Here is a 115,343-nt window from a genome sequence, read left to right as displayed (position 1 = left end):
GCTGACCATTTTGATGATAAAAATAGCGAGGATCTTCTTCAATACCTTGAGTAGTTAAAATATCGTGAGGCTTATCACCCAAAGTCTCTTGCTGTATATTAACATCGAGTACCATTGTCGTTGTCGAATCAACAATACCCTTATTGGCAAACTGTTCTAATGTGTAAAAAATAGGGCTTGATATGCCTTTTTGATGCACTTCTTTCCAGTTACTTGGTTTTAGCTCAGTATAGTGCAGATTAAGTGGTTCAGCTTGATGCCCGACACAATGAGTATCACTGGTTTGACAGGCCGGATAAATCAAGATTTTCTTCTCTTTAATCAGATAAACAATTTTATCGCCCGGCATACCAACAACTCGTTTAATAAGATCCATTTGTGGAATACTAGGATGTTTAAATACCGCAACATCACCACGTTTTGGATGACCTGTTGGTATGATTACTGTATTGGTGATTGGATCTTTTAAACCATATGAGTATTTTTGCACCGCAATAAAATCACCTACTAATAGTGTTTGCATCATTGATCCAGACGGAATTTGAAAAGGTTCAAATAAAAATGAACGAATTACAAATACCACAAATAAAACCGGGAAAAACGATGCCAAGCTTTCTATCCAGCCTTTTGGTTTACCTACTTCAGCAAGAATTTTTCCGTCAATATCACCGTTGTGCTGTTGGCGAACTTCTTCAACTTTACGTTGTCTTGCTGGTTTCCATTTAAATTTTTCCAGAAACCAAAAGATGCCGGTAATTAATGTCGCTAATGTCAATATGATGGCAAATGATCCAGCCATTTTGTTTCCTCTTTAACTGATTAATCTTTTCCTACATGCAAAATAGCTAAAAAGGCCTCTTGTGGTAACTCAACATTACCGACTTGTTTCATGCGCTTTTTACCTTCTTTTTGCTTCTGTAAAAGTTTCTTCTTACGACTAACGTCACCACCATAACATTTGGCTAACACGTTTTTGCGTAGTTGTTTTACGGTTGAACGTGCAATTATATGATTTCCAATAGCCGCCTGAATTGCGATGTCAAATTGTTGACGTGGAATAAGATCTTTCATTTTTTCAACGAGTTCACGTCCACGATAAGGTGCATTATCTTTATGCGTAATTAAAGCTAGTGCATCAACACGCTCACCATTAATGAGAACATCTAATCTGACCATGTCAGCATCCTGGAAGCGCTTAAAGCTATAATCTAATGAGGCATAACCTCTTGAAGTTGATTTTAACTTATCAAAGAAATCCAGCACAACTTCAGTCATTGGAATTTCATAGGTTAAGGCAACTTGATTACCATGATAAACCATATTGGTCTGAACACCGCGTTTTTCAACACATAAAGTAATCACGTTACCCAAATAAGTTTGGGGAACTAAAATATTACACTCTGCAATCGGTTCACGCAATTCTTGAATATTATTTACCGCAGGAAGTTTTGCCGGACTGTCGACATAAATAACTTCGTTCGAGGTTGTTAACACTTCATAAACAACCGTAGGCGCAGTAGTAATAAGGTCAAGATTATATTCACGTTCTAAACGCTCTTGAATGATTTCCATGTGTAATAATCCAAGAAAACCACAACGGAAACCAAATCCTAATGCCCCTGAGTTTTCTGGTTCATAAAACAGTGAGGCATCATTTAAACTCAATTTACCTAAGGCATCACGGAAAGCTTCATAATCATCAGAACTGGTTGGGAATAAACCCGCGTAAACTTGTGGTTTAACCTTTTTGAAACCCGGTAATGGTTTTTCCGCAGGCGCTTTTGCAGAGGTTAATGTATCACCAACCGGTGCACCTAAAATATCTTTAATCGCACACACTACCCAGCCAACTTCACCACAATGTAAACATGTTTTATCAACTTGTTTCGGCGTGAAAATACCTAACCTGTCGACATTATAAGTCATGCCGGTACTCATCACTTTGATCTTATCGCCTTTATGTAATTCGCCATTTTTAATACGAATTAAAGAGACAACACCTAAATAGTTATCGAACCATGAATCAATAATTAACGCTTGTAATGGCGCATTTGAATCACCTTCAGGCGCTGGTATGTCATTAACAAGCTGCTCTAGCACATCAACAACCCCAACCCCTGTTTTAGCAGAACATCTTACCGCATTACTTGCATCAATGCCGACAATGTCTTCGATCTCTTCGGCAACACGCTCTGGCTCCGCAGCTGGCAAGTCAATTTTGTTAAGAACTGGGACAACTTCAAGATCCATATCTAACGCAGTGTAACAATTGGCTAGCGTTTGCGCTTCGACACCTTGTCCGGCATCAACAACCAATAAAGCACCTTCACAAGCAGCTAGCGAACGAGATACCTCGTAAGAAAAGTCAACATGTCCTGGTGTATCGATAAAATTAAGCTGATATGTTTCACCATTTTTAGCATGGTAATCTAATGTAACACTCTGTGCTTTAATTGTGATACCACGTTCACGTTCGAGATCCATTGAGTCAAGAACTTGTGCTTCCATTTCACGATCTGAAAGCCCGCCACAAATTTGGATAATTCGATCAGAAAGTGTAGATTTGCCATGGTCAATATGAGCAATAATTGAAAAATTGCGGATATTTTTATTCATATCAATAAGTTATAATTTGTGTTTTAGTTATATACTGTTAACCATCTGAAATGTTAATGCTTAAAATAACAATTTAGATAATCACGAAAATAGAAAATGGACATTTTACACTTTAATAGTCACTAAGCATAGTGTTATCGAGATGTTTCCTTTGGTTTCTCAACAATATTTTGTGCAATTCGTTCAACTGTATTTTGGGGAAGATTGCCGATAATAATAATGTTTTTATTACCTACATTGGTTGAAAAAATAGTCCGTCCACCTTGTTGGATAAGTTGATTAAGTTGGCTGGCTTGTTCTGACGAGACATTGACAGTAAAGGAAAACACACCATCAGAAAACAACTTAGTGGCGATATCGGAATTATAAAAATTAACACTGTAAGCTGCAACTTCTTTAAATCCTTTTGGCAACCAAGCTAAACGCCATGCATCAAGTACGTGATTCTGTGTTTCAATCGATAATAAAATTGGATAAGTATGACCTTCAATATATTTTTTAAAGGCTTTTTGATCAAAGTTTTCATCCCAATCAATTACCTTAAATTGATTAATAATTTCACTATCAAGATCAAGCAGATCAATTCGAATAGGTAAAAAGTTTTCGTCATCGATCCAAATAACATAGCTGTAACGATCTTTATCTTTGGCGATCATTTTCACCAATTGAGCACTTCTGTTTGCCGTTCGGGTTTTTCCTAATAAGATAAAATCATAAGTGCTTACTAGTTCATCAAAATTATTATAAATGACATCAGGAAAAGCTTCAGTTATGCGAGGGCTATTGATTGAAAACGAAGCGCTATCAGGTTGAAAATAACTTGTGATATTGTTGTGTAATATGATCTCTTTTGCAGGGCCTTCAAGATAGAGCAAATGAGCGTTAACATCCTCTTTTTTTGATGCACCTAAATGGGTGTATTGGAAGGTATTAACATAATCATCTCTATCTTGCGAAAGGAAATGAATTTGATAGCTACGGGTTTGAACCGCATCACTCATTTTATTTAATAGTTTTAAAGCTTGCTCAGTTTGGGTGGCAAATGATGAAAACGAGCACAACATAAAAAACAGAGTAATAATACAATTTTTACTCTGTTTAGAGATTGAATTTATGATATCAATTATCAGTTTCATTATAATTTATTGGGCATTTAACCTTTTTTGTAATTCATAATCTTGAACTAATAACCTAATTTTATCATATTGCCTTTTATCAAGTAACTGTTGATCATTTTGCTGTTTAATGCCACCTACTGGCGCAACATTTACTCCCATAGGCACAGTATTTAATAGAGGAATACCATTAGTATCATCTGATTTACCCTGATGATACTGAACACCAGCAATAATTGCTAATGTGACACAAGCAGCTAAAGCTACTTGGCTTACTTTTCCAAGCAAATCTTTGGTACGAATCCAGAATAGATTTTCAGGTTTTGGTAATGACACTTCATGTTGATCAGGTTGCTCAGCTAAAGGCGTATATAAATCTTCATTCGCAATAGCTTGGGCAATTTGATCGGAAAGATCTAAAGTTAATGTACTACTGTGCAGTTCTCCACGCATTGCTTCTCTTACAATGTGATAGCGGTGCCAGCAAGATTGCAAACTTTCATCATTTGATACTGCATCAATGACACGATCATCTGAAAACTCACCATCCATGAGTGATGAAAGTTGCTGTTTCTGTTCTATTTGCATAGTAGATACCTTAAATTTATGACTACTTATAACGATTTTAGGTTAACCACTAATAAGTGGCTTTATTTTTTCATCAATAGCATCACGCGCTCTAAAAATACGTGATCTTACTGTTCCAACAGGTGTATCCATGATTTCGGCTATTTCCTCGTAACTTAATCCATCGATCTCACGTAGTGTGATAGCGGTTCTTAAATCATCAGGTAATGCCTCAATAGCTTCAAATACAACTTTTTCAACTTCTTTCGAAAGCACTAAACTTTCCGGATTATCAAAATCTCTTAACGAGTCTGCACCTTCATAAGTTTCTGCTTCACTTGCGTCAATGTCCGAAGATGGTGGTCTTCGACCTTGAGAAACTAAATAATTTTTAGCTGTATTAACGGCTATTCGATACAACCAAGTATAAAAAATACTTTCACCTTTAAATAGACTTAACGAACGATAAGCCTTAATAAAAGTTTCTTGCACAACATCGGGAACTTCCGAAGGTAAAACATAACGAGAGACCAAATGAGCTAGCTTGTTTTGATAACGAACCACAAGCAAATTAAACGCATTTTTATCTCCGTTCAAAACACGATCAACTAAAACTTGGTCTGTTAATTGCTCCCCCATTTAAGGCCATTCCTCATTATGTTTATAACTAATTAGTTGGCCCAAAATTGTGCTCACTAACTGTTAGATTCTTAAAATTGAAAAAAGTTCCCATTATTTTAATAGAAATTTTATTTTTTTTACCAGAAAAACAGAATCTCCACTATTTTTATACTGAAACGTAGTATATTTCTGAAACTTCTTAACATGATCTTTTTAAAGATCTTTTAATTTAATAAAAGGATCTCTCGACAACCGTCATCATTATATATGATCTGATAAAATTGAGGTAAATTGAAATTTACCGAACTGCTAGTGGTAAAAGTAAAACGATCATCAGATAAAACGTAAAAATCATTAATCGCTTTTACCATGTTTTCTTTGGTACCATTACAATTACGATATATTTCAACTTGATTATGTTCATTGAGAATATAAAGGTCAAATCCTGTATCAGTATCTTCAAAAAAGAACTGAATAATCCCTACATATGCGACAGTATCTATCTCTTTTGGCAATTCATTAGTTTCATCGAGCATATTTAGAGGTCGTCCCTGAACTTTATTATTGGATACTGCACCATAAAAATCAATAGCGTTTTCAAATTGATGAAACGAAACCCCAAGCCGTTCAAAAAATAGATACCAAGATTGACCATCGATTCTAAGCGGTTTAACTTGCGTTAGGTTATTTTGAGTTGTTGTCAAACGCAAATCAATACACTCATCCATTAATTTTTTTACCTGCGTTTTAATTTCATCACTTAAAAATTTGCTATAACAAAAGATTTCGATTGAATCAGGTAAATCAGCATCTTTATGCATGCGATTAAGTAGCGCTTTAATTGCTTCAAGTACACACAGTGCACCATTAAAATGTAATACTCGTATTTCATTCCATGAATTTCGATATAATAAATCAATCGAACCAATCAAACTTAATTCTTCGGTGCCATAATTTAACACATTTGTGCCGATCTCGTTTTCAAATGCAAGATTTGAAGTTGGATCATTTTCAAGATTTAACATAATGGCTAAATGGCGGATTTCACAAGGCCCGTAAAGCTGCTCTTCGGTTGCTGCCGGCACATCAATTGGAAAATAAGCTTTTAGATCTGCAATCAATTGGGTAATTTTTCCATTATCTCGCTCATCACCGTCGTAATAATAAAACTCAGTCGAGTCAGAGATTAAACCATTGAAATAGCACCAACCGACAAGCTTAACTAAATACTTGCTATACTCTAAATATTGATGCCCAATAATCGATACTAAAACAGGCTGTTGCTTAAAAATATACCAACCCGCTCGATTTATTCTATCTTCTTTAACATGAATAAAGGTTAAAACATTTTCTTGCAAATTATCAGAAATATTGAGTTTTAACGCTGTAATTTTACCCGGCAATACCTCAAATGATGCATACAGTTTGCGAGTAAGTATGGCCAAATCTTGCGGGCTTATGCGTGAATCTAAATTATTTCGACGACCAAAATTGAGTAAGTTACGATACCCTGTCATCATTGTGTGTAAAAGCACTTCATGGACTTCACGCACTTGCTCGATTTTCCACGATTGATAAGCATCTAATTTAGCAATAAGCGGTTTTCCCCAGCCCCATTGTTTGACTAAATCATCGAGCACTTTTCGCCGCCAAGATGCTGTTTGCGTTGGAACGGATAAACTTTCATTCACTTTTAAATAAAAGCACTGCCTTACTAGTTCCAATCGTTCGAAATCTTTCAGTTCAATCAAATAATCAGAGATCCTTTCTAACAGCAATAAGTAAGAATCTAAGTAATTCCCTTTATGGGTTTGAGACTGTTGTATACACTCTCGCATTTGAAAAGCAATAGGTCTATTTTCGGGATAAATCCAAGAATAGGCTTCAAGTAATAACGTTTTCAACACCGCTTTGAACGGCGAATCAATACTTTTATAAAGTTGCCATAAGCTAGCACCAAAATACTCTTCGGCTGATAATCCGGTTAATGGTCCAAAATCAATCCACTCTTCACGTTGAATAATTTTAGAATCAATTAAGCCTTGCACGCAGGCTTCATAAGTTGGGTATTTTGTATCATTGATTGTGAAATTAGCAGGAACAGCAAACCATAATAAAAATTTACCCGCAAGCAAATTGGCAGAGCGGTAAAACTCTTCAAGCAGTAATATATGTTGTGCTGATCCACAATTTTCACCCATTAAACATTCATGATGCTTATTAATAAAACGATCAACATCAACCACAAAGAGTGTCAATTTCACATCAAGTTCTTGAGCCCATTGCTCTATCAAACGACATTTTTGGATTAAAACTTGCTTTCTTTTTTCAGATAAATTATTTTCTACACAAACCCAAATATCGAGATCAGATGTAACTGATTGACCTATTGAGCAAGTACTGCCCATTGAATATAAAGCCGATATGTCAGAGCGTGGATTTATTTCAGTTGCAGTAAAATTGAAATCAACTTCAAGTTGCTCAGCCGTCTTATCGGGAATTTGATAGTAAGTAATGCCGGACGGTACTTCTTGATTAATGTAGCCGGGTAAATTTGGATGATGATAATGAAAAAGAGCCGGTAGTAAAGAAAATACTCGTTGGAATTCCACCGACATACCACTTCGTGCTCGTTCGTGTTTCAGTAAAGCAAGATCTTTAAGTTCTTTTTTTATGTTTTTAATATAGTATTGCATAGCATTATTCAGGTGAAACACATTTACTACTAACGAACAACTTCAATCTAATATTTGCCTATTATAACGTAAAAACAATGTAAAATTAAAAATAAAACAAAATAAATATTATGATCTCAATCGAAAAAATAGCTCACATTTTAAAAAACACCAATTTTCAAAAAGAAATCAATCATAAAGCAGCAATATTGATTCCAATTGTTGAGATCGATGATCAATTACAATTGCTGTTTCAAATTCGATCCAAAACGCTAAAATGGCAGCCGGGCGATATCTGTTTTCCGGGTGGAAAAGTGGAAAAAAACGACTTAACACCCCAAGATACCGCAATTAGAGAAACCAATGAAGAGCTCGGTATTAATACCAATCAGATCACAATTTTAGGTCAATTACCAAAATTTATAGCCAGTTTAGGAATGGTTATCTATCCCTTTGTTGGTAAAATCGATTCGATAAATAATTTACAGCTCAATACAGATGAAGTTGAAGATATTTTCACTGTACCTATTCAATGGTTTATCAATAATTCCCCGAAACAAGCAACCATGTTAGTCGGTCATAAGCCGGCTAATGATTTTCCTTTTGATTTATTACCTAATCGATCAACTGATTGGCAAAAAAGATCTGAGCATCGAGTCTATTTTTATCAATTCCATAATCACGTTATTTGGGGATTAACTGCTCAGATCATCCAAAATTTTATTCAAACAATTAACACTAATCGATAAAATTTGGTTGATTATTAGACAGTATTTTTCCTTGAAAATCACTTAAATTATCTGTAATTTTTTTGCAATTTATGCGAAAAAACATTTTTTTAATATAAATATCTTGATTTTTAGCCTAATAATCATATATATATAATATAAGTTGTTTAACAATTCCCTCATGGACAACTTATTGTCTAACGCTTTTTATAAGTAGACAAAGACAAAATCCGAGAGTACTTAAAGTAAATCTCTCTCATTTCTATGCCGTAATATCTGCCATTAAGTAAGCGTTAAAGATTGATTATAATTTTAACCTAAATATGAAGGATACTAACATGAAGCATCTTAATAAATCATCTATCGCTCTAGCCTTATTATTATCTTTACCTGTTGCAAATCTTTATGCAGCGGAGCCTTTAACTGAGCAACAAAGTGAAAACTTAATTCCATTAAAAGAAATTTCAGTGACAGGTTCTTATTTACAAGCACAAAACGCAGCTGATGACATTTCTAGAGCAGCTGATGAAGCAGGCGCAAAATATTATCATATCAAAGCGATTGAAAGCGCATCTGCTGGCGACTCATCTGATCGAGCCATTGTTTATGCCGACATCTATTTACAAAATGCCCCTATTGCCGTTAGTAAAGAGCCAATTACACATAATAATGTCGTAGTTTATTCTCGCTCTAAAGCCCTTTATTACCTTCCATTTGAAGTTGTCAAATTCAAAGGCAATTACAACAATACATCTGAAATTATGGATGAAGCAAGTAAGCTTGCAACTGAAAAAGGTGCTTATGCATTTTATGTAGATTCAATTTCAGCGGCGGATACCAAAAACCGTGCACAAGATGTTGATGTATTACTTTATAAAAAAGATGCACCAGTAAGAAACTTCATCGTAACTAAAGCAATTGCAGGTCAAGATGCTTACGAAATTAGCAGTGATGCATTTAAAACAATGCAACCTTATGAAACCATTACTTTCCATGGTGTCTTTAATAACACCAGTGAAATAAGCGCTGCTGCTCAAAAACATGCTATTGCTAACGGTGCCCATTTCTATTATGTCAAAGAAGTTTCAGCCAACCGCGCAGGAACTGCACAAACAGTATATTTAAATTTATATAAATAAGTTTAAATAAACAAACTCCACAAGCGACATCAATAAATATCGCTTGTGGACTTTTTTAACGCAATTTAGTTTTATCTATCAAATCCGCTTGTATATTCCTACTCACAAAACTTCTTCATTAATTAACTTTCATCTGTCAGCCTATAAACTCAGTCCGATCATGCATCAAATCCAGATAAGTAATAATGAACTTATTCGATACCTAAGTTATTTGAACTATGCTTAGTTTGCCTAAAATTAGCGATATCCTATTCGGACCAATACAGAAATATAAAAAGAAGGTTGAGTAATAATTGTATATTGAGAGATTCAAAGCAGATTAGAAAATATTTGCATGTGGTAAAAATGGCTGGGGTACCAGGATTCGAACCTGGGCATGGCGGGATCAAAACCCGCTGCCTTACCGCTTGGCTATACCCCAATTATAATGGAGAAGAGATATCTGGTACGGGTAGTGAGATTTGAACTCGCACACCTTTCGGAACTAGAATCTGAATCTAGCGCGTCTACCAATTCCGCCATACCCGTAAAGGAATAACCAAGAATGTATAAAGCAAAGACAAAACAGATTAGCTAATAGATATCAAAATATGCAGATTGGAATGGCTGGGGTACCAGGATTCGAACCTGGGCGTGGCGGGATCAAAACCCGCTGCCTTACCGCTTGGCTATACCCCAATAAGGATAAACATTAAGATTAAAATGGTGCGGGTGAAGGGACTTGAACCCCCACGCCTCGCGGCGCCAGAACCTAAATCTGGTGCGTCTACCAATTTCGCCACACCCGCATTATATACTTTTAATAAAGTAAACTTAATCTTAATGGTGGCTACGACGGGATTCGAACCTGTGACCCCATCATTATGAGTGATGTGCTCTAACCAACTGAGCTACGTAGCCATTTCATTCGCAACGTCATAACCAACACTGCGAGGCGCATTATGCTTGTGTTAAGCCAAATCGTCAACCCTTTTTTTTAGATATTTTAAAAAAAAGTCGCAACTGATTAAGATGCAATCAAATCCAGTTTAATAACGCTTCAATTCGTCTTTTTTGTAACTCAACTTGAATAAACTTTCCTGCAAAGCCTTCTGCAATAATATCTTGCACATTGACACTACTAGCGATTTTATAAGCGTCTTTAAGATATCGAGCTTGAGTAAACTCCTTGCTGGTTGCATAAGCTTGGCCAGCAGCAATCAGTTGATTAAGATGCGCCGGATTTCGCCAAACATCAATACTATTGAATAAATCATTAAGTTGTTGCGCTGTCAGTTTGTCAGCACAAACGGCACGATTAATGTTTTGTTGCACCATAATAGCTGTCTTAGAAAAGTTATTTGGCGCTTTAATGTGTGAACATAATGCCTCAACAGATTGACGTGTTGGCATCTTGGCACATAACACAGCAAAACGCACCACAAGTTCGTCAGTAATTAAAGCTGATTGTTTCAATGCCGCTAAATTCGCTTCAGAGAGTGTTAAAGGTGTAAACAAGATTGATAGCGCCCCACACTGTTTTAGAACTTCAAAATAGATTTGTGGATTTTGGGTCGCTAAAGCCTTTTCGGTCTCTTTCCAAACACGTTCGGGTGTGAGGGAATTAACCTCGCCCCCCTGCACCATCTCAACCATTAAATCTTTAGTCTCTTGAGCAATGGTAAAACCTAAATGAGCATAACGAGCAGCAAAACGAGCAACACGTAAGATACGCAAAGGATCTTCTCGAAAAGCGGGGGAAACATGGCGTAATAATTTATGATTGAGATCTTCAACACCATGGTAAGGATCAACTATATTGCCGTTTTCGTCCATTGCAATAGCATTAATGGTCAAATCCCGACGAATAAGATCTTGTTCTAGGGTAATTGTTTTATTGAAATCACAGATAAATCCGGTATAACCTTTACCGGATTTTCTTTCGGTGCGAGCTAAAGCATACTCTTCTTTTGTGACAGGGTGTAAAAAGACAGGAAAGTCTTTACCCACTTGCTGGTAACCTAATGATAAAAGTTCATCGGGTGTTGCACCTACAACCACCCAATCACGATCCGTCACCGGTAGATTTAACAATCTATCCCGTACAGAGCCACCAACAAGATAGATTTTACTCATTTAGCGCATCCACCGATCTTTATTGCGTCGACGAGGAATAATATGAGGTAAAATAAGCCCCAAAATTAAACCGCCACCGGCAACAAGTCCACCATAGGTGAACCATGTGACAATCAGATCACGGCGCTTGTCATCAACTTGATTTAACATTGATTCAAGTTGAGTTTCAAGCTGTTTTGATTTTGCTTCAAGTGCTTTATTTTTATTTTGCAATGTCTCAACTAATTCATCAGAAACTTGTAGTTTTTCAACATAGCTTTTAACCATATCTTGTTGATGTTTTTCTGCATTTTCGACTTTATCTTTATATTCAGCAAGTTGGGCTTCTAATTCAGGAAAACGCTCTTTATAACTAGGATTTTCGCTCAATTTTGCTGACTCGATCCAAGCAGAACCACCATTACGAGTCTGAATTCGTGTATATTTACCGTCAGCACTTTTTTCTAATTCAACAACTTTATCGCCAGCTTTAACCGAACCAGAAAAAGCATAATTAGAGCTCGGTCCTCGACGTAAATAAACATCTACATTGTCAGATACATATTTATCGACAGCATTGGCACTAAAGACTAATGTTAAAAGCGAAACAAAAGTAATAATATTCTGTTTTTTCATGATATTTCTGCTATTTATTCATAATTGTTACATAATAACATAAAAAATAGGCTTTTCGCATAACCATTTAGAATAATTATGAATAAATAGATAATAATATTTCACTTAAAAAATGAAACCGATTACATTTTATGAGATCTTAATCACAAAATTAATAATTAATAATACTATTTTAGTTCAATTTTCATTATCTTATACCCGTGATGTGATTAACTTTGGGAGAAGACATGAACTATCATCTTAGAAATAATAATATCGATATTATCTTACGCACTAAACCTTATGCAGAACTTTGTTATTTTGGTAAACGGTTACATGACAAATCACCGGATGCGATAGATATGTTTATACCTGCGGTGCCTAATGCGCGTATTGATGTTGACGTACCTTTTACGCTTAGCCCCGAAGAAGGCTTAGGTAATTTTAGTACCCCCGGGCTTGAAGGGCATCGAAATGGTCAAGATTGGTCACCTGTTTTTGTCACCAAAGAAGTTAAAACATCCGGTAATGACATCACCATAATCAGTGAGGATAATATTGCAAAACTCCGGTTAACTAGCAGATTAATTTTGGATGATAGCGGCGTTTTGCAGTGTCAAAATAGTCTGACTAATTTAGCAGATGAACCCTATCAAGTTAGCCGTCTATCAGTAACACTACCTATTCCGGAACGAGCGCAGGAGCTAATGGCATTTAGTGGGCGGTGGATTAAAGAGTTTTTCCCACACCGAACAAAAATAGAACATTGTGGATATTTACAGGAAAACCGCCGTGGGCGCACATCGCACGAATATTTTCCGGGAATGGTTGTAGGCGCAGAAGGATTTAAAGAACAGACTGGCGAAGTTTGGGGAATTCATTTGGGTTGGAGTGGTAATCACCGAATTCAAGTCGCCGTAAAAAGTAATGGTAAACGTTTTATTCAAGCAGAAGCTCTCTACTATTCAGGTGAGATATCTTTAGCGAAAGGAGAAACACTCAGCACGCCTTGGCTATATGCGACTTATAGCGATGAAGGCTTAAATAAAATGAGCCAAAATTTTCATCAATTTTTACGCCAAAATATCATTAAATTTGTACAAAATAAACCACGTCCGGTACATCTTAATACTTGGGAAGGGATCTTTTTTGACCATAACCCGGATTATATTATGCAAATGGCAACCAAAGCAGCTCAAATGGGCGTGGAACGCTTTATTATTGACGACGGTTGGTTTGGTAAACGAGACGATGACTATCAAGCATTAGGTGATTGGTATTTAGATGAACGAAAATACCCAAATGGTTTAGAGCCTGTAATTAAACATGTTAAAGATCTCGGTATGGAATTTGGTATCTGGGTCGAACCGGAGATGATCAATAAAAATTCTGATCTTTATCGGGCTCATCCGGATTGGTTACTCGAGTTACGAGGTTACAATCAACCAGAAGGGCGACATCAATATTTACTCGATCTACAAAATCCAGCCGTTTTTGATTACCTATTGGAAAGATTGACTTGGTTGCTCAGTAGTTATGATATTGATTACATTAAATGGGATATGAATCGTGAAATCGTTCAAGCTGGTCATGAAGGCTACCCGGCAATTGTCGGACAAACAAAAGCACTTTATCGATTGATTGATATCTTACAACAAAAATTCCCTCATGTTGAAATTGAATCGTGTTCATCAGGTGGTGGGCGTATTGATTATGAGATATTAAAACGAACTCAACGTTTCTGGACTTCAGACTCTAACGATGCCTTAGATCGACAAATTATTCAACGTGGTATGAGTTATTTCTTCCCTCCAGAGGTAATGGGGGCGCATATTGGTGGTGCATTATGCCATACAACTTTCCGTCAATTACACATGAATTTACGGGGCTTAACAGCGTTATTCGGACATATGGGCGTTGAACTAGACCCGGTTAAAGAGTCAGACGCTGAGCAACAAGGTTTTGCGCACTATATCAAATTACATAAACAACTTCGGCCATTACTGCATAATGGTAACAGCGTTCGTTTAGATGTGGACGATGCGCCAGCTATGCAAAGTTATGGGGTTGTCAGCCAAGACCAAAAACAAGCCGCTTTCATTGTCGCACAATTAGCACTACCAACTTATGCATTAAGTGGTAATTTACGTTTAACAGGTTTATTACCGGATAAACAATATCACATTGAAGTGTTAGATATGCCGGATAATATTGATCCAAAAATTAGTGGTCATGCAATGAAAGTATTACCAAAATGGATGGAGCAACAAACCATATTATCTGGAGATTGGTTAATGAATATCGGATTACCATTGCCAGTTCTAGATCCTGCTACGGCAATGCTGATAAAAGTAACAGTTAAATAATATGACTTAAAATCCATAACTTAGCATTTATGAAAAAAAGGGGAAATGGTGAAAATATCCACGTCCCCTTTAATAACTTATTTTTACTGAAACGATTCAGGATTAGATAGGGTTTGGCAAACTTAACGTTTTGCCTTATCATGCATAGTGAAGTCACATATTTGGAGTAATATGTTTTACAAACAGAATCAACTTTAGGATGCAAGTAAAATGATTCAAGTGCAGGTTCCCCTTCCGCTTTACTAGCCCTTTTTGTTTTTAATCGTTGGTAGTCTACAAGCTCTATATTGACAAATAATATACATAAAAACATAATTTTATAAGAAGTAATTAAATAAAGGGTCTTTTTTATGGCGACAATAAAAGATGTTGCACAATTAGCTAAAGTATCTGTTGCAACAGTATCAAGAGTGATCAATAACGCAGACAATGTCAGTGATAAAACACGTGAAATTGTGAAAAAGGCCATGGAAAAATTAGACTATTATCCAGATGCTAATGCACGTGCATTATCCCAGCAAAATTCAAATACAATCGGTATTGTCGTTGCGGATGTCTCTGATCCTTTTTTTGGCGCTATGGTCACAACAATTGAGAAAGTGGCCAAACGAACAGGAAACTTTTTATTAATTGGTAATGGATATCATCAAGAAGAACAAGAATACAATGCTATCACACAGCTCATTGAACACCGATGCTCATCACTGGTTGTCCATGCTAAAGTTTTGCCAGATTCTAGATTAATAAAGTTAATGCAACAAGTGCCGGGCATGGTTTTAATTAACCGAATAGTAAAAGGTTTTGAAAAACGTTGTATCGCTCTTGATGATCGCTATGGGTCATATTTAGCGGTTAAACATTTGATCCAAAATGGTCATCGTCAAATTGGTTATTTATGTTCTAATCATGAAATATCTGACTCATCAGATCGATTACAAGGTTATAAAGACGCATTAGCTGAACATAATATAAAAGTTGATGAAAATTTAATTACTTTTGCATCACCAAATGAAGTCGGTGGCGAGCAAGCAATGATGTCATTACTTGAACGCAATCGTCAGATTACCGCTATTGCTTGCTACAATGACTCCATGGCAGCAGGTGCAATGTCGGTTTTGTATGACAACGATATTAAAATTCCTAACGAAGTTTCGATTATTGGTTTTGATGATTTATTACTAGCACGGTACTTACATCCAAAATTAACCACTGTTCGCTATCCGTTACAAACTATGGCTGAGCAAGCTGCTGAACTTGCCTTGTTATTAGCTAAAGGCGAAGAGCCTCCGACTAATCTAGTTAATGTATTTGTACCTACATTAACCAAACGCTATTCAGTTAATTTTATTCAAGAATAAGTTTAAATTTTCCTATTTCCTAAAATATAAATATCATCTGAACAATTTGAGCAAAGCAAATTAACCTTGTCATTGTTCAGATGAAATTTTTTTGATTTTAGCCGTAATGACTAAAACCAAACTTCAGTTTGAACACCAAAACTCAATTGATGATCTTTACCGTTAAAATCAAACTTACTTATATCATTTTGCAACGATTCAATATAAGAGACATAAAAACGGATATCCGGTCTGGAAGATAAAATACTTTTTCCAACTTTAAAAGAGTGATAAAGCGTTGTTTTATATCCTTCCTCTCGATAAGTTTTGTTACCCGCTTTATTCTTCTGTTTGAAATAACCAATCTCTACACCACTTTGGTTATAATTATCCCAGATATAAGCAGGTCGAATTGCTGATTTGAAGCTGCTAAAATCGGTGTGCGGTAAATTAAGATCATAAGAATAAACATCATTACCTGTGGTTAATGCTAATGCATGAGCAACAATAACATCATCACTTAAATAAGCCTCACCTTCAGAGACTAAACGGTACGCTTTACCGCCAGTATGTGTGCCTATATAGTCATTATCAGCATTAGCCGCAAACTCAGGGTTATTCGTATTAATATTAGCAAAATGCGAAGCAACCGAATTGGTAGCCGTTTGTAAAGTAAACTGATTAAACCCGCCAAAGAATTGATTTTGGCGTAAAACTAAACTTGCTAACCAAGCATTTTTGACAGACACACTATCTTGAATTTTCGATTTATTCGGCGCTGAATAACGTGCATTAACACCGAGCGTTGCATCATTCCACAGCGGGATATCACGGTAACGAATCTCTATTTCATTCAAATCAACTTCTTCTTTTTTATATTGGGTTAATTCATTCCCCTCACTATCAGTTCCAATTACTTCTTTTTTGCCATTTCTAACATTCACATCCGCTCGAACTAATGCTAAATCAAGTGCGCCGACACCCACTTTGAGATTTTCGATACCGATACCACCACCGGCAGGGGTTTTTTGTGTTTTCCAGTCTAACATCTGGATTTCGTTATAAGGTAGAGAGTGTTTACCCACCCAAAGTTTTGCTTCAGGAAAGAAAGGGACAAATCCTGTAGTTTCCAAATAAATATCAGAAAACTGCATAATATTATCATCTTGAGTATTAAATAGCCCTGCTGCTTTATTCGTTGCCACATTTCCGTCAATCATAACAATGGCATCAACTCGCCTTGAATCTTGATCATACACTTTTTGCTTAAAGATAAGATCATACCAACCACCATACTCATTACCAAATCGACCTAATGCCCCTTCAGCATAGTTTTTAGGTTTTCCGTTTCTGGAAGTTGACCATCCACCACGAAAATAGCCGTTATAAGAAAAACCAATTTCTTCTTTAATATAATCTTTAAATTCGTCTAAAGTGAAAGCCGTTTTCACTGGTTGATCTACTTGTTGTGTAGCTTCGCCATTGTTACTCACAATAATAACTTGATTATTAGCATTAACCTGTTGCGGTGGAATGACTGGCGTTTGTTGTTTAACAATCGCTGTTGATTGACTATCTTTAAGGGCTTTTTTCTGATTGTTTATTACTACTTGTTGTTTTTGTAGATCGCTATTTAATTTTGCAATTTGTTTATTTGATGCTATTACTTGTTTTTTTAAATCATTAGACTCTTCACTAAGTGCTAATAATTTCTGCTCTAATACAGCAAGCCTTGCTTCTAACTCATCTTGAGTAGCAGCCATAGCATTTGGCAAATAACACAAACTTAGCAAAGTCACTAAAACGATTCGTTTAAGTTTTACTTTACATACTGTTTTTGTTGAATTTTTCATTTTTTCCTACTCATTTATTTTGCTGAACAATTAAAAGCCCCGTAAATTTGGGACAAAAAAAAACCTAAAGAACAGTTTTCGCTGTTCTTTAGGTTTTGCCCGATAATATATGCTCGGTAACAATCCAAATCCATTTATGGACGCTTTTTAATATAACGAATAAAAATGGTTATTCAAAAACTTATTGCCAATATTGTGAACTATATCACAGTAATAATTTTTTTGTTGTTAGCAAAAACTGGAGGTGTAATCGCATATTATTTTTGAAGATAAAAAACAACTAACAATCTTATTTAATGAAAATGTATGCGATTACATAAATGTTAAGTTGATCACTGTTTTTGAACGTTGGTTATTTATAATTAAAGAGATTTAAAAACGTATATGAATTAACCCAAAATTGATAGCTTAAGAATAAGTGGAGAATATATGAATCCGTCTTTTAATGAAATTATAAACCGACATGATTGGAATAATTTATCCGTTTTGAGTATTAACAAACTTGATACGCACCCCTTATTCCATAGCTGGCGAGACAAACAAAGTGCGAAAAACAATAGCCATAGTAATGCAATAATATCGTTAAATGGCGATTGGTTTTTTAGCTACTTTACTAGTCCAAAACTTATCCCCGAATCGTGGTTAAAAAAAGAGCTCGATACCACAACCATACCTGTACCCTCTAATTGGCAATTACAGGGTTATGATTCACCGGTTTACACTAACATTCGTTACCCTTTTGCTTATAATCCTCCCTTTGTGCCCGAGGACAACCCAACAGGCTGCTATTCAACCTATGTTGATATAACAAAACAGTGGCTAGGTGAAGGTGAAACAAGAATCATCTTTGACGGCGTCAGTTCAGCTTTTCACCTTTGGTGTAATGGTCATTGGGTTGGTTATTCACAAGATAGTCGAATTGCTGCTGAATTTGATTTAACACCATTTTTAAAAGCAGGTAAAAACCGCATTGCGGTATTAGTTTTAAAATGGTGTGACGGTAGTTATCTAGAAGATCAAGATATGTGGCGATTAAGTGGTATCTTTCGTGGCGTTTCATTACTTAATAAACCGAAATCGCATCTTCGAAATATTGAAATTCAAACTCAATTTGATGATTGTTATCAAAATGCTAATTTATCACTACAAATTGATGTTAAACATCACGGTGATAGCGAGTTATTAAAGGTCGATATTGAATTATGGCAGAAAAATACCTTAATTGCCGAACGTCAACAATCAATCGGTACACCGTCGATCGATGAAAAAGGCGGATATAATGACCGTTTATATTGCCGCATCCCCGTTACCAAACCGCAGATATGGAGTGCTGAAACGCCCAATCTTTACCGTGTGGTTGTCAGCTTATATCACAAAAAGAACGGATTAATCGAATCAGAAGCTTATAATGTTGGTTTTCGCACTATTGAAATTAAGCATGGGCAACTTTGTATAAACGGTAAACCATTACTGATAAAAGGAACTAATCGACACGAATTCTATCCGGATATGGGTTATGCACTCACCGAAGAAGCCATGTTGCAAGATATTAAACTCATTAAACAGCACAATTTTAACGCGGTTCGCTGTAGCCATTATCCCAACGATCCTCGCTGGTATGAACTTTGTGATCAATATGGCCTGTATTTAGTAGACGAAGCCAACATTGAAACGCATGGTATGTTTCCAATGTCCCGCTTATCTGATGACCCAAGGTGGCTTGCCGCTTACAGTGAAAGAGTCACTCGCATGGTACAGCGAGATCGCAATCATCCATCTATAATCATTTGGTCGTTAGGTAATGAATCGGGACATGGAGCCAATCACGATGCGCTTTATGCTTGGATAAAAAGTCATGATCCCACTCGTCCGGTTCAGTACGAAGGCGGTGGTGCGAATACAGCTGCTACCGATATTATTTGCCCGATGTATGCAAGAGTCGATCAAGATCAACCACACCCTTACGTCCCTAAATGGGCGATAAAAAAATGGATTTCAATGCCTGATGAAAAACGCCCTTTGATACTCTGTGAATATGCCCATGCTATGGGTAATAGCTTAGGCGGATTTTTTAAATATTGGCAAGCATTCAGACAATATCCTCGATTACAAGGTGGTTTTATTTGGGAATGGGCTGATCATGGCATTCGTTGTCATACTCAATCTGGTGACAGCTATTGGGCTTATGGCGGTGATTTTGGCGAAGCATACCATGACAGACAATTTTGCTTAGACGGTTTAGTTTTTCCCGATCGCAAATTACACCCAAGTGTCATCGAGGTAAAAAAAATACAACAACCTTTTCAATTTAAATTAATTAATCAAGAACCACTAATAATTGAAATTACCAGCGAATACCTATTCCAACATAGCAATAATGAAGTTTTGCACTGGGAATTATCGTTAAGTGGTAAGAAAAAACTAAGTAATAAAATTAAACTTGATATTAAACCAACTGCCAGCGTATCGATCACTTTATTAGATAAATTACCTCATGATCTTAATGATGAAGACTTACATTTAACCGTACAGGTGATACAAAGCAAAGCGACATCTTGGTCACCCGCTAAACATATTGTTGCATGGGAGCAGTGGAAATTAAAGAATAACTACATTGCACCGATCGCATTTGTACCGAATAAAAATCAACTCAAATTGAGCGAAAATCAAGATCAGTATGTGATCAATTTTCAAAATCAAGTTTGGCAATTTGATAAACAAACCGGGCAATTAAGTCAATGGTTAAAAGCCAATAAACCATTATTAGCCGCCCCTTTTGCTGACCAATTTATACGAGCTCCGATTGATAATGATATTGGTATTAGTGGTGATTTTGACAGTAACAATAACCCGTTTGCTTGGGTTGAGCAGTGGAAAGCTTCGGGTTACTACAATCTTTCCCACCAATGCTTAGGTATTGATGTTACTCAATCAATTGATAAAATTGTTATTGAAGCTTTGCACGGCTACTATGTCAAAAACCAGCGAGTCATCCAAAGTAGGTGGTTACATCAATTTGATTCACAAGGTAACTTAACAATATCGGTGCACGTTGATATAAACAATGATATGCCGGCACCTGCCCGTATCGGTCTGACCTATCAATTAAGACAGATACCAAAACAGGTGAAATGGCTAGGTTTAGGACCTCATGAAAATTACCCTGACCGTAAAAGTTCGGCTATTTTTGCCCAGTGGTCATTACCATTTTCAGCACTCTACACCCCATATATTTATCCATGCGAAAACGGTTTACGTTGCGATGTGAAGAAATTGCAACTTAATGACATGATTATCACCGGTCAAAAGTTCAAATTTAATATTAACCAATACGGTACCAAACAACTAATGGAAACATCACATCGCCACTTACTCGAACCGCAAACCACCGCTTATGTGAGTATCGATGCTTATCATATGGGTATTGGCGGAGATGACTCGTGGACACCTAATGTTCATCAAGAATATTTACTCACGGATAAACATTATAGTTATCAACTGGTATTTAGATGTTGAGATAAGCCGATTTTGACCAAATAAAAAGGCACAATTTTTGTGCCTTCTAACTACCTTTTACAAATCTACCACTTGATCATAACGCCGAGTAAATCATGAAAGATAATGGGAAAAATAAAAGGATATTGGTTATGTCAGCACTAAAATAATAAGTGAAAATTAGTGCATACACTCAGTTTTTTTAACAATGCGAATCTTGACCGTCAAACAGCTCATCGAGCTTTTCAATAAACTGTTGATGAGGTAAATGGAAGAAAACACCTTGTTCAGGCATTCCACGCAAAAAGAGATAATAAACACCACCAAAATGGTCTTGATAGCGATAATTCGGTAAACGGCTTTTTAAAAAACGGTGTAGCGCTAAACAGTAAAGTTGGTATTGCAAATCATAGCGATGTTCACACATCACTTGTTTGATAGCATTTTGATCATAAGCTTGTTCGTTTTCACCCAACCAATTTGATTTATAATCGATGATATAGTATTTCCCTTCGAACTCAAACACTAAATCAATAAAACCTTTTAGCATGCCTTTAATGGTTTCAAAATCAAGTTCGGGGCACTGCAATGATAACTCATCATACTGTTTACATAAGTTATCAAATTGCTCGCTGGTCACCGCTTGACGTATCGGCAAATAGAACTGTAATTCATTGATGCATTTACCATTTAATAGATTCATTAAAGTAGCACCTTTTTGATGAAGTTCAGTGGTTAACACTCGTTCAATCCAAGTCGTTATGACCGGCAACCAGTTGTCTTCTAAATTAAGTTTTTTGAGCATATCACCGCACAATTGGTTGATATTAGTGGGTGAAATATTTTCCATGATTTTATGTAACAAAGTACCAACATAGGCACCCTTAGGAAAATGGTGAATATCCAACTGCGTCTCTGCGTAAGTAAGATTGTCGATTGATTGTTCTTGATCTAAATCCCAATTACTAATCACATTTGAATTATATGGTAAAACCGTATAGTGTTTTTGCAACTCACTATAGCTAGTCACTCGCCAGTTAGTTGTAAATTTACGCTCAAAAACATTTGCGGATAATGATTCATTCAATGGTTGAGTTGAAATATATTGCTTAGTTGAAATTGGCAGTTCAACATTAACCAAATGAGCAAAATTACCTACTGCATTTAAGTCATCTTTCAATAGATAATTGATTGCAGATTGGCTTTTTTTCAAAGCGGCTAAACCAATACTACAATGATAAACCGATCTTGTCATAGCAACATATAACAGTCGTAAATCTTCAGCTAAGCGCTCATCTTCTATCTGCTGTTTAATTTCATCGGTCAACTGCCAGGCATAGGTTGCTCGATAGTCGTTAGATTTATCATGATAAAAGCGACTGTCAGAGACTCGAAATTGCGCAATAAACGGTAACCATACAAGCGGAAATTCTAAACCTTTAGACTTATGAATGGTAATAATTTTGACCAAATTTTCATCACTTTCCAAACGCTGTTCATGATTTTCGATATTAAAATCCGGATTAACAATTTGTTTAGTCAGCCAACGTACTAAGGCGTAAGGGCTGTCTAATTCATCTGCGGCTTCTTGCAATAATTCGCCCAAATGCATAAAGTTAGTTAATATTCGTTCACCACCTTCACTAGCCAAAATATTTTCAGCCAAATGGCGTTTTTTCATCATACGGCGTAACATAACTAAGACGCCATAATAGTGCCAAATGATTTGGTATTGTTTAAACTCCTCAATTAAGCTTTCCCATTTATCTTGATCATCGCTAATTTGCTCAAGTTCTGCCATGGATTGCCCGAGTAATTTGGTCATTAATGCTAAGCGTAACGCTGATTCATTTTCAGGCATGAGCACTGCTTGTAATAAGCATAGAACTTGTTGCGCTTCATCGGATAGAAAAACGCTAGTGCGATTTGATAAATAGACACTTTTGACACCACTTTGATGCAACTTTTGTTGAATAATTTCAGCTTCTCGCCCGGTACGAACTAAAATAGCAATATCAGCTGTCGATACTCTACGTGGCGCAGTTCCATCATGAATTGATATCGATTGATCAGTTAACCACGCCACAATTTGCTTTGCACAGCACGATGCCATATATTCCTGATATTCGGTTTTCGTTGTCACTTGTTCAGGCAATAAATAGGCAGTTAACGCATTGGTTGGTTGACTATCGATAAGTAGCGCTTTTTGCCTATTACGCTCAGCACTATCCATGTTTAGAAATGGGATATTTTCAAAAATAAATGGATTATCATGATTGGCAAACAGCTGATTTACCGCTTCAACCATTGATGCTGATGAGCGATGATTGATGTGCATCGTAAAATGATTTTCACCAGTGGATTGCTTCGCTTTGAGATAGGTAAAAATATCAGCCCCCCTAAAGCTATAAATCGCTTGTTTAGGATCGCCAATAAACAGTAAACCAGTATCTAAACTATGTTTAGGATAGATATAATCAAAAATTTTGTATTGCACCGGATCGGTATCTTGAAACTCATCAATCAAGGCAACACAATATTTGCTGGCAATATTTAATGCTAATCGCTTACCATTTTTAGCGCGTAAAGCTCGATGAAGTTGCCATAGCAGATCATCAAAACTCATTTCTCCACGTTTAATCTTTTGGTAATAGATCCCTTTTTGAACAATTTTTACTATATCCATTAAGATTAAACTACGTAAGTTGAGCACACTATTGCACAGTGCTTCAATCTGTTCAAAAATTGGATGGGTCGGTGCTGTTTGGCCTTTATTGGTTTTTTCTAACAAAACAGATTGGCAAAATTTTGAAAGCTCTGTTGGTAAGCCAAAGGTTTGTGTAGCTGTTTGTGCCCAAGATGTGATCTTATTTAACCAATTAGGTAAATATCGACTACTATAAGATTTCTTATTTACCCCGGATTGGGTAATAATATCCGACAATTGGTTAACCGAAGTAAGCCACGCTTTTTTAATAGCATCAATTTTTGCAAAATTTTGCTGATAAAACGCTTTGATCTTCTCAATTAGTTCCAGTTCTTCATCATTTGAATCATCTAACTCAACATTTAAATAAGGCGTTAAATCGGCTAATAGTGCCGTTGGATCTTGCCAAGTTTCAAGCACTAAATAAGCTAGCGATTTATCTAGTGGTATAAAATATTGGCGCCAAAAATCTTGAATTACATTTAATTTTAGTTCGTATTCATCGGCAATCAAAGATTGTTCAAAAAGAACACCCGATTCAAAAGCATGGCTGGTTAATATACGTTGACAGAAGCTATGAATTGTATAAATAGCCGCATCATCCATCGATTGTTGCGCTTGAGTCAACTTTTCGATAGCAATATGTTTATTTTCAATAAGATCGATTAATTGTTGATAAATCGGATCTTGATGCTTGCCTTCAATTATGGCTAATTTTAATTCCTGAATATTTTGTCTGATACGTGAGCGTAGTTCTTGTGTTGCCGCTTTGGTAAAAGTCACCACTAATATTTGACTAACATCGAGCGGTTTAGGATAACTGTTTTCCCCAATACCAAGCAACAATCGTAAATAGATGATTGCAAGCGAATAAGTTTTACCCGTACCAGCCGACGCTTCGATCAGCGTTCGACCAGTTAAGGGTAAATCAAATAGATTGAGTTTTTTTATTCCGGTTGATGAAACCATTCAAGTTTCCCTGCCGCATTTGAAGATAAATCAACGCAAGCAATAGCTGCTGTCGGGAACATCGGGGGCGATACTTCTGGACACAGTTCATTAACCAAATAGCCCACTAATGGCAAATGCGATACAACTATAACATTTTGACATTGAGTCGATGCAAGAGCAGTTAATAAATCAGCGATATATGACGGATTACCTCCCGGCACTAAATTCTTTTCAGTTTCATTTTTTGCCACAAAAACTTGAGATGACAATTGTGCAAAGGTCTGCTGAGCACGTAAATACGGGCTAACTAGTCCTAGGTCAAAACTAAAGTCCTGCTGTTTAAGCCAAAGGCCTGCTTGCTTTGCTTGCTTTTGACCAAACTCGGTAAGTGCACGGCTAGCATCTGATGAAGCAGAAAAACCTGCTTCACCATGTCTGATAATACAAACTTTCATTTATATCTGATTAGCGTAATTTTAATTGAAAAATTAAACACTCAGCGCCACAACAAAAGGTGAACTTAGCTGTTAATTTAAAACCATTTTCAACTTTATCAATGCTGCTATTGATTTCGCATGGTTCTGAGGCAACATCATTAGCAGCTTGAGTTAATGATGCCAATTTAGCTTCAGCTTCTGATTGCGTTGCAAAAACATGCTCGTACTCAGCGCTACAATCTTCATTATCAATGATTGTACCCACATCAACACAACAACACGCTGGCGTGTCGTTGGCTTTACATTTATTTAAAGAATCTGTCATGCTATACCTCTGTTATACCGATTAATTTGCTATTAGTATACTCTCAATCAAATCTAAGGGCAAAATTCTCAAGTATTTTACCCTATCAATTTGTTTGCTTATTAGCGTGGAAGATTGCCAAAAATTAGCTTAATCGTGCCAACCAAAAAATAGTCCAACTAAGCGCAATTAAGTATCCTATCGTGTATAAAGAAATTAAAAATCTCGTTCTTATTACTCAAATTTTTTGTACTATATATTGATAGTTATTTTTTATTAGTGAACATATGCAGCAAAATAATCATGTCCGAAAAATGGCGATTTTAGTCGCAGCAACATTTTTTATGGAAAACTTAGATGCCACCGTCATCACAACGGCTATACCGGATATGGCTAAATCTTTTTATGTTAACCCGCAAGCGCTTTCAATAGGCATTAGTGCTTACATGCTTGCCTTAGCTATTGGCCTACCCGCCAGTGGTTGGCTGGCAAATCGTTTTACCGCGCATCGGGTATTTTCCATTTCGATTGTTTTATTTATGTTAGCTTCATTATTTTGTGCCCTTTCAACTAACCTGACAATGTTCACCATAGCAAGGTTATTGCAGGGATTAGGCGGATCATTAATGGTACCGGTTGGGCGAACAGTTGTTTTAAGCCGCACCGAAAAAGACCAACTCGTTAACACTATTTCTATTTTAGTTTGGCCAGGTCTCATTGCGCCTGTTATGGGACCTTTGATTGGCGGATTTTTTGCCCAATATCTCACATGGCATTGGATTTTTATTCTTAATATTCCGCTAGGGATTATCGCACTATTTTTTGCAAGGAAATTAATTCCTAAAGAGCGACCACAAAAGCGGGCGTTTGACGGAATCGGTTTTATATTGTGCGGTTTAGGTTTACTGCTTTTTGTTTACGGGCTGGAGATGATTTCACACACCGAAAACAGTATCTGGCTGTGCTTATCGATTGTTTTTTCCGGCAGTATGATATTGACCATAGCTTGTTATCATTTAACCCACTCAAATAACCCATTAATAAGCTTGCATGCATTTTCAAAACGAACTTTTCGAACCAATTTTTTGGGTGGATCATTAATCCGCATTGCCTTAAGCAGTGCACCTTTTCTGTTACCACTTATGTTTCAAGTTGCATTTGGCTGGTCACCATTATTAGCCGGATCGCTATTATTGGTTTTATTTGCTGGTAACATCACACTTAAATTAGTCAATACAAGTTTGATCCGTCGCTATCGCTTTCGTCATATCTTAATTATAAACGGCCTATTGTTATCACTCAGTTTTGTCTTATGCGCCTTTTTTACGGCACAAACGCCAATGATATGGATGATAGCCGTATTGTTTCTATCCGGAGGAACAAGATCAATTCAATTTACAACGCTAAATACTTTAGGTTTTTCGCAAATTGATAAAAGTGAAGTACAAAGCGCTAATATACTTTCAACTATTGCGCAACAAATCAACAATGTTTTGGGGGTAGTATTAGGGGCATTATTCTTATTTATCGCAGCTTGTTTTCATGGACATAATAATACCAATTTAACAGTTGAAGATTTTCGTTTGGCATTATTAATGGTTGCTGGGTTAACTCTTGTCGCTATGATTGATTTTATGACACTTCCTAAAAGTGCCGGTGAAAATATTCGAGGTAATCATTGATAAAAAAACCTCTGCCATTAAGCAGAGGTTTTGACAATTAAAACTTAGGTGCCGGCGCACGACCACGTTTTTTTGTAAAGCCTTTCTCTTTCGATTCAACTTTACTACTACCACGACGACCACGCTTAGCATCAGAAGATGCGCCATTGACTAAACTCATCTTCATTGGTTGATTAAGGACTCTCACTTTTTCAAAGTGTTTTAAGATATCCTTAGGCATACCTTTTGGTAATTCAACGGTTGAATAAGTATCATAAAGTTTGATATTACCAATATAACGGCTACTAATATCCGCTTCATTGGCAATCGCTCCCACAATGTGGCGAACTTCAATACCGTTTTCTTTACCAACTTCGATACGATACATATCCATTTCACCAACATCACGACGTTCACGGCGTTTCGGTGCTTCTCGATTATCGCCACGTAAACGACGCTCGCCATTACGACCATCACGATCACGCATATCGCGAGAAGGTTTGAACACCGGATCAGGTGGTAAAATTAATGGGCGTTCACCTTGAGCTAATTTAAGTATAGCCGTCGAAATAGTTTGAAGATCAGCGCCACATTCTGTTTGAATCTGGTTTAATAGTGCTTGATACTGATCCAAATCACTACTTTCAAGCTGTGCTTGTACTTGTTGAGTAAACTTAGCTAAACGACGTTTTTCTAACAACTCTTTTGACGGTAAACCCACTTCCGGAATTGGTTTTTTAATCGTTTGTTCTATATTTTTAAGTAATCGACGTTCACGGCTATCAACAAATAAAATTGCACGACCGGCACGCCCTGCTCGACCAGTACGACCAATACGGTGAACATAAGATTCAGAATCTAAAGTAATATCATAGTTAATCACTAAGCTAATACGTTCAACATCAAGACCTCGTGCCGCAACATCCGTTGCAATAAGGATATCTAATCGACCATTACGCAAACGATCAAGTGTTTGTTCACGTAACTGTTGCGTCATATCCCCATTTAATGCTGCACAACTATAACCGTGTTTTTCAAGGACTTCAGCAACATCTAAAGTTGCAGTTTTAGTACGAACAAAAATAATGGCAGCATCAAAATCTTCTGCCTCTAAGAAACGAATAATCGCTTCATTTTTACGCATACCACGAACTAACCAGTAACTTTGATCAATATCAGGAGCGGTTTGATTCGTACCCTTGATTTGTACCTCTTTAGGGTTATGCATAAAACGCTTAGTGATACGACGAATTGGCGCTGGCATCGTCGCTGAAAATAGTGCTGTTTGATGATCTTCCGGAATGGTTGCCATGATACTTTCAACATCATCGATAAAGCCCATTCTTAACATTTCATCGGCTTCATCGAGTACTAATCCTTTAAGATTTGAAAGATCAAGCGTTTTACGATTTAAATGATCAAGTAAACGACCTGGCGTACCAACGACAATTTGAGGTCCTTGTTTTAAAGCACGTAATTGCACATCATAACGTTGACCACCGTACAGTGGTAATACTTTAACGCCTTTCATATATTTAGCGTACTCTGCACAAGCATCGGCAACTTGAATGGCTAATTCACGAGTTGGCGCTAAAACTAAAAGTTGTGGTGCCTTTAAATTGACATCAATATTCATCAAAAAAGGAATTGAGAAAGCGGCGGTTTTACCACTACCTGTTTGTGCCATCCCTAAAACATCATTTCCAGCTAATAAAAGTGGAATACATTCAGATTGAATAGGTGATGGTTTAGTAAAACCTAGATCATTTAATGCATTAAGTATATCTTCGGATAAACCAAGATCAGTAAAAGAAACTTCTGTTGTCATGTAAACTCGCTTTGAAAATTTGAAAACCAAAACTGACTTTTTATGCAATAACAATTCCGATGATTATCAATAACGATAACCCTCAGTCAGGTTTTTTAATGATGTATTGCTTTTAAAAAAGAAAGTTTAATCAATTTATGCCAGCTCACTAAATGGAAAATTTACAACTCACCCCAATAACTAACTGCCGATACGCTTTAAGGCTATTCGAATTTTTGCAACATAGTTATATCGGTACAATCTTTATGAAAGATAAAACGGATTAACAGCATCATCAAATAGTTGTGTATATAATTGGCAAATCAGAACTACGCTATAACAATATTTTCACTTTTAAACTGGCATGACCCTTGTTACTTTTCATCAAGTAACTTTAATTCGTAAAGTGCCTGTTGATGTTCAACAAAGTTATAAATATTATTGGCTAAAGCATATTTAAATAACATTTTGGCACGCTCGTTGTCACCTTTACTCTGATAATATTTACCTAAGTAAAAGTATGTTTCACAAAGGCGCTCAGCTAACTGCCGATTATTTTCAGCGCCTTGTTGAAGATTTTGCATTAATTTAGATTGACTAATTTTACCTAAATAAAATGCAACGATATCGCTACTATAAACAGTTTTATCACTAATTTGATCGTAACGTTTTTGTAGCATTTTTTGTGCGGCTTGTTTATCTGCCTCTTTTTCAATCAGATATAGCCACAAAATTCGGATTGGTTCATTCACATCATATTGATGGAATTTTATTGCATCTCGTTGAGCTGTTTGATAATGTCCGGTACGATACAACGCAATAGCACGATTGAAATAAGCAAAAGCATAAGCAGGATCGAGCTCTAAAGTCGTATTAAACAACATTATCGCAGTATCAAATTCCCCATCTCTTAAGGCATAAGTGCCTAAAAAGTTATAGAGATCTGCAACATCAGAGTTCATACTTAATAAATGATTAAAATCACTTTGTGCAAACGCTTTAAAACCTAATGAATCGTAAACAATACCCCGTTCAAAAATAAGCTGCATTCGTGTCACAGGGTCAATATCTTTTCGTGATAACTGTTGGCTGAGCTGAGCAATTTTCAATTCGTCATCATAAGAAATTTGCTCCGGAACAGCCAATACAGTAAAAGAACTACTACAACCTGATAAAATAGCAACTGCCAATAAACAGGCTATAATTTTCAGGTTGAATAGTCTCATATTGAACTCCTGATGAATAATCTTTTATTCTGCTGTCGTCGGAGCAACGTCTGGTGTTGATTCGACGGCGTCTTTCATACTTAAACGAATGCGCCCTTGGCGATCTATTTCAAGAACTTTTACATTCACTTCCTGCCCAACTTTCAAATAATCTGCCACTTTTTCAACTCGGTGGTCAGCAATTTGTGAGACATGAACAAGACCTTCTTTGCCACCAATAACAGAAACAAACGCACCAAAATCAACAATACGTGTCACTTTACCGGTGTAGATTTTGCCAATTTCGACATCAGCAACCAGATTATTAATGCGAGCCATTGCATCTTTGGCTTTATTGCCGTCAGAAGCTGCAATTTTCACTGTACCGTCGTCAGATATCTCAATTGTTGTACCTGTTTCTTCGGTTAATGCACGAATAGTTGCGCCACCTTTACCAATGATGTCACGGATCTTATCAGGATTGACATTCATGGTGTAAATACGTGGTGCAAATTCAGAAATTTCTTGACGAGGCTTGTTAATCGCTTGCTCCATTACGCTTAAGATGTGTAAACGAGCACCTTTTGCTTGGTTTAGCGCAACTTGCATAATCTCTTTAGTGATGCCTTCAATTTTGATATCCATTTGTAAAGCACTCACACCTTCACGGGTACCAGCTACTTTAAAGTCCATATCACCAAGATGATCTTCATCACCTAAAATATCAGAAAGCACAACAAAGTTATCACCTTCTTTCACTAATCCCATTGCAATACCGGCAACAGAAGATTTGATTGGCACACCTGCATCCATAAGCGCTAATGAAGCACCACAAACAGAAGCCATTGAAGATGATCCATTTGATTCAGTAATCTCAGAAACCACACGAACAGTATATGGGAAGTCTTCTTTACTTGGCATTACAGCAGCAACACCACGTTTAGCTAAACGACCATGACCAATTTCACGACGTTTCGGCGAACCAACCATACCAGTTTCACCTACTGAGTAAGGCGGGAAGTTATAGTGTAATAAGAATCGTTCAGTATACTCACCGGTTAACTCATCAATAATTTGAGCGTCACGTTCAGTCCCCAATGTTGCTGTCACGAGTGCTTGAGTTTCACCACGTGTAAATAAAGCACTACCATGCGTTCTTGGTAATACATTGGTACGAATATCCAGCGCTCGAATCATATCTTTTTCGCGACCGTCGATACGTGGTTCACCGGCAATAACACGTTGGCGAACAATTTGGCTTTCTAAATCAACAATAATATTGAAAACTTCGTTTTCATCAAGCTCTTCATCTTGAGCCTGTAAAGTTGCTAAAACCTCTTCTTTAATCAGATCGATTTGTGCATAACGTGCTTGTTTTTCAGTAATACGATAAGCTTCACCTAAACGGGCTTTAGCCAATTGTGAAACGGCGTCATATAAAGCTTCGTTTTTAGCTGGTGCAACCCAATCCCATTTTTCACGATTTGCTTTAGCAACAAATTCGTTAATATTATCAATTACAACTTGTTGTTGCTCATGACCAAATACCACTGCCGCCAACATTTGATCTTCAGTTAAAATATCCGCTTCTGATTCAACCATGAGAACAGCGCTTTTAGTTCCTGCTACCACTAAATCTAAACGACTGCTGGCAAGCTCTTTTACTGAAGGGTTTAAGACAAATTCATCGTTGATAAATCCAACTCGTGCAGCACCAATTGGACCATGAAATGGTACACCAGATAGACAAAGCGCAGCAGATGCACCAATCATAGCAACTAAATCAGGGCTTACTTCAGGATTAACTGAAACAACGGTTGCAATAATTTGAATTTCGTTAACAAATCCTTCCGGAAATAACGGGCGTAATGGACGGTCAATTAAGCGAGCAATTAAGGTTTCACCTTCACTTGGGCGTCCTTCCCGTTTAAAAAATCCACCCGGAATACGACCAGCGGCATAAGTACGCTCTTGGTAGTTAACCGTTAACGGGAAAAAGTCTTGACCTTCTTTAACTTTTTTATTCGCAACAACGGTTACAAATACAGCAGTATCATCCATATTAACCATAACGGCAGCTGTTGCTTGACGTGCCATAATTCCTGTTTCTAAAGTAACAGTATGGCGACCATATTGGAATTTTTGATATGTCGGATTAAACAAAATAATGTCCTCTTGTTATATATGCTGAAGTTTGATATCTCGACAGGAAGCAGCATCAAGCTGAACTTAGGGATATTCACTTCAACAATGTGGGGGTATTCAACAAAAGATTATTTCACTGTCACGACTAATGACAAATCTATAAATTATAGAGCTCTCATTAGTCGCGCGAAACATGGAGACAATCTTTTACCTTATTGATTTACTCTTAAAAAAATTAACTTATTTTTTTGCGCTCAGTATTATATCAGAGCCCAAACTTTTCACAACGAAAAAGAGGCCTAAGCCTCTTTTCAAGTAGATTAGTAATTAGCGACGTAAACCTAGTCTTTGAATTAATTGGTTATAACGATCGAAATCTTTACGACGTAAATAATCTAATAATTTACGACGGCTAGAAACCATACGTAATAAACCACGACGGCTGTGGTGATCTTTTTTATGCTCAGAAAAATGACCTTGTAAATCATTGATACGTGCAGTTAAAAGAGCAACTTGAACTTCAGTTGAACCAGTGTCGTTAGTTCCACGACCATATTCAGCAACGATTTTCGCTTTAGCTTCTACAGTTAGAGACATAATAAACCTCTTAAAATTAAAATAAAAAATGGAATGACCGATCTCTAATTCAGACACTCCTCGGCATTCATATAATCAATATATGAATTGTGCGCAATTATACTTGAAATTATTGAAATAGCAATGCGATTTATTCCTTTAATAGCAAGCTTATTTAAGTTTAAAACCGTACTCTTCTTGAATCAATTTTTTAAGTGCTTGTATATAATTTTGCGCCGACTGACTTAATTGTGCTTTTTGAGAGGTTATCCAACCTATTAATATCTTTTCTTCAACATCAAGCGGAATCGATAAAATATCAGAACCATTTAAATCAGTACTTAAAACACCGGTACTAATTGTATAACCATTTAACCCATGCAATAGGTTAAACAACGTCGCTCGATCACTGACATGAATGCTTTTTTTATGATAGACGGTACTTAATATCTCTTCTGAAAAATAGAAAGAGTTATATTCACCTTGCTCAAAAGAGAGATAAGGATAATCTTCTAAATCGTTAAGCGTGAGCAATTTCATTGCAGCTAAAGGATGATGAGTACTAATAAAGACATGAGGATCAGCTTCAAAAAGTGGATTAAAGGTTAAACGATGCTCTTTAAGCAAACGTAAAATCACTTTTTGGTTAAAATCGGTTAAATATAAAATGCCTACTTCGCTACGCAAATTAGCGACGTCGGTAATAATATCATAAGTTCGGGTTTCTCTAAGGGTAAATTCATATTCATCGGTATGATTTTTTTTGATGAGATTAACAAATGCATTAACCGCAAAAGCATAATGTTGTGTCGATATACTGCAAAGCTGTTTAGACGGCTCTTTTTTTGCATAGTGCTGTTCTAATAATTCAGCCTGATCCAAAACCTGTTTGGCATAACCCAAAAACTCAACACCGTCGGTTGATAGCGAAACGCCTTTTGAAGTTCGCACAAAAATCTCAATGCCAAATTCAGCCTCCAACTCCTTGACCGCAGTAGATAAACTGGGTTGTGTAATATACAAATTTTTAGCCGCTTCATTAATCGAGCCTGAGCGGGCTATTTCTAAAATGTAACGTAATTGTTGAAGTTTCATAATATTACAAGCGACCGAAACTAATCTTAATTCAAAATATAAGCTACTATAAACATTGTAATAATAATTGTACAGAAAAAGCAAAATAGCATTTTTGTGCTATCGAGCACAGAGATTTTAGAGCTTTAAAAAACTTATAACTCAACTTTTGGGGCTTTACAGCCCTAAGGTTACTTCACTAACTTGCTGTGCTACAGCGATGTTTTTAAACTGCTTGTGCAGCTGCAAAGTTTTCACCGTCATACCCAATATGAGGGTATACTTTCTAAACAGCTTATGCAGCTGTAAAGCTCATTCAAATACTTCAACCCCGGTTAACGCCTTTCTAAACAGCTTATGCAGCTGTAAAGTAGAATCTTACATACTATAAACATCGTTTATAAAAACATAAAGGGCAATTTTAGGTTTATAAAGTTTGCATTTTAAACTCCACGACTATTTCTAAACGACTCACCATTACCTTTCACAAAAACAAACAAGTGCCCCAGACTGCACCTTCACAAAGCGCCGACAACTGAGCGAGGTTAGCACGCCAAACAGGGATGTTTGGCGAGGCGCTGCTTTGTCCGGAACAAATCAGCGCCGGTGCGTTAAGACCGAACGAAGGCGGAGGGCAGTCGAAGACCGCTTTGGGTGGTGCTGCGAGGGGGTATAGGGGGATTTCGCATAAAATCCCCCTATTCGGACGCAGACACCGAAATGAAAATATCAACCAGTCAACAGCGTCCGAAACTTACAGATCAAAAAAATGCAACTTTCAAAGAAAGTAAAAAACAGAAAAAGTAAAAACCTTGTCAAAAAGTTTCAGAAAATATAGGTGTTTAAGCAAAAAAACAAAGCATTGACAAGAACTTTCAGAAAATACCCACATTTTAGTATAAAAATAAAAGTGTAAGATATTTCCAAAATATCCTAACTACCTTATGCAACTGCAAAGGAAAAGGTTATAAGCCCGATTTTATGAGCGCATTTCTAAACAGCCTATGCGGCTGCAAAGGATTAAAAAAAAGCGGGGAAGATTTTTTAAATTTTCTAAACAGCCTATGCGGCTGCAAAGTCACCGCTTCTACTAATATACATCGGCGTTTCTTTCTAAACAGCCTATGCGGCTGTAAAGAAAAAAACGTGAGGAACTGGAACTAGAACCGTTTTCTAAACAGCCTATGCGGCTGTAAAGTGTTTTAAATGAGCATGGCTTTAATCGTGATTTTTCTAAACAGCCTATGCGGCTGTAAAGGTGCCCCGATTACGCAATTTGACAATCAGCACTTTCTAAACAGCCTATGCGGCTGTAAAGGATAAAATATAACCTAGATCACAACCCGCTTTTTTCTAAACAGCCTATGCGGCTGTAAAGTCTTTGAGTGCGTCGGCAAATGCGGTTAATGCTTTCTAAACAGCCCATGCGGCTGTAAAGGATAGGGTACATTTAATACCGTTAGCTACTCATTTCTAAACAGCCTATGCGGCTGTAAAGTGAAGTATTCCGATATGCAATTATTACGGGTATTTCTAAACAGCCTATGCGGCTGTAAAGTAGAATCTTACATACTATAAACATCGTTTATAAAAACACAAAGGGCAATTTTAGGTTTAAAAACCCTTTTTTTTAACGCTTATGCAATACATTGATTTTTAATGTTTTTATTTTTAGCTAAAAAAAAGGGTTTATAAAGTTTGCATTTTAAACTCCACGACTATTTCTAAACGACTCACCATTACATTTCACAAAAACAAACAAGTACCCCAGACCGCACCGTCACAAAGCGCCGACAACTGAGAGAGGTTAGCACGCCAAACAGGGATGTTTGGCGAGGCGCTGCTTTGTCGGGAACAAATCAGCGCCGGTGCGTTAAGACCGAACGAAGGCGGAGGGCAGTCGAAGACCGCGTTGGGTGGTGCTGCGAGGGGGTATAGGAGGATTTCGCATAAAATCCCCCTAATTCGGACGCAGACATCGAAATGAAAATATCAACCAACCAACAGCGTCCGAAACCCGCAGACAAAAAACCTGTAGCTTTTAATTAAAGTATAAAACCTTGTCAAAAAGTTTCAGAAAATATAGGTGTTTAAGCAAAAACACAAAGTATTGACAAGAACTTTCAGAAAACACCCATGTTTCAGTATAAAAACAAAAGTTTTAGATATTTCCAAAATATCATAAAACCCCTTATGCAGCCGTAAAGCACCTGAATCGAATGAAATAAAAAACTCTAATTTTCTTGACAGCTTATGCAGCTTTAAAGAATCTCTTAACATCTGACTCAGGAACAAAACGTTTCTAAACAGCTTATGCAGCTTTAAAGATCTGTCCAACGGCAGCCCCAAAACCCACTCATTTCTAAACAGCTTATGCAGCTTTAAAGGCTTTGTAAATGCTTTAGGATTCGATCGCACTTTTCTAAACAGCTTATGCAGCTTTAAAGTAAATCATTAGAAGTCGTTCGAGGCGGACTTATTTCTAAACAGCTTATGCAGCTTTAAAGGTTCGGTATGCGTACCTTTTCCGTCGTCGTTATTTCTAAACAGCTTATGCAGCTTTAAAGTAGAATCCTACCTACTATAAACATCGTTTATAAAACCGATAAGGGCAATTTTAGGTTTAAAAACCCTTTTTTTAATGCCTTTGCAACATCATGATTTTTAATCATTTTATTTTTTAACTAAAAAAAGGGTTAATAAAATGTGTATTTTAAACTCCACAACCCCCCGCCCCTCAACTTTTTAGCTCTTAAACGCCTAAAAAGCTGCTTAGTTTAAAGTAACTGGCAATACGCTAAGCTATTTTTTGGACTCAAAAGAAGCTTTCTTCAAAAATTTTCGAAGCTGATATTACTGAGCATAAAAAAAGTTAAGGGCATTATGAAAATACCCTTAATACTTAATTAAAAATCAGGGATGGTTGCTATTTTGCTTAGTCCATAACTGTTAAATTCACCCTGCACAGGTGTTGTACACTTTTCTTGTCTTAACCACATGATAAAGTTTTGACCAGTGCTTTTGCTGGTGAAATGAAGATGTGGATAATTTAATTGAACACTACTCCATTTTTCAATCATTTTATTTTTTACTTCATCTGACCATTTACCTTGTGCAGTTAAACGTTTTTCAGCTCGTCTTAAAGCGCTTTGCCCTTTAGGATTGACGCGAATTAAACGTAGGTAACCTTTAATATTAGTTGGAACCGGGGTTATTGGTAAGGCGATAGTATAATCACTAACCACCGTCTGCAAGGCAGTTTTAAATTGTTGTAACTGAACTTCATCACCAAATAATCGAATAATTCCGCCTAATGTTCGATGAACATTATAACAAGGGAAACTAACCGCAATATTACCTTGATAATTAACCAAAACTTGATGAAGTGATTGCATCACTTGGTTAATCACTTCTGTTTCAGTTATCTCAAGTTGTGGGATTGCTCTTAGTTCAAAATAGTGAGTGAGCATAATAATTACTCCTTACCACTTGCACCAAATACACCACCGCGAATCAATACCGCTATGACATAATGTTGTTGTTCAAGTGATGGCTTTTCCCCTTTTAGTACCCAGTTATCAAATAGCGTGTAAAAGTCATGTTTTTGTTTAGGTTGACGGAAAGCATGCCCCATAGTTGTGACGGCACCATAAGGTTCGATAGCAATTGGAAACTCTGCTTTTTCATCATACCAGGTATCAATGGTTCGAATAGCATTGCTGATTTTTTGCGAGTGCATAGCTGCTTGTTCATTTTTTTCATAGAGAACTTTGCTCTTTTCTTTACCGGTATCCAATATTAATTCTTGTGATGGATAAACTTCTTGCCCAAGTCCCATTTTTAATTTAGCTTGAATATTGAAAATAACAAACTCTTCGCCTAAAAGCCCTGCTTCAATAAGAGAAGTAAGCTCATTTACCGATTTATCATCATAATCAAATGAATTAAGTTGATATTGTTTAATATCATTAATTTCAATAATTGGCTTATCATTATCTTTACGATAGATTGAAATACTGATTTGCTCCGCAGCCATACGGTTACGCCATAACCAGCGACCGTTTAATATGTTGATAGCATAGCGTTTAGCTAATGTTTTCATCCCTACTGATTTGATATAGCTTTGCGTAATTTTTGTTAACTCTTCTTGGTAATTAATATCGTTACAAACAGATGGCGCCCCTAAAAAAGGTAATACTTTGCAACTCCATTTAACCACTAGAATATCTTTATCCGCATCTAGTGCTGCTACATCTACAGTTTGCAAATTGGGGTTTTGAATTTCAGTGTCTAATTTAGCTGGATCATTTGCTGTCGCATTTTTAAGCCGATTTGAAATAGTACCTCGTACTGATTTTTGTGATAGTCGTACTGGAGTTAATTTTTTGTCATCCTGGCTATTTTGCTGGGCAAAAATAGCATCGGAAATATCTAAACTACGTTCAAATGCTAATACTGATGCGGTAGTGATTTTATCTTTACTCATAATTAATTCCTTTTTAATGCTAACCTTGTTTAATTAATCTTGATTAATAATATAAATATCTGCGCCATTGGATTGCAGTTCACTGCAATTATAATGCCAAAACGCGTGTGAGAAGTTATCTTGTAACTTTAGTGGAAAAACCCACTTGCCTAATCCATAAATACACTCAACAAATTGTGCCGGATGTTCATTATTACGTGCATGTTCAACCTTTCCAGGCTCAAACAGAGGGGAAATAGCTTGATAACCAAGCGGTATTGGAACTAACCAACCTCGACCATGTTTAACCGATGTAGTTTGCCAATGCTCTTTTTCTTGAGGTAGATGATGCAACATGGCCATTTCAACTAGGGCATCAAGACCTGTTGCATCCGGATCTTGCTGTTGTAGCTCGGCGGTGATCTCATGTAAATCTTGCTGCGCTTCAATTAAGACAAAAGCCGGTAATAATGCCTTAATTAAATCATCTTGAGATTCTGAGGCTGAGAATAAGCCAACAGATTCAATATCAATAACCTGACCGCCTGCAATACGCTGTTGATAAAGCTTCTTCGTTATTTGCTCAATAAATCTTTTTTTATCATCAGCATCATCAAGTGTTTCACGATCCTCTATTTTTATTTCAACTACCAAAGAAACGTCTAGATGTACTCGCCCTTCTTCAATAATTGAACGTGTATCGCCATTTTTACCGAGAGGGTTACGAGTTAATCGAAAAGTATAATCGGTAAAAGCGTTAGGACGATAGATCTGTGGGTCACATTCATGGCAAGCGATCAATACGCCATCTAGATAAATAGGTGTCTCTGATTCAATTTTTCGATTTAAAGCATGAATTGCACCTAAAAATCCTGATATTGCTGGAAATCCATAAGTTAATGGGCTAGATATGGTATTAGCATTATGGATTATGACATGATCAAAAAGTAAATAATAACGTAATGATGCCATTAGAAAATCCCCTCTTTATTGCGCTTACTTGCTTTAACAACTGCACAAAATTCTCGACGCCACTCACGATATTCAGCATCGGAAAAATGTTTATTCGCGTTTTTGAATTTTTCTTTCAGCGCATTTTGGATCCACGAAGCGAAATCAAGTTCTAACTCGACTAGCCATTTACCAAACTCGTATTGAAGTTTGAAGGATTCTTCACCTTCAAGTTCAGCCCGATTCGGATCAAGCCAAAGTTTTTGTGACATTGGTAATGAATAATCACGACTCCAACCAGCAGGCAAGGTGATTTGAATATGCCTAGCAAATTTAAGCAACAATGTTAAAATTATCGAAATAGCTTCTTTGCGATTATTTCGTTCTTCAACAACATTTTTGGGTTCGACAACCATATCGAATAGTAAACGAAAACCAAATCGACAAAAATATTGAAGGGCATTATTAAAAATGGTTTTTTGGCTAATACTTATTGATGGATATCTGGATTTTGTAAATTTAGGCGGCATTGAAGGTAATAGATAATTTTTACCATTTTGCGATTGAACTAATTTACTTACATTAAGAGGTTTAGTTCCTCCAAGTTTTAATATAGCTAAATCTTTGAAAGAAAAATAAGATTGATGTTCAACATCTTTGGTTTTTCGCAATTCACGGGCTTTTTTATTCTCTTGCGAATATCGTCTTTGGATCTTTTCATAAACTAGGTAACAAAGTGAATTAGGATGCAGTGGAATAAGTAAGCGATAGTTATGTTCTGAATGTGATAGATACGAACCATCACTATTTGGCCAAAAAATTTGTTTATTGAGTTGCGAAGCGTTAGGTTTCTGGAAATCATCAAAAATTGCTTTTTCCAAACATTGCAAATAATGATTTGCCATTTCGTTATCATCTGATAAAGCTCGCAAAATTTCAGGATGATTATCAATAATGAGTTGTGATACGGTAATATCATCTTTAACTATCTGATTAAGAAAAGCATAAACACTTCCAACTCTAGCAGCGTTATTAGTACAATCAAATGGTAAAATATTAGGCGTTGCAGACGAGACAAATTGATAATTATCAGGTTTAGCTTGTAAGTTATAGTTAATGTTACAATTTCTAATCGCCGAATGAATGCCTTTCGCTGAGTGAGTAACAACTGCAACACCTTCTAATTTTTGGGTAATAAAATTTTCAATCCAAGTTTCAAATTCAAAGTGTTTACTTAACTCCTGAATTTTAATATTAATCTGCTTAATTGCAGCGCTATCATTTGAAGAAATTGCTTTCTCTAGGTTTAGTAATTCATTTGCATAATCCGAACTATACATAGTTGCAAGACTATGTGTCATCCCCTTTCTAATATCTTGACAAGAAATATTATTCATTGTCCCTCCTTGTACACATTTCTACTCTATTACGATTATCGGTTTTATGTTTAAAATTTTTTAGATATTAGTAATAATATCTAATTTGAACGATACAATTTAATATAAAATATATTAACAATAGTAACTATATATGAAAAAAACAAAAAATCAAATTTATTTAATCGGAATACGGATGTTATTTAATGCCTTACCAATAACATATTAAAAAAATCGAAAGATTTAAAAAAATAAATATTAATTTTTGAACCGCCTATACGGCGGTTAATTAAAGCGATTACATTTAATCGGAATACTTTATAAACTACCTACACGGCAGAGCAAGCAAGTATAAAGTAAATACTTAGTCATTACTAGCATGGAGATAACTTAAATAATTACCTTTGCTCTCAATAGCTATCTTTGTAAAAACCAAAATAGGGGTGGAAGCGCCATCGTGTTTCGCTATTTAAGTTGACAGTACAAAATTCATTGGCCAATCGATAATAATTTTTGTACGGGATATATTCTGCTATTTGCGCAAGCGCTTGTTTAACAGTATTGGTTAACCAAGGCTGTATCAACGGATTATCAAATTGCCAATTTTGATAGATAAAATTACTATTTTGCAGATCACAACTGAGTTCATTTGGTGTTTGCCAAGCTATTTCAGCATAACTAAATTGATGTTCGCCTTCTTCATCTAATTGGCAAATATATTCATCTTGTGATTGTTCTGGCATTCTAAATGGCGAAATTAATTGAAGGTGAACACAATGGTGATGAGCTAAATTGGGTTGCCAATAGCTAGTGACATAATTACATTTTTGAGCATTAACTGGAAACAAGTTAGCCATAACATAATGTTCTAATCCGGCAAGAGTTAACTCATTTTGATTATCTGAGATAATACGGGGAGCAGCATTAATATTCATTAATTGATCGGATGTTATCAATTGGTCAGTTTTATGCGTTTTTAATAAAAAAAGTGATTTTTGTTCAAAACCTGGCTTTGTGAAACAAGGATTATGAATACCTAAATTATTTCCATATTTTATCGATTTTAAATTGCTACCTAATATAGCCACATTCGCTTTTTGGGCTATTTTTTCTGGTCTGTGGCGCCATACTCGGCCGACTAATTGAATAATTGAACGCATTGAAGATGGCTCTATAATTGCCCAATCATAATCATGATCACGCCCAACTTCAGTAACTGGAGTGCCTATTACAATAAAAATTTGATTCTTTTTATCACTGTTTGCTATAGCGGTATGGATTTCAAGTTGTTCAAATAATTGGTTAGGATCACTGCGGTTTAATATTCTATCCAGCTTTTCCTCTAATTGGCTACGTAACAATAATAATTGTCTAGCATGATAGACTACCAAATGAAATTTGACATCTGCCGGTAACTCGGTTTGATTATAGAATTGTTTAGTCAGCAACATTACATCATCTATATGCGCAAAGCGCATTAAACCTATACTGATTTTCTTGCTTGATTTCTCATCTTGTTGATGATGATCTAAATGAAAGTGGTAGGCTTGTTCTAGTAACTGTTTTGCCAATAAAGCATATCCCTGATCTAAATTTTCTTTTTTATCTAATGAATAATTTAATAATTCCAAAATCTGCCCTTGACGACGACAAACTCCTTTTTCAAGTTTTTTTACTCTTTGTTCAACAAATTGATTATGATGATCTCTAAAATTATTAGTATCTAATATTTGTTCAATTGATTGTTGATATTCATCAAACCACCCGCAGACAATGCTACTATCATGTTTTCCATTATTTTGATTAAATATTTTCCTTCCGGCTTGATAGGCATCAAACAAGCCAACAATTAAATCAGGCGTTAAAGTAGCCGATGAAAGAAGTACTTTACTGCCATAAAGGCCAGCTAAATGAACTAATCTTGCTAAAGCAGGTAAATCTTGCTGATCAAAATCATCGGGTTCATCTAAAATCAAATCAGAAGTAAGCAGTCTTAAAGTAGGTGCAATATATTTGCCACCTCGAACACATTCGCTCGCTTGCATCAGATGATCAACAGTACATGTGACAATTGGCGTATAAATTAATTTACGAGCTTTACTATTTTCGATAATCGTACCTAATTCATTATCAGCAATACCGCTTTCTGCCACATCAATAAATTCATCGACTAATGATTCTATCGACTCACAACCAAGGCTATCTAGATTAGCTTTTGGTTTATTATCAGAAGTTTTGTTTTGATTTTCTAAATCAAATAAGGTTTGGATTGCTTTGCCACCAACTAAAATAGCCAAATGTTCATCGGTCAAATGCAATCTTTCACGTAATGCATTGCCAGTTTGTAGCGTCAATACCCTTAAACCTAAGGCAATGGTAAAACGCACTCCACGTTGGGGGCTTGACAACGCATACATAATACGCCCATTAGCTAAGGTTTTACCACAACCGGTAGATGCCATATTAACGCCAAAAAAACCATTATTATCGCTCAATTGTTGATAACTTCTGGACAAATCAAAAGCATGGTTTTGCCATTGAAAGCGTTTATTTGTCGTTCGTTTGGTAAATGGCTTATGCTGATTGATTGCCGGTAATTCTTCACTCAATTTGGGTAATAGGCGAGCAAACCTTGCTGTAAGATTAGCAACACCAATTAGATGATCATCTAAACGTTGTTTTGCTTTTGGACCTTTATTGGTATTAGCAATAAGTATTGCAGTATCTTCATCTGCTTCTTTATCATAACATGGTAAACTAGAATAGTTATGATCTGCAACCATAAGGCTTAATCGGGATAGGTGCAATAATAATGTATCAACTTCTGTGAGTTGCATTAAAGGGGCGTGATTAAATGCTTTACTTGCATAGCGACTTAATTTTTTTAGCCAAGTTTGACTTAAGGTGATATCACTTTTCAATTGCCAAAAGTGCTCAGGGAATGGATGTTGACTATCGCTATTTTTAACCCATTTTTCAACGGCTTTGAATGTTTTAAAAAAGCTTTTTGTTGTTAGCTGAGAAATATCAAAGTCATCTTTTTGTTTTTCTTGACAATCTTTGTATTTAATAGGCATTAAGAAAGGCATACGATGATGTGATACAATTAACCAACCAATCCATTGTGCGAATAATGGCAATTGAGAAAGATCACATTTTTCAATCTTCGATAATTTCAGATACCAATCTGGTTTTTGCTGTTGATAATCGGCAAAATTAGCTAAACGTGTTAGTACCTCTTGATTGGTAGTACAATCGTGAATCATCAGTAAAAATAACTGTAATGAAATCCACTCATGTCGATATGGATCTCCAGTTATTGAAGCTTTACGTAATTTATCTTGAAAACCAACTGTCGCTTTACCTAAATCATGCAATAATGCAGCAATAGTTGCAATAAGTTGTATGGATATAGCATGTTGCCAAGAATTTTCGTTATCACTTCGTAAAATATCTCGTTTTGTACGATTAGTCGGCACTCGTCCTTGCTGGTTAAATTGGCTTTTATCGCCGACAATCCAAAGGAGATCAGTTTGATTTTTTCCATGTGTCCAGTAGCAAGCAACAGCAGTATTTTTTCGAGCGGTTTTTCGTAATAATTTATAAAGCGTTTGTAAACCGGCTGAAGTTATCGGCGTTTGCCAAGTTCGTTCACCACAACGCTCAGCAAATTGATCGATGATTCGGCGGGTTTCTGTTAATGCTCTTTTTTTGCATTGGCTCACAAGTAAAATATTCATGTTTTATCCGCTATTTGTTTTAACGTATCAATAATCATATCGAGCGCGCCTAATTGCGCGAATTGTGAAATACAAGATTGACGAAATGTTTTCTCATCATCACCTTGCATAGCAGATATAAAAGCTTGAGGTAAAACCATACCATCTTTAATAATATCAGCAGCATCAAAAACTAAGCCGCCACGTCGAGTTTTGCCATGTAAAATAGCTAAACCATGTGGCAAACCCAATACCCAACAAGCCGTAGCACCTAAACCATAAGCTAAATAATTACCATGATCTAAAAATTGATTAGCAGGATCATGGCTTTTATTTCGAGTGGCATGCTCTCTTTTAAATTTGTCATCTTGCAACGTTAATTGATTTGCCATTGCATACAATCTTTTGCTAAATCGTCCTTCTGCTGTTAACAGAGATTGACTATTTTTAGCCGTATCAAACTGTTCTCTGGCATCGTTGATAATGTTAGTTAATTGATTTTGATCTACTGTCCAATCAAATTCTAACCAACTCGATTGAATGATATTAAGTCGATGCTGTTGTAACATTTTAGCGGCTTGTAATCGGCGCTGATCATCAAACCAAAATTGGCACCAACTTTGTAAGTATTCAGTTGCACGATACTCACTTTGAGGTGAAAAAAATTGACAAGCAAACTCTGACTCGGTCGAAGCAAATAGTGGTGTTCCGCCGCCACCACAAAATCCAATCATTACCCCGGCTCTTGAAAGTTCACGGACAGCAGCTTGCGTTAATGAAGTACCGGTACCAAGCAAAATGCAGGTGGTGTTAGCTATCGGAATGTTCCAATACAATGATTGCAGCCCTTGATCGGTGACATACTCAACTCGACCACCATTGACTAAAACCCGGCAGTGTTCTAAATAATAAATATTAGCACGCTTGGAATGTAAAATGGTTTTAAGATCAGAAGAGTGAATCAAATCCATGATTATAAGAAAATAAATTCAATTTTTACATAATGACAAATTAACACTGTTTTATGTAAAAAACGAGCTTTTTTAAATAACAATTTTTATAAAAGCTAATTCAATAAATTGCTTTACTAATTATAAGATGATAAATTATTAACCAGTTTAAGATGATCGTTGTTTAAATAAAATACAATGACAATTCCAGCCATTAAAATCAGGGCATTTTAAAGCGCAAAAACCCCGCTCCTCAAAAAATTTTCAGGAGCGGGGTTTTGTGATTAATCGTAAGTATCTTTTTATTCTCTAAGAGAAGAAGTTTTCATAGATGAGTTTGATACTCATAATAGTGGAAACGGTAATAAGCATTGGTCTTATCAATTTTCGCCCTTTAGCGATAACCATTTTGGCCCCTAATCTTGCGCCAATAAATTGACCAACAAGCATAACAAGACCAATTGACCATACCACTTCGCCACCAACAATAAAAAAGATTAAGCCCGCTAAGTTAGAGGTAAAATTGAGTACTTTGGTATGTGCAGTGGCTTTGGTTAAATTAAAACCGGCAAGGGTGATATAGGCTACTGCGTAAAATGAGCCAGCTCCGGGCCCAAAAAAACCGTCATAAAATCCGATAGCTAATGCTGGTAATAAGGCGAATTGGATTATGGTTAGGCGACTTTTACGGTCATTTTCCCCAATGGTCGGGGAGAGTAAGAAATAGAGCCCAACACTAATAGTTAAGATCGGTAAGAGTAATTTTAAGAAGTCAGCTTGTATATGCATGACGGATAATGTGCCAAGCGCCGAGCCAATAAAGGCACAGGTAATTGCGAATTTTTGCTGTTTTAAATCAACCATGCGTTCACGAATAAAGTAAAGGCTGGCAGAGAAAGATCCCCCAGTACTTTGTAATTTATTGGTGGCTAAAGCACTGGCTGGCGGTAAGCCAACCGCCAAAAGAGCCGGTACCGTTAATAGCCCACCGCCACCAGCGATAGAATCAATAAAACCAGCCAACATGGCAATAAAAAAAAGTAAAGCCAGTAATTCGTAACTCATGATTATTTTACATCACTACATTGTGCAAGGTGTCGAAGATAATGATCCATTAAAACAATTGCAACCATTGCTTCAGCAATTGGTACTGCACGGATCCCCACACAAGGATCATGTCGACCATGCGTCGATACTTTAACGCTATCACCATAAACATTAATCGACTGCCCGGCAATTTCAATACTTGGCGTAGGTTTTAAAGCAATACTTGTCAAAATGGTTTGCCCGGAGCTAATACCGCCTAAAATACCGCCAGCATGATTAGATAAAAAGCCTTCAGGGGTAATTTCATCACGATTTTCACTGCCTCGCTTATTAATTACCGCAAAGCCGTCACCTATTTCAACGCCTTTAACCGCATTAATGCTCATTAAAGCATGGGCAAGTTCTGCATCTAATTTGTCGAACACAGGTTCACCCAGCCCAACAGGAACATTTTGTGCAACCACACACACTTTTGCGCCGATTGAATCACCCTCTTTTTTAAGCTTTCTCAGTAAACTATCAAGCGCTTCAAGTTTGCTTTCATCAGCACAAAAAAACGGATTTTGTTCAACTTGTTGCCAGTCTTTAAGCTCACACTCAATATCACCCATTTGCGCTAAATAGCCACGAATTTGTATACCAAGTTTTTCGTATAGATACTTTTTAGCAATAGCCCCTGCAGCAACCCGCATAGCAGTTTCACGAGCAGAAGCACGACCGCCGCCACGGTAATCACGGATACCATATTTTTTTTGGTAGGTGAAATCAGCATGACTTGGTCTAAAAATATCTTTTATTTGACTATAATCTTGTGAACGCTGATCGGTATTTTCAATTAATAAACCAATACTGGTACCGGTTGTGATGCCTTGAAAAACACCAGACAAAATTTTCACCTGATCAGGCTCGCGTCGCTGAGTAGTGTAACGGGAGGTGCCCGGCCGGCGACGATCAAGATCGTGTTGCATATCAGCTTCGGTTAAGCTAAGACCCGGAGGCACGCCGTCAACTATGCAGCCTAATGCAGTACCATGCGACTCACCAAAAGTCGTCACTTTAAATAATTTTCCGATTGAGTTTCCTGACATAATATTTTTATTCCGATTAGAGAAAAACTTATTTAAAAATAGTGATGATATTTAATCAGCTCTTCACGTGTTATGGAAAAAACACCCAGTCCACCACGTTCAAATTCAATCCAATTAAACGGTACATCGGGATATTGTTGTTGTAAACTGACCCAACTATTACCAACTTCACAAACTAAAACGCCGTTTGGTGCTAAATAATTAACGGCATCACGTAATATTCTTTTTGCTAAATCCAAACCATCATCACCAGCTTCAAGCGCGAGTTTAGGCTCATACTCAAACTCTTCCGGCAGATCATTCATATCTTCATCATCCACATAAGGTGGGTTTGACACAATAAGATCGTATTGTTTAGTTGGAATATCGTTAAACAGATCAGACAAAATAGGCGTGACTTGAAACATCATTTGATGCAAATCAATATTGGTTTGGGCAACATCGAGTGCCTCTAAAGAGATATCTGTTATATCAACATGTGCTTGTGGAAAAGCATACGCACAAGCAATACCGATACAACCACTTCCGGTGCATAAGTCTAAAATATTTTGTGGCTGAGTTGTTAATAGGGTTTCAAATCGATTATCGATTAACTCGCCAATTGGCGATCGGGGTATTAATACTCGCTCATCGATATAAAAACTATGTCCGCAAAACCAAGCTTGATTGATCAAGTAAGGCGTAGGTACCCGATCATTAATTCGTTTATTGACTAAATCAATGAGCTGAAGTTTTTCGTCATTGGTGAGATTAGCTGCGTAAAATTCAGGAGGAATAAATAATGATAAGCCTAAAGTAGATAAAATAAGTTGCTTCGCTTCATCAATAGGGTTATCTGTTCCATGCCCTAAATAGATATCTGACAGGCTAAATTGCGAAGTAGTCCAGCGAATAAAATCCTGAACAGTACGTAAGTTTTCCATATTGGCTCCGAATGATCAAGGAGAGGAAGGGTTTACTGGTTATTCGAGCTTATTTACCACATAGGCTTTACCAAAGAAACGTCGAAAGTTCCAACTGGTAATTAAGTTTAAACCAGTGGTGCGCATCCTTCTGTGATTAAATCAATATAATGGCGGTGAGGAAGGGATTCGAACCCTTGATACGTTGCCGTATACACACTTTCCAGGCGTGCTCCTTCAACCACTCGGACACCTCACCTTAATTTAAGAGCCTGCATTTTGTAGCAGGCTGCATACTATAATGATCTCAGCACAATTAATCAAGTATTTTAATTCATACAAACAATCACGCCAAATGCGGCAATAATTGATAGAATAAGTACTGTCGCAATTAAACCGTATTTTAAATCTGTATTCATATTCTCTCTCCAATTAATTTCTTAATTCTAATTTATTCACTTTCAATTGGTCCATCAAGTGGCAGAAAACCCCTTAATGACTTATTTTCCTCTATTTCAGGATAGTTAGGCGCCAGATCAAGAAGCATTTCTACAGCTTCATCTAAAAAAGGATCGGGCTTTTTATAATCCTTAGGTAAATCACTTAATTTAGCAATCGGCTTGAGACCTTCACGACTTAATCGCTCATTCATGCGTTTCAAATCACGATCTTCATCTCTTTTTTGCTCGGTTTCCCGTTCTTTTCTATTTAAGGAAACGATATATTGACGATCTTTTTTATCATTCAATCGTTTAATATCTTCCTCGATATAGATAAACTCAGGATTCTTTTTAATACGAGCAATATGCTTCGATTTTAATTCCGGCAACAATGGTTTAATATTGGCAACCGTTAGATAATCTGCTGACGCAATTTTATCCCATGGCAATGCATTATCTAAATAACGCTCACCTGTTTCATCAATATATTTTGATTGAGTCATATCAATATCGGGATCAACCCCTTTTAGTTGGGTACTTCCGCCATTGATACGATAGAATTTTTGTACTGTGTACTGAGCGCCACCTAACTCTGGCCAATCCGGATGTAATCGAGCATCAGCCGGATAGGAGATATTACGAGAAGTCTGTACTGTACCTTTTCCGTAAGTTGTTTCACCAACGATTAAGGCTCGCCCATAATCTTGCATTGCTGCTGAAAAGATCTCAGAAGCCGATGCACTATAACGGTTGATCATCACAACAATTGGTTTACTAAAGCCAATGCCTCGATTTTTGTCATCATAGGTCGTCACTTTTTGCAAATTGTCGCGAACTTGAACAACTGGCCCGGTGTCGATAAATAGACCGGTTAATTCAATAACTTCGGCTAATGAACCGCCACCGTCATCACGTAAATCAATCACTAGTCCTTGAAGATTTTCTTGATTGGCAGTGATGAGTAATGATTCGACCTTTTTGGTTAAACCAATGTAGAAACTTGGTATTTCAAGCACACCAACTTTACCGCGTTCATTATTAATGATCTTTAATTTAGCTTCACGATCTTCAAAATGAATTTTATCACGAGTGATCTCAACAACTTTAGGTTTACCATTATTGTCTGCCGGTAAAATTTCTAATTTAACCACAGTGCCTTTAGGACCACGAATTTTATCTACAATGTCATCTAAACGCCAACCAACGACATCTTCAATAGGCGAATTACTTTGACCAACGCCAATAATTTTATCACCGACAGCGAGTGATTTACTTTTTTCAGCTGGACCACCGGATACAAATGACATAATCTCAGTATAATCATCTTTTTGACCCAATGTCGCCCCTATTCCTTCAAGAGATAAGCTCATATCAGAGTCAAAATCACGCTTTTTACGTGGTGCTAAATAACTGGTGTGGGGATCAATTTCTCGGGCAAAGGCATTCATAAAGACTTGAAAGCCATCTTCATTATTCGATTGGATGATTGTTTTTATAACCCGATTATATCGTTTGGTTAATGCTTCGCGGATTTGCTCTTCATTTTTTCCGGTCAACGCCAAATTAAGCTCATCGTATTTGACACGTTTGTTCCAATATTCATCAAGCTCGCTTTCGGTTTTCGGCCAAGCTAAATCTTCACGTTTAAAGTTGATTTCATCTTTAGCAGAAAAGTCCATAGGACGTTTTAATACATCAAGCGCATACTTATAGCGGTTGTAGCGTTTTTGTAATGAAAGATTATAAATATCATAAGCTGTTTTTAGATCGCCATTGATCAGCTCTTCACCTAACAACTCTTGTCTGCTTCGAAAACTATCAATATCACTTTGTAAAAATATCGCTTTATTGCTATCTAATAGCTTAAAATAGCGATCAAAGATTTGAGCTGAAAAAGCTCCATTGAGTGCAAAATCACGATAATGTGATTGTGTAAAAAAGTTCGTCACACGTTTTGCGACAATTTGATGTATATCATCTTGTTTTAAAACAGGAACTTTTTCATAAACTGGCGATGTTGCCTGAACATTTGGACTTACAACAGATAAAATAAAGCTTAGACTAATAATACCTTTCAATAACTTATTCATTCAAATTCTCTACTTAGTAATGATATGTTCTGGTTTAACAGTTAACTCCATACCAGACCCAACTTTAACTTTGATATGTTCTTTCTCTAACTTAATAATCTGCCCTTTTACAGGTTTGTTACCCAAAGATAATTTAACAAAATCACCGATTTTTAAAGTTCTCGGTTTTTTGACAGGTGCTTTAGATGACTTACGTTTCTCTTTAGCTCGAGCTTTCGCTTTATCTTTGCTCTCTTTTAACTGTTGCTGCGCATGTTCCATCTGTTCTTTGGTGATAATGTCATTATTGTTTCCGTCCAAATCAACACGATATTCACCTTCTTTAATACAGTATAGATAACGCCAGCTCATGGTATAAGCACGCAAAGCTACACGTAATTTGGTTTTGCTTAAAAGTTCATTGCTATCAATTTGAGAAAGGATATCTTGGAAAATTCCAATCTTTAATGGTTTGGCTTCCCCTTCAATTGTAAAACAATTTGGAAACTGTTGGGCTAAATAAGCAATAATCTCTTTACTATTTGTTAATTGAAACTGATTTTCCATTAGTAATTCCATAGCATCTAAATTTCAGTGACGTTAAAGTATATATCAGCTTATACAATAACACTAACTATCTTTTTTGTGTTTGTTAATAAATGACATAAAATCTTTAATACCATTGCGCATTAACCACGCAGAAACAATTGCTTGCTCATCAGTAGATAATTGTTCAAAAGCCGTGATCCAAAGTTGTAAGGGTTCAATCGGTGAAACTAAATATGAGGCACTTACCTCTTCAATAGATAACGCTTTTTTAACCTCAACAGAAAAACTACTAATATGGTATTCCAGTGCTTTACCACGTACTCCAGCTCGTTTACGGGCAGTCCACTTTTCAGCTCTTGCTTTTCGATTGATACCTTGTATCGTTGACGGCATCCCTGCAATGCTTAATAGCTCTTTCGATGAGAACCACTCTTTCATTTTAATAATCCTACATTTAAGAAACAAGAAAAAAGTTATAGAAATTAAATAAACTTTGATACAATATTAAGAAACAAATTTTTACTGTAACTAAAGTTAAATTATAAACTTACTGGTTTTAATAACAGGAAAGAATAACATAGATATTAAAGGTTATAAACTAAGAAGGAATAAAAAAATGGAAATTAACTCGAAGGACTGGCATAAAGCAGATATTATCGCTGCATTGAAAAAGAATGGCACAACACTTGCAGCACTATCACGCCAATCAGGATTAAGCTCATCGACATTAAGTAATACGTTAGTTAGGCCATGGACAAAAGGTGAAAAAATTATAGCGGATGCTTTGAATGTTAAACCTTCAGAAATTTGGCCAAGTCGTTATATTAATCCATCTACCCAAAAACCGATCAAGCGTGTATTAAGAAAAAAAAATAATTTAAAAAAGATTCACAACTAAAATAACAAACAGATTTATCAACTCAATATCAACATATGGAAACATAGAGAAATTAATATCAATGTTTCCATATTTCGCCAATTCACCTTCACTGTCCCAAATCGATCTTATTTTAGAACGATACTTTTAACGCTATCTTGAACGATATCAAACATATGCTATTATCATTGGCTTCAATCAAGACTAATTTATTATGTAAGGGCTGTAACACAATGAAAAAAGTATCCAAAATTCTTATCGTTTTATGTTCACTTGTTGCATTATCTGCTTGTACTCAGAAAAATTTTTCTGAGCAAGGCACGCCATTGAGCCAACAAAAAGTCAATAAAATTATCGAGGGCTCGACTACTGAAATTCAGTTATTGTCGCTTTTTGGTGAGCCAACCACCAAAGTAGCGCTTAAAAACAATGAAACCCAGTATACCTATGTGTATAGCAAAAAAAGTTCAACCAGTCACCCTATTATTGGTGAAACACAGTACGATATTTTAGAAGGAAAACTTGATGTTATCACTTCAAATGGTATGGTAATTTGGTTTAATTATAATGAGAATATTAAACAGAAAAAATGGTAATCGGCTTTTAACCTCAATTTGCTAGCACATAACTAAATTGTGCTGGCAACATATCTGACCCAATTCATTTAGCTCAAAACGTTTACAAACGCCTATACTTTATCCGTCTATCGTTTAAACAATCAGACAACACTGGACAAAATTACACTTTCAGTTATACTCGTTTGCGAAATTAACCAGACAATCGCTGCTTTGTTGTTGTCCTTTGTAAAAGGGAGACAAACAGAGGGGAGGAAAGTCCGGGCTCCATAGGGCAGAGTGCCAGGTAACGCCTGGGGGGTGTTGGCGAGAGCGAACATTCACGACTAGTGCAACAGAGAGTATACCGCCGATGGCTTATTATATAAGATCAGGTAAGGGTGAAAGGGTGTGGTAAGAGCACACCGCGCAACTGGTAACAGTTGTGGCACGGTAAACTCCACTCGGAGCAAGGTCAAATAGGGATTCATTGGCGCGGCCCGCGTTGAATCCGGGTAGACTGCTTGAGCTAATGCGTGAGTATTAGCCTAGAGGAATGATTGTCCACGACAGAACCCGGCTTATCGGTTAATTTCACCTTTTACTTTTTGCTCGCCTCGTTTGCTATACTCTTAGCTTTCTTTTTGTTATTTGACCAGCGCTTAACTGCCAGTGCGATAGAGAAGATAAGGCCAATAACTAATAAAAACACCGGTATTAACATCAGTAAAGACATAATTTGTTTTTCATAGGCTTTAAATACTGGCGATAGACCAAATAAATAACCTAAGGTAACAATCAAAAATATCCATAAAGTTGCACTAATCCAATTATAGATATGGAACTTTTTGCTATGTAAACCCGATAGACCCGCCATCATAGGTAAGATTGTACGAACAAAAGCGATAAAGCGACCAATAAATAGCGCTTGTAAACCATATTTATGGAATAGTACTTCTGATTTTTTGTGGTATTTTTCCGGGATATGTGCCATCCAATTTTGTACAACTTTAGTATTACCTAGCCACAAACCTTGAATATAACCCAGCCAGGTACCTAATGCCGCTCCGGCAATCAAAATCAAGTTAATTAATCCAAAGTGAAAGACATTTTGACTAATTAATACACCGGTCAAGAATAATAAACTGTCACCCGGTAAAAACGCAGCCGGTAATACCCCATTTTCTAATAAAATGATGATAAATAGCATGCCATATAATATCCATAACACATTTGGATTTGAAAGTGTTGCTATATCCATGTTAACAAATGCTTGATAAAGAGTAATGATTGTATCCATCTATTTTAAATTCTCATTATGTTAAGTTATTAGCGGTTAACAGTACCACCGACGGTTAAATTATCGACTTTTAAAGTGGGTTGCCCAACACCAACCGGTACGCTTTGCCCGGCTTTACCACAAACACCGACACCTGAATCTAATTGCAAATCATTGCCGACCATTGAAATTTGTTGCATGGTTTCAATTCCGGAACCAATCAGCGTTGCCCCTTTTACCGGAGTGGTTATTTTTCCTTTTTCAATCAAATAGGCTTCGGAAGTTGAAAAGACAAACTTACCAGATGTAATATCCACTTGTCCACCAGCAAAATTAGGCGCATAAAGCCCGTAATCAACACTACTGATGATTTCATCAAAAGTCGAATCGCCCGGCAGCATATAAGTATTAGTCATTCTTGGCATAGGTAAACAAGCATAACTTTCCCGGCGTCCATTACCTGTTGAACGAGCATTCATTAATTTGGCATTGAGTTTATCAAATAAGTAACCTTTTAAAATACCATTTTCAATTAACACTGTTTTTTGGCTTTGTGTACCTTCGTCATCTATCGAAAGCGAACCACGACGATGATCAATCGTCCCATCATCAACAATGGTGCAGAGTGTTGAAGTGACTTGTTCACCAATTTTGCCGGAAAATACTGACGTATTTTTTCGGTTAAAGTCCCCTTCCAGTCCATGCCCTACTGCTTCGTGTAACAATACACCTGGCCAGCCTGCACCTAACACAACAGGCATAGCACCAGCCGGCGCATCTTTAGCTGACAAAGCCACTAACGCTTGGCGAACAGCTTCGCGGGTATAACTATCGACATAGCTATCACCTGTCTGAGGGTTTTTCGTCAGAAAATAGTCATAACCAAAGCGCCCACCGCCACCACTTGAGCCATGCTCACGTTTACCAGCTTGCTCAACAATTACAGAAACGGATAATCGCACTAATGGTCTGATATCAGCACACAATGTACCGTCGGTTGCGGCAATTAAGATATCTTCATAACTACCGGTCAAACTAGCCGAAACTTCAATAACTCTAGGATCAATTGAGCGTGCTAGTTGATCAACTTGTCTCAATATTGCCACTTTCTGTTCTTGAGAAAACGAGTTGATCGGGTTAATGGATTGATACTTTGCGACAATGTCAGCAGATTTAAATGGCGTAACAGCAACAGGGGTTTGTTGTTTAGTTATTGAGTTTGCCGCTGAGACACTTTGTTCTAAACGATCTAAAGTGAGCTGATCGGTATAAGCAAATCCTGTTTTTTCACCAACAATAGCTCGAACACCCACACCTTGATCCCGATGAAAAGAAGCACTTTTAATAATACGATCTTCGAGCGACCAACTTTCGTAATAGCCGGATAAAAAGTATAAATCACCAAAATCAATTTGCCTTGCACTTAACATATCAAGTAAATGCATAAGATCTTTCTGGCTTAGGTTATTAGGATTGAGTAACCTTTCACTCACTTGGTTGACTATCATAAATTCCTTAATTTCTATATTGCCTACTATTTATACTGTTATCCGAAGATTTCGTACATTTTTTACTAAAACGTATAGTATTTCTGAAACTTCTTGTCAAAAAATTACATCAACACTACATCATATTGCTCTTGAATATAGAGCGGCTCAACTTTAACTTCGACACGTTTGCCAACGAAAACTTCAACCTCAGCAAGCGCATGCGACTCATCATTGGTTAATGCATTAGCCACTGCTGCTGATGCATAGACCAAAAAGTATTCGGAGCGGTGCGCTTTGTATATACGAACTATTTCACGTAAAATTTCGTTACAAATAGTTTCAACCGATTTCACAATCCCGCGCCCTTTACACGCCGGACACTGTTCACACAGAATATGCCCAATGCTCTCTCGGGTACGTTTTCGGGTCATTTCAACCAACCCTAATGCCGAAAACGAGTTAACCGTTGTTCTGGCACGGTCTTTAGCTAAAAAGTCTTGTAAAGATTGCAATACTCGTTCTCGGTGGATGGCTTCTTGCATATCAATAAAATCGATAATGATAATACCACCTAAGTTACGTAAACGTAACTGTCTGGCAATGGCAATCGTTGCTTCAATGTTAGTATTGAAGATCGTTTCTTCTAAATTTCGATGACCAACAAATGCACCGGTATTAATATCAATTGTGGTCATCGCTTCGGTTTGATCAATAATCAAATAACCGCCCGATTTCAATTTAACTTTACGATCAAGGGCTCGCTGAATCTCGTTTTCCGTGTCATAAAGATCGAAAATTGGAATATTGCCGCGATAGTGCGAGAGTTTATCAGTAACTTCGGGCATAAATTCTTGGGTGAATTCAAGTAATAGATCATAAGTTTGCTTTGAATCCACTAAAATTCGTTCAATCGGATCACCAACAAAATCACGCAATACCCGCTGGGACAGGGCTAATTCGCCATAAACTAGGTTTTTACTGGTTGGGCGAGCCATTCGTTCTTGAATTTTCTTCCATAAGCGTTTTAAAAAGTTGGCGTCTTGTTCAAGCTCATGAGCATGCGCACCTTCAGCGGCCGTTCTGACAATGAAACCACCGTCATCTGTCACATACTGCTCAACGATTTTTTTAAGCCTTTCTCGCTCTTCTTCACTTTCAATACGTTGCGAAGTTGCTACATGGGCAGAATTTGGTCCCGGCATAAGAACTAAATAGCGAGAAGGCAAGGTAATATCAGTTGTCAACCTTGCCCCTTTGGTACCTAATGGATCTTTGACTACTTGTACCATTAAGTCTTGACCTTGACGCACCAGCTCTGAAATATCTTTCACCTGAAACTGTTCTTGTTCAGTATCTGATACACATTCAGTATGCGGCATGATATCTGAGGCATGTAAAAAAGCCGCTTTTTCTAAGCCAATATCAACAAATGCGGCTTGCATTCCCGGTAAAATACGAATCACTTTACCTTTGTAAATATTACCGACGATCCCTCGTCTTGATTCACGATCAACGTGGATCTCTTGTAATACGCCATCTTCGATGTAAGCAACACGAGTCTCCGACGGCGTGACATTCATCAATAGTTCAACAGACATAAAGATTCCTTTTAATTGATATTAAAGCTCCGTTCTATGAGTCGTAACATTAAATAAACAAATATCCATAATGCTCCATCAACACAACTAGAGAGTAAAATCAAAGGCGAAATCGTTATAGTGTGATAAATGACAACTTGGAATAAAAATATCAATAAATTATAACATAGCGATACGCCAAATATCACAATCGACTGTTGCCATAGTGCTAAATTGCGTATCAATTGAAACCTAAACATTAATAAATAAGCGATAATTGAAAAAATAAAAGCATGCACACCCAGTATTGAGCCGGAACAAAGATCCATAATGGCACCCAAAACAAAAGCTGTGCCCATACCAATTCGATGCGTAACCATAATGAGCCAATAAGCTAATACAAGTATCAATAAATGTGGTTTAAACATGTCATAAGCTGGTGGCCATGGGATGATTTGCAGGCACAAACCAATAAATAACGTTATCCAAATTATGACTATTTTATTATGACCCCTCATGTGTTGCTCCTTGATCTCCCCATAATAATAGTAGATAACGTAAACGTTTTATATCAGCTGTAGGCGTTGCAGAGATAATTGGGGTTGAATCACTAATATCAAGCTTAACTGAACTGACTACTGCCACCGGATAACCTTCTGGGAAGCGCCCATCTAAACCGGAAGTCACTAAAACATCTCCCACTTTAATATCGACATTGTTAGGTAAAAAATCGAGGGTTAAATCATTACTACACCCATTTCCTACTGCAACCATTGAAATATCATTTCTTAATACCTGTACTGGTATTGCATGTTGATAGTCACAAACTAAAATAGCCCGACTGGTGTTTTGTGCAGTCTCATAGATTTGACCCACAATGCCCTTTTCATCAACTACCGGTTGCCCAACATAAACACCGTTATCTTTACCTTTATTGATAACGACTTGATACACGTAAGGATCGGTATCAGTCAATAATACTTGTGCCGCCATTTTATGTTCATCATGGCGTAACGGGGAATCAAGCAAGCCTCTTAGCCGATCATTTTCATGTTTCAAATGCTCCAATAATAGGAGTTCGCTTTTTTGTTGCATTAGTGTTTGGTGCAATTTTTCGTTTTCATTAACCAATGTGTCACGTGTTTTGGACATTTCATATAGCAGATCAAACGATGATTTAGGCGCATTTGAAATATAATAAAGTGGTGAAATTAACGTATCTAAATAATAACGAATCTGTTTGAAAGGTCGATAATTTGAATCTACTACAATTAGCGTTAAGGCTAACGCAAGTGAAATAAATAACTGTACACTAAGAGGTGAACGTTTAGAAAAAAGTAATTTCATTGTCCGGTATTTACCTGTTATATACTCAAGATCTAATTATTTTAAGATATGATTCCGCCGACAAAGTCGGCGGAAAATAAATGAGATGTCTAAACTTCTAATCATATTGATCAACAAACAGATTAACAATAAATTATCAGTTAATCTTCACTAAACAGATCGCCACCATGCATATCAACCATATCTAAGGCTTTACCACCACCTCGAGCTACACATGTTAGTGGATCTTCAGCAACAACAACATGAATACCTGTCTCTGCTGATAATAATTTATCAATATTACGTAATAGCGCACCACCACCAGTTAACACCATTCCGTGTTCAGAAATATCTGATGCAAGCTCTGGTGGACATTGTTCTAAAGCAACTTTAACTGCGCTTACAATGCCACTTAATGGCTCTTGTAGTGCTTCTAAAATCTCGTTAGAGTTTAAGGTAAAGCTGCGTGGTACACCTTCGGCAAGGTTACGTCCACGAACTTCAATCTCAAGAACTTCATCACCAGGATAAGCACTACCAATAAAATGTTTGATTTTTTCAGCAGTTGCTTCACCAATAAGTGCACCATAATTACGGCGAACATAATTGATAATCGCTTCATCAAAACGGTCACCACCAATACGAGCAGAGGCAGAATAAACCACACCGTTTAATGAAATAACCGCAACTTCAGTCGTACCACCACCGATATCAACCACCATTGAACCGGTAGGCGCAGAAACCGGTAAATCCGCACCAATAGCGGCAGCCATTGGCTCTTCAATCAAATACACTTCACGCGCACCGGCACCTAATGCCGATTCACGAATCGCACGGCGTTCAACTTGGGTGGCACCAACAGGTACACAAACAAGCACTCGTGGGCTTGGTCTTAAAAAACTGTGACTATGGACTTGACGAATAAAATATTGCAACATTCTTTCGGTCACTGAAAAGTCTGCAATCACACCATCTTTCATCGGTCTAATTGCAGCAATATTCCCCGGAGTACGACCTAGCATCTGTTTCGCAGCATGTCCAACAGCAGCGACACTTTTTGGCGTCCCAGTACGATCCTGACGAATAGCAACAACTGAGGGTTCGTTTAGTACAATACCTTGCCCTTTAACATAAATAAGGGTATTTGCTGTACCTAAATCGATCGATAAATCATTTGAAAACAAGCCGCGAACTTTTTTGAACATAATAAAAACTCTTCCTAGAATTAATCTTGTTAAAGTGTATGTATTAGAATATTGAGAAGGAAACCATAAAATGAAAATAAAATAATCGCCATTTCATGTCGCTAAATAATAGCTTATTTAGCACGTTAAGACCATAGTCCGCCTCAACAATTATTAAGTGTGACTATTGTATATCAAATATAAAATAATACCTAGAAAATAGTATATCAAGTGATCGTAAAAGAGATATATAATGACAAAAGTTCTTTTACAGTGTATCCTTCCGCGTTAATGTTGAGTTACTGCCTTATTATCATTAAAAGACTTCTTTTAAGATTCTAAGGATGCATTAAAATAATTGTTACTTATTATCAAATAAATACGGTGTAATTCATGGATATACGCAAAATCAAAAAATTAATTGAACTTGTTGAACAGTCAGGTATTTCTGAACTTGAAATTTCTGAAGGTGAAGAATCAGTTCGAATTAGTCGTTCTGTGCCTACTACAAGCTATTCTGCGCCAGTACAAAATATTCAAATTCCACAACCTGCGCCAGTTGTTGTTACTCCAACAGTTCAAGCCGAAGTGGTAAGCGACACAAATAGTGTTGAAATCAGCGGCACAACAATTAAATCGCCAATGGTTGGAACGTTTTATCGTACACCAAGCCCAGAATCAAAGGCTTTTGTAGAAGTTGGTCAGACAGTAAATGTTGGTGATGTGCTTTGCATTGTAGAGGCAATGAAAATGATGAACCAAATTGAATCAGAAAAAGCAGGCACAATTAAAGCTATTTTAGTCGAAAATGGTCAACCAGTTGAATTTGATCAACCGCTATTCATCATTGAATAATCTGAATTTATTTATTAACTTATACGATTAAGAGATTGAATATGCTTGATAAAATTCTTATTGCTAACCGCGGAGAAATCGCTCTTCGCATTTTAAGAGCATGTAAAGAACTTGGAATTAAAACTGTCGCTGTTCACTCTTCGGCAGATAAAGACTTAAAACATGTGTTACTTGCAGACGAAACAGTCTGTATTGGTCCTGCCGCTTCAGCCAAAAGCTATCTTAATATCCCGGCGTTAATTTCTGCTGCCGAAGTAACAGGTGCAGCAGCTATTCATCCGGGATATGGTTTTTTATCAGAAAATGCTGATTTTGCTGAACAAGTTGAACGTTCAGGCTTTATTTTTATTGGACCAAAACCGGATACTATCCGCCTAATGGGCGATAAAGTATCGGCTATTGAAGCGATGAAAAAAGCAGGTGTACCTTGCGTACCCGGCTCAGACGGTCCATTAAGCAGCAACATCGAAACCAATAAAGAGATCGCCAAAAAAATTGGCTACCCGGTGATTATCAAAGCATCTGGTGGCGGTGGCGGTCGTGGCATGCGTATTGTTCGGGAAGAGAAAGATCTTGAGCAATCAATTAAAATGACTAAGCTTGAAGCAAAAACCGCTTTCAATAATGACATGGTTTATATGGAAAAGTTCCTTGAAAACCCTCGTCATATTGAAATTCAAGTGTTATCAGACGGTCAAGGCAATGCTGTTTATTTAGGTGAGCGTGATTGTTCAATGCAAAGACGCCATCAAAAAGTCGTTGAAGAAGCGCCTGCCGTTGGTATTACGCCAAAAATGCGTAAATTTATCGGTGAACGTTGCGTCAATGCTTGTATTGAAATTGGTTATCGTGGAGCAGGTACATTTGAGTTTCTATTTGAAAATGGTGAGTTCTATTTTATCGAAATGAATACCCGTATTCAGGTTGAACATCCTGTTACTGAAATGGTTACCGGTGTTGATCTTATTCGTGAACAAATTCTTATTGCGGCAGGTCAACCACTTTCAATTAAGCAAAGTGATATTCACATTCATGGTCATGCTATTGAGTGCCGAATTAATGCCGAAGATCCAAAAACATTTATGCCTTCACCGGGTAAAATTACCCGTTTCCATGCGCCGGGAGGGTTTGGTATTCGTTGGGAATCGCATATTTATGCCGGCTATACTGTGCCACCTTATTATGACTCAATGATTGGTAAACTCATTGCTTATGGTGAAACTCGTGAAGTAGCCATAGCAAGAATGAAAAACGCTCTGGCCGAATTAGTTATCGATGGCATAAAAACAAACATCGAACTTCACATTGAAATTATGAATGATGAAGGCTTCCAAAAAGGGGGCACCAATATTCATTATTTAGAGAAGAAATTAGGTATTTACGAGTAGCAAAATAATCCCCATTTATTGGGGATTATTGTTTTATTGAAGTATTAAATTAGTATAGGTAAAACGGATGAAAAATTGGAAAACAAGCGCTGAAGAAATTTTAACAATGGGTCCTGTTGTCCCGGTCATCGTTATTGAGCGTTTAGAAGATGCTGTACCACTAGCTAAAGCATTGATAGCAGGTGGCGTGAAAGTATTGGAAGTCACTTTAAGAACAGCATGTGCACTTGATGCAATTAAAAAAATTATTGAAGAAGTACCTGAAGCGGTCGTTGGCGCAGGTACCGTAACAACAGTTGAACAATTAAAACAAGTTACTCAAGCTGGCGTTAAATTTGTCATTACGCCGGGTATTACTGATTCTATCTTAAAAGAAGCGGTTGCCGGAACTGTGCCGGTGATTCCGGGTATAGCCACCATTTCTGAACTATTAACCGCGCAAGAATATGGGTTAACCGCATTAAAATTCTTCCCTGCCGAAATTAATGGCGGCGTTGCAGCACTAAAAGCTTTTGCTGGCCCATGTGGTTATATGAAATTTTGCCCTACTGGTGGGGTGAATCCAAAAAATTACCGTGACTATTTAGCACTTGATAATGTGCTTTGTGTTGGTGGGACTTGGTTTATTCCAACTGATGCTATTGCTCAAGGTGATTTTGCCAAAATTACGCAACTGGCGAAAGAAGCCGTCGCTGGCGCTAAATAATCATCAATCCGCCGATAACTCATCGGCGGTTTTCCACTTTTAATTAAGTGACTAACTTCTTAACCCTTTACCCTTTTCAATCAGCCGCCAAACCATGGCATATAGCACAATGACAAAAAGAAAAAGCATTGAAAAAGTAATCAATAACGATACATCGCTAACGCCCAAAAAACCGTAGCGAAAGCCATTAATCATATAAACAATTGGGTTAAGTTTAGAGACCCATTGCCAAAAAGTTGGTAGCATCGTAATTGAGTAAAAAACGCCACCGAGATAAGTTAACGGCGTTAAAACAAAAGTCGGAATAATACTAATATCATCAAAAGTCTTAGCATACACGGCATTTAATAAGCCAGCCAGTGAAAATAATATCGAAGTAAGCAACAAAGTAAAAATAACAAAAACCCATGAATAGACTTGATAACTAACAAAAAAGAGTGAAACGATTGTCACTAAAACGCCAGTTAAAATACCTCGCATTACTCCCCCACCCACATAGCCACAAATAATGATATGAGTCGGTACGGGCGCAACCAGTAATTCTTCAATATTACGCTGAAATTTAGCACTAAAAAAGGATGAACAAACATTGGTGTAAGAGTTAGTAATAACAGACATCATTATCAACCCCGGCACGATAAACGCCATATAACTAAAGCCGCCCATGTCACCAACACGAGAACCAATTAAGTTACCAAAAATAATAAAATACAGTGACATGGTGATAACTGGTGGAATCAATGTTTGGATCCAGATCCGCAAAAATCGCGTTACTTCTTTACGCCAAATACTTTTTAAGGCGATCCAATATAAACTATTCATCCATGTCTCCTTTTTGTTTATTATCATTATGTAATAGATCAACAAATAGCTCTTCTAAACGGTTAGCTTTATTACGCACACTGATCACTTTAATATTTTGTTGATTCAATTGTTCAAATAATTGATTTAATCCATGTTGCTTATCAACTTTCACCTCTAACATACCGGATTCGACATCATGATAACTATAACCTTGTAACTGGATTGGGTTAGAAGTTGGCACATAATCAATGATAATCGTCTCTGATTGGCTTTTGGCTAACAGATCACGCATTGAAGAGTTAGCAATTAATTGACCATGTTGAATAATACCAATATGCCGACATAACATTTCGGCCTCTTCTAAATAGTGAGTGGTTAAGATTATCGTGATTCCCTGACGATTAATTTCTCGCAAAAAATCCCACATAGAACGTCTTAACTCAATGTCTACCCCAGCAGTCGGCTCATCAAGAATTAACAATTTAGGTTCATGCACCAACGCTCGTGCAATCATTAATCGTCTTTTCATACCACCGGATAACATACAAGCCCGGCTATGGCGTTTATCCCATAAATCCAAAATTCGCAAATATTTTTCCGCTCGCTCTAACGCTAGTTTACGGGGTAAGCCATAATATCCACCCTGATTTGTCACAATTTGTAACACTTCTTCAAACTGATTAAAATTGAACTCTTGCGGAACAAGCCCTAATTGTCTTTTAGCATTAACAACATCGGTATCTAAGTCATAACCAAAGATTTTAACTTGCCCCGATGTTTTGGTCACTAACGAGCTGATAATACCGATTGTTGTTGATTTACCGGCACCATTTGGCCCAAGTAACGCATAAAAATCCCCAGCCTCAACGGTTAAATTAATACCTTTTAGCGCTTCTACACCCGTTTTATAGATTTTTTTGAGTGCAATTAACTCAAGTGCAGGAATTGATGACATGAAATATCCTAAGTAAATAAATGACTGATTAAGTGATATGATATCATGTTTAGCCAATCGACAATATTGGTAATATAATGAGCGGTTGTAAAGATAACTTTTAATACCAGTGGAATGTAAATTTGATCCTTCGCTATTATAGCCTTTATCGGGTTTAACTTTATGGGGTTTAAATAGTTTAGGTGTTTTTATTAAGGAATAATTATTATGATTAAAATTGGGTTAGTTTCGGTATCTGATAGAGCATCAAATGGCATTTATCAAGACGAAGGTATTCCATCTTTAATATCATGGTTACAATTGGCATTAAAAACGCCTTTTGCAACCGAAAGCCGAGTTATTCCGGATGAACAACCAATTATTGAGCAAACACTATGTGAACTGGTCGATAATTTACATTGTGATCTCATTTTTACAACTGGTGGTACCGGCCCTGCTTTACGTGATCTCACGCCGGATGCAACTTTAGCAATTGCTGATCGGGTCATGCCCGGATTTGGTGAACAGATGCGACAAATCAGTTTGCACTATGTGCCTACCGCTATTTTATCAAGACAAGTTGGCGTTATCCGTAAAAAATGCCTAATTTTAAATCTACCCGGTAGACCAAAATCAATCCAAGAAACCTTAGAAGGGGTAAAAGATAGTAAAGGAAATACGCTTGTTCATGGTATCTTTGCCAGTGTGCCCTATTGTATTGATCTGTTAGAAGGCCCCTATATAGAAACCCATGAACATATTGTTAAAGCATTTCGTCCGAAGCATGCAATAAAGTCTAACCTTTAATCTTATGCAAATTTCATGCATAATTATCACTATTACTTAGCAGTTTGAATTGCATCACATCGATATTAGGTATTTTAAATTGCATAAAAAATGCATAAAATTCTAAAGGCAAGCTTAGCTTTAAAGAAAAAATATGCTTTTATTTGGTATTCACACAGGGTGAAAAAATAAATATCAAGGAACAGTATGAAACAAAAAGATCTGACTAAAGCCTTTAAAGAGATGCTTTTACAAGAAAAATTCAGTTCACAAATTGAAATTGTACAAGCATTACAAGAACTGGGATTTGAAAATATTAATCAATCTAAAGTATCCCGAATGTTAAGCAAATTTGGGGCGGTGAGAACACGTAATGCAAAAGCGGAAATGGTTTACTGTTTGCCGGCTGAAATGAGTGTACCAACCACCAGTAGCCCATTAAAAAATTTAGTGATTGATATTGATTACAACAGTTCAATGGTGGTGATTCGAACCAGTCCGGGGGCTGCGCAACTTATTGCCCGACTGCTGGACTCAATTGGTAAATCGGAAGGGATTTTAGGTTCGATTGCCGGCGATGATACCATTTTTAGTACCCCTACCAAAGAATGCAGCGTAAAAAAACTTTATCAAACTATTATCGAACTGTTTGAACGAACGTTATAACGCAATCAATTTAAAGGGGTTAAAATTAGATAATTTTTAATGTTTAACCTATTGACACATTTGATTAAATCGTTAATTCTATATAACACTGATTTTGTAACCTAAGTTACAAAAACGAAGAGGCGCATTACTCAGGTAGATCATTTTAGGGACTGGAACTGCTAACAAATGATTAAGGGGATGTAATGCCGAGGTTTGGTAACGTTCCAGAAAGTTATCAAATCGACTGCAAGGGCTGAATCCCTTGGGTTGTCACCTTAACAGGTGGAGCGCTTCGCGGTGTGTATTTGTTTAACGGTAAATAGAACATACCCCGCTCTATCTCTGTTAAAAATAATAAAATTTTTAATATGAGGAATCCATGGAAACATCATTTGTAATAGCTAAATTCGGTGGAACAAGTGTTGCAAACTATAGCGCAATGGTAAATAGCGCAAATATTGTTATCGCCAATCCCAGTGTTAGGGTTGTTGTATTATCGGCATCAGCAGGTATCACAAATTTACTGGTCGCACTCTCTGAAGGTCGAGATGCAGAAGTTAGAGCGCAACATATCGCAAAAATCCAATCTATTCAGTACGAAATTTTAGAACAACTACCGGAAAATCCTTCATTACGAGCTGAAATAGATCAAATTATCACAAATATTGCTTCATTATCTGAAGCAGCCAGTTTAGCCACTTCGCCGGCATTAACTGATGAGCTAGTCAGTCATGGCGAAATAATGTCATCTAAACTATTTGTCGAAATATTAAAACAAAAACAAAAAAATGCCTTATGGTTTGATGTACGTAAAGTGATGCGTACCGATGACAAGTTTGGTAAAGCCGTACCAAAAATTGAAGAGATTAAACAGCTATGCTGTGCGCATTTAAAATCATTAAATAGTAACAATGTTATTGTAACACAGGGCTTTATCGGTAGTGAAAGCACAGGTAAAACCACAACTTTAGGTCGAGGCGGTAGCGATTATACCGCGGCATTACTTGGCGAAGCATTAAATGCGACACAAATTGATATTTGGACAGATGTAGCGGGAATTTATACAACTGATCCACGGATCACTGACGGCGCTAAACGGATTGACGAAATCTCATTTGCTGAAGCGGCCGAAATGGCAACCTTTGGTGCAAAAGTTTTACACCCAGCCACATTAGTTCCGGCCGTTAGAAGTAATATTCCGGTATTTGTCGGATCGAGCAAAGCGCCACAAGACGGTGGCACCATTGTGTATAATACCCATAGCATCAAATCCGAGCTGCCGTCTTTTAGAGCGTTAGCGCTTCGCCGTAGGCAGACATTGCTTACATTAACTAGCTTAAATATGTTACATGCTCAAGGCTTTTTAGCTAATGTATTTACAATTTTGGCCAAACATAATATTTCAGTGGATTTAGTCACAACTTCTGAAGTGAGCATTGCCTTAACTATCGATACGACCGGCACCAATACCAATGGCAATAGTTTATTAACCAAAGCACTGTTTGATGAACTCTCAACCCTGTGTCATGTCGATGTTGAAGAAGATTTAGCTTTAATTGCCATTATTGGTAACAATTTAACAACAACCAAAGGCATCGCAAAAGAGGTATTTGGTGCTTTAGATGATTTTGTTATCAGACTATGCTGTTATGGTGCAAGTACGCATAATCTATGTTTGTTAGCTAAAAGCCATGATGCAGAAAACATTGTAAAAATTCTTCATAAAACAATTTTTGAATAATCACACAGAGGCGAATGCCTCTTGTGCGCATTTAAACACTTTTAAACGCTAGCGCTAAATAAATTGCCTTATAAAAAATCTGGCATCTTGTCAAAAATAAAGGTAGACTTAGCGCTATATGCAGCTATGCATATTGTTGTATGTCTAACTTAAAATGATTGTTAGTTTAATCATTCGATAAAATCATTATCTTCTTATTTGTTATTTTTCAAATGTCATAAATAGTTTATAGCTAAGTATTTTACGTTTTAGTAAATCGGTTACATCTATTACAGTCAATACTATCATTATCATCTGTTAATTTTTTAAAAACTTTGCAAGTAAAATAAATTTAAACTTAATCAAACAAAGGAAATCATTATGGGTATTTTGAGTTGGATTATTTTAGGATTAATCGCCGGTTGGATTGCCAAGTTTTTTATGCCATTAGGTCGTGTAGGTGTAATTAAAACCATGTTACTTGGTATTGCTGGTGCGTTAGTAGGTGGTTACATCAGTACTTTTTTCCATTGGGGAAGTGGTGTAACCGGGTTTAACTTTCCAAGTCTGTTAGTTTCTGTATTAGGCGCTATTTTACTTATCTATCTTTATCGCCTTATTAAGTAACTTTCCAAAAGGTGGGCAAGTGCTCACCTTTTTTAACTTCTCTCCTAACCTCACCACTTTTAAAATCAGCCTTAACCTTTATCGCTATTGATGAATGCCTAGGTTAAAATCTTTAAGCTTAAAGGTTATAATAAATCATTCCGCCCTATCTTAATTTTTGCTATATTAACAGGCAAAGTTTAATTGAAAATACTGTAGAACATAATGCTAAAAATATTCAATACATTAACCAGAGAAAAAGAACCCTTTCAATCAATCACGCCAAATAAAATTGGTCTTTATGTTTGTGGTGTCACCATTTATGACCTATGTCACATTGGTCACGGGCGCACTTTTGTGGCGTTTGATGTTGTCACCCGTTACTTACGCTTTTTAGGTTATGATTTAACTTATGTTCGTAATATTACCGATGTTGACGATAAAATCATCAAAAGAGCACTTGAAAACGGTGAAACTTGTGAAGAGTTAACCGAACGAATGTTACAAGAGATGTATGCAGATTTTGATGCACTGAATATTAAACGTCCGGACGTTGAGCCTCGTGCCACCCGCCACATGCCGCAAATTATTGCGCTGGTAGAAGAGTTAATTAAAAAAGATCATGCTTATATCGCCGATAATGGCGATGTGATGTTTTCGGTCGATAGCGATCCAAATTACGGTATTTTATCTCGCCAAAATTTAGAACAACTTCAAGCCGGAGCCCGTGTTGATGTGGTCGATGTGAAACGCAATCCAATGGACTTTGTACTATGGAAAATGTCAAAACCCAATGAGCCAAGTTGGGATTCACCATGGGGCAAAGGTCGACCGGGCTGGCATATTGAGTGTTCGGCAATGAATAGCTATCAATTAGGTCACCATTTTGATATTCATGGTGGTGGGTCGGATCTTATGTTCCCACATCACGAAAACGAAATTGCCCAATCAACTTGCGCCCATAATGGCCAATATGTCAATTATTGGATGCATTCGGGTATGGTGATGATTGATCAGGAAAAAATGTCAAAATCACTGAATAATTTTTTCACTATTCGTGATGTATTAAAACATTATGATGCTGAAACAGTGCGTTACTTTTTACTTTCGGGTCACTATCGTAGTCAACTCAATTATAGTGAAGAAAACCTAAAACAGGCTAGAGTAGCGCTTGAGCGTTTATATACAGCACTGCGTGACACTGATCCTAATCATCCGCACACTACGCCTGACAGCAATTATTATCGCCAATTCTGTCAAGCAATGAATGATGATTTTAATACGCCGGAAGCCTATTCCACACTCTTTGATCTGGCGCGAGAAATCAATAAAGCAAAAGCAGAAAATGATATGGCACAAGCCAATGAGTTAGCTGCCGAATTGCGTTATTTATCGTCAGTGTTAGGGCTATTAGAGCAAGATCCGGTTAAATTTTTACAGGGCGAACACCAAGATGACGTTGACAGTGAATTAATTGAATCTTTAATTAAACAACGTAATGAAGCAAGAGCAAGTAAAAACTGGGCGCTAGCCGACCAAGCTCGTGATCAACTGAGTGCAATGAATATTGTGCTTGAAGATAGCGCCAATGGCACCACGTGGCGTAAAAAGAGTTAAATACATCGTTAATCATCAAAAAAGGCATCGCTACATCGATGCCTTTTTTAGTCTTTATCCCAATTTTTTATCTATTGAGGTTAAAATACCGCGTAAAATATTCAACTCTTGTTGCTCGATACGTGCACGGGTAAATAACCGACGTAATCTTCCCATAATTTGACCGGGATGATTGGAATTAATAAAGCCAGTTTTCAGTAACGTTTGCTCTAGATGCTGATAAAAACGTTCAATATCTTCATCTTTTGGGAAGCTGATAGCATCATCATTTTCAACTGGATTAGATAAATCCGTTGGCAAATTTAACAGCGACATTCGAATCTCATAACACAGCACCTGCACCGACATTGCCAAATTTAACGAACTATAATCAGGATTAGCTGGGATACCGACATGATAATGACATTTTTGCAGTTCATCATTGGTTAGCCCGACCCGTTCACGCCCAAAAACTAACGCAACTTTCGCCGTTGCGGCTTCCTGGATAATTTTATCACCGCACTCTTTAGGGGTTAAGTTTGGCCACTGTAAACTGCGTGGTCTTGCACTGGTGCCAATAACCAAATGACAATCGGCGATCGCCTGTTCCAGCGAGGATAAAATCTGTGCATTTTTAATAATATCACTCGCCCCTGCGGCTAATGAAATCGATTGCGAATCGGGTTTGATAACTGGGTTAACTAAACAAAGATTCGTTAATCCCATGGTTTTCATTGCTCTAGCCACTGACCCCATATTGCCGGTATGGGAGGTTTCAACCAAAACAATTTTTATATTATCTAAATAACTCACAGCTTCCTCATTAAACTTTTGTGTCACATTATCTTATAACTTAATGATAAACAGTATATCGTAAAAATGTATCTAAATGCAGTTTCAATGTCAGTTAGCCAACAAATACAGACATCAGATTATTTTAGACAAAGCGCACAAAAATTAAGTTCATTACAAATAAGTTATTGACGAAACAAAAATAATTTGCCAATGTATTTATGGAAACACTCAATTGTGTTAGCTTTTTTGTTAGTAAACATAATGGAGGTCATATATGACTTTAAGCATTACCAGTAAACAAATGGATATTACACCAGCCATCCGTAGCTATCTTGAAGATAAGTTTTCGAAATTAGACAAATGGAGAGCTCTGCTGATTAATCCACATTTTATTTTATCTAAAGAGCCTGACGGATTTATTGTTGATGCCACCATTGCCACCAAAGGAAGCCCATTAGTTGCCTCAGCTAAACACATTGATATGTATGCCGCAATCAATGATCTTGTGGCAAAACTGGAAAGACAGCTCAATAAAATACAACATAAAGGCGAGTCAAGACGAGCGTTTGACAGTATTAAAGGGACAGTAACTGAAGAAATTTAATAATTAATTTACGTTATTCATCTAATAAAAAAGGCACATTAATGGTGCCTTTATTTTTTTGCTTGCTATAATATTGTTCAAATTTTTTAAAAAAATATAATTGAAATGACTGTAAATCCTTTGTTGCCCTTACGTAATAAAATTAACCAACTAGATAGTAAAATACTAGAAATCCTCGCTGAGCGACGTGAAGTTTCAACTCAAATCATTCAAGCTAAAATAGAAGCTAACATACCTGTGCGTGATTTAGAGCGAGAGCGTTCACTAATAAAATCATTAATTGAGCAAGGTAAAAGTTATCATCTTGACGATATTTTTATTAAGCGGTTATATCAAATAATTTTTGAAGACTCAGTACTTTTACAACAAAAAATTCTGCAAGAAAAACTTAATTTGGGCACGATTACAACGGCTAAAGTAGCATTTTTAGGTCCGATAGGCTCATACTCGCATTCTGCAGCAAGACGCTATGCAAGCGCTCACCTTGAAAAAATGATCGAATCAAGCTGTAAAACATTCAAAGATGTTTTTGAACAGATCGAAAAAGAGGTTGTCGACTACGGTATTTTACCAATAGAGAACTCAAGTTCAGGCTCGATTAATGAAGTTTACGATCTATTGCAAAAAACCAATTTACACATTATAGGTGAGCTGTCACTACCGATTGATCACTGTGTGCTTGCCATTGCCGATGCCAAACTAGACCAAATCGATACGATCTATAGTCACCCGCAACCATTCCAGCAGTGCAGTAATTTTTTAGAGCGCTACCCTCATTGGAAGATTGTTTACTGTGATAGCACTTCATCAGCGATCGAAACCGTGGCTAAACTCAATAAGCCAAATATTGCCGCAATGGGCAACAAAGATGGCGGCGAACTTTATGGGCTACAAGTACTGGATCATGATTTTGCCAATCAAAAACAGAACATTACTCGCTTCATAGTCTTGTCTCGAAAACCGATTGATGTTTCATATCAAATCCCGGCTAAAACCACGATATTAATGAAAACAGGTCAACAAGCAGGTGCATTAGTTGATGCTTTATCGGTGCTACGTAACCATAATATAGTGATGACAAAACTCGAATCTCGACCAATACACGGCACCCCGTGGGAAGAGATGTTTTACATTGATTTGCAAGGTAATATCCATTCAGATGAAATGCAAACTGCGCTTAAAGAATTAGCGTCTATTACTTTGTATAGTAAAGTATTAGGTTGTTATCCAAGTGATTCCATTACAGCAGTAATGTAAATTTATCAATATGCAAAAATTTTCAACTGCCGTACTTAATTGGTATGAACAGTACGGCAGAAAAACACTACCATGGCAGATCGAAAAAAGCCCTTATCACGTTTGGTTGTCCGAAGTTATGTTACAGCAAACACAAGTGGCAACAGTTATTCCCTATTTTAAACGTTTTATCGAGCATTTTCCTCAAATCACAGATTTAGCGCTCGCCCCTATCGATGATGTATTACATCTTTGGACTGGCCTGGGCTACTATGCCCGTGCACGCAATTTACACAAAGCTGCGCAAGTAGTCAGTGAGAAATTCCATGGACAGTTTCCCACTCAATTTGATGATGTGGTTGCCTTACCGGGCGTTGGTCGATCGACAGCTGGAGCTATCTTGTCACTGTCACAAAACCAACACTATGCCATTTTAGACGGAAATGTTAAACGAGTATTAACCCGCTATTTTGCGATCGAAGGTTGGCCCGGCAATAAAGCAGTAGAAAACAAACTATGGCAACTGAGCGAGCAAGTCACACCCAAACAAGATGTGGCAAAGTTCAATCAAGCCATGATGGATATTGGTGCAATGGTGTGTACTCGCTCAAAACCTAAATGCAGTTTATGTCCATTACACCGTGATTGTATCGCTTACAAAACCGACAGTTGGCAACAATACCCAACTAAAAAACCCAAAACAACCATACCTGAAAAATCAGCCTATTTTTTAATGCTTGAAAATAATCATGCCATTTGGCTGGAAAAAAGACCGCCTTCGGGAATTTGGGGAGGGTTATACTGTTTACCCCAATTTGCAACCGAACAAGCTTTAGTCGATTGGCTTGTGGCACGAGGTATCACAACCACCCCGTTAAAACAGTTGGTGGCATTTCGGCACACCTTTAGCCATTTTCATCTCGACATTATCCCTATTTACGGCAAGATAACCAATATAACCTCATGTTTTGATGACGGCGCCGGCTATTGGTACAATCTTAAGGCTGAAAATAGTAAAATAGGTTTAGCAACGCCGATTTATAATTTATTACAACAAGCAAGGTAATAAAAACCGGTATATATCGATTATTTATTTTCTATAACATTGCTCATCATTTTAGATATTTAGATTTATGAACAGCACACATTCTCAAGGCTTATCTTTCTGGCTAGTTTTTCTAATGGCTTTTGCAATTGGTGTGACTATCGCCAGTAACTATTATGCGCAACCCTTATTACACTCAATCACCCATGATCTGCATATCGCTGTTGAACACGCCGGCTCAATTATTATGACCGCACAACTCAGTTATGCTGTTGGTTTACTGTTTATTACGCCGCTAGGCGATATGATAGAGCGTAAGCGGTTAATCTTAATTTTAATGCTGCTATCCACCTGCGGATTAGTCATCAGCGCCTCATCGCAAAATTTATGGATGCTTATTGTCGGAACGGCTATGACCGGACTATTTTCGACCGTTGCACAAGTATTGATTCCCTTTGCTGCAACCTTAGCCAAACCTGAGCACCGTGGCAAAATTGTTGGCACATTAATGAGTGGTATGCTACTTGGCATTTTATTAGGTCGAACTTTTGCCGGTGCCATTTCAACCATTGCTGATTGGCACTATGTTTATTGGATTGCAACCGGCATTATGCTTATTGTTACTTTCCTGCTTTGGTTATCTCTGCCTCGCTATTGTAATCATATCAGTATCAATTATCTGCAACTGCTATTATCAATTGGTGCGCTATACAGACAAGAGCCAGTGTTAAAAATACGCTCTTTACTTGCCATAACCTCATTTGCACTATTTTCACTACTATGGACACCGCTAGCCTTTTTATTAACCGATGCGCCTTACCACTATTCAGATTTTATTATTGGGTTATTTGGATTAGCCGGTGCAGCAGGTGCTTTAGGCTCACCCATAGTCGGTAAATTATCTGATAAAGGAAAAGGCAAAACCGCAACCACTATCGGATTAGCGCTTTTGTTAGCTTCATGGCTACCACTCTCATTGGCACAATATTCGATTATTGCTTTGATATTAGGTGTCATTTTATTAGACTTTGCGGTACAAGTGACGCACGTATCAAATATGAGCGCAATCTACCAAATCAGACCCGAAGCCAGAAGTCGAATCAATACCGGATATATGGTGAGTTACTTTACCGGAGGCATGCTGGGATCGGTTGGCTCAACTTATCTTTTTAGTCATTATGGTTGGATCGCCATTGTTATAGCCGGCACTATTTTAGGCATTTTAGGACTCATTATTTGGTATTTTTATACTAAAACGTATACAATTTCTGAAACTTCTTGACAAGAATTAACCAAAGCGGGCTGATTTATTTCTCTTTTGCCGATCAAAATATAGGCATTTAGCTATTTAAAATAGCCAAACTCAGTGTACTATATCGATAGCAAGATTAAATAAGTTTTAGACAAAAAGATTAGAGAAGGAGTCAAAAATGGCTAAAATATCGTATCTTAATACTCCATTTACTATCAAAAATTTATCATTAAAAAACCGCATTGTCATGCCACCAATGTGCCAATATCAAGCAACCGACGGCCTACCTAATGATTGGCACTATGTCCACTACGTCTCCCGAGCTGTTGGCGGTGTAGGATTAATCATTGTTGAAATGACCAATGTTGCGCCTAATGGGCGAATCTCGCCTTACTGCCTCGGTTTATGGAATGATGAGCAGCGTGATCAATTTAAACGGATTGTCGATGCGGTGCATGCACAAAATGGTAAAATTGCGATACAAATTGCCCATGCGGGTCGTAAAGCGCTGGGGAGTGATGATGTTGTTTCATGCTCAGCGGTGCGCTATGACGGCGCCAACGAAGCGCATAAACAGTGGGAATATCAAATGCCAAGAGAGCTTTCAAAGGATGAAATTATCGACATTATCGAAAAATTCAAACAGTCAACCAAACGCGCAGTTGAAGCTGGCTTTGATGCAATTGAAATCCACGGCGCTCACGGTTATTTGATTCATCAATTTAGCTCACCAAAAACCAACTTAAGAACCGATGAATATGGTCAAGACAAATTATTATTTGGTGAGCAAGTCATCAAAGCGGCCAAATCGGTGATGCCAAAAGATATGCCATTAATTATTCGCTTTTCGGCGCAGGAATATGGAAAAAATGGCTATGGTGTAGATTATGGATGCCAGATCGCCAAACGATTTTCGGAAGCCGGCGCTGATGTGCTCGATGTCAGTGGTGGTGGCGACGGACAGCTTGATCCGGCAAATACGCCAGATTTTCACGCCGGTTATCAAGTCTATTTAGCTCACGCAGTTCGACAAACCACAAATTTACCGATTATCTGCGTAGGAATGCTTGAAGATCCTTACTTAGCTGATTACGTATTAAGTACCGGCGATGCTGATCTGGTGGCAATTGGTCGGGGATTACTACGTGATCCTTATTGGCCATTACGAATCCCCGCATCACCATTTATTCCGTCATCTTATCAGGTGGCTTTTAAATAGTTTGATTTACCCCTGTAGCTTGCTAACTCTGCTGCTTAGTATTATTTAGTTTTAGACTACTAAGCTTAATAGTTGGCTACAGGATGTTAATTTAGAAACGATATTAAATATGCATTGCATATTTAATTAACTCTTTTTTCAGCGGTAAACAGTTATCAATAGCATTCATTCCGACTGTTCTTAAAGCCTTTTTCAATAAATTATCGCCATTAAACATATCTTGAATGGTGCGCATTGCAGTTAACATAATCAACGTATCTTTACGGCGCTTGAACTGGAAAGCTTTTAAATTAGCGACTAAGCCAATATCTTGCCGGGCATCTTGCAATTGTTTAATGGTGGAAACTAATAACGCAGAATCTTGAAAACCTAAATTAACGCCCTGCCCGGCTAAAGGATGAATAGTATGCGCAGCATCACCAATTAACACTAATCGATGTTTAATAAATTGCTTAGCAAACCTTGCTCTTAATGGGAAAATCATTCTTGGATTAACCAACTGACATCTTCCAACCTTATCACCGGTTAAGCGAAACAGTTCATCAGCAAACACCGATTCTTGCATTGATTTCAACATTTCGGCATTTTCAGGTTTTGTTGACCAAACTAAACAACTTTTATTAGATTGCCACAATGGTAAAAAAGCAACAATGCCATTAGGGTAGAAAATTTGCCTTGCACACAATTGGTGTGGATATTCGGTTTCAACGGTTGTAATCAAAGCATGATGAAGATAATCCCGTTCAATTAATGAAATCTTCTCTTGTTTTCGAATCCATGAGTGCGCTCCGTCAGCTCCCACTATAAGTTTAGCTTGTATAACGCTATTATCAGCTAATGTTAATAACGCATTATCCTGCTCAAAAACGCTGGCAACAGCTTCATGGGTATAAATTGCAATATTCGGGCAAGCTTTAGCATATTGATAAAGATAGTGACACATAACATGATTTTCGATGATGTAACCCAAATTAGGATAACCATAATCACTCGCATGCGCAGATAAGTGAGCTTGACCGTTTTTTTCCCATACGCCAATTTCAATAAATTCTTGAACACGATTACTGGCATACAACTGATCCCATATACCAATTTGAGCAAAATAGCGTTGGCTTGCACCATTAATAGCTGAAGCTCGAACACCCAAATTATCGGCAACCAGATGTTGGTATTGCTCAATTTTGCTATCAACGATTGCAATAGTTAAATCATAGTGGCTAAGGGCGCAAGCGGTGGCTAAACCAACCAAACCGCCGCCGACAATAGCGACATCAAATTGTCTGTTCATAAACGGCAATATCGTTATTTATTATCAAGTTTATCATTACTGTTTACTTCGGTTTCATCATCATTTAATGCCTTTTTAAAGCCTTTTAATGCCGAACCTAAGTCAGTTCCTAAATTACGTAATTTTTTGGTACCAAAGATTAATACCACTACAGCAAGGAACACTAAAAGATGTGGGATACTAAATGACATAATAAAAACCTCTTATAAAGATATATCACTATTTTGCTTGAGTTTAGATTAGAAAAATAGATCTTCAATGAAGTGAATGATTATACTCTTTTTAGGGCAGGATTTCAGGAATAGTTAACACAGAATAAAAAAAAGACCTGTATAAAACTATACAGGCCAACATGAAATATAAGGAATATAAGGAAAGAAAACAATGAAAAATCCTTACCCTGCTTATTATCCATTTTTTTTCGCTTAAGTCAACGTTTTTTCTTTGATGTTTGTTATATTTAATAAAAACAGCCAAAATTCAAAATAAATTATTTAAAAACATATAGTTGCAAATATTTGATTTGATGTTTTATTCACCCAATATTATTTGATCAATGTCAAATAAATAGCAAAAATAGAATAAAAACCAATACGGTAACTTGAAAAGCACAGAAAAACACAATTTTATAAACGGAAAAAAATAATTCGATTTTTTTCTAAAAATACTCGGCACTTTTTATTTTTAAACGAAAATCACACCAAAACTCACAATATAAAACGAATTAATCACAGAAATTTAAGAAAAACAGCGTATCTTTTAATTATTAATATAATCAAATATGTAAAAGTTCTAAAATTTGCACTATAATTAACGAACGGATGAGAAAAGAAAAACGAGATAGAAGTGAGTATGATTAAAAATAACAATGTCAAAACATTTAAAGATAGATTACACAGCTCAATGCAAGGTTTATCCGTTTCTGCCTTCGCAAAAAAATGTGATATGTCAGAAACTGTCATACGTGATTATTTATCTGGTAAAACCTACCCTTCGCTTACCCGTTTAGAGGTGATTGCTGAAAAATGCAATGTATCTTTTAACTGGCTTGCAACTGGCTATAAATTTGATTTATTAGATCCTAAACATGATGAAGATGTTCACAACGAAAATATCTATCGCATTCCAGTTTATAAAAAACAGTTACCCACCAAAGAAGAGGCTCAAAGTCAGCGCTATGTGCGTGAAACACCACCAGTTATGAATTATCCGGTTCTTGAAGGTTGGGCTTCTCACCGTGGCTTAGATATTAAAAAATTAATTATCTATTGGGCTAAAGGTGATTTAATGGCACCGGATATTGAAAACAACAATGGCTTGATTATTAATACTGAACTGACCGAAATTATTGACGGCGCCATTTATTTAATCGAGTATGAAAATTTTACTCTATTAAGAAAAATACGTTTAACCCTCGGAAAGTGGATTTTAATTTGTAATAACGATCAATATCCAACAATTGAAGTACCTAAAGCACTTTTTGAAAAATATCATATCGTTGGTCGTGTGGTACAAATAATTAAAGACGTATATTAATAGAATAATTAGCAATCTATCGCCTTTGAATATATAATCAATTAAAGAGGAAAAATTAAACATTTTTCCTCGCTTAGCCATTAATTTTTCTTAATTTCAGTAATGATAGGTGTGTACTCAATTGATTTTTTTATTTAATTCATAATATTCATTAGTGCAAAAGTAAATTAGAAAAATATCTGCACTTTTCTCACGTTTTTATTTTATTGATGCTCTCATCAATATCTAACCTTTTTACTCATTAGGTCTTATATGTATCGATTTTTTGAAAAATTGGTGTCACCTTATCCAAAAGATGAACCGCAACCGACAGCTAACAGCTTTTTTAGTTTTATTTGGCAATCGACTAAAGGTATACGCCTTTTTATGCTGCTATTAATTATACTTAGCGGGTTAAGTGGCGCATTTGAAGCCTTTTTATTTGCCGTTCTGGGTAAAGTTGTTGACTGGTTATCTGAAATTGATCCAAGCCAATTTTGGCAACAAGAAAAAGCAACCTTGATATTAATTAGCTTAATCATTTTAGCCAGTACCGTCATAGTTGCATTACAAACCATTATTAAACACCAATCTTTAGCCGGTAACTTTCCGATGAGAATGCGCTGGAAGTTACACCGCTTAGTCCTTAACCAAAGTATGCGCTTTTTTCAGGATGAATTTGCCGGCCGAATATCGGCAAAAGTGATGCAAACAGCGCTGGCAGTTAGGGATACCTGCTTTTTAGTTGCGGATATATTCGTTTACGTGTTGATCTCATTTATCACCATGGCCGCTATCATCGGTCAATTAGATCCGTGGCTATTGCTACCATTTTTAGTTTGGTGTGTGCTTTATGGTATTTCGATGTATTACTTTATTCCACGCTTAAGCAAAGTTGCCAGCATGCAAGCTGATGCACGCTCAACGATGACCGGGCGAGTAACTGATGCTTATACTAACATTATGACAGTAAAATTATTTTCTCACGCCGGCAATGAAGCCAAATATGCTCAAGAGTCAATGGATGAATTTCTAGTCACTGTCAATAAACAGATGCGACTGGTTAGCAGTTTTGAAATCGTCAACCATTTACTTTCAGTATTATTAATACTTGGCACAACAGGCGTGGCGCTTTGGCTTTGGACAAATCAAATTGTCGGCATTGGCGCAATCGCCATTACCACAGCCGTTGCACTGCGATTAAATGGCTTTTCACACTGGATCATGTGGGAAATGGCCTCACTATTTGAAAATATTGGCGTAGTGAAAGACGGCATTAACACCTTTTCAGCAGCGAAAACAGTGGTGGATGAACCTAATGCCAAAGCACTTAAAGTCACTGAAGGTAAAATTGAATTTAAAGATATCTACTTTGCGTATGATAGCAAAGTTCAAAACTCCATTATTGATGATCTTAATTTGACAATCAGGTCCGGTGAAAAGATTGGCTTAGTCGGTCGTTCAGGTGCCGGTAAATCAACACTGATTAACTTATTGTTGCGTTTTTACGATCTACAAAAGGGACAAATTACCATTGACGGGCAAGATATCGCTTCGGTCACTCAAGAGAGCTTACGCTCACAAATTGGTATGGTTACCCAAGATACGTCATTACTACATCGCTCAGTGAGAGAAAATTTGCTATATGGCAATAATCAAGCCAGCGAAGAAGAGATGATCATCGCCGCGAAAAAAGCCCATGCCGATGACTTTATTCAAACCTTAGTCGATGCGAATGGCAGAACCGGTTATGATGCCTTTGTTGGAGAACGGGGGATCAAATTATCCGGTGGACAACGACAACGAATTGCCATAGCCCGGGTGATCTTAAAAAATGCGCCGATCTTACTGCTTGATGAAGCAACCAGTGCATTAGATTCAGAAATTGAACAAGCCATTCAAGAATCTCTATACACTTTAATGGAAGGGAAAACCGTGATTGCCATTGCTCATCGATTATCGACAATTGCGGCAATGGATAGATTGGTTGTACTTGATCAAGGTAAGATTATTGAACAAGGTACACATCAACAATTGCTCGATAAAAACGGACTTTATGCGCAACTTTGGAAACATCAAAGTGGTGGATTTTTAGCAGACAACATTTAATCATCTGCTTGACAAGAAGTTTCAGAAAACATATACGTTTTAGTAAAAAACAACTATGTTTTCTGAGTTATTCGCTAAGATTACTTGATAAAGTTTTTATAAAAATCTGATTCGAACTTCATAATCGCACCATTTTTAGGCTCACCTTTAGTATCAGCTTGATAGCCGGTTAGCAGTTGCACAAAAGCGACATATTTACCGTCTGATTTTTTAATAAATCCAGCTAAATTATAGCTCCCTTGTATGTAACCGGTTTTAGCCATAATCGCCTCTTTGAAAGGTGACTGGTTAAAACTTTTACGATTTTGCAATGTACCGTCAACGCCTGCAATTGGTAGTTTTTCAATCAAACCTAAGCTACTATTTTTCGCTAACGTATATTGCAGCACTTCCATTAATTTATCAGCGCTTACCAAATTGAGGCGTGATAAGCCCGAACCGTCGGCAAGAACCAGATTTTCCAGATCAATACCTGCTTTTTTGTGTAAGATTTGTTTCACCGCATCACCACCATTGCGCCAAGTACCTGGCACATTATAGTAATGAGCGCCTAATGTTCTAAAAATAGTATCAGCATATAAGTTATTAGACTTTTTAAGCATCACGGTTAACAGTTCAGATAGCGGCGCTGATTGGCTTGAAGCTAATAAGGTAAGTTTTGCATTACTCTTTTGGTTTCGTTCAATGATTTGCCCGCTGTAGCTTATTTTTTGCTTTTGAAGCTCGCTTTTTAAAACAGCGCTAAAGTAATCAACCGGATCGATGACAGCAAACTTTAACGCGGTTTTATCAGAGCTTGAAGCAATACATCCTTTTAAATGATAGCGATTTTTATCAGCATATTTTACGTCAAGCTCACAATATTTATCTTGTAAATCTTTACTTTTTGCCGCAATGGTTTTAACTTCACTTGTCACAATAACCGGAATACCTGACGATACCGAAACCGAAGCTGTGGCACCGACTTTATTTGGCGTGACAGTTGCATAAAAACAGTTATCATCGATTATCGCCGCTGAAGGCGGTGCATTAAAGCAAGCGGTTAAATTGTTCCACGACCAACCTTCTGCTTTATCGTGACTGGTAAAGATTGATGTGTCTAAAATCACTTTCCCTGAAATTTTTTCAATTCCCTTTTGACGTAATTGCCCAATCATTGCTTTCAATCTTTCTCGGTTAAACGTTGGATCACCACTTAATTGCACAATCAGATCGCCGTTAAGTTGCTTATTGCTAATACTGCCACTCGTTTGCATTTTAGTCACAAAACGATAATCGTTGCCTAATTCAAGTACAGCAGCTAAAGCGGTTATCACTTTTTGGGTGCTTGCCGGTTGCTTAAATTGGTCGCTTTTATATTTTGCCAATGTTTTAGGTTTGCTATCCACTGTTTGCACTAAGATTGACAGATCACTTCCCTTAGGTAATGTGGAAATATACGGCTCGACTGATTGAGCCAGGCAGAGATTAGAAAAGAATAAAACCAGGAATAAAATAAAGACTTTGAAATTTGTCATTACAATATGCTCGAATAGTTTATTAAATGAAACAATGGAATAGGGACAATAAATATATCTTTTTTTGATATGCCTATCAATATATACTCAACCACTTTTAAAATTATATTTAATTAAATATTATCCGTTACCTTAACGTGCTAAATTATTACAAAAAAGAATTCAAAATTAGGTGATAAAACTATGATTCAACACTCATTAGGGTTTCCAATAGAAACGGTTGTTATATTTATTGTGCTTGCCTTAACTGCCATCATTATTGATTTATATGCTCACCATAAAGACAAACCGATCAGCTTAAGCAATGCGATTTTATGGTCACTATTTTGGGTAGCGGTTGCTTTCGTGTTTGCGCTTTATTTATATCTTCATCATGGCGGTGAAGTGGCAAGTCTATTTATCACAGGCTATGTACTTGAAAAAGCCCTTTCGGTGGATAATCTTTTTGTTATCATGGCGCTTTTTTCATGGTTTACTGTGCCAAATAATTATCGCCACCGTTTGCTTTACTGGGGGGTGATTGGTGCAATTATCTTCCGTGCTATTTTGGTTATAATCGGTACCGGTTTATTATCATTAGGGCCATGGATGGAAATTGTGTTTTCTGTCATTGTCGCTTTCACGGGCTTTATGATGCTAAAAAATCAAGGCAATGATGAACAGATAAAAGATTACTCCAACCATTTTGCTTATCGCATTGCCAAACGCCTGTTCCCTGCTTTTCCTAAAATTGTTGGGCATCACTTTTTTTTAACACGCGAGCAAGTCAAGGTTGAACTGGCAAAACCTGAAAATAGCCAATTAAAAGATAAACTGCCGAAAAGCCGTTTTTATGCAACGCCTCTATTTCTCTGTATTGTGGTTATCGAACTGAGCGATGTCATGTTTGCCTTTGATTCGGTACCTGCCGTTATAGCCGTTAGCCAAGAACCTTTAATTGTGTACAGTGCCATGATATTTGCTATTTTAGGGCTTAGAACGATGTATTTTGTTCTCGAAGCAATGCAGCAATATTTAGTGCATTTGGGTAAAGCGGTTGTCTGTCTACTGTTTTTTATTGCAATTAAATTAGCGCTAAATGCCAGCAATCATCTTTTCGGATATGGTATAGATATTAGCCCAACTGTCAGCCTTTATGTTGTATTGGCAATATTAGCCATGGGTATTGTTGCAAGCTTTATCTTTCCACAAAAAACACCTAAAACAGATAAATGATAATTGATAACTTATTGAAGGCGATCGGCAGCTAAGCTGCCGATACAAAAAAGGCTTATTGACGTTTTAATGAACGAATAAAGTAACTTACCCCAAGAATAACAAACCAAATAGGGGTTGCAATTAGCGCATGGCGAGTATCCGCTTCTAACGTCAGTAACACAATAACAAATGCAAAAAATGCCAGACAGATAAGACACATCAAAATCCCACCGGGCATCTTAAACGATGACTGTTGATGCAAATCGGCTTTTTTGCGGCGATAAGCAATATAAGAAATAAGAATCATCGACCAAATAAACATAAACAATATAGCTGAAATAGTGGTCACAATAGTGAACGCTTCCATTACATTCGGTACCAGATAGATAAGTACGACGCCACCTAATAAGCACATGCACGAGAATAGCAATCCATTTGCCGGTACTGAACGACGTGATAACTTACCAAAAGGCTCAGGCGCATCTTGTTTTTTAGCCAATCCAAACAGCATCCGACTAGTTGAATAAATACCACTATTTGCTGAGGAGGCGGCTGATGTGAGCACAACAAAATTGATAATACTTGCCGCAGCAGGTAGACCGATCAACGTAAATAACTCAACAAATGGGCTTTTATTTGGTGAAATAAATGTCCACGGCGTTACGCTCATTATAATAATTAATGCAAAAACATAGAAAAAGATGATACGTGCCGGAACAGAATTGATAGCACGAGGAAGATTCTTGTTAGGATCTACGGTTTCAGCAGCAGTTGTACCAACCAATTCAATTCCAACAAATGCAAAAATGGCTATTTGGAAGCCGGCAAAAAAGCCCATAGTGCCGTGAGGAAAAAATCCACCATAATCCCAAAGATTAGAAAACGCCGCTGTCGTATTGGTCTGTTCTGAATGATAAGCGGTAATAATTAAAACCAAACCAATTGCAATCAACGCTAAGATCGCCACAATTTTAATCATCGAGAACCAAAATTCCGTTTCGCCAAACATTTTTACCGTTAATAAATTTAAGGTTAATAATAAAATAACCGTTAACAGCATCGGGATCCAAGATTGTAATTGCGGGAACCAATGTTGAGCATAGCCAGCAATTGCAACCACATCGGCAATGCCGGTAATCACCCAGCAAAACCAGTAAGTCCATCCGGTAAAAAATCCAGCCCATGGCCCTAATAGATCATTGGCAAAATCACTGAATGATTTATATTTTAAGTTGGATAGAAGAATCTCTCCCATAGCCCGCATAACAAAAAATAGAATAAAGCCGATAATCATATAGACAAAAATAATCGATGGCCCCGCTAAGCTAATGGTCTTACCAGAACCCATAAACAAGCCGGTACCGATTGCACCACTAATTGCGATCAACTGAATATGCCGATTAGAGAGATTACGCTTAAGATCATTGTTTGTGGATGTGATACTCATTGCTTTGATTACCTTTCGTTTTACAATTTTCGAATTTTTGGGAGTATAGGACTATAAAGTCTATGGCGCCAGATCGCAAGCTGAAATGTTATGAAAACTTTTTATGGATCAATGATAATTATTGGTAGTTTCTTATAATGGAATTGTGTAGCATAGCTAACTATGATTAATAACTGACTAAAAATAATGGCTAAGATGAAAGAAAACAACCACTATTACCGTATTTATACCGTATGTCTTTTACTTGTATTATCACTTCTGACCGGTTGCCAAAGCGGTTCAGGTAAACAAACAAAGCAGTATCAAGACGGTCAATTACCGTTAGCTTTGAACATTAGTCATCCCAAATTAGATACGCCAGTTAATATTTCCGATTATATTATTCAAGTTGAAAAAATAAAGTTAACCTCGCCTTCTTTATACCGAAAAAATGAACATATTTATAAAGCGGTTGATGCATGGATTAACCGATCATTAGGTGCACATGAATTTGATAAAATTGGGCTAAACAGTTACGAAATGGGCGGACAAGACGGCTATGGGAATGTTCATTTAACCGGCTATTACACACCGGTTATCAAAGCCCGACACAAACCTACAGGCAGATTTAAATACCCAATCTATAAAATGCCAGCCAGCAATAGTTTTAAAGGACAATTACCTAGCCGTGAGCAGATCTATAATGGTGCTTTAAATGGCAAAGGATTAGAAATTGCCTACAGCGACTCACTAATGGATAACTTTATTATGGAAGTGCAAGGCAGTGCTTATATTGATTTTGAAGATGGCACACCTTTAGTATTTTTCTGTTTTGGTGGCAAAAATGGGCATGGTTACTCAAGTATTGGGCGATTACTGGTTGAACAAGGCGAAATTGATAAAGATAAGATGTCAATTCAAGCAATTAAAAATTGGGCAAAAACCAAAAATGAAAAACAGCTTAAGGCGCTATTAATTCAAAACCGATCTTTTGTGTTCTTCAAACCACAATACAACGCCGAAGTTAAAGGGGCAGCTGCTGTGCCTTTAATTGCTAATGCGTCAGTTGCATCAGATAAATCATTAATTCCAACTGGATCAGTGGTGTTAGTCGATGTACCGTTACTCGATAGCGACGGGCAATATCGTGGAAGACGTGAAGTGCGTTTAATGGTGGCATTGGATGTCGGCGGAGCGATTAAAGGACACCATTTTGATCTCTATCTAGGAATTGGCGACAAAGCAGGCAAGCTTGCAGGATTTTATAACCATTATGGTCGTGCATGGGTAATAAAACCTTAAACTATCGGCATCGACGCCAATTAAAGAACCTGCTAAAATAGACCAAAAAGTAGATTTAAGGATAATTCATGAGATTATGCGATCGAGATATCGAAGCGTATTTACAAAGTGGTAAATTAAAAATTACGCCACAACCAGCTGCAAGCTGTATAAATGGTGCAACGGTTGATGTGCGCTTAGGCAATCAATTTCGTACTTTTAGGGAACATACCACCCCTTTTATCGATTTAAGTGGTCCAAAGGAGGAAGTATCCGCCGTACTAGAACGTGTAATGAGCGAAGAAATGATATTACCGGAAGGTGATGCCTTTTATCTTCACCCCGGTGAACTTGCATTAGCGGTAACTTTAGAATCGGTGACGATCCCCGATGATTTAGTCGGTTGGCTCGACGGTCGTTCATCATTGGCAAGATTAGGATTAATGGTGCACGTCACGGCTCATCGGATCGATCCCGGTTGGCAAGGACAAATCGTATTAGAGTTTTACAATTCAGGAAAATTACCATTAGCGCTAAGACCCGGCATGACCATTGGCGCATTAAGTTTTGAAACATTAACAGGCCCCTCAGCAAGACCATACAATCGTAGAGAAGATGCAAAATATAAAGACCAACATGGCGCAGTCGCCAGTCGTATTGATAAAGACTAATACAGTTTATAACCTTACTATAGGAACATTAATATGATCAAAAAGATATTGGTTATTTTATTAATTTTAATTCTGGTTGTTGTAATCAGTATTGCTTCACTGATAGTTTTTGTTGATCCTAACAATTTCCGTGGGTTTATTTCAAACACAATAAAAGATAAAACAGGTTATGAGTTAACTATTGAAGGCGATCTGCGTTGGCATATCTGGCCTCAAGTAAGTATATTAACCGATTCGGTAAAATTGTCTGATCATGGTGCACAAAAACCTATTTTAACTGCGGATAATATGCGGTTAGATGTTGAACTCATGCCGCTTTTTTCTAAGAAATTAGAAATTAAAAACGTTTTTATTAAATCAGCAATGATCAACATTACCGATGAAAGTAAAGGCGATATGGCCAAAAATCGTGAGCAAAGCACATCGAATAATTCAACCGATCAATCATCAACAACTAATAACGAAAAAAGTGCGTCAAACTGGAAATTTGCCTTTAATAAATTTGAAGTTGCAGATAGTACAATCGCGCTCCAACGCAATGATGATTTGATAAACTTTAGAAATATCAACCTTACAGTTGAGCAATCCAACGATAAGAATATTTCAATAGATTTAACCGGGAACGTTGATAAAAATCAACAAGATTTATATTATTCCATTAACGCTAACGTGGAGATCAGCCAATTTCCACAAAAGGCAACGATTAAATTAAATCGATTTGATTACACCTATAAAGGCGTAACCAGCTCAGACCAAGTGTTTAAAGGTAATTTGAATGCGGTTATCAATTATCAAAAAGAGCCTATGCAACTGAGCAGTCAAAATATTGCTTTTTCTGTCAATGACAACCATTTTGCCGGAGCACTAATCGCAAAATTAGAGAGTAAACCTTATATCGATTTACAACTCAATTCTAACAAGCTCGATGTCGCTTCCTTTTCACAGCAAAAACAAAAATCGAAGGATAATGTAGCCGTCCAACAAACCCCACCGGTTGTATCGCAAGTTACAAAATCCAGTAATGAGTTAGACTTTCTTAATAGTTTTAATGCCAAAGCACAACTTAATATTAAGCAAGTTATCGCTGATAAGATTACACTAAATAATCTTAAAGTTGATATGGTAAATAACGACGGGATTGCAACTATTAAAGATATCGATTTCGACTTTGCCAAAGGTCATGTTTCGGCAAATGGTGTTGCTAACGGTAAACAGAAAAATACGTTGATCAAACTCAACACTAAAGCGACTAATATTGATCTCAATACCTTTTTTAATCAAATTCAAACCGCTTATGATCTTGAAGGTTCAGTCAACGCTAATGGGGTATTAGAAGCCAGCACGCTTTCAAGCGCAAAATTACTCAGCTCTTTAGCAGGTAATATTGATATTAGTGTTAACAATGCTCGGCTTAATAATCTTAATATCCAAAGCATTATCGAAAATGCCGCAGCGGCATATAATAAAGATGCAATCACGCCTGAAAATCAGAAAAAATATACTGAGTTTCATAACATTTCAACCAGCGCATCGATAAGCAATGGTAATATTCAACTAAATACCGTCAATGCAAATTCTGAAACACTTGATATCGTTAATGGATCGGGTCGAATTGGCATTATGGCAAAAGATTTAGATGTGAATTTAAATATCAAAATGTTAGGTGGCTGGAACAGTAAAAGCGATACGATAGCCAAGCTACAAAAAATAACAATACCATTACGTATCTATGGTCAATTTGCTAATTTACGTTATCAACTCGATATCGCCAAAGTGCTTACTGAGGTATTTAGCGATAAATTACAAGATCGTTTAGAAAAACTACGCAATAAAATTGAGAATGGTGGATCTAAAGATAAATCAAATACAAAATCAAAAGCGCTTGATATTTTAGGTGGTTTACTTAAAAAGTAACGTTTTGATAACCAAGTAAACGTTGAAGGTAATATTAAATAGACGTTTATCAGATATAAAAAAAGGTGAGTTTAACTCACCTTTTTTATGACTGACAAATCAGGTTTTATAGAATAAATTTGCTTAGATCTTCATCCGCAACAAGTTTATCTAAGTGATCACTGACGTATTTAGCATCAATGGTAATTGTTTGCCCACCAAGTTCACTGGCGTCAAAAGAGACCTCTTCCATTAAACGCTCTAATACAGTATGTAATCGACGTGCCCCAATGTTTTCATTTTGTTCATTAACCTGCCATGCTGATTCAGCGATTTTTGCAATACCATCTGCAGTAAACTCAATATTAACACCTTCAGTGGCTAACAATGCTTTGTATTGCGCAGTAAGTGAGGCATTTGGCTCAGTTAAAATTCGCTCAAAGTCTTTACTGGTTAATGCTTGCAATTCTACCCGAATCGGTAATCGACCTTGCAACTCAGGAATCAGATCCGACGGACTGGCAGTTTGGAAAGCACCGGAAGCAATAAATAAAATATGATCAGTTTTTACTGAACCATGTTTAGTTGAAACAGTACAACCCTCAACTAAAGGCAGTAAATCACGTTGTACGCCTTCACGTGATACATCCGGCCCAGATGAGTTGCCACGTTTACAAACTTTGTCGATCTCATCAATAAACACAATCCCATTTTGCTCAACCGCTTCAATCGCTTCATGTTTAAGATCGTCAGGATTAACCAATTTAGCGGCTTCTTCTTCAATCAATTGCTTAAATGCATCTTTAATTTTCATTTTACGTGGTTTAGTTTTTTGTCCACCTAAATTTTGAAACATTGATTGTAATTGGTTAGTCATCTCTTCCATTCCCGGAGGCGCCATAATTTCTACGCCAATATTCACGCCGGCAACTTCAATTTCAATCTCTTTATCATCAAGCGCACCTTCACGTAATTTTTTACGGAACGCTTGTCTTGCAGTTGAATCGTTATTGTTTTCAACTTGTCCCCAACCATCTTTAGCCGGTGGCACTAAGACATCTAAAATACGATCTTCAGCTAATTCTTCAGCTCGGTTACGATTTTTTTCAATCGCATCTTGTCGAATCATTTTGACTGCTGAATCAGTTAGATCACGAATAATAGAATCAACTTCCTTACCGACATAGCCAACTTCGGTAAATTTTGTTGCTTCAACTTTTATAAATGGTGCATGGGCTAATTTTGCCAATCTTCTTGCTATTTCAGTTTTACCAACACCTGTTGGACCAATCATTAATATATTCTTTGGTGTCACTTCATGGCGTAATGCTTCATCAAGTTGCATACGGCGCCAACGATTACGCAGTGCAATAGCGACAGAGCGTTTAGCTTTATCTTGTCCAATAATATGTTGGTTTAATTCGCTTACAATTTCGCGAGGAGTCATTTCAGACATAATAGTAGTTCTCTTAAATCAGATTAATTAATAATTGAGTTCTTCAATAGTTTGGAAATTATTAGTATAAACACAAATATCACCAGCTATCGATAATGATTTTTGCACAATATCATGCGCTGAAAGTGAAGTGTTATCCAATAATGCGCGTGCTGCGGCTTGTGCATAAGGACCGCCAGAACCAATTGCGATTAAATCATCTTCCGGTTGAATAACATCACCCGTACCGGTAATAATTAATGATGCAGTTTCATCAGCAACGGCAAGTAAAGCTTCTAATTTGCGTAACATTCTATCTGTTCGCCAATCCTTCGCTAACTCAACGGCAGCTTTAGTTAAGTGCCCTTGGTGCATCTCTAATTTGCGCTCAAATAGTTCAAATAGTGTAAAAGCATCGGCAGTCCCACCAGCAAATCCTGCAATTACTTTGTTATTGTATAAACGACGAACTTTTCTGGCATTACCTTTCATGATAATACGTTCACCTAATGTTACCTGCCCATCGCCACCAATAACTACTTGCCCATTACGACGAACACTGACAATTGTTGTCATATTCTGCTCCTTCTTTTACATAAAAACTTAATTTGGAATGAATAGCGTATATATTGGGATGATTAATCGTTTTTCAACATCTGTTAATCAAGATGTTGAATTTTATTGTTTGACAAGAACTTTCAGAAATACTCTACGTTTAAGTAAAAAAATCACAACTATTTAGGTTGGAAATCGATTGTCATTGTTTTTACTTGATTATATAGCGCACTGGTTGGTTTGGGGATCACGGCTAATTTTGTTGCTGTTAATGCTTCCCGACAAAGGGCATCATCTCCACCTTTAGCATTGACATTAAGAAGTAAGCCGTCAGGGGCAATTTGAATTTCTAAAATACAATTTTTACCGCTATAGAGCCCATTAGGATTATTAAAATTATTACGGATAGCAGTTTGTACTAACGATATATACTTACCTAATTCCCCGTTCGAAACCCCTCTACGATTAGGCGTTCCACTGGACGAGTTTGAAGATCCCGAAGTTAGGCCGCCTAAAAGTTGATTAAGCTCCTTATCTCTTTTAGCTTGTTCTGCTCTTGCTCTGGCCGCTTTTTCTTTGGCGGCCTTTTCTGCTGCCTCTTTAGCGGCCTTTTCTTTCGCTTCTTTTTCGGCCTTTTCTTTCGCTTCTTTTTCAGCCCTTTCTTTCGCTTCTTTTTCGGCCCTTTCTTTCGCTTCTTTTTCGGCCCTTTCTTTTGCTTCTTTTTCAGCCCTTTCTTTCGCTTCTTTTTCGGCCCTTTCTTTTGCTTCTTTTTCGGCCCTTTCTTTCGCTTCTTTTTCGGCCTTTTCTTTTGCTTCTTGAGCGATTCTTTCTGCTTCTCTGGCAGCCCTTTCTTTTGCTTCTTGAACTGCTTTTTCTGCTTCTTTGATGGCTCTTTCCGCTTCTTTGGCGGCCTCATTGGCAGCGATTTGTTCTAGCCTTTGTTTCTCAGCAAGCTCTTGACGCTCTTTTTCTAACTGTTTCAGCTGCTCTTGCTGTTCGAATTGTTTTTGCAAAAATTCGTCAGTCTGACTATTAATTTGTTCTTGTCGTTGATTATGAGCGCTTTGCTGATTAATCTGTGATTGTAATTGCCTTTGATATTGCTCATTTAAGACCGAAGGATCGACCATAATTGCATCAATAGAATTTCCATTAATGCTACCAAAGTTAGCATCGCTGTCTTGCATAAAACGGTAACCTAAAATAACAATGATAATTCCATGCAAAATAATCGATATTAAAACCGGCACACTTAATTTTGAGTTTAACTTATTAGACATCGCTGACACTTTTTATATGTTTGTGTTTATTTAAATTGGGTTAGTCATCAATCCAACAGATTTGACACCAGCAGATTGCAATAGATTCAACGCTTTGATGATCTCTTCATAAGGAACATTTTTAGCCCCGCCAACTAAAAAAACAGCTTTGTCATTAAGTGACATTTGTTGTTTAACTTCAGCAACAATCTGTTCTTCCGGTAGGTTTGATAGCCGATCTTGATCAATGATTAATGTGTAAATCCCAACACCTGACACTTCGATAATAATCGGTTTATTCTCAGTAGGTGAAACTGTTTTAGATTCAGATGCTTCCGGTAGATCAACTTCAACACTTTGGCTGATAATTGGGGCAGTTGCCATAAAAATAAGTACTAAAACTAATAATACATCCAATAGCGGAACAATATTAATTTCAGACTTAGTTGTATAACGTGAACGTCTACTCATAATTATTTCCTAACTGCCACTGCTTGGCGTTGCAAAATTGCTGAAAACTCATCGATAAAGTTAAGATAATTTTGTTCCATTCGACTAACGCTAAGTGATAATCGATTATAAGCTAAAACAGCAGGAATTGCGGCAAATAAACCGATAGCGGTGGCAATTAGCGCCTCAGCAATACCTGGTGCAACCATTTGTAACGTTGCTTGTTTTACTGCACCAAGAGAGATAAACGCATGCATAATCCCCCAAACGGTACCAAATAAACCGATATATGGGCTGATAGAACCAACCGTTCCTAAGAAAGGAATATGTAACTCTAAATTATCCAATTCTCTGTTCATTGCTAAACGCATTGAACGTGATGCGCCATCTAAAGCGGCTTCCGGCATATTAGGATTAATTTGATATAAACGAGAAAACTCTTTAAAGCCTGAATAAAAGATATGTTCTGTACCACAAATATCTTCTTTGTGTAATTTTGCTCTGTCAAATAAAACATTTAGATCATCAGCAGACCAAAAGCTATTATCAAATTGCTCTACTTGTTTTTTAGCTTTGTTTAATATTTTACTTCGCTGAAAAATAATAGCCCAAGACATTACCGAGAACAGAAGCAACAGTAACATTACACATTGTACTAATAAACCTGCTTGTAAAAATAGATCAATAATATTAAGATTTTCCACTTATATAAACTCCAAAACTAATGACTTAGGAAGCGCACATGGCTTCATTTTTGTCATGTCGACACAAGCAATAACCACATCAGCGGTGCTGATAGCCTGCTTATTTTGATTAAAAATAGTCTGCTTAAAAATAATAGACGCCTTGCGAATTAGCTCAACTTTACTGCTGATAGTTAGCATGTCATCTAAACGAGCTGGAAAGTCGTAGCTAATATCCAACTTTTTAACCACAAAAGCAATACCTTCTTGTAATAACTTTTGCTGACTGATACCGATCGCTCTTAACATTTCTGTTCTGGCGCGTTCAAAAAAAGCGAGATATCGAGCATGATAAACCACGCCCCCCGCATCGGTATCTTCATAATAGACTCTTGCATTCCAGTCGAACTGTTTCATATTTAATATTTGAACCCGTAAAATTTAGCGCTCATTATATATGAATATAAAATTTGCTGCACTATGATATAAAAATAGTTAAATGAAAACAATTATCATTTATAACTTATTCTCATCTTACCTCAGTTAAAAATTAAAAAGGTGACAAAATGCCACCTTTCAACTGATTAATGAATGTTTATTTATCGTCAGCTTCTTTTTCATTACTATTGCGTTCAACCCACAGGCCGGTTACAACAGCAAGCATACAAGCAGCAATAAGACCTACAAACCATAATACATAATACATAATTGCTCCTTAATAAAGTGAATGCTTGTTATTTTCAATATGATTTTTATCAAGTCGTCCAAACATCTTGATATAACACCAAGTGGTATAGAGCAAAATTATTGGTAAAAATATTAAAACAACAACTAACATAATATTAAGTGTTAACTGACTTGATGAAGCATCCCAAATCGTTAAACTAGCATTTGGCATGATGCTCGATGGCATGATAAACGGAAACGTTGCAATACCATAAGTAAATAACACACAAGCGATAGTTAATGCTGATAATAAAAACACTAAACCATTTTTATTTAATCCGGAGCATAAAATCGTTAATAATGGTAAAACAATACCTAAAATAGGCACGATCCATAAGATCGGATAATTCATATAGTTGGTTAACCATGAACCATCGGTCGATACGGTTTTACTTAACGGATGAGAAGTGCCATTGTAATCAATCACACTGGTAATTTCATAACCATTGATACCAAATATTACCCATACTCCAGCTAATATAAATGCCACTATCATAATAAGGCTGGCAATTTGTGTAGCTTTACGTGCTCTTAAATAGAGCTCACCGGATGTTTTCATTTGTAACCATGCACCACCATGAGCAACAAATAGCATTAAGCTGACAATACCGGTCAAGATAGCAAATGGATTAAGTAAACCGAAGAAATTACCGTCATAAAATACTCGATAAGAGTTATCAAATCTAAACGGCACACCTTCTAATAAATTACCAAAAGCCACACCAAAAACTAATGCCGGTACAAAGCTACCAAGAAAAATAGCAATGTCCCACATGTTTCGCCACTTCGAATTTTCTAATTTACTGCGATAATCAAAACCAATTGGTCTGAAAAATAACGCACAAAGCACTAATATCATCGCAATATAAAAACCAGAAAACGAAGCCGCATATGCCATTGGCCAAGCGGCAAAAATGCCGGCACCAGCGGTGATCAACCACACTTGGTTACCGTCCCAATGGGGAGCAATAGCATTTATCATAATTCGGCGTTCAGTATCCGTTTTACCGATAAAAGGTAATAAGATACCTACGCCCATATCAAATCCATCTGTGATAACAAAACCGATTAAAACAACACTAATCAGCACCCACCAGATGACGCGTACAATTTCGTAATCAATCATTGTGTATACTCCTATGTCCTATTCTGTTACTGATTGTGTTTTTTCATAATGATAGTTACCCGTTCCTAAAGAGCTAGGCCCTAAACGAGCAAACTTAAACATTAAGAACATTTCAGCAACTAAAAATAGCGTGTAAAGTCCACAAATAAGTACCATAGTAAATAACACTTCACCCGGTGTTAAGGATGAATTTGCCACACCAGTTGGTAAAATATCTTGAATTGCCCATGGTTGACGACCGTATTCAGCCACAAACCAACCGCATTCACAAGCTAACCATGGTAATGGTAAAAATAGTACTAACATACGAGATAACCAACGTTTTTCGCCAATCTTGTTTTTATACGTTGTCCATAATGCCAGACCTGTTCCTAAAATCATCAGCAAGCCAAAGCCAACCATTCCTCTAAATGCCCAGAATAAAGGCCAAACAGTCGGAATTGAGTCTTCAGTAGCCGCTTTAATATGCGCTTCGGTTGCTTGCGGAATGGTTAAGTTATCACGATCGGTAAATCGCTTGACTAAGTAACCATAACCTAAGTCAGCTTTATAAGTTTCAAATGCTTTTAAAACCTCAGGATCTTGGCTACCTTGTTGGATTTTCTCCAGATTGGTATAAGCTAAAATACCATTACGAATTCTTGTTTCATTACTTGCTAAGATATCTTTTAAACCAATAACTTGCGTATCTACTGAACGTGTCGTCATTAAGCCCATTACATATGGGATCTCAATAGCAAATAAATTTTCTTTATTTTTTTGTGAAGGAAAAGCAATCACATTAAATGATGCTGGTGCGGGTTGAGTTTCCCATTCAGCTTCAATTGCAGCTAGTTTTGCTGGCTGAACGGTCGTCATTTCGTGACCGGCTTCATCGCCCATAACAGCAACAACAATTGAGGTGATAAAACCAAATGTGGCGGCCACAGCAAACGAACGCTTAGCAAATCCAACATCCCGTTTTTTCAATAAATAATAGGCGCTAATACTTAATACAAAAATAGCCCCTGTTAAGTAACCGGCTGCCACAGTATGAACGAATTTATATTGCGCAACTGAATTGGTAATGAGCTCATAAAAGTTCGCCATTTCCATACGAGAGTTGATCGGGTTGAAATCTGAACCGATTGGAAATTGCATCCAACCATTTGCAACCAAAATCCAAAGTGCAGATAAATTTGAGCCAAATGCCACACACCAAGTGACCATAAGATGTTTACCACGGCTTAATCTGTCCCAACCAAAAAAGAACAAACCAACCATAGTTGACTCTAGGAAAAATGCCATTAAACCTTCGATAGCTAATGGTGCGCCAAAAATATCCCCAACGTAGTGTGAATAATAAGACCAATTGGTACCAAACTGAAATTCCATGGTTAAACCGGTTGCCACACCAACAGCAAAGTTGATAGCAAAAAGTTTACCCCAGAATTTAGTCATATCTTTCCAGACTTGCTTACCACTAACAACGTAGACGGTTTCCATAATTGCAAGCATAAACGCTAGACCTAGCGTCAATGGTACAAAAATAAAATGATACATTGCTGTGAGTGCAAACTGAAGGCGTGATAGTTCTACGATATCTAACATAGGTGCTCCCTAATCCTTTAAATGCCCACAAAATTTATAACGTTATTTACGCTTATTGTACAACAATATTTAGAGAATAAAAATTGATAAATATCAAAAATTGATCATTTAATACGTTTTTTTACTGCTTCACCAATATCTGCTAGACTACTAACAACCGTGATACCTGCTGCTTGTAATGCTTTCGTTTTTTCTTCTGCCGTGCCTTTGTTACCCGATATAATAGCGCCTGCATGTCCCATACGTTTACCGGCAGGTGCCGATACGCCAGCAATGTATGCAACAACAGGTTTAGTAACATTGTGTTTGATATATTGCGCCGCTTCTTCTTCAGCGCTACCACCAATCTCACCAATCATGACAATTGCTTGAGTTTTAGGGTCTTGTTCAAGTAATTTTAAAATAGAAATAAAATCACTTCCCGGGATTGGGTCTCCACCGATGCCAACGCAAACCGATTGCCCTAATCCAATATCTGTTGTTTGTTTAACTGCTTCATACGTTAACGTTCCGGAGCGAGAAACAATGCCAACTTTACCGGCTAAATGAATATGTCCCGGCATGATGCCAATTTTACACTCATCCGGAACAATAATGCCCGGGCAGTTTGGACCAATCATTGTGACATTTTTTTGAATGAGTTTTTCTTTTACCACTAGCATATCTAAAGTAGGAATGCCTTCGGTAATACAGACTATCAACTCAATGCCGGCATCAATTGCTTCTAAAATAGAATCTTTACCAAATGCCGCAGGAACATAAATAACACTAGCAGTTGCGCCGGTCGCTAAAACGGCTTCTTTAACAGTATTAAACACTGGCAAACCTAAATGCGTCGTTCCACCTTTACCTGGTGTAACACCACCAACTAATTTTGTTCCATAAGCTAACGCTTGCTCTGAATGAAAAGTGCCTTGACTGCCGGTAAAACCCTGACAAATAACTTTGGTATCTTTATTGATTAAAATTGACATAATTATTGTTCTCCACTCTTCCTTTATTTTGCAACCGTCACGATTTTTTGTGCCGCATCGGTTAAGCTTTCTGCGGTAATAACATTTAATTTGCTATCAGCTAAAATCTCTCTGGCAAGCTGCGCATTATTACCCTCAAGCCGAACAACAACAGGAACAGTCAGACCAATTTCTTTAATTGCACTGATAATACCGTCAGCAATTAAATCACAACGAACAATACCACCAAAAATATTGACTAAAATAGCCTTCACATTTTGGTCAGATAAAATCAGTTTAAAGGCTTCAGCAACACGCTCTTTAGTGGTGCCGCCACCAACATCAAGAAAATTAGCCGGTGCACCGCCATACAGTTTGATCATGTCCATAGTCGCCATTGCCAAACCCGCACCGTTCACCATACAGCCAATATTGCCGTCAAGTGATACATAGCTAATGCCTTGCTTTGCCGCAATCGATTCACGTTCATCTTCTTGAGTCGTATCACGTAAAATGCTTAAATCGGGGTGTCTGTACATAGCATTATCATCTAAGACCACTTTAGCATCTAAACAGATTAACTGCTCACAACCAGTAATCACCAGCGGATTAACTTCGGCCAGTGAAACATCATTTTCTAAAAATAGATTAGCAAAATTGACAAAAAGTTTAGCAAATTGGTTAATAAGTTTACCGCTTAAGCCCAATTTAAAAGCCAACTCACGACCTTGAAAAGCGTTTGCGCCAGTGAGTGGATCGAGGGAGACTTTATGAATTAAATGCGGGGATTTTTCAGCAACACTTTCAATATCAACCCCGCCTTCAGTTGATGCCATAATCACAACTCGTTTGGTACTACGATCAATAACGGCACCTAAATAGAGTTCTTTCACAATTTCAGACGCTTTTTCAATTAAGATTTTATTTACCGGTTGCCCTTTTGCGGTTGTTTGATAAGTTACCAAATGTTGGCCTAACCATTTTTCAGCAAAAATTCTGATTTGGTTAAAATCTTCGGTACATATTACGCCACCGGATTTACCTCTTCCCCCGGCATGAACCTGACATTTAGCCACCCAAGCACCTTTCTGCGTTTGTGATGACAATTCAGCTAATGTATCTTGAATTTCATCAATTGAGTTACAAACGTACCCTTCAGGTACAGGTAAATTGTATTGTTTAAAAAGATGTTTGGATTGATACTCATGCAAGTTCATAAATAAATTCCGCAACTTAGATTGATATAAAATTGTAATAATTCTAATCCAAGATGAATAAATTGTGTAGTAAATAATAACTCTTGTTTATTGTAATTGAGAATTATTGCTGATAAGAAGTGACAATGATATACTCAAAAGCATATTTTCATAGCGTAATAAAAGTAAAGGTAAAAATATGGCAAAAGTTGGTATTTTTTTTGGTAGTGATACTGGCAATACAGAAAAGGTAGCTCAGCGAATTCAAGAAATATTAGGTAGTGATAACGCAGATCTTTTCGATATTGCAAAAACCACTAAAGAACATATTGAAAAATACGATTATCTATTTTTTGGCATCCCGACTTGGTACTATGGTGAGTCACAAGCTGATTGGGATGATTTTTTTCCGAGTTTAGAACAAATTGATTTTAAGGGTAAAACTGTTGCTATCTTTGGTTGTGGTGATCAAGAAGATTACGCCGAATATTTCTGTGATGCAATGGGTACTATCCGTGATGTTATTGAACCGAAAGAAGCTAAAATTGTCGGTCACTGGCCTACTGAAGGCTACAGTTTTGAAGCGTCTAAAAGTCTTGTTGATGATAACCACTTTATTGGGTTAGCTATCGATGAAGATCGTCAACCAGAATTAACTCAAGACCGTATTAATAATTGGGTAAATCAAGTTAAAACTGAAATGAATATTTAATCTATTGCAATGATTTCTTTTATTTCCTGTACATATACTTATAATGTGTCCCTTTAATTAACAAAACTGGAATGTAATATGACAAATCATGATAATGATAATAATGCTGCGTTAAAAAGCGCAGGTTTAAAGGTTACGTTACCGCGATTAAAAATTTTAGAATTATTACGTGATCCTTCATGCCAACATATCACGGTTGAAGATCTTTATAAAAAGTTACTGGATATGGGTGAAGAAATCGGGCTTGCGACCGTTTACCGTGTATTAAATCAGTTTGATGATGCTGGGATCGTAACTCGCCATAACTTCGAAGGCGGAAGAGCAGTTTTTGAGCTTGCAACACAACAACATCATGATCATTTAATTTGTCTTGATTGTGGTGAAGTATTTGAATTTCGTGATGAGATTATCAATAAAAGACAAAAAGAGATAGCTGAACAATATGGTGTTAAATTAACTTTCCACAGTTTATATCTTTATGGTCACTGTCAATCTGGTAATTGTAAAGCACACCCTGAACTTCATCAAAAAAAATAAGCCTATTTTAATAGGCTTTTTATTTATATAAATATCGTGATTTCTCTGTTAGGTTAATTAACATAATGAAACAACTTCTCAATTTTATACCGCTAGTTATCTTTTTTATTTTTTTATCGATATATGATATTTTCGTCGGCGTTCAAGCTTTGATGATCGCTTCAACGGTAAGTTTTCTTACCATACTGATAATGTATAGAAAAATTGATAAAATTGAACTTATCTCTTATTTAATGGTTATGGTTTTTGGTGGTTTTACGCTCTTTACCCGAGAGCCAAATATCATTAAGTGGAAAGTGACAATCATCAACTTTTTATTCGCATCAGCACTACTAGTTAGCCAATATTTTTTCAAAAAAAATCTATTGCAAAAAATGTTAGGTAAAGAGTTACAACTCGATAACCATATTTGGAATAGACTAAATTTATTATGGATAAGCTTTTTTGTAGTTTTCGGTATCATAAGCTTAGTAGCAACTTACTATGCGACAGATTATGTCTTCTGGATTTTTAAAGTATTTGTCTTACCCGGCGCATCATTACTCTTATCCTTAATTTCAGGTATTTACATTTATAAAAATATGAATAAAAATGCAGATAGTGAGTAAAAGTTATTAGCAGGAGTACATACAAATGAAACAAGACGCAACCAAACCTAATGGACAACTAGTTCTAAGAACCCTTGCAATGCCTGCTGATACAAACCCTCATGGTCATATTTTCGGGGGGTGGATAATGTCGCAAATGGATCTTGCTGGCGGTATTTTAGCCAAAGAGATAGCCAAAAGAAGAGTTGTTACAGTTAATGCTAGTAGTATCACTTTTCATAAACCCGCTATGGTTGGGGATGTGGTTTGCTGTTATGCTCGTTGCCTTAAAACGGGTAAAACTTCAATTACCATCGCAATTGAAGTTTGGATAAAAAAACTGACCGATTCTGATGATGCAACGCAGCGATTTTGTATTACTGATGCAACATTCACTTATGTGTCAGTAGATAAACACAACAACCCAAAACCATTGCCTGAAATATTTCAGCATTATGACTGTAACAAAGATCCGATTAGCAAATTAAACTTGAGTCACAGTTAACAACTATGCAATTTACTTCATTTCATGCATTAATTAGCACAATGATCTTACTTGGTTATTGGTTGATAATTGTTGCGACAACATTACGTATCGTCTTTAAACGTAGACCGATGACGTATGTCGTTGCATGGATGTTAGTTATCTATATCTTACCTATTCTGGGCGTGATTCTCTATTTTGCGCTCGGTGAAGCGCATCTAGGGCAGCAACGGGTCAAACGAGCGCAAAAAATGCGCCCAACCATTGCTAACTTTATTAATAAGATTAGTGAATTGCAAGGCATTTTCACTGGCAATGTCAGTCAAGTCAGTAAACCAATTTTTCAACTTTGCAAACATCAAACCGGACTTGAAGGAATTAATGGCAATCATATAGAACTATTGAGCGATACCGATGCCATTTTTGATCGCCTTATCGAAGATATTAATCAAGCTACCTCTAATATTGAAATGGTCTTTTATATCTGGAATGAAGGTGGAAGAGCCGATGATGTTGAAGCGGCATTAATTCAAGCAACCAAACGTGGGGTAGTATGCCGTTTGATGCTCGATTCAGCCGGTAGCCGACACTTTATTAGGACAGATGCCAGCAAAAGGATGCGTGAAGCTGGCATTATTATTGTTGAAGCTCTGAAAGTAAACCTACTAAGATTCATGTTCAGACGACTTGATTTACGTCAACACCGAAAAGTCGCCATCATTGATAATTACATCTCTTATACCGGCAGTATGAATATTGTCGATCCAAGATTCTTCAAACAAAATAAGCATGTTGGGGAATGGGTTGATGTTATGGTAAGAATGCGAGGACCTGTCACAACCTTAATGGGCGCTATTTATGCCAGTGATTGGGAACTTGAAACCGGCGATTACCTTGCTTTACCAAAAATTACCGATTTTGCCGAACCACCGGAAGAGAAAAAGCACATTATGCAGCTTATTGCTTCTGGTCCGGGTTATATGGAAAATATGATCCACCAAGTACTACTTACCGCTATCTATTCTGCACAAGAACAGATAATTTTCACAACGCCTTACTTAGTCCCAAGTGATGATATCTTGCATGCAGTATGTACTGCTGCACAGCGTGGCGTGGAAGTGATTATTATCATTCCGAAGAAAAATGATTCACTAATGGTAAAATGGGCCAGCCGGGCTTTCTTTTCTGAATTATTAGACGGCGGTGTGAAACTTTATCAATTCAATGATAATTTGCTACACACGAAAAGCGTTTTAATCGACAACCAATTGAGTTTAGTCGGTACCGTAAACTTAGATATGCGGAGTTTATGGCTTAACTTTGAAATTACAACGGTTATTGACGATGCTGAATTTGCTAAGTCCTTATCGTTGCTATTACAACAATATTTATCTCAATCAGAAGAAGTTAATGTTGAAGAATGGAAAAAACGCCCATTCTGGCAACATGTGTTTGAACGGCTATTTTACTTCTTCGCCCCGTTGTTATAAAACAACGCAATCAAAATCACTTATTATCTAAAATCGGTAAAAGATGATATGTCATCGATAACAGCTAGAGTTAATAGCCGTTTTGTGACAAATCGGGGGCAAATGGGTTATTGGCTAATCGATAAACTTCGGTTGTGAGACTACCGTCAAGGTGTAACGTTATTTCTCGCCAGCCGGGTGCATCGTCATTCGATAATTGAAAATCATAACAAGCCGGTTTAAATTGAAAACAGGTCGACGGCGTTGAAAACGCTAAACAATGGTGCCAACGATGATCTTGCTGTTGATGAATATGTCCCCAACCTACTGCCTTTATCTGAGTATGGCTCTGAATAATTTTCTCCAGCGCTTCACTATTTTTTAAAGTATGTTGATCGAGCCAATGACAACCGGACTGAATCGGATGATGATGCAAAAAGACCAAGGCATGTCTGTCAGCGTGCTGCAACAAAGCATGTTGTAAAAATGTCAGTTCTGACTCAGGTAAAAAACCATGAGCATGACCCACAACTTGACTATTTAATAAAACGATAAGCCACTTGTCGCCAAACAAAACAATTTTGTTATCGGCAAGCTGATAATGGGCAAACACATCTTGCATAAAAGTATAATTATCATGATTTCCCGCCAACCAAACACATGGAGTATTAAACTTAATTATTTGCTCAGCAAAACGAGCGTAAGCTTTTTGGGAGCCATCTTGTACAAAATCACCAGTAGCCACAATCAAATCAAACTTTTTCTTACTTTTTTTAATTTCGGCGATGACCGATAAAAAACTTTTGTTTGAGTTTATGCCAAGTAGGCAACCTTCCTCATCCGAAAAAAGATGAGTATCGGTAATATGCAAAATTTTTCCGTAATTTTTTCTACTTACTTGAAGCTTCAAATGTGACTCCAAAATTTACCTCAATAATTTATAAGTCTATAATTATGCTCAATAATGTTGGCAGATGAAATATCATTGTAACTATTGCTGCAATTTTTATTTTAAATCATAGCGTTATATTAAATTGTAAAGTAGATCACATTTTTATGAAAGAAATAAAATAGTAATGTTCGTGAAAATAAACTATTTCCATTCATTCTTTAACTTTATATGATTTAATTGTAACCACTGAAGTGCAATAATCGATGCGGCATTATTAATTATACCCTTCTCCACCCAATCATACGCTTGTTCACGGCTAACCACATGAACCTTAATATCTTCGTTCTCGTCCGCTAGTCCATGCACGCCTTTTGCGGTCGATGCATCGACTTCACCGACTAGAATATGCAGTTGCTCGGTTAATCCGCCCGGTGAAGCTAAATAACTGATAATGGGTTTACATCGACCGATACTTATTCCGGCTTCTTCCATAGCCTCACGCCGCGCGACTTGTTCAAAAGACTCATTTTCGTGATCCATCATACCTGCAATCAACTCAAGTATCCATGGGCTATCTTGCGTTTCAATCGCTGCAATTCGAATCTGTTCAATAAGTACAACTTCATCACGTTTTGCATCAAAAGCCAATAATACCACCGCATGCCCACGCTCCAAAATTTCACGCGTTACCTCTTGGCTAATTGAACCGTCAAATTTTCGATATTTAAAACGATATTCAAGTAACGAAAAAAAACCTTTATACAACACTTTTTTGGTTAAATTAAAGACATCTTTTTTACCAAACTCTACTGGCGTGTTTTTAAATTTCATATCAAATCCCAATTTTAAGCTAAATTTTAATAAAAAGTGCGAATAACAAACTTGAATACTTACTATATGCTAATTATCTGTTAAAATTATGCAATTGAAAATAATATTATATTTTAATGCTTTTAAAGAGAAGATTGATGAAAAAAACTTTAACCTTTTTAATCGGCTTAGCATTAAGCCAATCTGTCTTTGCTGAAAATTTAATTCAAGTTTATGAACAAGCAAAACAAACCAATCCGGATCTACGGAGCTCTCTTGCTGAAAGAGATAAAGCATATTCAGCAATTTCTGGCTCTCGCGCAAGTTTATTACCACAAATTGGTTTAAATGCTTCTTACGGTGTGACCCATGGTCGCAGAGATACTAGCGGTGTAAAACAAAAAAGTGGTAATTTATACCAAGTTTCACTATCACAAAGTATTTTTAATTTCTCCAATTGGAAAGCTTTAGATATTACTAAAAAACAAGCGACTATTGCTGATATTGCTTATCAATATCAAGGTCAAACCTTAATTTTAAATACATCGGTTGCTTATTTTAATGTGCTTAAATCACTTGATGCACTAAGTTTTATTGAAGCGCAGAAAAAGGCTATTGGTCGTCAATTAGAACAAACTCGTCAACAAGTTAACGCGGGTATAAAAGCGCCTGTTGATATTGAAAATGCAAAAGCTAACTACGACTCAACTGTCGCTCAAGAAGTTAGCGCTTTAAATGATTTAAATAATGCTATTGAAAATTTACGTCAGGTCAGTGGACGTTTTTACTCTAATTTAGCTAGCATTGATACTAAAAATTTCAAAACTGAAATGCCAGCTCAAGTGAATCTTTTAGTAAAACAATCTGAGCAATCAAATCTCAATTTGTTAACAATGAAATTAAACCAAGAAATCGCCCGTGATCAGATTAAACTATCACAAGCCGGACATTTACCAACTGCAAGTTTAGATGCTTCAACCAACCTTAATAAAACCGATAGATATGGTAATAATTATGCGGCAAACGGCGGTCATGGCAAAACTTATTCAGGTAGTAATTATGTTGGGGTAAGTGTTAACCTCCCTATCTTCTCCGGCGGTGCGACTCAATCTAAAGTCAATCAGGCACAACATAACTATGTCAGCTTTAGCGAAAAATTAGAGAGCACTAATCGCAGCGTGAATAATCAAGTTCGTTCATCGTACAATAATATTTCATCATCAATCAGCGCAATCAAAGCTTATCAACAAGCAGTTGTATCAGCTCAAACTTCGTTAGAAGCAACAACTACAGGCTATGATGTAGGTATGCGAACTGTTGTGGACGTATTAAATGCCACCACTCAGCTTTACAGCTCTAAACGCAATTTATCGGATGCTAAATATAACTACTTAATCAGTTTATTACAGTTAAAATACGCTGTTGGTACCTTAACGGCTGATGATTTAGTTTACCTTAACAATATGTTAGGTAAAGAAGTGAGCACATTAGCCACAATAAAATAATAGATGATATAACGATATCCAAATAAATAAGGCGATTTTATTATCGCCTTATTTATTTAAAAATAGCCCACCCTGTCATTTCTCAGTTACATCACCAATAAACTTTGATTTTCACATCGTTATCAAATTAAGACATCGCATTAACCACAAATTCAATAAACATCTTCATTTTAGGTAACCGCTGCCTATCGGCAGTATAAAGCATATGCACCGGTCTAGCCGGTGGTAAAAAGTTTTGTAATATCGGTAATAGCTTATTTTGTTTGATAGACTCCGCTAACATCGATTGCGGTAACATTGTTATCCCTACCCCCTCAACAGCAGCAACCGCTAAAGCAGCAGTATCATTGGTTTGTAAGGAGCCGGATATCGAGATATTAATAACCTTGCCATTTACCGTAAATGGCCAAACATAATCGTTTTTACTTCGATTAACATACTGATAGATCAAACACTGGTGATGTTTTATCTCTTCCGGTACCGCAGGAATACCATTTTGCGCCAAATAAGCGGGGGAAGCGGCAAAAATAAGTTGATAGTCATTGAGTTTTCGCCCTATCAAACCAGAGTCATTTAACTGTCCAATACGAAACACCATATCAAAATCTTCTTTTACCATATCAACGTAACGATCATTTAATTGAAGATCGATATTAATTTTAGGATAGCGTTTCATAAAACGGCTAATTACCGGAATCAAATTATAGTGTCCAAAGCTAACCGGAGCACTTATCCTTAATCGCCCGTTTGGTTCGTCAATAAACTGTTGGGCTAATATTTTAGTCTCATTTATTTCAGATAGAATTAACAAGCAGCGTTGATAATACTGTTTGCCAAACTCTGTAAGATGTTGTGAACGTGTTGTTCGATTAAGAAGTTTTAAGCCTAAATGCTTCTCTAAAAAAGCGATATATTTGGTCACCATTTGTGGAGAGGTATTTAATGAAACCGACGTAGCCACAAAAGATCCGGTCTTCACAGCCAAGACAAATGCTTCCATACATTTTAGCAGATCCAAATTATCAACCCTCAGTTGTTAATCAATTAATTTTTATACCATTTATTATCCTTTATTTTATAAAGATAATAAAACGAATTTATTAAGAGTAAGGAAATAGTCATATGAAAAAGATAGGGATTATCGGCGCAGGATTTATTGGTCAAGCTTGTGCTAAATTATTTTTACAAGCTGGATATCAAGTGATGATAAGCAATTCAAGGGATAAAAAAACACTCTATAGTGTGGCAAGCCAATTAGGTTGCCAAATCGGCAACCAGCAAGAAGCTATCGCTTTTAGTGATATGATATTAATTGCCATTCCACTGGCTAATTACCAACAGTTACCAGCAGACCTATTAGGTGGCAAAATAATTATCGACACAATGAATTACTACCCGGATAGGGACGGAAATTTTCAGCAATTAGACAATCATCAAATCACCACCAGTGAACTTATCGCACAGCACCTTAATCAATCTAAAATAGTAAAAGCGTTTAATGCTATTTTAGCCAAAGATATCGTAAAAGATGCCAAACCGCATGACAAAGCTAATCGACGAGCGCTTCCGGTCGCAGGTAATGACATGGCAAGCAAACAGCAAATTTTCAACTTACTTAAGCACATTGGATATGATTATGTTGATGTTGGCAATTTAGCTCAAAGCTGGCGATTTGAGCGAGCTAAGCCCGCTTATTGCGTCTATCTGAATCGAAGCCAGTTAATTGACGCATTAGCCAACACATCAATAGACCAACAATTACCCCATAACTCATGGAAAAACTAACCTAATAATCATCGTGTAAAAAATAAAAGGAGCTAAAATGGATAATCATGATAAAAAATACACAGCGATAACCGGCGCCAGCTCAGGTATTGGTTATGCAACCGCAATTGAATTTGCAAAGCGCAATAAAAACCTTATCTTAATTGCCAGAAGAGAAGCGCAATTGCAATCATTAAAACAAAAAATTGCCGCATTAAATCCTCATCTTGATATTGTTATCAAAGTGTGTGATTTATCCCAAGCCGCAAGTGTATATACGCTGTTTGCCGAGCTTGAGAGCTATAATATAGAAACATGGATAAACAATGCCGGTTTTGGTCATTACGGTAGTGTACAGGATCAGGATTTAACCAAAATACAAACCATGCTCCATGTAAATATTGAAGCATTAACCATTTTATCCACGCTTTATGTTCAGAAATATCAAAACCAATCTGGCGCACAACTTATAAATATTTCGTCAAGAGGTGGATATACCATTGTGCCTAATGCGGTAACCTATTGCGCAACTAAATTTTATGTAAGCGCTTTTACCGAAGGATTAGCACAGGAATTAAAACAAGCTAATGCAAAATTAACCGCAAAAGTATTGGCACCCGCGGCAACGCAAACGGAGTTTGGGCAAAAAGCCAATAATGTCACCGAATATGACTATGATAAAAGTTTCAACCAATACCATAGCGCAACTCAAATGGCCGAATTTTTAATTGCACTATATGATAGTGACAAAATCATAGGTGAAATAAGCACTAAAGATTTTTCGTTTACACTAAAAGATACTATTTTGCCTTATTCCGGTAATCCGGCAGAAAACCAAAAGAGGTGAATGAATAACATCTTATATCACTCTATAATCGTTGAGGTTTTTCGCTCAAAAGCAATCCACTAAAGCACAAGTAAGCAAAGATAAAGCATTAGCAATAACGCTCAGCTTTCTTGAAACTGATGCTCCGGATTGACTAAAAAACAATAAGAATAATTGGATAGATACCCATGATGAAGAGATTATCGTTGAGGGAAAAAAGTGAATTTAACCGGTGTGAAAGTAAAATGCCGTGATCTAAACACCGTTCTTTACTTCTGGACAATTATTGCCCCCGATGAGACGATCATGGTGTTTGAAAGAGATGTTGAACGGGACTTTATTTGTGCTGGACGTCAAACGCAAAAGTGGTTGCATGATAGCGGGTTAAGTCAACATCTCTAATGAAACTGACCAAATTAGCTAAACACGAAAGCCAGTTTTACATTCAAATATCATCCTAAATACATCTTAACAAGTGTTTAACTTGTTAAGATGTCAATAATTTAGAGGAAAACCGATTACGAAATTCGCATGCCCGGTTTTGCCCCGCTATCTGGCGATAATAGGTAAACACCTTCACTATCATCTTTACCGCTTGCGCAAAGTACCATACCTTCTGAGATACCAAAGCGCATTTTACGAGGCGCTAAGTTAGCGATCATAATAGTTAATTTACCCACTAAAACTGCAGGATCAGGATAGAACTGTTTGATACCGGAAAATACGTTGCGAGTCTCATCACCAATATCAAGTGTTAACTGCAATAACTTATCCGACCCTTCAACCACCGTTGCATTTTTGATTAACGCAACTCGCATATCAACTTTGGCAAAGTCATCAAAATTGATAGTGTCAGCAATTGGCTCTGCAACTTTTTCTTTGGCAGGGGTTGTTAAAGCGGCTTGTTGTTTAGTTTCTTCAATCATAGCAGTAATTTTATCCATATCTATACGGTTAAACAGGGCTTTAAATTGGTTGATCGTGTGTCCGGTTAATGGTTTATCAATCGTGTCCCAGGTTAATTGGCTGTTTAAAAACGCCTCACTGCGCTGCGCTAATGACGGCACAACAGGTTTTAAATAGGTCATTAAAATGCGGAAAAGATGAATGCCCATAGAACAAATATCTTGTAACGCCTGATCTTGCCCCTCTTGTTTAGCCACAACCCATGGCGCTTTTTCATCGATATAGCGATTCGCTTCATCAGCCAACGCCATAATTTCACGAATCGCTTTACCCGATTCACGTTGTTCAAAATAATCAGCAATTATTTTTGATTTTTCAACAAATAAAGCATAAAGTTCCGGCTCTGCAAGATTGTCGGATAATTTACCGCCAAAACGTTTACTGATAAAGCCAGCCGAACGGGAAGCAATATTCACTACTTTATTAACTAAATCACTATTCACCCGTTGAACAAAATCTTCTAAATTTAAATCGATATCATCGATATGTGGCGAGAGTTTTGCTGCATAATAGTAACGCAAACAATCCGGATCTAAATGTTTCAAATAGGTGCTTGCTTGAATAAAGGTGCCACGTGATTTTGACATCTTCGCCCCGTCGACAGTGACATAGCCATGGACAAAAATATTAGAAGGTTTACGATGTTCGCTACCGTCTAACATTGCCGGCCAAAACAGGCTATGGAAGTAGACAATATCTTTACCAATAAAATGATAAAGTTCAGTGGTTGAATCTTTATTCCAAAATTGATCAAAAATCGGTTTATTGTGTTTATTACAGTAATTAAGGAAAGACCCCATATAACCGATTGGCGCATCTAACCAAACATAAAAATATTTGCCCGGTGCATCGGGAATTTCAAAACCAAAATATGGCGCATCACGGCTAATATCCCATGGTTGTAAGCCTGCTTCGAACCACTCCTGCATTTTATTGGCAACTTGATCTTGCAATGTTCCTGATCGGATCCACGCTTGTAACATATCGGAAAACGCAGGCAAGTCAAAAAAGAAGTGCTCTGAATCTTTCATGATCGGCGTTGCACCCGATACCACCGATTGCGGATTAATTAAATCAATCGGATTATAAGTTGCACCACAAACTTCACAGTTATCGCCATATTGGTCTGGTGATTTACAACGAGGGCAAGTCCCTTTAACAAAACGATCCGGTAAAAACATCTTTTTTTCAGGATCGAATAGCTGTGATATCACTTTGGTTTTAATATAGCCATTAGCCTTTAATCGTTTGTAGATCTTTTCAGATATTTCACGATTTTCGGGACTATGAGTTGAGTGGTAATTATCATAACTAATATTGAAACCGGCAAAATCACGTTGATGCTCAATTTTAACTTCATCTATCATCTGTTCCGGGGTGATGCCTAATTGCTGCGCTTTGAGCATAATTGGCGTACCATGAGCATCATCAGCGCAAATAAAATAGATCTCATTGCCACGCATACGTTGATAGCGTACCCATACATCTGCTTGAATATGTTCGAGCATATGACCTAAGTGAATTGCACCATTTGCATAAGGAAGCGCACAAGTTACCAATATTTTGCGTTGAGTTGTCATATCGAATTAATACCTTTTATTACATAATGGCGGAAATAGTACATCAATCGTGGGATTATCGCCAGATTTATGCCATAATTTGATAAAAATTCTTTATAGATTTTGAGCGATATTGTGCACAGAATCGTTATCATTTTATCAGAGAGAAGAATCACTCTGACCAATAACAACCTAACACAATATCGATAATCATATCTATTTGATGCACTATGAGTATAAAACTCGTTAATAAAAGTTAAGGCTAATAACCATGGAAGCAAAAAAAATTCTAGAGAATTTTACTCATCCTACTTTATCTAAAAATTTGATTGAACTTGACGCTGTAAAACGTTGTGAAATTGATAATCAGGTTTTATCGATTCATTTAACTTTACCGTTTGCCTGGCAAACGGCTTTTGATGCACTAAAACACCAAACAACGCCAATGCTCCTTAAACTTGACGGCGTTAACGAGGTTAAATGGCAAATTGACTATAATATCGCCACCTTAAAACGGGCAAATAACCAACATGCGATCAAAAATATTAAAAACATCATTGCCATTAGTTCCGGTAAAGGCGGTGTGGGTAAATCTTCAACCGCAATTAATCTAGCACTGGCCTTACAAACGCAGGGAGCAAAAGTAGGGATTTTAGATGCTGATATTTATGGTCCGTCTATCCCGACCATGTTAGGCACTCAAAACGCACAGCCCTTGACGCCGGATAATAAGCATATGTCGCCAATTATGGCACATGGGCTTGCCAGCAACTCGATCGGCTATCTGGTTGAAGCCGACGGCGCAATGGTTTGGCGAGGACCTATGGCAAGTAAAGCGCTTTTGCAAATACTACAAGATACCCTTTGGCCGGAACTTGATTATTTAGTGATTGATATGCCACCGGGAACCGGCGATATTCAACTAACGCTGGCGCAAAGTATCCCGGTAACCGCCGCGGTGATTGTCACCACCCCACAAGATATCGCCTTAATTGATGCTAAAAAAGGGATCGCTATGTTTAATAAAGTCAATGTGCCAACACTGGGTATTGTTGAAAATATGAGTTACCACATCTGCGAGAACTGCGGGCATCACGAAGCTATTTTTGGTGAAGGGGGAGCTAAGCAGTTAGCGCAGCAATATCACACTAAATTGTTAGGGCAAATACCACTACATAAAATGCTACGTCAGGATCTCGATACCGGTCAACCAACGGTTATCAGTCATCCCGACAGCGAATTTAGCCAGCTTTACCAACAAATAGCCGGACAGATTGCCAGCGAACTCTATTGGCAAAGCGAGGTGATTTTACCCGATATTTCATTCAAAGCGTTATAATAAGCAACATCAATATTGGCTGTTATAAACAGCCAATATGGTTAAATAATAATTCACGCATTTACGCTAATAACAGCAATACAAATTACATTTTTATCGGCAATAACAAGCTATTTTAACTGACTAAATTCAACTTTAGCTTTGGCTAATTGCGCCGTAAATTGAGCATTAGTGTGTAATTTGGCAACCACCGCAGCAGCCATGACTTTTGCTGCATCAACATCACTTTGCCAATGATAACCACAAATTACCCGACTTTCGCCAATATCATAACCTCGTTTTAAGATCTCATTTTGTCGTTCGGGGTTGATTTCTGCCAAAACCAGTGCGATCGCAAAGCCGATTGTGGTGTGACCGGAAGGATAAGAACCATTGGTGGATAACTCTTTTTCATCTTCTGGTCGGCAAGTTGATTCATTGAAAAAAGAAAATGGTCTAACTCGATTATAGTATTTTTTAGCTGAACGGGTTGCCAGATCGCCGGCATCTTCTTTCATGGTTGTGATAAGTTTATAAATTTCTGGTGTGCTGGTTGCTGAAATATCATGACCAAACGACGGTGAAAATTGCTTAGTGACATTATCCTTACTTGAATCAGCATCCAAATAAGCTTGATGTCCCCGTTCGGTTGAACGCATCGATTTACCCCAATCATACATTGCTTTGTCTCGCAAAAAATCGACGCTGGTAAAGTCGGGCGGTGCCGGTAATAGTTGTAAACTATTCGGCGCTTCGCTCTCTTTAAGGTAAAAACTTGTCGGATCAGTTGTCACATCTAGCACATCACTGGCATAAGCTTGAGCACAAAATAGACTACAAATAATAATATGCTTAACAAAATGTATAGGCATAATAACCTCCTTAAGAAAAGTAAATGAGTGAGCGCTTATTGGGTTTACGGTACTAAAACCGATAGCGTGAAAAATTTTCTAAGGAATCGTGGTGTTATTATAGGTTTATCTAGATCAATTTTTCATTTTTGCTGCAATAATACAATGATAATCATAAAGGATATAGCGCAATAAACAAACAATATATTGATTTAGCTGTGACTAGCGTCACATTAAAATTAAAGAATAAAGATTCACAATAAGATTTAAAAATAAGGTTTATAAATATAGCTTATCACAGAAAATATTCACAATTTGATTAATCGGTAAAATCATTGGCATCACGGCCCATTGTGCATTGCAGTATAATAAAACTCAGTCTATAGTAAAAAAACCTATTAACCGTAGCACAAGATTTATTTTACCTTAACTATTGCTAGCGATATTTGGGAGGGGCATATGCAAAAAATTACCAACCAAGTCACCATGCGAGGCGTACCGGTTACACTATTGGGCACGCATATTAAAGTGGGTGATAAGGCGCCAGATTTTACTGTTCAAGATTCAGCCATGAAGCCGGTTAAATTATCCGATTTTAAAGGTAAAGTGAGAATAATTAGTTCCGTTCCCTCAATCGATACCTCGGTCTGTAGTGCCCAAGTTCATCGATTTAATACCCAAGCAGCGAAATTAAAAGATGTGGTGATATTTTCAGTCAGTGTCGATCTGCCTTTTGCGCTTAATCGCTATTGTGCAGCAGAAGGCATTGATGCGGTGAAAGTAACGTCAGACCATAAAGACCTCGATTTCGGTTTAAAATATGGGGTGGTGATAGAACAGTTACGATTACTTACCCGCGCCGTGTTTGTGGTGGATAAAAATGATAACATTGTTTATGTCCAATACGTTAAAGAGACATCCGAAGAGCCTGATTATGATAAAGTGTTAGCGGTGATAAACACCTTAAAATAAATCAGTCAAATCAATGCCGACTTTACTGTTTAAGTTGGCATTTTAACTCTCGCTTGTAGTGGCAAACCATTTAACAACCCGAAATATTCAGTTATAATTATTCAATCATTTATCCCCACTTAATATAAATCATGAATACTGCCAATAAACGTTCCCGGATCTGGTCATCGATTCTTTGTCTGGCTTTTGCCGGATTTATTTTTAATACGACCGAATTTGTGCCAGTTGGATTACTTCCCAACATTGCCGAGAGCTTTTCAATGGATGTGGCACACACCGGATTGCTATTAACTATCTACGCCTGGGCGGTCTCGTTATTGTCACTTCCATTAACGGTTTTAACATCGAAAATGGAACGGCGAAAATTACTGATTTTTCTGTTCTGTTTATTTATTTCCAGCCATATTTTAGCTGGCTTTGCGTGGGATTTTTACAGTTTGATGACCGCCCGCATTGGTATTGCTTGTGCTCACGCCGTGTTTTGGGCCATTACCACGCCATTAGCGGTACGATTAGCCCCTAACGGTAAACGAGCGAAAGCCATGGGCTTTATTGTTGTCGGCACGTCAATGGCGACAGTATTAGGCATTCCAATTGGCACCATGATAGGACAACTAGTTGGCTGGCGAATCACCTTTTTATGTATTGCGGTACTGGCGTTTTGTATTATGGTTTTACTGCTCTATTTACTACCGAGCGTACCAAGCATGAACACCATTTCCCTTAAAGATATTCCAAAGGTGTTAAAGCGCCCGGTTTTAATTAATATCTATCTGTTAACGGCGATTATTATCACGGGTCATTTCACCGCCTACACCTATATCACCCCTTTTATGCTTAAAGTGGGCGGTTTTAGCCAACATATGGTGGTTATCTTATTACTAGCTGTCGGCTTTTCGGGCATGATTGGTAGTGTTATCTTTGCCAAATATGCTGAAAAACACCCGACTGCCATTTTAGTCATCCCAATGATACTTTTAATGCTATGCTTATTATCGCTTTATGTTTGTGCGCTAAGCTTTTATACCGCAATTATTCAAGGCATGGTATGGGGACTGGCGATCACGATTATTGGTATGGTGATGCAAAGCAAAGT

The 115,343-nt window shown here is 37.1% G+C and carries 98 protein-coding genes, 6 tRNA genes, 1 other RNA gene, 2 CRISPR repeat arrays and 1 riboswitch (2 of these 108 only partly in view); of the genes, 40 read left to right on the top strand and 65 right to left on the bottom strand.

The window, feature by feature from the left end:
* The 6 genes from lepB to J3U42_RS01730 form a co-directional block, all read right to left on the bottom strand.
* Positions 1–799, bottom strand: partial view of a signal peptidase I gene (lepB, locus tag J3U42_RS01755; RefSeq protein ID WP_267329764.1) — the 5' portion only. Its footprint begins 203 nt before the window's first position; the window shows 799 of its 1,002 coding nt (coding positions 1–799); its start codon is at positions 797–799; its stop codon lies off the left edge, out of view.
* A 20-nt stretch (positions 800–819) separates the two neighbouring features.
* Positions 820–2,616 (bottom strand): translation elongation factor 4, encoded by a 1,797-nt coding sequence (gene lepA, locus J3U42_RS01750; protein WP_220217849.1) that lies wholly within the window; start codon positions 2,614–2,616, stop codon positions 820–822.
* Between the two features lie 134 nt (positions 2,617–2,750).
* Positions 2,751–3,752: a MucB/RseB C-terminal domain-containing protein gene (locus J3U42_RS01745; protein WP_267329763.1), complete on the bottom strand. Its 1,002-nt coding sequence runs from the start codon at positions 3,750–3,752 to the stop codon at positions 2,751–2,753.
* 6 nt (positions 3,753–3,758) lie between these two features.
* A complete protein-coding gene (locus tag J3U42_RS01740) occupies positions 3,759–4,319 on the bottom strand; it encodes an RseA family anti-sigma factor (protein ID WP_220217851.1) in 561 nt (186 codons plus the stop codon).
* Positions 4,320–4,361: 42 nt separating this feature from the next.
* A complete protein-coding gene (gene rpoE, locus J3U42_RS01735) occupies positions 4,362–4,937 on the bottom strand; it encodes an RNA polymerase sigma factor RpoE (RefSeq protein ID WP_220217852.1) in 576 nt (191 codons plus the stop codon).
* 206 nt (positions 4,938–5,143) lie between these two features.
* Positions 5,144–7,636: a class I adenylate cyclase gene (locus tag J3U42_RS01730; RefSeq protein ID WP_267335171.1), complete on the bottom strand. Its 2,493-nt coding sequence runs from the start codon at positions 7,634–7,636 to the stop codon at positions 5,144–5,146.
* Positions 7,637–7,725: 89 nt separating this feature from the next.
* Between J3U42_RS01730 and J3U42_RS01725 the strand changes: the two genes are divergently transcribed.
* A complete protein-coding gene (locus J3U42_RS01725; RefSeq protein WP_267329761.1) occupies positions 7,726–8,343 on the top strand; it encodes an NUDIX hydrolase in 618 nt (205 codons plus the stop codon).
* A gap of 317 nt (positions 8,344–8,660) precedes the next feature.
* Positions 8,661–9,461, top strand: coding sequence for a YdgH/BhsA/McbA-like domain containing protein (locus J3U42_RS01720; RefSeq protein ID WP_267329760.1), 801 nt, complete (start codon positions 8,661–8,663; stop codon positions 9,459–9,461).
* A gap of 346 nt (positions 9,462–9,807) precedes the next feature.
* Here the strand turns inward: J3U42_RS01720 and J3U42_RS01715 are convergent.
* From J3U42_RS01715 to J3U42_RS01685, 7 genes are all read right to left on the bottom strand, one after another.
* Positions 9,808–9,882 (bottom strand) — tRNA-Gln (locus J3U42_RS01715).
* 22 nt (positions 9,883–9,904) lie between these two features.
* A tRNA-Leu gene (locus J3U42_RS01710) sits at positions 9,905–9,989 on the bottom strand.
* 75 nt (positions 9,990–10,064) lie between these two features.
* Positions 10,065–10,139: transfer RNA gene (locus J3U42_RS01705), tRNA-Gln, on the bottom strand.
* Positions 10,140–10,164: 25 nt separating this feature from the next.
* Positions 10,165–10,249: transfer RNA gene (locus tag J3U42_RS01700), tRNA-Leu, on the bottom strand.
* Positions 10,250–10,284: 35 nt separating this feature from the next.
* Positions 10,285–10,361 (bottom strand) — tRNA-Met (locus J3U42_RS01695).
* A gap of 117 nt (positions 10,362–10,478) precedes the next feature.
* Complete coding sequence (locus tag J3U42_RS01690) at positions 10,479–11,576, bottom strand: hypothetical protein (RefSeq protein WP_267329759.1); 1,098 nt, start codon at positions 11,574–11,576, stop codon at positions 10,479–10,481.
* Positions 11,577–12,191, bottom strand: coding sequence for a TIGR04211 family SH3 domain-containing protein (locus J3U42_RS01685; RefSeq protein ID WP_267335169.1), 615 nt, complete (start codon positions 12,189–12,191; stop codon positions 11,577–11,579).
* Between the two features lie 227 nt (positions 12,192–12,418).
* Here J3U42_RS01685 and J3U42_RS01680 point away from each other — a divergent pair, with 227 nt between their 5' ends.
* Both J3U42_RS01680 and galR read left to right on the top strand, forming a co-directional pair.
* A complete protein-coding gene (locus J3U42_RS01680) occupies positions 12,419–14,536 on the top strand; it encodes an alpha-galactosidase (RefSeq protein WP_267335167.1) in 2,118 nt (705 codons plus the stop codon).
* A gap of 350 nt (positions 14,537–14,886) precedes the next feature.
* Positions 14,887–15,894: an HTH-type transcriptional regulator GalR gene (galR, locus tag J3U42_RS01675; RefSeq protein ID WP_267329756.1), complete on the top strand. Its 1,008-nt coding sequence runs from the start codon at positions 14,887–14,889 to the stop codon at positions 15,892–15,894.
* Between the two features lie 110 nt (positions 15,895–16,004).
* On the opposite strand, the gene J3U42_RS01670 is transcribed toward galR, so the two are convergent.
* Positions 16,005–17,726 (bottom strand): carbohydrate porin, encoded by a 1,722-nt coding sequence (locus J3U42_RS01670; RefSeq protein ID WP_267329755.1) that lies wholly within the window; start codon positions 17,724–17,726, stop codon positions 16,005–16,007.
* Positions 17,727–18,155: 429 nt separating this feature from the next.
* Here J3U42_RS01670 and J3U42_RS01665 point away from each other — a divergent pair, with 429 nt between their 5' ends.
* On the top strand, positions 18,156–21,242 hold the full coding sequence (locus J3U42_RS01665; protein ID WP_267335165.1) for a beta-galactosidase: 3,087 nt from the start codon (positions 18,156–18,158) through the stop codon (positions 21,240–21,242).
* A gap of 181 nt (positions 21,243–21,423) precedes the next feature.
* Here J3U42_RS01665 and recB read toward each other — a convergent pair whose 3' ends face one another.
* From recB to J3U42_RS01650, 3 genes are read right to left on the bottom strand one after another with little or no spacing between them, the layout of a single operon-like run.
* Positions 21,424–24,897: an exodeoxyribonuclease V subunit beta gene (recB, locus tag J3U42_RS01660; protein ID WP_267335163.1), complete on the bottom strand. Its 3,474-nt coding sequence runs from the start codon at positions 24,895–24,897 to the stop codon at positions 21,424–21,426.
* Complete coding sequence (sixA, locus tag J3U42_RS01655) at positions 24,876–25,334, bottom strand: phosphohistidine phosphatase SixA (protein ID WP_267335161.1); 459 nt, start codon at positions 25,332–25,334, stop codon at positions 24,876–24,878. The genes recB and sixA overlap by 22 nt, the downstream gene beginning before the upstream one ends.
* A 10-nt stretch (positions 25,335–25,344) precedes the next feature.
* A complete protein-coding gene (locus J3U42_RS01650; protein WP_220217864.1) occupies positions 25,345–25,641 on the bottom strand; it encodes a YfcZ/YiiS family protein in 297 nt (98 codons plus the stop codon).
* A 266-nt stretch (positions 25,642–25,907) separates the two neighbouring features.
* Between J3U42_RS01650 and J3U42_RS01645 the strand changes: the two genes are divergently transcribed.
* Positions 25,908–27,302, top strand: a complete 1,395-nt coding sequence (locus J3U42_RS01645) for an MFS transporter (RefSeq protein ID WP_267335159.1) — start codon at positions 25,908–25,910, stop codon at positions 27,300–27,302.
* 37 nt (positions 27,303–27,339) lie between these two features.
* Here J3U42_RS01645 and J3U42_RS01640 read toward each other — a convergent pair whose 3' ends face one another.
* The 19 genes from J3U42_RS01640 to J3U42_RS01550 form a co-directional block, all read right to left on the bottom strand.
* Positions 27,340–29,109 (bottom strand): DEAD/DEAH family ATP-dependent RNA helicase, encoded by a 1,770-nt coding sequence (locus tag J3U42_RS01640; protein ID WP_267329751.1) that lies wholly within the window; start codon positions 29,107–29,109, stop codon positions 27,340–27,342.
* A gap of 353 nt (positions 29,110–29,462) precedes the next feature.
* Positions 29,463–30,314, bottom strand: a complete 852-nt coding sequence (nlpI, locus tag J3U42_RS01635; protein ID WP_267335157.1) for a lipoprotein NlpI — start codon at positions 30,312–30,314, stop codon at positions 29,463–29,465.
* 24 nt (positions 30,315–30,338) lie between these two features.
* Positions 30,339–32,456, bottom strand: a complete 2,118-nt coding sequence (gene pnp / locus J3U42_RS01630) for a polyribonucleotide nucleotidyltransferase (protein WP_416380426.1) — start codon at positions 32,454–32,456, stop codon at positions 30,339–30,341.
* 309 nt (positions 32,457–32,765) lie between these two features.
* Positions 32,766–33,035 carry a 30S ribosomal protein S15 gene (gene rpsO / locus J3U42_RS01625; RefSeq protein WP_220217868.1) on the bottom strand — a complete coding sequence of 90 codons (270 nt, stop codon included), beginning with the start codon at positions 33,033–33,035 and terminating at the stop codon, positions 32,766–32,768.
* Positions 33,036–33,185: 150 nt separating this feature from the next.
* Entirely contained in the window at positions 33,186–34,109 is a 924-nt protein-coding gene (locus tag J3U42_RS01620; protein ID WP_220217869.1) for a LysR family transcriptional regulator, read from the bottom strand.
* A 968-nt stretch (positions 34,110–35,077) separates the two neighbouring features.
* Positions 35,078–35,646: a CRISPR direct-repeat array (repeat unit 28 nt).
* Positions 35,647–36,326: 680 nt separating this feature from the next.
* Positions 36,327–36,655: direct repeats of the CRISPR family, unit length 28 nt; unit sequence TTTCTAAACAGCTTATGCAGCTTTAAAG.
* Between the two features lie 339 nt (positions 36,656–36,994).
* A complete protein-coding gene (gene cas6f, locus J3U42_RS01615; RefSeq protein ID WP_267335155.1) occupies positions 36,995–37,558 on the bottom strand; it encodes a type I-F CRISPR-associated endoribonuclease Cas6/Csy4 in 564 nt (187 codons plus the stop codon).
* 5 nt (positions 37,559–37,563) lie between these two features.
* The gene (gene csy3, locus J3U42_RS01610) at positions 37,564–38,574 is read right to left on the bottom strand and encodes a type I-F CRISPR-associated protein Csy3 (protein ID WP_267335153.1); all 1,011 of its coding nucleotides are present in this window, start codon (positions 38,572–38,574) and stop codon (positions 37,564–37,566) included.
* A 33-nt stretch (positions 38,575–38,607) separates the two neighbouring features.
* Complete coding sequence (gene csy2, locus J3U42_RS01605) at positions 38,608–39,525, bottom strand: type I-F CRISPR-associated protein Csy2 (RefSeq protein ID WP_267335151.1); 918 nt, start codon at positions 39,523–39,525, stop codon at positions 38,608–38,610.
* Entirely contained in the window at positions 39,525–40,901 is a 1,377-nt protein-coding gene (gene csy1, locus J3U42_RS01600; protein WP_267335149.1) for a type I-F CRISPR-associated protein Csy1, read from the bottom strand. The genes csy2 and csy1 overlap by 1 nt, the downstream gene beginning before the upstream one ends.
* A 389-nt stretch (positions 40,902–41,290) precedes the next feature.
* The gene (cas3f, locus tag J3U42_RS01595; RefSeq protein WP_267335147.1) at positions 41,291–44,620 is read right to left on the bottom strand and encodes a type I-F CRISPR-associated helicase Cas3f; all 3,330 of its coding nucleotides are present in this window, start codon (positions 44,618–44,620) and stop codon (positions 41,291–41,293) included.
* Positions 44,617–45,570, bottom strand: a complete 954-nt coding sequence (gene cas1f / locus J3U42_RS01590) for a type I-F CRISPR-associated endonuclease Cas1f (RefSeq protein WP_065734293.1) — start codon at positions 45,568–45,570, stop codon at positions 44,617–44,619. Before cas1f ends, cas3f begins: the two co-directional genes overlap by 4 nt.
* A gap of 288 nt (positions 45,571–45,858) precedes the next feature.
* A complete protein-coding gene (locus J3U42_RS01585; protein WP_267329556.1) occupies positions 45,859–46,614 on the bottom strand; it encodes a TSUP family transporter in 756 nt (251 codons plus the stop codon).
* A 2-nt stretch (positions 46,615–46,616) separates the two neighbouring features.
* Positions 46,617–47,684, bottom strand: coding sequence for a chorismate synthase (aroC, locus tag J3U42_RS01580; RefSeq protein WP_267329557.1), 1,068 nt, complete (start codon positions 47,682–47,684; stop codon positions 46,617–46,619).
* A gap of 32 nt (positions 47,685–47,716) precedes the next feature.
* On the bottom strand, positions 47,717–48,607 hold the full coding sequence (gene prmB, locus J3U42_RS01575) for a 50S ribosomal protein L3 N(5)-glutamine methyltransferase (RefSeq protein ID WP_220217880.1): 891 nt from the start codon (positions 48,605–48,607) through the stop codon (positions 47,717–47,719).
* Positions 48,608–48,757: 150 nt separating this feature from the next.
* Positions 48,758–48,845: transfer RNA gene (locus J3U42_RS01570), tRNA-Ser, on the bottom strand.
* A 70-nt stretch (positions 48,846–48,915) separates the two neighbouring features.
* Positions 48,916–49,005 carry a YnhF family membrane protein gene (locus tag J3U42_RS01565; protein WP_220217881.1) on the bottom strand — a complete coding sequence of 30 codons (90 nt, stop codon included), beginning with the start codon at positions 49,003–49,005 and terminating at the stop codon, positions 48,916–48,918.
* A gap of 32 nt (positions 49,006–49,037) precedes the next feature.
* Positions 49,038–51,116, bottom strand: coding sequence for a carboxy terminal-processing peptidase (gene prc / locus J3U42_RS01560; protein WP_267335142.1), 2,079 nt, complete (start codon positions 51,114–51,116; stop codon positions 49,038–49,040).
* A 9-nt stretch (positions 51,117–51,125) separates the two neighbouring features.
* Positions 51,126–51,662, bottom strand: a complete 537-nt coding sequence (gene proQ / locus J3U42_RS01555; protein WP_220217883.1) for an RNA chaperone ProQ — start codon at positions 51,660–51,662, stop codon at positions 51,126–51,128.
* A gap of 63 nt (positions 51,663–51,725) precedes the next feature.
* Positions 51,726–52,082 (bottom strand): DNA-binding protein, encoded by a 357-nt coding sequence (locus J3U42_RS01550; RefSeq protein ID WP_220217884.1) that lies wholly within the window; start codon positions 52,080–52,082, stop codon positions 51,726–51,728.
* Between the two features lie 178 nt (positions 52,083–52,260).
* Between J3U42_RS01550 and J3U42_RS01545 the strand changes: the two genes are divergently transcribed.
* The 3 genes from J3U42_RS01545 to rnpB all read left to right on the top strand — a co-directional run bounded on the left by J3U42_RS01545 (position 52,261) and on the right by rnpB (position 53,675).
* On the top strand, positions 52,261–52,542 hold the full coding sequence (locus J3U42_RS01545) for a helix-turn-helix domain-containing protein (RefSeq protein ID WP_294834198.1): 282 nt from the start codon (positions 52,261–52,263) through the stop codon (positions 52,540–52,542).
* A gap of 212 nt (positions 52,543–52,754) precedes the next feature.
* Positions 52,755–53,117 (top strand): outer membrane protein assembly factor BamE domain-containing protein, encoded by a 363-nt coding sequence (gene bamE, locus J3U42_RS01540; protein WP_220217886.1) that lies wholly within the window; start codon positions 52,755–52,757, stop codon positions 53,115–53,117.
* Between the two features lie 168 nt (positions 53,118–53,285).
* An RNA gene (gene rnpB, locus J3U42_RS01535) (RNase P RNA component class A) lies at positions 53,286–53,675 on the top strand.
* Position 53,676: 1 nt separating this feature from the next.
* Here rnpB and J3U42_RS01530 read toward each other — a convergent pair.
* The 6 genes from J3U42_RS01530 to J3U42_RS01505 form a co-directional block, all read right to left on the bottom strand.
* On the bottom strand, positions 53,677–54,375 hold the full coding sequence (locus J3U42_RS01530; RefSeq protein WP_267335140.1) for a DedA family protein: 699 nt from the start codon (positions 54,373–54,375) through the stop codon (positions 53,677–53,679).
* A gap of 29 nt (positions 54,376–54,404) precedes the next feature.
* Entirely contained in the window at positions 54,405–55,862 is a 1,458-nt protein-coding gene (gene tldD / locus J3U42_RS01525; protein ID WP_267335138.1) for a metalloprotease TldD, read from the bottom strand.
* Positions 55,863–55,966: 104 nt separating this feature from the next.
* Positions 55,967–57,442 carry a ribonuclease G gene (gene rng / locus J3U42_RS01520; RefSeq protein ID WP_220217889.1) on the bottom strand — a complete coding sequence of 492 codons (1,476 nt, stop codon included), beginning with the start codon at positions 57,440–57,442 and terminating at the stop codon, positions 55,967–55,969.
* Between the two features lie 11 nt (positions 57,443–57,453).
* A complete protein-coding gene (gene mreD / locus J3U42_RS01515) occupies positions 57,454–57,939 on the bottom strand; it encodes a rod shape-determining protein MreD (protein WP_220217890.1) in 486 nt (161 codons plus the stop codon).
* The gene (mreC, locus tag J3U42_RS01510; protein WP_220217891.1) at positions 57,926–58,768 is read right to left on the bottom strand and encodes a rod shape-determining protein MreC; all 843 of its coding nucleotides are present in this window, start codon (positions 58,766–58,768) and stop codon (positions 57,926–57,928) included. The genes mreD and mreC overlap by 14 nt, the downstream gene beginning before the upstream one ends.
* A gap of 140 nt (positions 58,769–58,908) precedes the next feature.
* The gene (locus J3U42_RS01505) at positions 58,909–59,952 is read right to left on the bottom strand and encodes a rod shape-determining protein (RefSeq protein WP_220217892.1); all 1,044 of its coding nucleotides are present in this window, start codon (positions 59,950–59,952) and stop codon (positions 58,909–58,911) included.
* Positions 59,953–60,324: 372 nt separating this feature from the next.
* On the opposite strand from J3U42_RS01505, the gene accB reads away from it, so the two are divergent.
* The 3 genes from accB to J3U42_RS01490 all read left to right on the top strand — a co-directional run bounded on the left by accB (position 60,325) and on the right by J3U42_RS01490 (position 62,880).
* Positions 60,325–60,786 carry an acetyl-CoA carboxylase biotin carboxyl carrier protein gene (accB, locus tag J3U42_RS01500; protein WP_220217893.1) on the top strand — a complete coding sequence of 154 codons (462 nt, stop codon included), beginning with the start codon at positions 60,325–60,327 and terminating at the stop codon, positions 60,784–60,786.
* Between the two features lie 41 nt (positions 60,787–60,827).
* The gene (gene accC, locus J3U42_RS01495; protein WP_220217894.1) at positions 60,828–62,174 is read left to right on the top strand and encodes an acetyl-CoA carboxylase biotin carboxylase subunit; all 1,347 of its coding nucleotides are present in this window, start codon (positions 60,828–60,830) and stop codon (positions 62,172–62,174) included.
* Positions 62,175–62,241: 67 nt separating this feature from the next.
* Positions 62,242–62,880 (top strand): bifunctional 4-hydroxy-2-oxoglutarate aldolase/2-dehydro-3-deoxy-phosphogluconate aldolase, encoded by a 639-nt coding sequence (locus J3U42_RS01490; RefSeq protein ID WP_220217895.1) that lies wholly within the window; start codon positions 62,242–62,244, stop codon positions 62,878–62,880.
* A gap of 51 nt (positions 62,881–62,931) precedes the next feature.
* Here J3U42_RS01490 and J3U42_RS01485 read toward each other — a convergent pair whose 3' ends face one another.
* A complete protein-coding gene (locus J3U42_RS01485; protein ID WP_220217896.1) occupies positions 62,932–63,702 on the bottom strand; it encodes an ABC transporter permease in 771 nt (256 codons plus the stop codon).
* Complete coding sequence (locus J3U42_RS01480) at positions 63,695–64,639, bottom strand: ABC transporter ATP-binding protein (RefSeq protein WP_220217897.1); 945 nt, start codon at positions 64,637–64,639, stop codon at positions 63,695–63,697. Before J3U42_RS01480 ends, J3U42_RS01485 begins: the two co-directional genes overlap by 8 nt.
* A gap of 207 nt (positions 64,640–64,846) precedes the next feature.
* Here J3U42_RS01480 and mog point away from each other — a divergent pair, with 207 nt between their 5' ends.
* From mog to cysS, 5 genes are all read left to right on the top strand, one after another.
* Positions 64,847–65,425: a molybdopterin adenylyltransferase gene (gene mog / locus J3U42_RS01475; protein ID WP_267335135.1), complete on the top strand. Its 579-nt coding sequence runs from the start codon at positions 64,847–64,849 to the stop codon at positions 65,423–65,425.
* A gap of 186 nt (positions 65,426–65,611) precedes the next feature.
* Complete coding sequence (gene argR / locus J3U42_RS01470) at positions 65,612–66,070, top strand: transcriptional regulator ArgR (RefSeq protein WP_220217898.1); 459 nt, start codon at positions 65,612–65,614, stop codon at positions 66,068–66,070.
* A gap of 109 nt (positions 66,071–66,179) precedes the next feature.
* Positions 66,180–66,353, top strand: a riboswitch (Lysine riboswitch).
* Positions 66,354–66,431: 78 nt separating this feature from the next.
* Positions 66,432–67,793 carry a lysine-sensitive aspartokinase 3 gene (gene lysC / locus J3U42_RS01465; RefSeq protein ID WP_267329564.1) on the top strand — a complete coding sequence of 454 codons (1,362 nt, stop codon included), beginning with the start codon at positions 66,432–66,434 and terminating at the stop codon, positions 67,791–67,793.
* 360 nt (positions 67,794–68,153) lie between these two features.
* Positions 68,154–68,399, top strand: coding sequence for a GlsB/YeaQ/YmgE family stress response membrane protein (locus tag J3U42_RS01460; RefSeq protein ID WP_220217900.1), 246 nt, complete (start codon positions 68,154–68,156; stop codon positions 68,397–68,399).
* A 204-nt stretch (positions 68,400–68,603) separates the two neighbouring features.
* Positions 68,604–69,995, top strand: coding sequence for a cysteine--tRNA ligase (cysS, locus tag J3U42_RS01455; RefSeq protein WP_267329565.1), 1,392 nt, complete (start codon positions 68,604–68,606; stop codon positions 69,993–69,995).
* Positions 69,996–70,049: 54 nt separating this feature from the next.
* On the opposite strand, the gene trmJ is transcribed toward cysS, so the two are convergent.
* The gene (gene trmJ, locus J3U42_RS01450) at positions 70,050–70,730 is read right to left on the bottom strand and encodes a tRNA (cytosine(32)/uridine(32)-2'-O)-methyltransferase TrmJ (protein WP_416380431.1); all 681 of its coding nucleotides are present in this window, start codon (positions 70,728–70,730) and stop codon (positions 70,050–70,052) included.
* A gap of 313 nt (positions 70,731–71,043) precedes the next feature.
* Here trmJ and raiA point away from each other — a divergent pair, with 313 nt between their 5' ends.
* The 5 genes from raiA (at position 71,044) to J3U42_RS01425 (ending at position 76,125) form a co-directional block, all read left to right on the top strand.
* Positions 71,044–71,373, top strand: coding sequence for a ribosome-associated translation inhibitor RaiA (gene raiA, locus J3U42_RS01445; RefSeq protein WP_220217903.1), 330 nt, complete (start codon positions 71,044–71,046; stop codon positions 71,371–71,373).
* A gap of 105 nt (positions 71,374–71,478) precedes the next feature.
* On the top strand, positions 71,479–72,630 hold the full coding sequence (gene pheA, locus J3U42_RS01440) for a bifunctional chorismate mutase/prephenate dehydratase (protein ID WP_267335131.1): 1,152 nt from the start codon (positions 71,479–71,481) through the stop codon (positions 72,628–72,630).
* A 4-nt stretch (positions 72,631–72,634) separates the two neighbouring features.
* Positions 72,635–73,675: an A/G-specific adenine glycosylase gene (mutY, locus tag J3U42_RS01435; protein WP_416380430.1), complete on the top strand. Its 1,041-nt coding sequence runs from the start codon at positions 72,635–72,637 to the stop codon at positions 73,673–73,675.
* 67 nt (positions 73,676–73,742) lie between these two features.
* Positions 73,743–74,936 (top strand): MFS transporter, encoded by a 1,194-nt coding sequence (locus J3U42_RS01430; RefSeq protein ID WP_267329568.1) that lies wholly within the window; start codon positions 73,743–73,745, stop codon positions 74,934–74,936.
* 148 nt (positions 74,937–75,084) lie between these two features.
* Positions 75,085–76,125 carry an NADH:flavin oxidoreductase/NADH oxidase gene (locus tag J3U42_RS01425; protein ID WP_267335127.1) on the top strand — a complete coding sequence of 347 codons (1,041 nt, stop codon included), beginning with the start codon at positions 75,085–75,087 and terminating at the stop codon, positions 76,123–76,125.
* A gap of 103 nt (positions 76,126–76,228) precedes the next feature.
* Here J3U42_RS01425 and J3U42_RS01420 read toward each other — a convergent pair whose 3' ends face one another.
* The gene (locus J3U42_RS01420; RefSeq protein WP_267335125.1) at positions 76,229–77,413 is read right to left on the bottom strand and encodes an FAD-dependent monooxygenase; all 1,185 of its coding nucleotides are present in this window, start codon (positions 77,411–77,413) and stop codon (positions 76,229–76,231) included.
* A gap of 14 nt (positions 77,414–77,427) precedes the next feature.
* Positions 77,428–77,607 (bottom strand): Sec-independent protein translocase subunit TatA, encoded by a 180-nt coding sequence (gene tatA, locus J3U42_RS01415; RefSeq protein WP_366518712.1) that lies wholly within the window; start codon positions 77,605–77,607, stop codon positions 77,428–77,430.
* A gap of 658 nt (positions 77,608–78,265) precedes the next feature.
* Here tatA and J3U42_RS01410 point away from each other — a divergent pair.
* Positions 78,266–78,949, top strand: a complete 684-nt coding sequence (locus J3U42_RS01410; protein ID WP_220217909.1) for a LexA family transcriptional regulator — start codon at positions 78,266–78,268, stop codon at positions 78,947–78,949.
* Between the two features lie 252 nt (positions 78,950–79,201).
* The gene (locus J3U42_RS01405; protein ID WP_220217910.1) at positions 79,202–81,037 is read left to right on the top strand and encodes an ABC transporter ATP-binding protein; all 1,836 of its coding nucleotides are present in this window, start codon (positions 79,202–79,204) and stop codon (positions 81,035–81,037) included.
* An 80-nt stretch (positions 81,038–81,117) separates the two neighbouring features.
* Here J3U42_RS01405 and dacB read toward each other — a convergent pair whose 3' ends face one another.
* A complete protein-coding gene (dacB, locus tag J3U42_RS01400; RefSeq protein ID WP_267329573.1) occupies positions 81,118–82,554 on the bottom strand; it encodes a serine-type D-Ala-D-Ala carboxypeptidase in 1,437 nt (478 codons plus the stop codon).
* A 183-nt stretch (positions 82,555–82,737) separates the two neighbouring features.
* Between dacB and J3U42_RS01395 the strand changes: the two genes are divergently transcribed.
* On the top strand, positions 82,738–83,769 hold the full coding sequence (locus J3U42_RS01395; protein ID WP_220217912.1) for a TerC/Alx family metal homeostasis membrane protein: 1,032 nt from the start codon (positions 82,738–82,740) through the stop codon (positions 83,767–83,769).
* Between the two features lie 55 nt (positions 83,770–83,824).
* Here J3U42_RS01395 and cycA read toward each other — a convergent pair whose 3' ends face one another.
* A complete protein-coding gene (cycA, locus tag J3U42_RS01390) occupies positions 83,825–85,225 on the bottom strand; it encodes a D-serine/D-alanine/glycine transporter (RefSeq protein ID WP_324099764.1) in 1,401 nt (466 codons plus the stop codon).
* A gap of 159 nt (positions 85,226–85,384) precedes the next feature.
* Between cycA and mltA the strand changes: the two genes are divergently transcribed.
* The 3 genes from mltA to asmA all read left to right on the top strand — a co-directional run bounded on the left by mltA (position 85,385) and on the right by asmA (position 89,043).
* Positions 85,385–86,479, top strand: a complete 1,095-nt coding sequence (gene mltA, locus J3U42_RS01385) for a murein transglycosylase A (RefSeq protein WP_255556121.1) — start codon at positions 85,385–85,387, stop codon at positions 86,477–86,479.
* A 68-nt stretch (positions 86,480–86,547) separates the two neighbouring features.
* Positions 86,548–87,129, top strand: coding sequence for a dCTP deaminase (gene dcd / locus J3U42_RS01380; protein ID WP_220217914.1), 582 nt, complete (start codon positions 86,548–86,550; stop codon positions 87,127–87,129).
* 33 nt (positions 87,130–87,162) lie between these two features.
* The gene (gene asmA / locus J3U42_RS01375) at positions 87,163–89,043 is read left to right on the top strand and encodes an outer membrane assembly protein AsmA (RefSeq protein WP_267335120.1); all 1,881 of its coding nucleotides are present in this window, start codon (positions 87,163–87,165) and stop codon (positions 89,041–89,043) included.
* Between the two features lie 106 nt (positions 89,044–89,149).
* Here the strand turns inward: asmA and hslU are convergent, their stop codons facing one another.
* The 11 genes from hslU to sucC form a co-directional block, all read right to left on the bottom strand.
* Positions 89,150–90,478: an HslU--HslV peptidase ATPase subunit gene (gene hslU / locus J3U42_RS01370; RefSeq protein ID WP_255556123.1), complete on the bottom strand. Its 1,329-nt coding sequence runs from the start codon at positions 90,476–90,478 to the stop codon at positions 89,150–89,152.
* Positions 90,479–90,505: 27 nt separating this feature from the next.
* A complete protein-coding gene (hslV, locus tag J3U42_RS01365; RefSeq protein ID WP_220217916.1) occupies positions 90,506–91,033 on the bottom strand; it encodes an ATP-dependent protease subunit HslV in 528 nt (175 codons plus the stop codon).
* A gap of 158 nt (positions 91,034–91,191) precedes the next feature.
* Positions 91,192–92,292 (bottom strand): cell envelope integrity protein TolA, encoded by a 1,101-nt coding sequence (gene tolA / locus J3U42_RS01360; RefSeq protein WP_267335118.1) that lies wholly within the window; start codon positions 92,290–92,292, stop codon positions 91,192–91,194.
* 30 nt (positions 92,293–92,322) lie between these two features.
* Entirely contained in the window at positions 92,323–92,742 is a 420-nt protein-coding gene (gene tolR / locus J3U42_RS01355; protein ID WP_220217918.1) for a colicin uptake protein TolR, read from the bottom strand.
* 2 nt (positions 92,743–92,744) lie between these two features.
* The gene (gene tolQ, locus J3U42_RS01350; RefSeq protein WP_267335116.1) at positions 92,745–93,425 is read right to left on the bottom strand and encodes a protein TolQ; all 681 of its coding nucleotides are present in this window, start codon (positions 93,423–93,425) and stop codon (positions 92,745–92,747) included.
* Entirely contained in the window at positions 93,426–93,821 is a 396-nt protein-coding gene (gene ybgC, locus J3U42_RS01345) for a tol-pal system-associated acyl-CoA thioesterase (RefSeq protein WP_220217919.1), read from the bottom strand.
* A gap of 178 nt (positions 93,822–93,999) precedes the next feature.
* Positions 94,000–94,110, bottom strand: coding sequence for a cytochrome bd oxidase small subunit, CydX/CbdX family (locus J3U42_RS01340; RefSeq protein WP_220217920.1), 111 nt, complete (start codon positions 94,108–94,110; stop codon positions 94,000–94,002).
* Between the two features lie 9 nt (positions 94,111–94,119).
* Positions 94,120–95,256 (bottom strand): cytochrome d ubiquinol oxidase subunit II, encoded by a 1,137-nt coding sequence (gene cydB, locus J3U42_RS01335; RefSeq protein ID WP_220217921.1) that lies wholly within the window; start codon positions 95,254–95,256, stop codon positions 94,120–94,122.
* 18 nt (positions 95,257–95,274) lie between these two features.
* Entirely contained in the window at positions 95,275–96,846 is a 1,572-nt protein-coding gene (locus tag J3U42_RS01330; protein WP_267329578.1) for a cytochrome ubiquinol oxidase subunit I, read from the bottom strand.
* A gap of 104 nt (positions 96,847–96,950) precedes the next feature.
* Positions 96,951–97,820: a succinate--CoA ligase subunit alpha gene (gene sucD / locus J3U42_RS01325; protein WP_220217923.1), complete on the bottom strand. Its 870-nt coding sequence runs from the start codon at positions 97,818–97,820 to the stop codon at positions 96,951–96,953.
* A 23-nt stretch (positions 97,821–97,843) separates the two neighbouring features.
* Positions 97,844–99,016: an ADP-forming succinate--CoA ligase subunit beta gene (sucC, locus tag J3U42_RS01320; protein ID WP_267335114.1), complete on the bottom strand. Its 1,173-nt coding sequence runs from the start codon at positions 99,014–99,016 to the stop codon at positions 97,844–97,846.
* Positions 99,017–99,194: 178 nt separating this feature from the next.
* Here sucC and fldA point away from each other — a divergent pair, with 178 nt between their 5' ends.
* From fldA to cls, 5 genes are all read left to right on the top strand, one after another.
* Positions 99,195–99,707, top strand: coding sequence for a flavodoxin FldA (gene fldA / locus J3U42_RS01315; RefSeq protein WP_220217925.1), 513 nt, complete (start codon positions 99,195–99,197; stop codon positions 99,705–99,707).
* Positions 99,708–99,785: 78 nt separating this feature from the next.
* On the top strand, positions 99,786–100,244 hold the full coding sequence (gene fur, locus J3U42_RS01310) for a ferric iron uptake transcriptional regulator (protein WP_220217926.1): 459 nt from the start codon (positions 99,786–99,788) through the stop codon (positions 100,242–100,244).
* 65 nt (positions 100,245–100,309) lie between these two features.
* A complete protein-coding gene (locus J3U42_RS01305) occupies positions 100,310–100,852 on the top strand; it encodes an inner membrane-spanning protein YciB (protein WP_220217927.1) in 543 nt (180 codons plus the stop codon).
* A 25-nt stretch (positions 100,853–100,877) separates the two neighbouring features.
* The gene (gene yciA, locus J3U42_RS01300; RefSeq protein WP_267329581.1) at positions 100,878–101,336 is read left to right on the top strand and encodes an acyl-CoA thioester hydrolase YciA; all 459 of its coding nucleotides are present in this window, start codon (positions 100,878–100,880) and stop codon (positions 101,334–101,336) included.
* Between the two features lie 5 nt (positions 101,337–101,341).
* A complete protein-coding gene (gene cls, locus J3U42_RS01295; RefSeq protein WP_267335111.1) occupies positions 101,342–102,805 on the top strand; it encodes a cardiolipin synthase in 1,464 nt (487 codons plus the stop codon).
* Positions 102,806–102,875: 70 nt separating this feature from the next.
* Here the strand turns inward: cls and cpdA are convergent, their stop codons facing one another.
* Both cpdA and nudF read right to left on the bottom strand, forming a co-directional pair.
* A complete protein-coding gene (gene cpdA, locus J3U42_RS01290) occupies positions 102,876–103,694 on the bottom strand; it encodes a 3',5'-cyclic-AMP phosphodiesterase (protein ID WP_267335109.1) in 819 nt (272 codons plus the stop codon).
* Positions 103,695–103,877: 183 nt separating this feature from the next.
* Complete coding sequence (nudF, locus tag J3U42_RS01285) at positions 103,878–104,507, bottom strand: ADP-ribose diphosphatase (RefSeq protein WP_267335107.1); 630 nt, start codon at positions 104,505–104,507, stop codon at positions 103,878–103,880.
* A 137-nt stretch (positions 104,508–104,644) separates the two neighbouring features.
* On the opposite strand from nudF, the gene tolC reads away from it, so the two are divergent.
* Complete coding sequence (gene tolC / locus J3U42_RS01280) at positions 104,645–105,991, top strand: outer membrane channel protein TolC (protein WP_220217932.1); 1,347 nt, start codon at positions 104,645–104,647, stop codon at positions 105,989–105,991.
* Positions 105,992–106,118: 127 nt separating this feature from the next.
* Here tolC and J3U42_RS01275 read toward each other — a convergent pair whose 3' ends face one another.
* Positions 106,119–106,991, bottom strand: coding sequence for a LysR substrate-binding domain-containing protein (locus tag J3U42_RS01275; RefSeq protein ID WP_220217933.1), 873 nt, complete (start codon positions 106,989–106,991; stop codon positions 106,119–106,121).
* A gap of 122 nt (positions 106,992–107,113) precedes the next feature.
* Here J3U42_RS01275 and J3U42_RS01270 point away from each other — a divergent pair, with 122 nt between their 5' ends.
* From J3U42_RS01270 to J3U42_RS01260, 3 genes are all read left to right on the top strand, one after another.
* Positions 107,114–107,776 (top strand): NADPH-dependent F420 reductase, encoded by a 663-nt coding sequence (locus tag J3U42_RS01270; protein WP_267335105.1) that lies wholly within the window; start codon positions 107,114–107,116, stop codon positions 107,774–107,776.
* A gap of 37 nt (positions 107,777–107,813) precedes the next feature.
* Positions 107,814–108,602 (top strand): SDR family NAD(P)-dependent oxidoreductase, encoded by a 789-nt coding sequence (locus J3U42_RS01265; RefSeq protein WP_267335103.1) that lies wholly within the window; start codon positions 107,814–107,816, stop codon positions 108,600–108,602.
* A gap of 198 nt (positions 108,603–108,800) precedes the next feature.
* On the top strand, positions 108,801–108,983 hold the full coding sequence (locus J3U42_RS01260; protein WP_267335101.1) for a hypothetical protein: 183 nt from the start codon (positions 108,801–108,803) through the stop codon (positions 108,981–108,983).
* A 116-nt stretch (positions 108,984–109,099) separates the two neighbouring features.
* Here J3U42_RS01260 and metG read toward each other — a convergent pair whose 3' ends face one another.
* Positions 109,100–111,127, bottom strand: a complete 2,028-nt coding sequence (gene metG / locus J3U42_RS01255) for a methionine--tRNA ligase (protein ID WP_220217936.1) — start codon at positions 111,125–111,127, stop codon at positions 109,100–109,102.
* A 250-nt stretch (positions 111,128–111,377) separates the two neighbouring features.
* On the opposite strand from metG, the gene apbC reads away from it, so the two are divergent.
* Positions 111,378–112,445, top strand: a complete 1,068-nt coding sequence (gene apbC / locus J3U42_RS01250; protein WP_267335099.1) for an iron-sulfur cluster carrier protein ApbC — start codon at positions 111,378–111,380, stop codon at positions 112,443–112,445.
* A 110-nt stretch (positions 112,446–112,555) separates the two neighbouring features.
* Here the strand turns inward: apbC and J3U42_RS01245 are convergent, their stop codons facing one another.
* Complete coding sequence (locus J3U42_RS01245) at positions 112,556–113,296, bottom strand: acid phosphatase (protein ID WP_267335097.1); 741 nt, start codon at positions 113,294–113,296, stop codon at positions 112,556–112,558.
* A 438-nt stretch (positions 113,297–113,734) separates the two neighbouring features.
* Here J3U42_RS01245 and tpx point away from each other — a divergent pair, with 438 nt between their 5' ends.
* Entirely contained in the window at positions 113,735–114,247 is a 513-nt protein-coding gene (gene tpx / locus J3U42_RS01240; RefSeq protein WP_267335095.1) for a thiol peroxidase, read from the top strand.
* A gap of 131 nt (positions 114,248–114,378) precedes the next feature.
* Positions 114,379–115,343 carry the 5' portion of a sugar transporter gene (locus J3U42_RS01235; RefSeq protein ID WP_220217940.1) on the top strand. Its footprint extends 211 nt past the window's final position, so the window shows 965 of its 1,176 coding nt (coding positions 1–965); the start codon lies at positions 114,379–114,381; the stop codon falls past the right edge of the window.

It is taken from the genome of Gilliamella sp. B2923, from assembly GCF_026536565.1.
GTDB lineage: Bacteria > Pseudomonadota > Gammaproteobacteria > Enterobacterales > Orbaceae > Gilliamella.
The sequence above is the reverse complement of the archived record's forward strand: the minus strand, read 5'-3'. Positions and strand labels throughout refer to the sequence as shown.

Coding starts and splice junctions, on each gene's coding strand:
- tolA (WP_267335118.1), bottom strand. CDS start 92,292: ATGTCTAATAAGTTAAACTCAAAATTAAGTGTGCCGGTTTTAATATCG.
- aroC (WP_267329557.1), bottom strand. CDS start 47,684: ATGTCAGGAAACTCAATCGGAAAATTATTTAAAGTGACGACTTTTGGT.
- mreC (WP_220217891.1), bottom strand. CDS start 58,768: ATGAAATTACTTTTTTCTAAACGTTCACCTCTTAGTGTACAGTTATTT.
- fur (WP_220217926.1), top strand. CDS start 99,786: ATGACAAATCATGATAATGATAATAATGCTGCGTTAAAAAGCGCAGGT.
- J3U42_RS01720 (WP_267329760.1), top strand. CDS start 8,661: ATGAAGCATCTTAATAAATCATCTATCGCTCTAGCCTTATTATTATCT.
- argR (WP_220217898.1), top strand. CDS start 65,612: ATGAAACAAAAAGATCTGACTAAAGCCTTTAAAGAGATGCTTTTACAA.
- J3U42_RS01485 (WP_220217896.1), bottom strand. CDS start 63,702: ATGAATAGTTTATATTGGATCGCCTTAAAAAGTATTTGGCGTAAAGAA.
- hslU (WP_255556123.1), bottom strand. CDS start 90,478: ATGTCTGAAATGACTCCTCGCGAAATTGTAAGCGAATTAAACCAACAT.
- dcd (WP_220217914.1), top strand. CDS start 86,548: ATGAGATTATGCGATCGAGATATCGAAGCGTATTTACAAAGTGGTAAA.
- mog (WP_267335135.1), top strand. CDS start 64,847: ATGATTAAAATTGGGTTAGTTTCGGTATCTGATAGAGCATCAAATGGC.
- asmA (WP_267335120.1), top strand. CDS start 87,163: ATGATCAAAAAGATATTGGTTATTTTATTAATTTTAATTCTGGTTGTT.
- J3U42_RS01420 (WP_267335125.1), bottom strand. CDS start 77,413: ATGAACAGACAATTTGATGTCGCTATTGTCGGCGGCGGTTTGGTTGGT.
- nudF (WP_267335107.1), bottom strand. CDS start 104,507: ATGAAATTTAAAAACACGCCAGTAGAGTTTGGTAAAAAAGATGTCTTT.
- sixA (WP_267335161.1), bottom strand. CDS start 25,334: ATGAAAGTTTGTATTATCAGACATGGTGAAGCAGGTTTTTCTGCTTCA.
- cysS (WP_267329565.1), top strand. CDS start 68,604: ATGCTAAAAATATTCAATACATTAACCAGAGAAAAAGAACCCTTTCAA.
- proQ (WP_220217883.1), bottom strand. CDS start 51,662: ATGGAAAATCAGTTTCAATTAACAAATAGTAAAGAGATTATTGCTTAT.
- metG (WP_220217936.1), bottom strand. CDS start 111,127: ATGACAACTCAACGCAAAATATTGGTAACTTGTGCGCTTCCTTATGCA.
- J3U42_RS01430 (WP_267329568.1), top strand. CDS start 73,743: ATGAACAGCACACATTCTCAAGGCTTATCTTTCTGGCTAGTTTTTCTA.
- J3U42_RS01505 (WP_220217892.1), bottom strand. CDS start 59,952: ATGTTCAAAAAAGTTCGCGGCTTGTTTTCAAATGATTTATCGATCGAT.
- sucC (WP_267335114.1), bottom strand. CDS start 99,016: ATGAACTTGCATGAGTATCAATCCAAACATCTTTTTAAACAATACAAT.
- J3U42_RS01490 (WP_220217895.1), top strand. CDS start 62,242: ATGAAAAATTGGAAAACAAGCGCTGAAGAAATTTTAACAATGGGTCCT.
- J3U42_RS01530 (WP_267335140.1), bottom strand. CDS start 54,375: ATGGATACAATCATTACTCTTTATCAAGCATTTGTTAACATGGATATA.
- accB (WP_220217893.1), top strand. CDS start 60,325: ATGGATATACGCAAAATCAAAAAATTAATTGAACTTGTTGAACAGTCA.
- raiA (WP_220217903.1), top strand. CDS start 71,044: ATGACTTTAAGCATTACCAGTAAACAAATGGATATTACACCAGCCATC.
- fldA (WP_220217925.1), top strand. CDS start 99,195: ATGGCAAAAGTTGGTATTTTTTTTGGTAGTGATACTGGCAATACAGAA.
- cas1f (WP_065734293.1), bottom strand. CDS start 45,570: ATGGATTTGATTCACTCTTCTGATCTTAAAACCATTTTACATTCCAAG.
- J3U42_RS01270 (WP_267335105.1), top strand. CDS start 107,114: ATGAAAAAGATAGGGATTATCGGCGCAGGATTTATTGGTCAAGCTTGT.
- csy2 (WP_267335151.1), bottom strand. CDS start 39,525: ATGGCATCATTACGTTATTATTTACTTTTTGATCATGTCATAATCCAT.
- J3U42_RS01685 (WP_267335169.1), bottom strand. CDS start 12,191: ATGAAAAAACAGAATATTATTACTTTTGTTTCGCTTTTAACATTAGTC.
- cas6f (WP_267335155.1), bottom strand. CDS start 37,558: ATGCTCACTCACTATTTTGAACTAAGAGCAATCCCACAACTTGAGATA.
- nlpI (WP_267335157.1), bottom strand. CDS start 30,314: ATGAGACTATTCAACCTGAAAATTATAGCCTGTTTATTGGCAGTTGCT.
- tldD (WP_267335138.1), bottom strand. CDS start 55,862: ATGATAGTCAACCAAGTGAGTGAAAGGTTACTCAATCCTAATAACCTA.
- J3U42_RS01585 (WP_267329556.1), bottom strand. CDS start 46,614: ATGAGTTACGAATTACTGGCTTTACTTTTTTTTATTGCCATGTTGGCT.
- accC (WP_220217894.1), top strand. CDS start 60,828: ATGCTTGATAAAATTCTTATTGCTAACCGCGGAGAAATCGCTCTTCGC.
- J3U42_RS01650 (WP_220217864.1), bottom strand. CDS start 25,641: ATGACAGATTCTTTAAATAAATGTAAAGCCAACGACACGCCAGCGTGT.
- J3U42_RS01245 (WP_267335097.1), bottom strand. CDS start 113,296: ATGCCTATACATTTTGTTAAGCATATTATTATTTGTAGTCTATTTTGT.
- pheA (WP_267335131.1), top strand. CDS start 71,479: ATGACTGTAAATCCTTTGTTGCCCTTACGTAATAAAATTAACCAACTA.
- tolC (WP_220217932.1), top strand. CDS start 104,645: ATGAAAAAAACTTTAACCTTTTTAATCGGCTTAGCATTAAGCCAATCT.
- apbC (WP_267335099.1), top strand. CDS start 111,378: ATGGAAGCAAAAAAAATTCTAGAGAATTTTACTCATCCTACTTTATCT.
- J3U42_RS01480 (WP_220217897.1), bottom strand. CDS start 64,639: ATGTCATCAATTCCTGCACTTGAGTTAATTGCACTCAAAAAAATCTAT.
- cls (WP_267335111.1), top strand. CDS start 101,342: ATGCAATTTACTTCATTTCATGCATTAATTAGCACAATGATCTTACTT.
- rpsO (WP_220217868.1), bottom strand. CDS start 33,035: ATGTCTCTAACTGTAGAAGCTAAAGCGAAAATCGTTGCTGAATATGGT.
- J3U42_RS01690 (WP_267329759.1), bottom strand. CDS start 11,576: ATGAGTAAAATCTATCTTGTTGGTGGCTCTGTACGGGATAGATTGTTA.
- J3U42_RS01425 (WP_267335127.1), top strand. CDS start 75,085: ATGGCTAAAATATCGTATCTTAATACTCCATTTACTATCAAAAATTTA.
- mltA (WP_255556121.1), top strand. CDS start 85,385: ATGGCTAAGATGAAAGAAAACAACCACTATTACCGTATTTATACCGTA.
- J3U42_RS01545 (WP_294834198.1), top strand. CDS start 52,261: ATGGAAATTAACTCGAAGGACTGGCATAAAGCAGATATTATCGCTGCA.
- J3U42_RS01460 (WP_220217900.1), top strand. CDS start 68,154: ATGGGTATTTTGAGTTGGATTATTTTAGGATTAATCGCCGGTTGGATT.
- J3U42_RS01550 (WP_220217884.1), bottom strand. CDS start 52,082: ATGAAAGAGTGGTTCTCATCGAAAGAGCTATTAAGCATTGCAGGGATG.
- tpx (WP_267335095.1), top strand. CDS start 113,735: ATGCAAAAAATTACCAACCAAGTCACCATGCGAGGCGTACCGGTTACA.
- J3U42_RS01740 (WP_220217851.1), bottom strand. CDS start 4,319: ATGCAAATAGAACAGAAACAGCAACTTTCATCACTCATGGATGGTGAG.
- J3U42_RS01745 (WP_267329763.1), bottom strand. CDS start 3,752: ATGAAACTGATAATTGATATCATAAATTCAATCTCTAAACAGAGTAAA.
- galR (WP_267329756.1), top strand. CDS start 14,887: ATGGCGACAATAAAAGATGTTGCACAATTAGCTAAAGTATCTGTTGCA.
- J3U42_RS01645 (WP_267335159.1), top strand. CDS start 25,908: ATGCAGCAAAATAATCATGTCCGAAAAATGGCGATTTTAGTCGCAGCA.
- J3U42_RS01405 (WP_220217910.1), top strand. CDS start 79,202: ATGTATCGATTTTTTGAAAAATTGGTGTCACCTTATCCAAAAGATGAA.
- J3U42_RS01340 (WP_220217920.1), bottom strand. CDS start 94,110: ATGTATTATGTATTATGGTTTGTAGGTCTTATTGCTGCTTGTATGCTT.
- J3U42_RS01305 (WP_220217927.1), top strand. CDS start 100,310: ATGAAACAACTTCTCAATTTTATACCGCTAGTTATCTTTTTTATTTTT.
- csy1 (WP_267335149.1), bottom strand. CDS start 40,901: ATGAATAATATTTCTTGTCAAGATATTAGAAAGGGGATGACACATAGT.
- sucD (WP_220217923.1), bottom strand. CDS start 97,820: ATGTCAATTTTAATCAATAAAGATACCAAAGTTATTTGTCAGGGTTTT.
- hslV (WP_220217916.1), bottom strand. CDS start 91,033: ATGACAACAATTGTCAGTGTTCGTCGTAATGGGCAAGTAGTTATTGGT.
- csy3 (WP_267335153.1), bottom strand. CDS start 38,574: ATGAGTAAAGATAAAATCACTACCGCATCAGTATTAGCATTTGAACGT.
- bamE (WP_220217886.1), top strand. CDS start 52,755: ATGAAAAAAGTATCCAAAATTCTTATCGTTTTATGTTCACTTGTTGCA.
- lysC (WP_267329564.1), top strand. CDS start 66,432: ATGGAAACATCATTTGTAATAGCTAAATTCGGTGGAACAAGTGTTGCA.
- J3U42_RS01620 (WP_220217869.1), bottom strand. CDS start 34,109: ATGAAACTTCAACAATTACGTTACATTTTAGAAATAGCCCGCTCAGGC.
- ybgC (WP_220217919.1), bottom strand. CDS start 93,821: ATGAAACAGTTCGACTGGAATGCAAGAGTCTATTATGAAGATACCGAT.
- tolR (WP_220217918.1), bottom strand. CDS start 92,742: ATGAGTAGACGTTCACGTTATACAACTAAGTCTGAAATTAATATTGTT.
- rpoE (WP_220217852.1), bottom strand. CDS start 4,937: ATGGGGGAGCAATTAACAGACCAAGTTTTAGTTGATCGTGTTTTGAAC.
- trmJ (WP_416380431.1), bottom strand. CDS start 70,730: ATGGGGTCAGTGGCTAGAGCAATGAAAACCATGGGATTAACGAATCTT.
- mreD (WP_220217890.1), bottom strand. CDS start 57,939: ATGAGGGGTCATAATAAAATAGTCATAATTTGGATAACGTTATTTATT.
- prmB (WP_220217880.1), bottom strand. CDS start 48,607: ATGGAAAACTTACGTACTGTTCAGGATTTTATTCGCTGGACTACTTCG.
- J3U42_RS01680 (WP_267335167.1), top strand. CDS start 12,419: ATGAACTATCATCTTAGAAATAATAATATCGATATTATCTTACGCACT.
- prc (WP_267335142.1), bottom strand. CDS start 51,116: ATGAATAAGTTATTGAAAGGTATTATTAGTCTAAGCTTTATTTTATCT.
- dacB (WP_267329573.1), bottom strand. CDS start 82,554: ATGACAAATTTCAAAGTCTTTATTTTATTCCTGGTTTTATTCTTTTCT.
- J3U42_RS01665 (WP_267335165.1), top strand. CDS start 18,156: ATGAATCCGTCTTTTAATGAAATTATAAACCGACATGATTGGAATAAT.
- J3U42_RS01410 (WP_220217909.1), top strand. CDS start 78,266: ATGATTAAAAATAACAATGTCAAAACATTTAAAGATAGATTACACAGC.
- J3U42_RS01640 (WP_267329751.1), bottom strand. CDS start 29,109: ATGACAACAGAAGTTTCTTTTACTGATCTTGGTTTATCCGAAGATATA.
- cas3f (WP_267335147.1), bottom strand. CDS start 44,620: ATGAATATTTTACTTGTGAGCCAATGCAAAAAAAGAGCATTAACAGAA.
- J3U42_RS01265 (WP_267335103.1), top strand. CDS start 107,814: ATGGATAATCATGATAAAAAATACACAGCGATAACCGGCGCCAGCTCA.
- J3U42_RS01395 (WP_220217912.1), top strand. CDS start 82,738: ATGATTCAACACTCATTAGGGTTTCCAATAGAAACGGTTGTTATATTT.
- recB (WP_267335163.1), bottom strand. CDS start 24,897: ATGGTTTCATCAACCGGAATAAAAAAACTCAATCTATTTGATTTACCC.
- J3U42_RS01565 (WP_220217881.1), bottom strand. CDS start 49,005: ATGAATACAGATTTAAAATACGGTTTAATTGCGACAGTACTTATTCTA.
- cydB (WP_220217921.1), bottom strand. CDS start 95,256: ATGATTGATTACGAAATTGTACGCGTCATCTGGTGGGTGCTGATTAGT.
- rng (WP_220217889.1), bottom strand. CDS start 57,442: ATGTCTGTTGAACTATTGATGAATGTCACGCCGTCGGAGACTCGTGTT.
- lepA (WP_220217849.1), bottom strand. CDS start 2,616: ATGAATAAAAATATCCGCAATTTTTCAATTATTGCTCATATTGACCAT.
- yciA (WP_267329581.1), top strand. CDS start 100,878: ATGAAACAAGACGCAACCAAACCTAATGGACAACTAGTTCTAAGAACC.
- J3U42_RS01725 (WP_267329761.1), top strand. CDS start 7,726: ATGATCTCAATCGAAAAAATAGCTCACATTTTAAAAAACACCAATTTT.
- J3U42_RS01330 (WP_267329578.1), bottom strand. CDS start 96,846: ATGTTAGATATCGTAGAACTATCACGCCTTCAGTTTGCACTCACAGCA.
- J3U42_RS01670 (WP_267329755.1), bottom strand. CDS start 17,726: ATGAAAAATTCAACAAAAACAGTATGTAAAGTAAAACTTAAACGAATC.
- J3U42_RS01275 (WP_220217933.1), bottom strand. CDS start 106,991: ATGGAAGCATTTGTCTTGGCTGTGAAGACCGGATCTTTTGTGGCTACG.